Genomic DNA, 111170 nt, shown 5'->3' on the forward strand with positions numbered 1-111170 from the left:
CGTCGCGGCGAGAATCTCCCGTGCGTACTCGTCGTCGAGGAGTTCGGCGACGGTCTCGATCCCTGGCTCCTCGCTCATCAGTCACGTCGGCGTGGCGAGTGACGGGGCGGTTCCAGACACGGTTCATATCCGTGATCGACGGGGGAGTATAAAAAACGGCCCGGCACACTTTCACGCCGAGAAGCTGTGGGGGGTGGTATTTTTATTCGGGGGCCAAAGGCGAAAACGGAATGACTACGCCATCGAAGTCGCCGAACGCGCCCCGCAGGACGACCGATACGCCTTCCGCCCGACGCTGTCTACCCATCGCCGGAGGTGCCCGATGAAACGGCTCCGCTCGCTGTGTCTCGTCGGATTGCTCGTCGTCGGGACCGTCGCACTCGCCGTCGGTCCCGTCACGGGTGCCAGCACCGGCGTCGTCTCGATCAGTACCACCACGACGCCGGACCGACCCGCGCCGGGCGACACCGTGACGATCAGCACGACCGTCTCGAATCCGGAGGCCGGAAGCTCCAGCTTCCAGTTGCGCTCGGTCGAAGTGCGCGAGACGACCGCCGACAACAGCACGCTGTACAACTCGACCGACGAGTCGAGCACGATCGAGCCCGGCGAGTCGACGACGCGGGATCTCGGGGTCGACATCGAGGAGAGCGGCCAGCAGCAGTTCGTCCTCCACGTCCAGGTCCTCTCGGACGGTGATGTCGTCAACTTCGAACGCAACGTGACCGTCACTGCCGGCGAGACCGACCCCGCGCTGTCGCTGTCCGGCGGCGATATCGGTGCCGACGGTGACGCGACGTTCGACCTCTCTGTTTCGAACGCTCGCACGGAACCCATCCGAGCCGTTACGGTCGACGTGTCCGCGGGAGACATCCAGTTCGACGAGGATCGACACGTCGTCTCACAGCTCGCCTCGGGCGCGGAGACGACGCTGAAGCTCCCCGCGAGCGACGTCGAGCCCGGCGAGAAGACGGTCGAGGCGGCGGTCACGTACACGACCAACGACGGCGAGTTCAAGAGCGTCACGCGCGAACTGACGACGACGGCCGACAGCGCCGAGAACCCCGGTGAGGTCTCGCTGAGCGGCATCGACGTGTCGGGTGCCGACGGCGAGTTGCAGATCTCCGGGCAGGCCAACAACGCCGGTGAGACGAACGTCTCGGGCGTCACCGTCACCGTCGAGGACGGTCCGTACAGCCTCGGCGAGGCCCAGTCCAGCGCGTTCGTCGGCAGGCTCGACGCCAGCACCTCCAGTGACTTCCAGCTCGGTGCGACGGTACCCGACGACACGACGACCGCCACGATCCCACTGACGGTCGCGTACCGTCTCGACGGCCAGGAGGTGACGCGAACGGTGACCGTTCAGGAAGACTTCAGCTCGAGCGGCAAGGTCAATCTCACCGGCGTCCGCATCGAACAGACCGGCAGTCGGCTCACCGTCCGGGGCAGCGCCAGTAACCTCGGAACGAGCAACGTCTCCGCCGTGATAGTCTCGGTCGGCCAGAACGAACGGATCCAGCCGGCCCAGTCCCAGTCGAGTTACTTCGCCGGCAACGTGGCCCAGAGCGAGTTCAAGTCCTTCCAGGTCGACGCTCGATTGACCGGCGACACCAACGAGACCGTCTCGGTTCCGGTCGAGGTCAGCTATCGCGTCAACGGCCAGCGCATCGACACGACGACGACCGTCCCGTACACGCCGCGGGCGACCGGACCCGCCGCCGAGCAATCCCAGCGGGACTCCTCGGTCCCGATCGTGTTGATCGGTGGCGTCGTGCTCGTCGTGGTGGCCGGCGGGCTCGGATACCGACGATACCGATGAGCGTCATCAGCGCCACCGACGCGGTGAAGATCTACGAGTCCGGCGACAAGACGCTGCGTGCGCTCGACGGCGTCTCCGTCGACGTGAACGCCGGTGAGTTCGCGTCCGTCGTCGGCCCCAGCGGGAGCGGGAAGTCGACCCTGCTGAACCTGCTGGGCCTGCTCGACGAGCCCTCCGAGGGCAGCGTCACCGTCGACGGGACGGCACTGTCGACGCTCTCGAAGCGCGAACGGACGGACCTCAGACGCGAGACCGTCGGATTCATCTTCCAGAGCTTCTACCTGGTGCCGACGCTGACCGCGCGCCAGAACGTCGCCGTCCCCGGACTCGTCCGCGACGATCGGTCGGATCTGCAGGCGCGGGCCGACGAACTGCTCGAACGCGTCGGGCTGGGCGACCGACTCGACCACTACCCAAACGAGCTGTCCGGCGGGCAGAAACAGCGCGTGGCCGTCGCGCGGTCGCTGATCAACGATCCCGACATCCTGCTGGCCGACGAGCCCACGGGGAACCTCGACCAGGACACCGGCGCGCAGGTACTGGACGTGTTCGGCGAGATCACCGACGAGGGCGTCGCGATCCTCACCGTCACCCACGACGAGCAGGTGACCGACTTCGCCGACCGGACGATCAGGCTCGTCGACGGGAGGTTAGACGATGATTGAGAGCCCGCTCGCGCGGTTCTCGCCGTTCCTGGCGTTCGCCCGGAACAACCTCTCGCGGGCACGCGCTCGGACGATCCTCGCGATGGCGGGGATCACGATCGGCGTGGTCGCGATCGCCTCGCTGGGGATGTTCGGAGCCACGCTCGAACAGTCGTTTCTCGACACGTCCGACGACGCGATCCGGACCGTCGCCGTCGGTCCCGGCGAAGACTCGGAGTTCGGGTTGCTCCGTCGGGAACAGGTCGCCGAGATCGAACGCTACGCCGGTAACGGCGATGTCTACACGCTCACCCGCGGCCGGGGGGAAGTGACCGGATTACAGGAGACGACGAGCGCCTCGCTGGTGTCGCTCTCAGATCCAGAGGTGTTCGTCACCGCGGAGTCGGGCCAGATCCCGCAGAACTGGCGCTCTGGTGTCGCGATCGGGAACGAACTGGCGGAGACGCTCGGCGTCCAACCCGGGGACAGCGTGCAGGTCGACGGCGAGAGCCGGCGCGTCGTCGCCGTGCTGGCCGAGTCGAGCCGCGCCTCGTTCGTCTCGACGGGCGATGCCGTCGTCCTGCCGCCGGGCGAACTCGGTGACGGCGCGTCGCAGGTCCTCATCCGAGGGGAGACGCCCCAGCAGGCGTTCGCCATCAGCGATCGGATCGACGAGAACCTCAACAGCGACCGCCGGACTCGTTACAGCGTCTTCGACGCCGAGTCCGCCCTCGAACAGTTCAACCAGCAGATCGGCCTCATCCGGACGTTCCTGCTCGCTGTCGGCGGGATCTCGCTGCTGGTCGCGTCCGTGAGCATCCTCAACGTGATGCTCATGAGCACGATCGAGCGCAAAGAGGAGATCGGCGTCCTCCGGGCGGTCGGCTACCACCGCCTCGACATCGTCAAGCTGATGCTGTACGAAGCGGCGCTGCTGGGCGTCGTCGGCTCGATCTTCGGCGTGCTCATCAGCGTCGGCCTGGGGATGGTGATGAACGCGCAGCTCCTCTCGGACCCCCTCGCCTTCTCCGGGCAAGCCCTGCAGTACACGGTGCTTGGCTTCCTCTTCGGGACGGGTGCCAGCTTCCTCAGCGGCCTCTATCCCGCCTGGAAAGCGGCTAACGCCCGTCCGGTCGAGGCACTCCGGGACTGATCTGTCGCCGGTGTGGGGGTCGTGATTCCGGCGCGACGACTCGGAACGCGTCTGGCGGTAACTATTTCCGGTGCGGTGTCGGAACTGTTGGCGATGGACGTGTCTCTCGCCACGCTGCTCGTCCGGCCGAGAACGGCGTTCGAGGCGGCCGGCGAGCGGCTCTCGCTGGTCCAGCCGCTCGTCCTCGTGTTCCTGGTCGGCGCGAGCAGTATCGCGACTGCGTTCCCGGTCTACGTCGCCCTGCAACGGCGGCTCTCGTCCGACATCGCGACCGTCGAGTTCGTCATCGGTTCCCAGACCGCGCGGCTGCCGATCTGGTTCGCCATCGGCACCGTGGGCGGGATCCTCGTCGTCCTCGTCGGCTGGGTCGTGACGACGGCACTGCTGCACGGGGCCGCGCGTCTCGCGGGTGGCAGGGGACGGTTCAGGCGGCTGTTGGCCTTCGTCGGCTGGTCTCACGCCCCCTACGTCGTCGTCTACCCGCTCGTCGCGCTCGTCGCGGCCTGGCAGCTGGCGACGACGCCCGGTGCGACGCTGAACGGCGTCCTCCACGGCACCAGCGGCGTCGAGGGGACGATGGTGACGTTCAACGGCCGGGGACTGATCGACGTGAGTTCGCTCTCCTCGGTGGCGGTGACGCTGTGGATCGGCTACGTCTGGACCGGCGCGCTGGACGCGACCTACGACCTCTCGCGGCGTCGGGCGACGGCGGTCGCCGCGGTCGCGACGGTCGTGATGCTCGTCGCGATACAGCTCCCAGCTTATATCGGTTCGCCGAACGCGTAGACGGTGTTGTGACTGGTGATCTCGCAGTCGACGAAGTCGCCGACTTCGAGCCCGCGCTGCTGTGCGTCGACGACGACGACCTGTCGGTACGCCTCGTCGTAGCCCACCAGCGAGTCGTCGGTGCCGTCTTCGGTCAGGAGGACCCGCTTTTGCTCGCCGAGCATGGCTTCGTAGGCGTCGCCGGTCACGTCCATCTTCAGCTCGGACATCGCCTTCGAGCGGTCCTTCTTGATCTGGCCGCCCAGCCCCTTCATGTCGGCGGCGTCCGTGCCGGGACGCTTCGAGAAGCGGGTGACGTTGATCTTCTCCGGGCGGGTCTCGCGCAGTAGCGCCATCGACTGCTGGAAGTCAGATTCCGTCTCGCTGGGGAAGCCGACGATGAAGTCGGTCGACAGCGTCCAGTAGTCCAGGTACTCGTCGAAGGTGTCGACGACCGCGACGTACTCGCCCACGGCGTGCTGGCGGCGCATGTCCGCGAGCACGTCGTCGCTGCCGGACTGGACCGGCGCGTGCAGGAAGTTGTACAGCTCGTCGTGCTCGGCGAAGACGCGGGCCAGCTCCTCGCGGACGCCGTGGACGCCCTTCGGGTTGGCCATCCCCACCCGGACCCGGAACTCGCCGTCGATCTCGGTGCAGATCCGCTCTAGCAGCTCGGGCAGCAGGCTCTCGCCCTGATTGGTGTCCCAGCCGTAGACGCCGGTGTCCTGGCCCGTGACGCGGAGCTCCTTCGCACCGGCGTGGACCAGCGCTCGGGCCTTCTCGACGTTTTCCTCGACCGACGGCGACTCGATCCGACCGGTCGCCTGCTTGGTGATACAGTAGGAACAGTCGGACATACAGCCACGCGCGATCGGCAGGATGCCGACGACGCCGTCGAGCACGGTCTCCGTATCGGGCGTGACCGTCGGACACTCGCCGTTGAGGACGTGCTGGGGCACGTCGTCCCAGTGGAGCACCTCGGCGTCAACGTCGGCCGCGCGGAACTCCTCGCCCTGTGCCAGCGCCATACAGCCGGTGACGACCAGATCTCCGGGCGTCTCCGCGTCGAGTTCCTCGGCCCGTCGAAGCATGTTGCGCTCCGTTTTCTCGAGGACGGTACAGGTGTTGAGGATCGCCACGTCGGCCTCCTCGGGCCCGTCGGCGGGGTAGTGGCCCCCCTCGCGAAGCGCCTGCTCGATCTCCTGGGTCTCGCCGCGGTTTGACGTACACCCGTACGTCTCGATGTGATACTGGGCCATGCGCTGCGTTACCCGACTCTTGTCCCTCGCGGCCAAAAGCACGACGGAATCGTTCTCGGACGAGTGAGGTTATCCGTCACAGATCCCCGGAGCGAGCCGAGGGCTTTCGAGGGCCGCACTATAGTAACAATTGAAACGATTTACACACCGATCGCACTGCAGTCGTGCGATCGGGTGTGCATTGATTTTCAATGGCTACTATAGGTGAGTGTTCGGTACAGTGACTGTCGGCGTGGTAGCGACAGCAGCTGGCGGAGAATCACCTCGATTTGCTAGCGCATCTCGTCGAGCGCACGCACGGTGTCTGACATCAGCCAGGCGTCGTCGCTCTGTTCGTCTTCGATCGAGAGGGCGAAAAACGAGTCGCGGCCGTCGTCGAGCGTGATGTGGTATCCGTGACTCGTCAGTTCGTCGTCGCGAGCGGGTGTCTGTTCGGCGTCGGTCACGGGCGGCCTAGCCGGTCACGAGGGAAAACAGTCTCGGTCGGGAAAACGGCAGCTAGAGGTTCTCAAACGCGCGTAGAGAAGAGGCCGCCGTCTGTCAGTTTTCGCCCGATCGGGCGACGAAGCTCGCTCACCGCACCGTGTAGCCGCCGTCGATCAGCACCGACGAGCCGGTGACGTACCACGAGGCTTCACTGGCGAGGTAGACCACCAGCGGCGCGATGTCCTCGGGGCGAGCCATCTCGTCGAGGAGCATCTCCGATTTCCACAGCGCTTCCAGTTCGGGGTCCTCGCGCAGCGCCTCGTCGACCGGATCGGTGCGGACGTAGCCCGGTGCGACGGCGTTGACGCGGATGCCGTCGTCGGCCCACTCCGAGGCCAGCTGTCGCGTGAACGAATCGACGGCACCCTTCGTCGCGTTGTACGCGACCTGGTGCTGGGGGTAGTTGGCGACGCGGGCAGACATCGACGAGAGGTTGACGATCGAGCCGACGCCGCCGCGGGCGCTCTCGTCGTTCTGATCGGCAGTGTCGAGCATCGCCCGGCCAGCGTGTTTCGCACACCGGAAGGTCCCGGTGAGGTTCACGTCGACGACGCGCTGGAACTGCTCGACGGTCATCTCCTCGGCGGGCGCGTGGACGGTGATGCCGGCGTTGTTCACGAGCACGTCCACCCCTCCGAACGCCTCGACCGTCGCCTCGACCAGCGCCTCGACCTGCGCTTCGTCGGTCACGTCGGCCTCGTAGGCCCGCACGGTCGCGTCGGTCGCGGCCTCGATCTCCTCGGCCGCCCGCCGGCCGCTCTCGGCGTCGCGGTTGCCGATCGCCACGTCGGCCCCGGCTTCTGCCAGCGCCTGTGCGATCGCTCGGCCGATCCCGCGGTTGCCGCCGGTGACGATCGCCGTCTGTCCGTCGAGGCGGAAGCGATCGAGGACGCTCACGCGTCCTCACCGCCCTCGGCGGCCCGCCACTCCTCGGCGATCGTCACGCCACTCGACGCGCCGATGCGCTCGGCCCCGGCGTCGAACATGGCCTTCGCTCGCTCCCAGGAGCCGACGCCGCCACTGGCCTTGACCGGCCGGTACTGGCTCAACAGTTCCACGTCGGCGACCGTCGCGCCACCGTCGGAGAAACCCGTCGCCGTCTTGCAGAACTCGGCACCGGCCTCCGCGACGATCTCGCCGGCCCGGTGCTTCTCGCCGTCGGTCAGGAGCGGCGCTTCGACGATCACCTTCACCGGGATCGGCACGGCCGCGACCACTTCCGAGATCGTCTCCTCGACGGCCGCGTCGGCACCGGCCTTCAGCTGGCCGACGTTACAGACCACGTCGATCTCGTCGGCACCGTCGTCCCACGCCTCCGTCGCTTCCGCCGCGACGGCGTCGGTCGCGCCCTGGCCGTGGGGAAAGTTCACGACCGTGCTGAGCGGTACGTCCGCGTACTCGTCGGCCCGTTCGACGTAACACGGTGGGATACAGGCTCGCAGTCCGTGTTGGGCCGCCTCGTCGAGCACTGTCTGTACGTCGGCCCACCGCGTCGTCGGTCCCAGCACCGTGTGTTCGATGCGCTCGGGGACGGTGTCCATAGTCACCCATTGGCGGGTCGCCACGTAAGCCTCCCGACGGCGACGCGGTCGTGGCGTCGGCCAGGCGACCGAGCCGCCACCGAAGGTCGGAACACTTTCGCCCCTCGGCGACGGTTGGCGGGATATGCAGATCCTACCGACGAGCTTCGCGCTGCCGCCGCTCCCGTATCTCGTCGTCCTGCTCGGTGGGGCCGGGCTGGTGACGGCACTGCTCTCGGCCGCGGAACCCGAGATCGACCAGCGGGCAGTGGTGTCCCTGCTGCCGTGGATGGCGATCGGCGGTGCCTTCCACGCCTTCGAGCAGCTGGCGCTGTACCCGCCCCTGTACGAACCGCTGTTCGGGACGCCAGCGGTGTACCTGACGACCCTCCTCCTGACCGGCGGCGTCTGGCTCGCTCTCCAGGCCGTCGGTATCGTCCGGGGAAACGAAGACACCGTCGTCCGCAATCTCGGGCTGGTCGGGACGGCGATCTTCGTCGTGCTGGTCGTCGTCCGCATCTGGCAGTCGATCGCACAGCCGACGTTCTCGCCGGTGTGGCCGGCGGTGTCGCTGATCGTCGCGCTGGCCGTGACGGCGCTGGTGGTGCTGGCGATCAGCCTGTGGCGCACGCCCGTGTTCGTCCGGACGCGGTACGCGGGTCCGGTCGTCGTCTTCGCCCACGCGCTCGACGGCGTCTCGACCGCGATCGGTGCCGACGTGGTCGGGGCCAGCGAGCAGTCGCCGCTGCCGCGTCTGATCATGGAGTTCGCCGGCCAGCTCCCGACGGCCGACCTGCTCGGTGTCGGGTGGCTGTTCCTGCTGGTGAAGCTGGTGATCGCGGCCGCGATCGTCGTCTCGTTCAACCGCTATCTGGCCGACGAGCCGACCGAGGGGGCGCTCGTCTTCTCGCTCATCGCCGCGGTCGGAATGGGGCCGGCCACGAACAATCTGTTCCTGTTCCTGGCACCGGCGTTCTGACGGCGTCGCTGTCGCGCGCGACGACCGTCGAACGAGTTGCCTGCCGTTCGGAAGCCGAGCGGTCGCTCCCCCGAGGGGGGCGCTCACCGGCACCTCGCTACATCCGTCCGTATCATACGGATTATTGTAGCGATTTACCGGTGATCGTCTACTCCGTGGCGACGATCACCGGCAAGCAACTACAATAAACCGTATCAGGCCGTCTCGGCCAGCTTCACCTCTTCGAGCGCGATCTCCTCGTGCCCGTCCTCGGCCGCCAGCTCTTTGGCGGCCTGAATCGCCTCGCCGGGGCGCTTCAGATCGCCGTCGACGTGGTAGACTGTCGGTTCGCTCTCCGCGTCGACGCTGAGGTGGACTTCGAGCTGTGGCATAGGCGTATGTTCATACTCACAGACATTATCTGTTTGGGTCGAGCCAAAGCACGGCTATTTTAGTCGCCGTCGCCCCTCCCGACGGACATGGCAAAGCAGCCCCACCTGCTCGTCGAGGACGGCGATCTGAACGACATCGCGCTCGTTCCCGGCGATCCGGGCCGCGTCGACCGGATCGCCGCCCAGTGTGACGAGGCGACGACGGTCGCCCGGAACCGCGAGTACAAGGTCGTCAACGCGACCTACGAGGGTTGCGACCTGACGATCTGCTCGACCGGCATCGGCTCGCCGTCGGCGGCGATCGCGATCGAGGAACTCCACGCCGTCGGGGTCGAGACGGTCATCCGGGTCGGCACGACGGGCGCGCTCCAGTCCGACATCGAGATCGGCGACATGGTCGTCGCCACGGGCGCGGCCAAAGACGAGGGGACGACCGAGCGATACGAGGCCGAGACGGTGCCGGCCGTGCCGGACTACGCGGTGCTGTCGGCGCTGGTCGAGGCCGCCGAGGCCAACGGCGAGTCCGTCCACGTCGGTCCGATCGCGACGGACGACGCCTTCTACGCCGAGACCGACGAGTACGTTTCGGCGTGGGAAGCGGCGGGCCTGCTGGCCGTCGAGATGGAGGCCGCCGCGCTGTTCTCGCTGGCCCGTCGCAAGGGGATGGCCGCTGGCGCGATCTGTACCGTCGACGGCAACCTCGTCGAGGGGACCCAGAAGGGCGAGACCGACGACGAGGAACTGCCCGAGAAGGCAAAGAACAACGTCGAGCGAGCGATCACGCTGGCACTGGAGACGGCCGCGTCGCTGTAGTCGACACGCTCATGTCGGCGGCGCGGCAGTGACCGGTATGCGCGACCGCCTCGGGCGGGCGATTCGGACGACCGTCGAGCGGGTCCGCCAACTCCAGCGCCGCGAGCGCCACGCGTTTCGCGCCTGGCTGGAGCGGACTTCGACGATCGTCCACCTCTCCGTGCTGGTCTTCGTCCCGCTGTCGATCGGGCTGGTCACCTACCTCTCGAACACGCTCGACGCACTCTCTTTCCTGCTGTTCCCGCCGCTGGCTTCGGGTGCGTACACGCTCTTTGCCAACCCGGAGGGCGAGTACGCGAACCCCGCGCAGTTCGTCGGCGGGCTGACGATCGGCGCGGGCTGTGGCTGGGTCGGTCTGGCCGTCTCGAACCGGGTGGTCGGCGCGGCGGCGGCACTGGAGGTGACGGCCGTCTCGGCCGCTCTGGCCGTGTTGCTCGTCGGTGCGGCCACGTGGTCGATCGGCCTCGAAGAGCCGGCGGCGTACTCGACGGCGCTGCTGGGGTTACTCGTCCCCTCGGGCCAGCAACCGGCCTTCCTCGGGAGCGTCTTCGTCGCGAGCCTGCTCGTCGCGAGCGTCTTCGTCGTCTGGCGGCGGGAGTTCTACGAACAGCGCGCGACGGTGCTGTACCAGTCGGTCAAGGGCGACGATCACGTCCTCGTCCCGATGTACGGCGAGCGGGCGGACGCGACGGCGATGCTGGGCGGCGAGATCGCCAGCGCGCACGACGCGGGCAAGGTGGTGTTGCTCGACGTGGTCGACGACGAGCGACTGGCACGCGCCGAGCGAGACCTGCTGGACGAACCCGAGACCGGTGACCGGGCGGGTGCTGGGTCGAACTCCGAAGCGGGACTGTGGGACGACATCGACCGGTCGGCGGTCGCGGACACGGTCGGTCGGCTGGAGACGCGGGCCCACCGCATCGAGACGGCCGCCGGTGTCCCCTGTGAGGTCGTCGTGGCCGTCGAGAGCGGGTCGCTGGGTCGGACGATCCTCGCGACGGCGACCGAGACGAACTGCGATCTCGTCGCCACGCCCTACGCCAAGCACCGCGGTCGGCTCGCGCCGTTCGTCCACGAGCTGTTCCGGAGCGACGTGGACGTACTGGTCCACCGCTCGGCCGACGGCACGACCCAGTGGGAGCGGGCACTGGTCCCCGTCCGGCGGGCCAGCGACGTGGCCCACAGCATGATCGACTTCGCGATCCGGCTCACCGGAGCCACCGGCGAGGTCGCCGTCTGTACCTGTATCGGTCCGTCGGCCAACCGGCGACGCGCCGAGTCGATGCTGTCGAACCTCGCGAACCCGTTCGCGGCACCGATCGAGACCCGCGTCGCCAGACAGGAGATCGTCCCCTTCCTGCGCGGGACGGCACCCGCCTACGACCTCGTCCTCATCGGTGCCAGCCGCGACCGAAGCGCAGCCTCTCGGTTCGTCGCGCCGCCGACCTTCGAGAGCATCGCCGAGATGGACACCGACGTGGCCATCGTCGACCGCGGCTAGAGCTCGCCGTCGAGAATCCGGTCCGCGAGGGACTCGGAGTCTTCGTCACCGAGCGCCGACTCGACCAGCAGGTGACCCCCGATGGCGGCGGGGCTGATCACCACGTCCGCGCCCGCTCGCTTGAGCTTCGCGACGTTCTCGCGGTCGGTCGCGGCGGCGACGATCCGGACGCCGGGGTTGAGCTGTCTGGCCGTCAGGATCGCCAGCGCGTCCTGTGCGTCGTCGTTGGTCGCCGCCATCACCGCCTGGGCGCGTTCGATTCCGGCCCGGTACAGCGGCTCCTCGTCGCTGGGATCGGCCGTCAACACCGGGATGTCCCGATGCTGGAGCGCCGCGGCGTCGTCCGGGTCGTTCGTCACGACCACGAACTCGACCGCACCGGACAGTTCGTCGAGAATCGGTTCGCTCAGGTCGCCGTAGCCGAGGACCAGTACGTGGTCTTCGAGCAAGTCGAGTTGTGATTCGGTCATGGTTCCGAGTGCCTTCGTGATGCGGCTCTGGATCGCCGGCCCCAGCACCGACCCCAGCGCCAGCGCGAAGCTGGACGTGCCGAGCACGACCACCGACATGGTGAACAGCTTCGCGGCCTGAGACTGGGGGTCGGGAGAGATGTCGCCGTAGCCGACGGTACTCGAAGTGACGATGGCGAAGTACAGCGCGTCGGTCAGCGTCGAGACGCCGCCGAACTGCTCGCGCAGCGCGTACGTACCGGTGGTGATGTACACCTGTCCACCGATCAGGGCCGCGACCGCGGCCTGCTGGGTCGTCGATACGTCGAGCGCCCGGTCGAACAGCCGTCGGTTGATCAGTACGGTGGGCAGTGAGAGGACGGAGAGGACGACCAACGGGAGCGAGACGGGGAGTTCGGTGCCGACGTAGGGCAGATCGATGACGCCCTGCAACAGCCCCTGGATGGCTGTCAGCGGGAGCAACAGGACCGTCGCGTACCAGCCCGCCCGATACCGTCGTCGCAGACCGGAGACGGCAAAGAGGAGCAGAAAGCCCGTGAGCGCGCCAGTGAACCCGACCGTCTGGCTCACGACCGTCGGGAGGTGTTCCGCGAGCGGTCCCGAAGCGCGCTGCGCGCTGATGTTCGCGACCCCCGTCACGAACGAGAGCCCGGCGACGAGCGTCGGCAACAGGAGCACCGCGCGTACCCCCAGCAGGTCGCGAACGTCGTCCATACTCCGTTGCTCGCGTCGGCGCGAGTAAAGCTTGTCTTCTCTCCGCCCGCGCCGACACCACTATAGAACAGGAGCGACAGGGCTGTGACATGGCTTCCTTTCCCGTCGAAGTGCTGCTGGGCATCTATCTGGGGTTGCTCGTCGGGATCATCCCGGCGCTGGTCTCGTGGGCGATGGCGTTTACCTTTCGCTACTTCGCTGGCGTGACCGTCCCGGCCTTCGGTGTCGCCGTCCTCGCGATCGCGCTGGCGGGAGTCAACGGCGGGCTGCTCGCGCTGGCCGACAAGTCGATCACCGCCAGTCCGAACGCCGAGCGGATCGTCGTCGCGATTCTCGTCGTCAGCATGGCGTCGATGTACGCCCACAGCAAGGGCGACTCGATGGGGGCGGACTTTCCCAAGCGGCTCACGCTCACGTCGCTCCGGAATCGCACGCTCTCGAAAGACGTGGTCGACTTCGTCGGCGGCGCGGGCGAGGTCCGGATCCACGTCGTCGGCGAGGTGGCAGACATGGAGGGGTACCCGCCACTCCCCGAACCGCTCCGCGCCGAGATCCGTGGCGGCGAGTGGACGTTCCCGGCAGATCTCCGGCTCGACGAACTCGAACAGCGGCTCGCCGAGCGCCTCAAGACGGAGTTCGACCTCGGCGACGTGTCGGTCACCGTCGACGAACGCGGTCGGGCGACCGTCGTCGCAGCGCCGCCCTTCTCCGGGCTCTCGAAGCGGATCGAGGACGGCCGCCACGCGGTGTCGGTCGACGCGTTGCTCCCGACCGGGCTCGCACGCGGCGACGAGGTGACGCTGCTGACGACCGACGCACAGGTCCGCGGGACCGTCGTCAGCGCTCGCTCAGGGAGTTCCGAATCGGTCGCCGTCCCGGAGCAACCGACGGTCGAAGACGGCGAGCAGCTGCCGGCCCCCGTTCAGGCACCGACTACCGACGGCGGCGAGGGTCGGCTCACGGCCGGCGTCCGCCGGACCGACGCCCAGCCGCTCTTGCGTGCCGACCGGGCGAAAGTCGTCGTCGAATCTCGGGGCACCCGTCGGGAGTACGAACTCGTCTCGCTCCTGCGGCGTTCGGACATGCGGTTCCGGCGAGTGACACCGCACAGCGGCCAGCCCCTCGACGGCGTGACGATCGGCGAGGCGGCCCTCCGAGAGCGCTACGACGTGGCCGTCTTCGCCGTGAGGAAACCCGGCGGCTGGCGGATCGCGCCCGAGGACACGACCGAGCTGGTGGCCGGTGAACAGCTGTTCGTCGTCGGGACGCGGGCCGACCTCGACGCCTTCGAGGAGGCGGTGGCGTGACGCTCCAGCTCGTCAGCGGCGTGACGGGGGCCCTCGTCGACACGACCGCCCGAATCGCCGGCACGGCGGTGCTCGCCGGCTTCCTCGCGGCGGCGGTCGCGCTGTTCTACCGGTGGTACGTCCGCGAGCGGGTGCCGGTCGGACTGGCGTTGCTGGTCGGGCTCTCCGGCGTCGCCGCCGTCGCCGGGGCGACCTCGCTGCTGGCCCAGCAGCTCGTGCCGGGCGGTGCCGACCCGGACGCCCTCGTGGCGCTGCTCAACGTCGTCACGTTCCTCGTCGGCGGCCTCGGGGCGTACGCAGGCATGCGGGTCGGCGACACACTCGGGATCGACCTGTTCGCGGCGACGGGGGGCAACGGGATCGACGGCGAGGTCAGCGAACTCGTCAAGGCCGTCGGTCGCGTCATCGCCGTCGAGATCCCCGAGGAGATCGACGACATCGTCGGCTACGATCCGGTCGCGGCCGCGACCCGGGAGACCCTCGCCGGTCGGACGTTCCTCTTCCCGCGGCGGCTCACGCAGGCGGAGCTGCGCGAGCGGTTCGTCTCGCGGCTGAAGACCGACTACGGCGTCGGCCACGTCGACGTGGAGTTCGACGAGGCCGGCAACATCGAGTACCTGGCGCTGGGCTCGCGGGCCGCCGGGATCGGTCCGACGCTCCCGCCGGCCACCAACGCGGTCGCGATCCGGGCCGACCCGGCAAACGCCGCCAGCGCGGGCGATCTCGTCCAGGTCTGGGAGACCGATCCCCCGCGGCGCGTGCTCACGGGAGAGCTCCGCGGCGTCGCCGACGAGATCGTCACGGTCGCCATCGACGCTGCCGACACGCCCAAACTCGACCCCACGAGCCGGTACAAGCTCGTGACGCTGCCGGTCCAGGACCGGCCGGACCGGGAGTTCGCGTCCCTCCTCCGGGCCGCAGACGAGACCCTCGCCACGGTCACCGTCGCGGCGGGCTCCCCGATCGACGGGACCCCCGTGGGTTCGCTGTCGGTCACCGTCGCTGCCGTCACACGCGACGACGAGCGGCCCGTCCCGCTTCCGTCACGAGACCGGGTCCTCAGGGCTGGCGACGTACTCTACGCCATCGCGACGCCGGACGCGCTCCGGAAGCTGGAGGCCGCCACCGCGGCCCCCGAGGGCGCGGTCGCGGAGCCGGCCGACGGGACGGACGACGAACCGGCGACGGCCGCCGAGGACGCGACAGCCCCGGAACCCGCGGCGAGCGACCGCCCACCAGCGGACCACCGGCCCGACCAGTCGGAAAGCGAGCGACGAGCGGACGCGTCCGACGGGCAACCGGACGCCGGAGACGAGGTGGTGGGCGACGACGCGGACGACACATCGACGACAGAAAGCGAGGCCGATGCGTCGGGCGACGACGGCGCGGACGATGCCGCCCTCTCTGGCGACGCGTTCCCCGACAGCGACGACCTCCCGGGCATCGATCCCGAGGACGCGACGGCGTCCCCGTCCGACGGCGGAGACGACGACACCGAGGCGATCCCCGACACCGCCGCGTTTCCCGACACCGACGACCTCCCCGGATCGGAGCTGACAGACGAGGGAGACGCCCGAGCGGATCGGGAGGACGACGGGGACGGAACCGACGGCGCGACGGCGCGGAGCGCGCCGTCGGACGAGGACGAAGCCGCGGGCGACTTCGCCGACCTGCTCGACACCGATGTCGGCGCGGGCGACGACCTGGACGACCTCCTCGACGAGGACACCGGCGACACGGTCGATCTCGACGACGAAACGGCGGACGGATCGGAAGCGGACGACCGCCTCGACGAGGACACCGACGAGACGGACGACCGCGACCGGACCGCCTGATACGGAACGTTGTCGTCGCTTCCCGGTCGGTCCTCACGGGGGAGGACCACCGGTCGATCGCGGCGACCCGCGCGACCGACCCAACCGCTACCGTTATTTTGCGGCCGCCGTAGGGCACTGACATGGCTGGGCACGACGGCGTCGGGCGGCGACTCGAACGGCTAGTCGGGCGCTACTTCGGCGTGACGTTGCCAGACACTGAGAGATTGCCCCGGTACGTCGCGCCGCTGCCCGAGTGGCTCGAAGACCTGGGACTCCGACTGGCCTGGCCGATCGCGCTGGTCAATCTCGTCGGGACGCTCTTTGGGTTCTGGTACTACGCGGGTCGGCCGCTGAACCTCGCGCCGCCCCTGGTCGAAGGACAGCTCGGCGCTGCACCGGCGCTGGCCTACCCACTGATCCCCGACTCGCCCGTCGCGACGATGTTCATCGGGCTCTCGCTCGTGGCCTGGCGACTGGACTACGACGCCGACTGGCTCCACATGCTGGCGTTCTTCGGCTGCCTGAAGCTCGGGCTGTGGACGCCCTACGTCCAGCTCGTGATCAACGGGCCGGCCGGCGTCCCGCTGTGGCTCTACTGGTTCCTGATCCTGAGCCACATGGCGATGGCCGTCGAGGCCTTCCTGATCCACCGCTACGCGTCGTTCTCGGTGTCGGCCGTCGCCGTCGCACTGGGCTGGTACGGCTTCAACGACGTGGTGGACTACTTCGTCCCGGTTCTGGGCGGGCCACACCACACCTGGCTGCGAGCGGAGTCCGTCGTCGGCGGGTTCGACCACACGCTCCCGGCCCACAATCTGGCCGCCGGCTGGGCGGTGGTGCTGACGTTCGTCGCCGTCTTCCTCGCACTGGCGACGCGGGTCGAGAAGTGCAAACGCCGCGAGGCCGCCCCGGAGTGAGACTGCGAGAAGCGAACGCCGCCCCCCTCAGGCCGCGCCGACGGCGGCCGCGACGAAGGTCCATCGGGTACCGCTGCGGGTTTCGGTCTCTTTCTGTGCTGCACGGTGCTGGTCGCGTCGGTGTTGCCAGTTCATCGTAGCCGAATAGAGGGGACGTACACGCATGAGTGTTTCGTGAAATTGATATAATTGTCGTGAACGTCAGTTACAGTTAGAGTGTCTATGTAGCACGGATAGTCGGCTAACCATCTCTCCCTCATCGAAATAGGTAACTGAACTGTCTGCTAGAATCGCGGTAGCACACCGCAGGGGCGACGGACGACGCCGCCGATCTCGCGCACGTCGCGTGGCGATGGCCGACACTTCGCGCGGCTCGGGACCCTCCACAGACCGAGCGCCACTGCCGTCCGTATCAGTCGGACTCGAAGCCGTTTGGCTCGGTTCGGACCGGGGGGTCGTTCGGCCGGAGACCCGGAACGCGGCGGCGGACCGCCGTGGCGTCGACGGACTGGCTTCCGAGCACGGCGAAGCCGGCGAAGATCGTCAGGAAGCCGGCGACGGCAGTCGGTGCGATCGTCTCGTCGAGCAGCGCCCACCCGCCCAGCGTCGCGACGACCGGGACGACGTAGAACACGAGGTTCGCACGGATCGGCCCGGCCGTGTCCAGTAGCTCGAAGTAGGCGATGTAGGCGATCGCACCGGCGAAGACCCCGACGTAGCCAAGCGCCAGCAGCGCCTCGCCGCTCCAGGTGATCGCGCCGACGGATTCGCCGGCAGCACGGCTCAGGGCGTGCGTGAGGCCGGCACCGAGGGGGAGTCCCCAGGCAGTGCGGACGCTGCTGGACAGCTCTCCGTCGGCCCAGCGGATGAGCACGCTGCCAAGCGCGCCGCTGACCGCACCGGCAAAGAGGATCGCCTTGCCGAACCCACCGGCGAGGAGGTTCGCCGGGTCGGGGCTGACGACCAGTCCGACGCCGAGCAGGCCGAGGATCATCCCGGCGCTGCCCCGAGCCGAGAGCCGATCGTCGGCCAACAGGACTGCCGCGAACACCGGCGTCAGGATCGGGTTGAGGCTGAAGACGATCGAACCGACGGCACTGGTGGCGTACTGCTGGCCGACGAACAGCAGCGCGTTGGTCAGCCCGATGGCGAAGATCCCGGTGGCGACGATGCCCACCACGTCGCCGCGAGTGCGCGGCAGGAGTGCCTCGCGGGGCGTCGTCGCGACGGCGTAGCCGATCAGGACGACCGACGCCACGTCGAAGCGCAGGGCGACGAACAGCAGGGGCGGGAAGTAGTCCAGTCCCGCCTTCGCGGCGACGAACGTCCCCCCGAAGAGGACGCTCGCGACCGCGAACGACACGAGCGTTCTGCGGCTGCCGTTCACTCGCCGCTCACCCCGTCGGGTCCCCAGCCTGCGGCGATGCCGATACGATATCGCTGTGCGTCGAGACGAGTCATACTCGAACGGAGGGTCTGCAAACGCATGAACTACGTTCGAAAATCGGAGCCGCTGTGCAAGGCCCGGCTCCCGATCGGCGACGACACCCTCGTGAAAATCTTTCACGCTACGAAAGCGGTTTACACCGGCGAGTGCGAACGTGACGTATGGAGGCTGCGCTGTCGGAAATCGAGTTTCTCGCGCTCTCCGAGAACCGAGTGTCGGTGCTCGCCCTGCTCGCGAGCGAGCGCCACACCCGCCGAGAACTGGCCGACGAGACCGGCGCGTCACAGGCGACGCTGGGCCGCATTCTGGGCGACTTCGAGGACCGGTCCTGGGTCCGGCGCGAGAGCGGCGGCTACGTCGCCACCGCGACGGGCGAACTCGTCGCCTCGGGCTTTACCGACCTGCTGTCGACGCTGGAGACGGAGCGCGCACTGCGACCGATCGTCGAACACCTCCCGGCGGACGCGATGACGTTCGACCTCCGGCGGCTGGCCGACGCCACAATTACGACTCCCAGCGGGACCCGCCCCAACGCGCCCGTCCAGCGGGTCCTCGACATGATCGAAACCGCCGCGGACGTGCGTGTCTTCTCACACGCGTTCAACGAGCAGAGCCTCACGGTCGTCCAGGAACGCACCGCCGCCGGCCAACAGACGTTCCGCGGCGTGTTCTCCCGGACCGCGATCGAAGCCCTCGCGGAGGACTCTGCGCTGCGCGAGCGACTGCTCGCGCTCGTCGCGACGGACGGCGTCGAGATCAGGCTCGCACGCGACGAGCTGCCACTGGCCGTCACCGTCGCGGACGAGACCGTCCATCTGCTCGTGCGCGACGACAACGGCGTCCTGCAGGCATCGATCGACGCCGACGACCCCGCGGTGCTGTCGTGGGCCGACGAGACCTTCGAGCGGTACTGGACGGCAGCCGAGCCCCTCGATCGAACGGAGTTCGCCGAGTGATCAAGCGGCTTCGACACTGCCTTGGCTCGGCTTGTAGGGGACGGACACGTCCGACGGACTGTAAACGAGCGTATTGTCGTCGTCTTGCACGCTGAGTCCACTAACCAATAGACTAGCGGACGCGGTGTTGAGCGTCGCCGTCGCCGCACCCTTCGCGTCGATCGTCGCATATTGAAGCTCTATCGAACTCTTAGCAGAGAGGGCCACCCCTTCGTTCTTCGAGCGGAACTGTGCATAGTTAGCACTCAGCGGTCCACCGGCGTCGACCTGTATCTGTTTGTTGCTCTCGATGGTTGCGTAACTGAGATCTACGGATCCGTCCGCGTCCAGAGTGATCGGTCTGTTCGATTCGAGCGTCGTGTTCTGAATTCGGATCGTGTTCGCCTTTACCGATATCGGCTGGCCCGTGGCATCGAGCGTGCCCGCATTTCTGATAACAAGTTTTACACTTCGATTCTCGAAATCTTCCAGATCGCCGATAGAGTACGTCTGTTCGCCCTCGTCGTACTCGCCGTCACCGTCGGCGTCGTCGAACGCCGGCCGATCGCCCGGCTGGCCGCCACCACCGGGACAGTCGTACGCCACGTCGACGGTCAGCAACGCGTTCCGTATCGTCACCCCGTCACCGGCCGCCTCGGTGACGTGGACCTGCAACTGGGCCGTCCCGCTCTGTCCGTTCGGCTCGCATTTGACCGCGATGTCCGTTCCACTACCGGAATCTAGGTTCGTCGTCGTCCCGGTAGTGACGACGGTGAGCGCGCCCCCGTCGCCGTCGACCGAGACGCTGTAGGTCGTTTCCAGTGGCTCACCGGCGTTGTTGCGCAGCGTCGCGACCGTCGTCGCGCTCGGGTTCGTGACGGTCGTTCCGCTCGGTTCGAGCGCGATCAGTGCCGAGCCGTCGGGTGCCGTGCCCACCGAGACGCCCCGATCGGCACCCGCGGTCGTGAGACCGACCGTCGGAGCCAGACCGACCACTACGCCCGCGACTACCAGCACGACGGCGACCGTTCTGAGGACTCCTAACACTGACCACCACCCCGTTTTCGCGTGTCCCGCGTCCCGCGACGAGCGGGCTGCCCACCGCCCAGCACCCAACTGCAGCGGTCGTCTGTTGTGTGCGTAGGGGTCCGCTAACGGATAATCTTTCCGGGCACACGTCTGACAGACCGCGGGGACGCTGCCAGCGAGGCGGCCGTCGTCGCTCTCGCCTACCCGACGATGACGACCGCGGTCTCGGTCTCGATCATCTCGCCGTCGCCCGAGTAGGTGCGGGCTTCCTCGATCTCGAACATCTCCGCGTCGAGGGTGACGCCAGCGACGTGCAGTCGACCGTCTTCGATCTCGTAGTCGCCCTGTGCGATGCCGGCCTCGATGTCGCCGACCTGGTTGCCGTACTCCGGTCCGACGATCGAGTAGTCGAGGTCGATGTCGCTGATCTCCGTCGTGATGTCGGGGGCGTCCGCGAGCAGTTCGAGATCGGCGACGTGCATGGCCTCGGCGACGGCGTCTGCCAGCCCCTCGACGTGGCCGTACACCTGGACGTGGTCGAGATCCGCGTTCAGGGGCAGGCCGTTGTCCGTCTTGTACGTCCGCAGCGCGGAGATGACCTCCATCGCCGTCTCGCCGGCTTCGAGGTCGGCGTCGTAGCCGCCGGGGGTCGGCCAGTCGGTCGTGTGGATGGAGCTGTCGCCCCCGGCGAGGCCCGCCCGGTCCGTGGAACCGTCGGTCCGGTAGATTCGATCCCACAGTTCCTCGGTGATGTGGGGGAGGAACGGCGCGAACAGCTTGAGGAAGGTGCGGTGGGCGCGGGTCAGCGCGAACTCCGTCGAGGCGCTGCCATCGCCCGAGAGGCGCTGTTTCGCGATCTCCAGGTAGTCGTCACAGAAGCTGTTCCAGAAGAACGACCGGAGCTCGTTTCGCGCCTTCGAGAACTCGTAGGCCTCGAAGCGGTCCGTCACCGACTCGACCGTGGCGTCCAGTTCGGCGAGGAACCACTCGTCGATGGGCGCGAGATCGCTCTCGTCGACGGGATCGACAGCCTCCGGGGCCGGCGCGAGCTGTTCGACCAGCCGCGAGGCGTTCCAGAGCTTCTGGAGCAGGCGCTCGCCGGCTTCGAGGTCGCCTTCCTTGTACGGGAAATCGTCGCCGATGGAGGTGCCGGCGGCCCAGTAGCGGGTCGCGTCGACCGGGAACTCTTCGAGCACGTCGCTCGGGGGGATGACGTTGCCCTTCGACTTGGACATCGCCTCGCGGTTCTCGTCTAGCACCATCCCGTTGATCATCACGTTGTCGAACGGCACCTCGCCGGTGTGTTCGTAGCACTTGACGACGGTGTGGAACAGCCAGAACGAGATGATGTCGTGACCCTGTGGGCGCAGGTCGAACGAGTAGAGCTCGGGGTTCTCCATACTGAACGCTTCGGCCTCGGCATCCCAGTCCCACCCGGCGTTGACCAGCGGCGTCAGCGACGAGGTCGCCCACGTGTCGAACACGTCTTCTTCCGGCCGCAGGTCGTCGTGGCCACACTCGGGGCAGGCGTCGACGGGCGGCTCGTCCGAGAGCGGGTCGACGGGGAGGTCGGCCTTGTTCGCGGGGATCGGCTCCCCGCAGTCCTCGCAGTACCACACCGGAATCGGGATCCCCGAGTCTCGCTGGCGGGAGATACACCAGTCCCACTCCAGTCCCTCGATCCAGTGCTCGTAGCGGCTGAACATCTTCTCGGGGTGCCAGTCCATCTGGCGGCCCGCTTCGAGGTACTCGTCGGTCCGGTCGAGCATCTCGACGTACCACTGCTCGGTGACGAGATACTCCACCTCCGTCTCACAGCGCTCGTGGACCTGCACCGTGTGGTCGTGATCGCGCTGTTCGAGCAGGTACCCCTCGGCGTCGAGATCGGCGAGGATGGCGTCGCGCGCGTCGCGAGTGCTCTGGCCCTGGTAGTCGCCGGCCACGTCGGTCATCGTCCCGGACTCGTCGATGGCGATCCGCAGCGGGAGGTCGTGTGCCTGGTACCACTCGATGTCGGTCTGGTCGCCGAAGGTACAGCACATGACGACGCCGCTGCCGGTCTCCAGATCGACTCGGTCGTCCTCGATGATGGGCACCTCGTGACCGAACAGCGGGACGCGTGCGGTGCCGCCGACGAGGTGCTGGTTGGCGTCGTCGTCCGGGTGGACGAAAATCGACACACAGGCCGGCAGCAGCTCCGGCCGGGTCGTCGAGATCGTCAGCGTCTCGTCGTCGGCTGGTCCCGTCCCGTCCTCGACCAGCGGGAACGCGATGTCGTTGAACAGCGTCTCCTGGTGTTCGTCCTCCTGTTCGACCTGGGAGATCGCCGTCTCGCAGTCGGGACACCAGATCGTCGGCGCGCGCTGGCGGTACTCCCGGCCCTTCTCGTAGAGGTCGATAAAGGACAGCTGGGAGACCCGCTGGACGCGGGGCTCGATGGTCTTGTAGGTGTTGTCCCAGTCGACCGAGATCGCGAGCGACTGTACGTCCTCGGTGAACTCGGCCTCGTAGGTCTCACAGACCTCCCGACACTTCTCCTGGAACACCCGCCGCTCGAAGTCCTGGTGGCGAATCCCCTTCTCGCGCTCGGTCAGGCGCTCGGAGGCGATGCCGTTGTCGTCGTAGCCGAAAGGGAAGTAGACGGTGTCGTCGGCCATCCGGTGGTAGCGGGCCACGAAGTCCTGCAGCGTGAACTGGTAGAGGTGGCCCATGTGGAGGTTGCCCGACACGGTCGGCGGGGGCGTGTCGATGCTGTATCGGGTGTCCGGGTCGACGGTCTCCCCCGATTCGGGCTCCTCGTAGGCGTAGGTCTCCGCTTCGACCCAGTGGTCCTGCCACCGGGGCTCGACGGCGTCGGGATCGTACTCTCCCTCGATCCCCTGTTGCTCTGCTGGCGATTCGTCGGTCGCGTCCTGTGTGTCACTCATGGGTTCTGTCGGTCGCTGTCGGCGTGATCGGAAAGCGGTGCGAGCGTCGAGCGGAGTGAGTTAGTGGGGCGTAGCCGCCCCTACTACGGGCCGGAGAACGAGCGCAGTGGGTGCTCGACGCATCATCTGCTGTGATCGTACACTCAGACGGTTCCTAATGGCTTCGGTTTCGAACGGGGCCGTGTCTGGGTAGTGTCCTGACGCTCGGTAGTGTGCCCAGGCCCTGAGGCGGTGTCGCACGGTAACACGGTGATTTCAGTCCGTCGAGAGACTGACGCACAGCGAACTCATCGGTTCGACTATTCGACTACCGTAGACCACTGGTCGTCTCCATTGAATTTTACATTCCACAAATTAAATACGATACAGGAGGAGAGAATGAGACAATGACGAACAGATCTCTCCTCGCCGCCGTCTGTCTACTGTTGTGTCTTAGCGCCGGCCCACTCGTAACCAGTGCCGACGAGGACATACGTCCTCCAGACGAAGATGCAGTCGTCATCGATATCGACCCCGCTGGATCAGACACGGTGACACTGTTCTTCCAGACCGGCCCGACCTACGAACCCACCGAACGGGCGCGAGAACGTGCCGAGGACGCCGATATACCGGTGATAGATATTCGCACGAGAGAAGTCGACGCGGTGCAGACTGTTCGGATCAACGGTAATCTGGTGGAGGGTGGTCCTCTCTACGAGACGACGATCGAGACGGATCTCGGTCGTCAGACGGGCGTTCTCCAGCGAGAGATGACCAGCGAAACTATCCGGGGACTGACCGTCGAGGAGTCGACGGTTATCGTCGATGTGCCGACGGGCGCGACGGTACACCCGGCGTCCCAGCAGTCACACTCGTTCGGCCGGGAACGATACGGTGTCGACGGTCGGCCGTGGCTGTCCGGCGATGGGATCACCTACGGTGTCGGACCGATCGATCTCGCTCTCCTCTGTGGACTCCTCGTCGGCTCGTTTCTCGTACCCTACCTGTTCTTCCGAAGATGGGGTCGTTCGATCGCCGGCTGTGACGAGTCGCTTGCCGAGCGCGTCCACTCTGTGAGGGAAACACGAAGTATCGCGGCGTTCTATGGACCTGTGGTCCCGCTCGTGGCAGCACTATGGTTCGGTGCGTTCGCACCGATCGAGTTCTTGACCGCATCGATACTCTCAGCGAGTCCATCGGGAACGTGGTGGACAGTGACACTGTGGTTCGTCGCGTTCACACCGTTCGCCTGTGTCACTTGGCTCGGTTCGACGCTGGCGACCACTCCGATCTATCGGAGACTGGTCGACGCTCCGTACGATCGTCGTCGCGTCCTCGTCACGTGGAGTAAATCGACCGTCATTACCGTAGTCTGGTACTGGCTCGTCGTCGTCGTCCTGTACAGTTTCTCATCTCGGATTGTCGATTATCCTGCCGTCGGAGCACTGCTCGTCGGCCTCCTGCTCGTCGTCAGAGCCGGAGTAACACCGGCCCTGGTGGTGCTTGCCAACGGCATCGACTCGGTGACAGACGAAGTGGCGGCCGATATCAGAGAACTCTGTGACGACGTGGGCATCGATGTCCGTGGCGTTTATCGGCTCGAAACCGGCGACAGTCCTCAGATGAACGGACACCTCACCGGCCTCCCGGGTCTCTACTGGATCTTCGTCACCGACGACCTCTTGGAGCAGTGTGACTCGGCACAGATACGAGCGGTAGTAGCACACGAGATCGGCCACCTCCGGGGCTATCACATCCCCAAGCGGATCTTGTTCTCGGTCGGATACTGGTTCGTCGGATTCACTGCGTACTCGGTGGTACCGAGCATCTGGTTGCTGTTGATCGCCGTGGCCTTCTATCGCTTCTACGCACTGGGGTGGGTCACAACAGCCCAAGAGTACGCCGCCGACGCGTACGCAGCCTCCGCGACGAGTCCCGAGACCGTCGTCAGCATGCTGGAACGTCTCGCACAGTTCAATATAATGAAAAGGGATAGGGGGCGTCAAAAAGACCTCGCGAACGGACATCCGTCCATTCAGAAGCGTATCACACAGCTCCGAGACGATGCCGCAATTTCCGGAGACGACCCTGACGGAGATCCCGGAGATGCCTGACGTTTAGGTGTCCTCTCGGTCCCCGTGGGCGCGCACCCACAGCTCCCCGATCCGCGACAGGCGCGTCCGGTAGGATTTCCCGTGTTCCTCCTGCTCGATGTAGCCTTTCCCGCCCGGCCCCAGTCGGTCGACGTTGTAGATCACCTTCGACCGGAAGCTGTCGGTGTACTCCTCGCCCATGTCGCGGGCCAGCGCCTGTGCCAGCTCCGAGACCGACTCGAACTCGCCGTGTTCGCCGAGCGTAAAGAGGATGACCTCCTCGAAGGGCTTGACGTTCGAGAAGGAGGCGACTGGGAGCTCGACGACGTGGCTGCCGTCGATCTCCTTGGCTCCGATGGTGGTCCCGCGCTCGTCGAACTCGTCCAGTAGATCCCGGGCGGAGTCGAGACGAGCCGTGACGCGCTCACCGAGGTCCTCGTCGACCTCGTCCGGCGCGATTCCGTCGGCCTCCGCCTTCAGCTCCTCCAGCAGATCGTTCTGGCGGCGCAGCTCCTCGGCCAGCTCCGTTTCGAGGTACTTCTCGGGGACGGTGTAGTACGTGTGGATGCGGTCTCGGTCGCCCTCTCGTTCGACCATGATCGAGTGCGACGCCGTCGCGAAGGCAAAGGAGACGGTCCGGGGCATCGCGGAGATGTTGACCCACACCTCGTTGCCCTCGTCGAGCTCGGCGTTGATCAGCTCGAATGCCTGCTCGAAGGCCGCGTCGTAGTCGTACACGTCCTCGATGACGAACCGCTCGGTAGTCGCCCCCAGCAGGTTCTGGTAGTCCGTCTCCAGTTTCTCGGCGAGATGCTGGGAGTACTCGACGTTGGCCTCGCTACCGACGGCTCCCTCCAATAGAATGACGTGGTCCACGTCCAGTTGCTCGCGCACGAGCGGCGCGATGAGCCGGTCGTAGTCGAACCCGACCGGGACGATGTGGGTCTGCATGTCCACCGCTACTCGTGTCGAGGGCAAAAGAGTAGCTTCTCGCGTGTGTCGGGGCGGTCGACACTGTCGTTTGCGGGCCGCCGCGAGCAAGAGTGTGCGGTATCTGACACTCACGTTTCCGGGGTCGCCCTCCTCTGAGCGCGAAGACGCGCTGGTTCCGGGCCTCGACGTCGACCACGGGACGATCTGTACGTCTTCGTTCACTCCCGGCCGAGTGCGGAGCTGGCAGAGTTGCTCCGAATCGTCGAGCGCCACCGGCTGATCGTCGAGCTACACGACAACCTCTCGTTTGCTCCCTCGATCACGCTTCGTCCAGACGGTCCCGTCGAGATGACGGTCCGCCGTCGTGACTGATACGGATTATTGTAGCCATTTGCCGGTGATCGTCTACTCCGTGGCGACGATCACCGGTAAGCAACTACAATAAACCGTATGAGAAAGAGTGCGGCACCGACCGCCGGGGTGCAAAGCGTCACTGGCTCGTCGCGGTCAACGTCTTCGTGATCGGAACCGACTCCGTCGGCGTGTGAACGACGCGGACGGTGATCTCCTCGGCTTTCTCGATCGTACAGTCCGTATCGGGAATACGGAACGCGATCTGATCGCTGGCCGTGTACTCCGATCCGTGGATCGCGTTCTCGTCGGGCGTGCCGTCGCTGTTGTACGACCGCTCGTCGAAGATGTCGTCGCCCTCGATGTTGGCGGGACCGATCGCCTTACCGCCGTACCGGTCGACGGGGAGATTCACGAGCCGCCCCTTCTTGCCGCAGGCGTCGGTCGCGTCGACGACGACCTCCATCTCGGGGACCGGGATCCGGTCGCCTGCGACGTGGGTGAGGCGGACGATGCCGTTGCCGTCACCCACAGTGTTCGCTTCGAGCGTGCCACTGGACTGGCCGACGACGGGTCCCGGCTTGGTCGCCTCCTCGGCGAACCCGAGCGCGAACACCGAGACGGTCGCGGCCAGGATAACGACGACTGCGACCAGCAGGACGTTCGCTACCACCGGGGAAACGGCGCGACCGGATCGAGACGACATCATGTTCGGCAATTCAGCAAAGCTAACACAAAAAATTCCGTCTCCGGTTATCGGTCGTGAGCACGAAGTAACAGAACGACTGTAATTCGTTGACTGTCCGTCGGTGAGGCGTCCGCGACAGTGTCAGTGACAACGATCGTGGACGATCTCGCCGCCCTCGTCGGGGCCGCGACGCTCGCCGGGGACGATCGGCTCGCCGCAGTCGGCACAGGTGAGTCCGCCGTCGTCGGACGCGTCCTCGACGACGGTCTCCGTGTCCTCGCCTCGCAGTTCGTCGATGTCGACGGTGACCTCGTCGCCGGTCGTGTCGATGCCGAGCGCGTCGTTGAGCCCGCAGTACTTCGTCGTGGCGTTGAATCCGAAGGCCAGTGCGCCGATCCCGGCGAGCAGACCGCGCAGTCGCTTGCCGTTCCGGAGCGACCGAAGCGCTGCGACACTCAGCACGACCGCCAGTAGCGCGCGTGCGATCCGATCACGGCCGCCAACGTTGTCCGTTGAATCCATACTCGAATAGTTGGGTTCGACGCTCTTGTATCTTCACCTATGGGTCTCGGACGACCGGTAGTGTCGTACGGATTATTGTAGCGATGTACCGGTGATCGTCTACCCCGTGGCGACGATCGCCGGTACGCAACTACAACAAGCCGTATCATACTGCCGGCTGTAAGTCTGTATAGAATTTCGCGACCGCATTGTCGCGAATATCTTGAAACAGTTACAGCCGGCAGTATCAGTCGCCGTCGACACCCGAGACGCTGTACAGGCCGGCGTCCTCGCCGGGGGACGCGCTCGTCACGAGCGAGACGCCGACGGTCAGGACCAGTCCCAGCGCCATGCAGACGACGCTGGCCGACCAGCCACCGAGGTAGCTGCCGGGCACGAACGGGAGGAAGACGCTGGCGAGGTAGAACAGCTGCGAGCCGCCGACGCCGGCGTACATCCCCCAGCGGGTCGTCCGGGGCCAGTACAGCGCGACGATGACGGGCAGGGCCAGCTGGGCGAAGCCGCCGAACGCGGTGTCGCCGATCTGGACGAGCGTTCCCGGCGCGTAGAGGCTGGCGACGAACGAGACCGTCGCGAAGACGACCACGCCAGCGCGGGCGAGCAGCGTCTCGCGGTCGCGGTCGGAGTGAAGCGTGCGACCGACGGAGACGGCGACTGCGAGCAGGGATCGGCGGACGCGGTTCACCAGCGACGCGCGGTCCGGCAGCGTCGGCTCCTCCTCGGCGAGGTCGGTCACCGGTCGGTAGAGGTCGCGAGTGAGGTAGGAGGCGCCCGAGAGCAGCATCGAGTCGCTGGAGGACATCATGGCGGCCAGCGCCGCGGCGACGACGGCCGCCGTGAACCACCCGGCGGTGTACTCGTTGAGCACCGCCGGGATCACGTTGCCGTTCTCCGGAACGGTGACGCCCAGGCCGGCGGCCCACGCGCCGAGCATGAACGCGGGGACGAACAGCAGGACCACCAGTACGGGCCACAGCGCCAGCGTCCGCTTGAGCACTTTCTGGGAGCGAGCGACGAAGAAGCGCTGGTTGATCTGGGGGAACATCGTCACGCCGAAGGCGATGGAAATCGCCGTCGAGAGGACGTACTCCGGCGTGTACAGCCCGCCGCCCAGTGCGAGGAACTCGGGGTTGGTCTCGGCCAGTCGGTCCGTCGCCGCCGCCGGGCCGCCGACCGCCGAGAGGATCCAGGCGACGGCCGCCCAGATCAGCCCGAGCATGACGATCCCCTGGAGCGTGTCGGTCCAGGCGACCCCGCGCATCCCCGAGACGGCGACGTAGACGATCATAAAGAGCGTGATGCCGCCGGCACCGACCCAGAACGGGACCGCGCCGTCGGTCAGTCCGACGACCGCCTGGCCGGCACCCTTCTGCTGGAGCATCACGTAGGGAAAGAGCCAGAAGAGACTGATCGCCGCCACGAGCCCGCGGAGGAGACGCGAGCCGAAGCGATCGCCCAGCATCTCCCCGAGCGTGACGTAGCCGTGGCGCTGGCCGACGAGCCACTGCTTGTACCCCAGCACGTACCAGAGGACGGCGAAGATGATCCCGTCCATCAGCCCCATCACCAGCAGCCACTCGGGTCCCTGCGCGAAGGTGAGGTTCGGGCCGCCAAAGAAGGTAAAGGCCGACAGCAGCGTCGCGAACGTCGTGAACAGGAGTACGACCGTGCCGAATGTCCGGCTGGCGAGGTAGTAGTCTTCCGCCGTGCGATCGGTCAGGCGGTAGGCGACGACGCCGATGGCCGCCGCCAGTACCATGTAGCCGCCGACGATGCCCAGCTGGATCGTCGTGTCAGCCATCGCGATTCACCTCCGGCGTCTCGGCCTCGACGCCGACGCCCCAGCCGTAGCGGGTGAACGCGTAGAAGGCGACCGACGCCAGCCCCATCCAGCCGACGTGCCACCACACCCACAGCGGCAGCCCGGCAGCGACGGTGCTGTCTCGCCAGAGGAACCACGGGACCGCCAGTGCCGCCACTGCGAGCGCCGCGAGTGCCCACCCGAGCGCTTCGAAGCGACTGCGCGTCCAGTTCGAACCGTCCCACATCGTTGTGCTGGCTTGCAACTGGACTAACATAGAGGTAACGGCTATTCAATTCGGGAAATTGAAGAGGAATTCTGTTCGACCTGCCGTCGCGGGGGCGTCGGAAACGGCCGGCGACGGTCGGCGGTCGGGACCCGCGAGTTCGGCCCAACGGGTAGTGTTCAGATAAGCAACTGCGTCAGTGGACTTGTAGACACCGAAAGCCCTCGTGCAGTTGCGGTCCCGGGACCCACGCTGCGCTCCGGTAGGTGCTTGCGCGGTCCGGGTTCCCGCAAGGGCCGGCCGGTGGAACCGGCCGGCTATAACGTGACGGCTCCGCCGTCACGCAGCACTCGCCCTTTCATCCGCCAGGGTTCAGACGATCAGATAGCCGATACCTGGCGGATGAAAGGGCGAGGCGCGGTCGGCGGTTCTGCGGCGGCACTATCCGAGCGTAGTGAGGATATCCGCCACAGAACCGCCGAGCGGGCCGAGGGCTTTCGGTGCTTCACTTCCGCCACTCTCTATCTCTTATCTGAACACCGCCCCGCAACGCGGCCGTAGCTATTTGGGTACACGTCCGCAACGCCGACGCATGCAGACCGCAATCCAGCTGTACACGCTCCGCGAGATCGACGGATCGATCCTCGACGTGCTCGCCCGCGTCGGTGACGCCGGCTTCGACGGCGTCGAGTTCGCCTATCGCGTCGACGAAGCGTCCACCGCAGAGATCCGTGAGGCCCTCGAAGACGCCGGTCTCACTGCCGTCGCCGCACACGTCGGGATCGAGACCCTCGAAGCGGACCTCGACGGCGTGATCGAGACCGCGGAGGCGCTGGGCTACGAGGACATCGTCGTCCCGTGGCTCGATCCGGAACACTTCGAGACGGTCGCGGCCGTCGAGGCGACGGCCGAACGACTCTCGGAGCTGGCCAGGGCGGTCGCGGACCGCGGGCTACAGTTGCATTACCACAACCACGACCAGGAGTTCGCCGAGACCGACGAGGGCGTGGCCTTCGATCTGCTCGTCGAACGGTCCAGCGACGACCTCATGTTCGAGGTCGACGCCGGTTGGGCGCTGTACGGGGGCGCAGATCCCGTCGCTCTCCTCCACGAGTACGCCGACCGCATCTCGCTGGTCCACTTCAAAGACGTTCGCCTCGACAGCGAGGACGCCCCCCCGCTGGGCGAGGGCGACCTCGACGTCGACGCCGTCGCGACGGCCGCCCGGGAGATCGACGCCGAGTGGGCCGTCTTCGAGAACGACGAGCCCGACGACCCCGTGACGGCGCTGGCAAACGGCGCGGACGTGCTCTCCGGTGCAGTCCGGTAGACGAGTCCGACCCACAGCCCGACGGGGACCGGTCGGCAGCTATTTCAGGCGGCCAATCGAACGTCTTTTCGACACGAATACGGGGTCGATTCCCCGGCAACTGGAATCCAGGAATGCAGGACTCTACGAAATATCTCATCCACGCAGACTTTACCGCGAACGGCGTCGTCGAGCGCAACGACGTCGTCGGCGCAGTCTTCGGACAGACCGAAGGGCTGCTCGGCGACGAGCTCGACCTCCGGGAGCTACAGGAGGGGTCGAAAGTCGGGCGCGTCGACGTCGAAGTGACCTCCGAGGGGGGACAGTCCTTTGGCGAGATCACGATCGCGAGCGGACTCGACCGCGTCGAGACGGCGATCCTCGCGGCGTCGTTGGAGACGATCGAGCGGGTCGGACCGTGCCGTGCGACCGTCACCGTCACGGACCTCGAAGACGTCCGGCACGCGAAGCGTCGCGAGGTCGTCGAACGAGCCACGGAGCTGCTCGCGGACTTCGAGGCCGAGGCGATCACCTCCCACGACATCGTCGAAGAGGTCCGCCAGCGCCTCCGCGTCGCGGACATCACCGAGTACGAGGGACTGCCCGCCGGCCCACGCGTCGCCGAGAGCGACGCCATCATCGTCGTCGAGGGGCGAGCCGACGTGCTCCAGTTGCTCCAGTTCGGGATCAAAAACGCCGTCGCCGTCGAGGGGACGGACGTGCCCGAGGCGATCGCCGACCTGAGCCGCGAGCGGACCGTCACCGCGTTCCTCGACGGCGACCGCGGCGGCGAGCTGATCCTGAAAGAGCTGGCACAGGTCGGTGCCGTCGATCACGTCGCCTTCGCGCCGGCCGGCACGTGCGTCGAGGACCTCTCGCGCTCACAGATTCTCGCGGCGCTACGGGACAAGGTCCCCTACGAGGCCGTCGACGAGGGAAGCCCGGCCCCGGTCGCGGCGACGCCGGACGCGTCCGAGGACGAACCCGACGAGCCCGACGAGCCCGACGAGCCCGACGAGCCCGACGAGCCACGTGCGGTCACCTCCGGCGGCCGAGACGTCGACACCGACGTCGGGACCACCGACGCGGCGTCGGCACCGTCCGAGACGGTCGAACCAGTGTCCCCCGAGACCGACAGCGAGAGCGCCGGCCGCCAAGCGTCGCCGGACGCCGTCGAACGCTCTCCCGGCGAGCCCGACGACGGCCAGGACGCGAGCGACGACGCGTCGCCGTCGACGGTGGCGGCACACGCACAGGCAGTCGTCGCCGAAGGTACCGGGACCGTCCGGCTGCTCGACGACGAGGCGAGCGTTCTCCGTGACGGTCCCGCGACCGAGGCGTTCGCGCTCGTCGAGGCGGCCGATCCGGTCCCGGCGGCGGTCGTCCTCGACGACACGCTCTCCCAGCGACTCCTCGACGTGGCTGCCCAGCGGGGCGTCGACGAGATCGTCGCCCGACAGACCGGCGAGTTCGTCAAACAGCCGACGACGGTCCGCGTGCGGACGATCGAGGACCTGTAGTTACCGCTCGAACACCAGACCGTCGGCGTCGTCGTAGTGGTCCGGTATCTCCTCGACGACGGTGAATCCGAACCCGCGGTAGAACGCGTGGACGCGCCCGGCGTCGGCCCGCGCGGTGAGCCGTACCGTGTCGATTCCGTGCTCGGCCAGTCGGTCCAGCAGTGCCCGCATCAGGCGGCTTCCGTTGCCCTCGCCCTGTCTGTCGGGCGCGATCGCGAACTCCGCGACGTAGGCGACCTCGTCGTCGGGGACGGCGAGCGCGTAGCCGATGGGTTCGTCGACGGTCAGGACCAGGACCAGCGACGGCTCGCCGAGCGACAGCTCCAGTAGCTCCGGCCACGGGTCCGACAGCGTCGCGGCCTGAATGCGTCGCAGCCGGGGCCAGTCGCCGGGCTGGCCCTCGCGGATCATAGCACGAGCTGGAAGGCGAGTCCGCCGGCCACCGCCGCCGCCAGCGTGGCCAGCAGGTTCACGCTCTGGTTGCCGACCGTCTCGCCCTCGACCGTCGCCCCGAGGAAGCTGTCGACCAGCATGCCGAGGAAGCCGGCACCGAGGATCACGAGCGCGCCGACGGCTCCGATGTCCGCGAACAGCCCGCCAGCGATGCCGGCGACGATGCCCGAGCCGACCAGCCCGGCGACGGCACCCTGCCAGGTCACGCCGCCGTCCGTGCCGGGTTCGACGCGCCGGAGCGTCGTGATCAGCCGCGGATTGTCGTAGAGGCCGCCGAACTCGCTGGAGAAGGTGTCGCTCATCGCGGCGGCGACCGCGCCCGCGAAGGCGTACAGCAGCAACATCGGATCGATGCCGGTGTGGCTCGGGCTCGCCGCCGCGGCGAGGACGGCCACGAGCGCGACGATGGAGTTGGCGAGGACGTTGCCGCTGCCCCGAGCGCCCTCGTTTTCCTCGGCGATGCCGCGATCGAGTTTCTCGTCGTAGCGGAACTTCGTCGCCAGACCACCGAGACCGAAGAAGGTGATGAGCATGGCGAACCACCGGAAGTCACCGAGGACGATCGTCAGGAGACCGAGGAAGACGCCGGTGAGCATCCCCGGCAGCGACGCCGTATCGAGCGCGTAGGAGACGTAGCCGAGGACGACCGTCACGCCCAGCGCGAGGGCGATACGCCCCGCCGTCACGTCGTGCAAGGGGAGATCGGAGAACAGCCACAGCAACAGCCCGATCGAGAACAGCACCAGCGGGTCGTCACGCTCGAACAGGACCGCTCGCAGCAGCGCCGCCAGCAGAGCGCCGCTGATCGCGTAGAACGCGAGCAGCGCGAGGAACTGACTCGTCAGCGGTCGGCCGGCCAGCATCGCCGAGACGGCGCTCCCGGCGGTCGCCGCCAGGAACCCCGCCGTCACGAACCCGGCAGTCGCGGCTACCGCGTCGGCGGTCACGCGCTCGACCAGCCGCGTGCCGAGATTCCCGCCGGCCAGCACGAACACGCTGGCGACGAACACCCACATCGGGAGCCCGAACTGGAGGGCGAGCAGCGAGAGCCCGGCGATCGAGAGGGCGAAGCCAGCGAGCCCGTACAGGGTGTGGTCCTCGCGGTCGCCCGGCCGGGCGAACAGCTCGAACAACGGACCGTCGTCGACGACGGTCAGTGCGAGCGCCGCGATCCCCACGAACGGAGCGATCGCGAGCGCCGTCGCCAGCCACGGCGGTTCGACGCCGTCGACGAGGGGCACGAGGAGCGCCACGGCCCCGACCAGCGCGAACCCGACGGCCCGCCGGACAGCAGATGTCACGTCACGCTGGTACCGTAGAGAGGCACTTACCCTTTCCGAACTCGGCGACCGGCCGTCGGAGAGCGGTCGACGGGTGACCCGACACGAGGTCTCGCCGATCCGAAGAATTACGCCGGCCGACGCGCTACGGCCCAGCGTGGCCATCTACGACCGGTATCTCGCGGCTCGCCTACAGCTGAGCGACGCGGCGCTCCCCGAGACAGTCGCTCTCGTCATCACGGAGCGCGATCTGCTCGTCGACGGTGCCTACGAGACTCTGGAGCGGTTCTTCGACCTGGCCGTGCAGTTCGGAGCCGACCGGATCGTCGTCTACGTCAGCGTCCTCGACGAGGGGGTCGTCCCGACGATCGAGTCGGAGCTGCGGACCCTGCGCGCCCCTCGCGAGGTCGCAGTCAGAGGACCCGACGACGACGATCCGGCGGACGCCCCGATCGGCGTCTCGATCGGGTTGGGCGGCAAACACGAGTTCGCCATCGCCGTCCGATCGATCGCTCAGTCGGTCGCCGACGGCGACCTCGCCCCCGACGAGATCGACGAAAGCGTCGTCGAGGAGCAACTGGTCTTCCCGACCGCGCCGGACCTGGTGGTCAAGACCGGGGCCGAACGACTCTCGGATTTCATGATCTGGCAGTCCGTCTACTCCGAGCTGTACTTCACGGACGTGAACTGGCAGAACTTCGGCGAGCGTGACTACCTGCGCGCGCTCAGGGACTACCAGGACCGACAGCGCCGATTCGGGCGGTAGTCCGAGTGTTGGCAGACGAACGGAGTGAGTCTCGCGGGGTTTTGGCCGGCCAGACCCGGCCAGAGACTGATCTACACGAGCGTTTGTTCCGATCAGAGAAGGTTGAAGGACGTTTTTGCGCGAGTAGTGCGCGAAGATCCCGCATACCATGTGAACGGGCCTACGGCCCGTGAACAGATGGTGCGCCTCCGGCGCACCCGAAGCGGAAAACAGTGGGTGCTCAGTCCGCGACCACGTCGACGTCGTCTTCGACGGCCTCCCGTTCCTGGCGCGTCAGCGCGTCGCGGAAGCGACCGAGGATCCGCCGGGCCTGTGACGCCTCGGGGCCGAGAGCCCGGACGAGCGTCAGCGCGCGGCGAGCGCGCGTGCGACGCCAAGACTCGGCGCGGTGCTCGTAGGTCCGGATCGCCCGCAGGAAGTCGATCTTCCGGAATTCGGGCCAGTAGGGGGCACAGAAGTAGACCGCAGCCTCGTTGCCCTTGGCGTGCCAGGGGAGGAAATTCGAGGTCCGCTCGTCGCCGCCGGTCCGGACGATCAGGTCGACGTCGCGGGTCGGACCCTCGTAGAGTCGCCCCTCGATGGTGTCGGCGTCGACCGACTCGGGATCGAGTTCGCCGTCGTCGACCGCCCGGGCGATGTCCCGGGTCGCGCCGAGCAGTTCCGCGCGGCCACCGTAGGCCAGGGCGACGTTCAACTGGAGTCGGTCGTAGCAGGCAGTCCGGCTCTCGGCGTAGTCGATCGCATCGCGGACGCGCTCGGGAAGCCGCTCAGTTTCGCCGATCGCCCGGATCCGGACCTCGTTATCGTGGACGCGGTCGGTATCGGCGAACGCCCTGAGCTTCCGTTCGATGAGGTCGAAGAGGTGTTCCTGCTGCTCTTTGGGCCGATCGAAGTTCTCCGTCGAGAAGGTGTACAGCGTCACTTCGTCGACAGCCAGTTCGTCACACCAGTGCAGGAGTGCCTCCGTCGTCTCCGCCCCTTCGGTGTAGCCCGCCGTGGTGTCGGCACCCTGTTCGCGGGCGTACCGGCGATTGCCGTCCTGGATGACGGCGACGTGGCTGGGTGCGTCCGAGAGCTCGCGCTCGAGGAGACGTTCGTACGCGGTCTGTGCGAGGTCACGCGCCCGCTGTAGCATCGTGTCATTCGACAAACTCGACGGGCATGAGTTTTGCGATCTGTCGCCCGCCAGCGGCCGCCCCGTCGGGTCGTTCGACCGACCGCCCGAATTCTGTTCCGTGAGATCGGTCGGAATAACCGGTGGGTTTTAATAGCAGAACCACCATTGGATACGTGCAATGGCGACCGGTACGGTTGACTTCTTCAACGACACTGGCGGTTACGGGTTTATCGACACAGAAGACGCCGACGAGGACGTCTTCTTCCACATGGAAGACATCGGCGGTCCTGACCTCGAAGAGGGCCAGGAAGTCGAGTTCGACATCGTGCAAGCGGACAAGGGTCCGCGTGCGGAAAACCTCACCCGGCTGTGATCACAATGGCGCAAGGTACTGTAGACTTCTTCAACGACACGGGCGGTTACGGATTCATCGACACGGAGGACGCTGACGACGACGTGTTCTTCCACATGGAGGACATCGGCGGTCCCGACCTCGAAGAGGGTCAGGAAGTCGAGTTCGACATCGTGCAAGCGGACAAGGGTCCGCGAGCCGAGAACCTGACGCGACTGTAAGCTCATACTGCCGGCTGTAACTGTGTCAAGATATTCGCGACCACGGGGTCGCGAAATTCCGTACAGACGTACAGCCGGTAGTATCACGCTGCAGTCGAGTTCTCCGCTTTCGATCGCGACAGCGGCGACACGAGCCGCCGCCACGTACGTCCGACGACCGAAGACGTTCGGGAGCAGTGACTCTCGAAACCGCCGGAGACGAACGATACGGCGGGGTCGCAGCCGCGAATCGTGAGTCGTATTAGTGCCGACAGACGAGTGAGTCGTATGGGCGCGGAGACACTCGACGAAGACCTCTATCGACGCACGAAGGCACTGCTCGAACCCGGCGAGATCGAACTGAACGGGACGATCGTCCACACCGACCTCGACGGGCAAGACGACATCGAGATGATGGAGACGACCCTCGAAGCGGGCAACGTCATCGCCGAGCACGCCGGCCACGACCCGAAAGACACCTACGTCTACTCGGGCAACGACGACGCCGACTTCTCTTCGAACCAGCACCAGGGGCTCACCATCGACGGCGAGGAGTTCGTCTGGGAGTGCCAACAGCTCCTCCGTGACGGGAGCTTCGACATCGTGTTTTACTACGAGGCCAGCGCCGATCAGGCCGCGATCCTCGACGACCTGCGGGACGCGGGATACGAGGTCACGGGCGTCGAAGGGTAGGCTACGACTCGCTCAGGTCTTCTCGGACGAAGAACGTCGTCGCCCCGCCGGACGCACGGAACTCGTAGCTCTCGGCCGTGTACCCCGACAGCCGGGATTCGAGCGCCGTCGCGTTGTCGCCCCGTGCGACGACGACCGGCGGGCGATCGGCTTCGATCGTCGCGGGATCGGCCGCACACGACGCGTTCAGGTCGTGTTTCGCGAGGTACCACTGTAGGGGCAACAGCTCTCCGAGATCGCCACAGCGTGGCTCCTGTGGACTGACGCCGCGCGGGGCCGCGAGCTCCGAGCCGTAGATCACCACGTCCGTCCCCTCGGAGTCGGTCTCGGCGGCAACGGCCAGCACCGGCCGGAAGTCGTCGGTCGGCTGAGCGTACTGGACGAGGTTGTTGTCTGCCGCGGCCGGCGATTCGTAGACGAGCCCCCCGGCCGTCACGGCGACCTGGGCGGTGAGGACGAGGAGCAAGACGCCGACCAGCGAGGCCGACACCGTGTCGTCCCCGTCGAAGGCGGTTCGGCCCAGCCGGTAGAGGTACGCCAGCCCGACGGCCGCCGGGAGCGCCAGTGGCACCAGCGCGTTGACCGTGATCCAGGCCCCGTAGATGTCGGTCCCCAGCGGGTAACCGACCACCGAGACGAACCCCCAGTAGCCGGCAAAGAGCACGACGGGACGCGGACGGACCGCGCCGTACCGCTCGATCAGGAACCCGCCGACGGCCAGCACCGACAGCGGCAGGGCAGCCACGAGCAGCGTTTCGAGGAACCGTCCGAGAAAGCAGGCGTAGCCGTCGACGAGGTTGTCCTTGTGACAGCCCGGATCGGAGGTGCCGCCGAACCAGTACTCGAAGCCCTCGGTGAGATCCGCGACCGTGGTGTCGACTACGGCCGGGAGCGAACTCGGGTGTCCGATCGCGTACCAGAGTCCGACGCCGTCCGCGGGGTTGCGCGGCGCGAAGAAGAAGAAGACGACCAGTCCGAAGACGGCGACGGCCCCGACGAGGTGGCCGGCGTAGCGACCGACGCCGGCCGGCCCGAGCGATCGACCACGGGAGACGAGCCGGCCCCAGTAGCGGCTCGCAACGTCGAAACCGCGTTCCTCGCCCCGCTCGGCGAAGAAGAGCTGGTCGACGACGAGCGCGGTCGCGCCGACCCAGACGACGGCGTAGACGACGGTGTTCTCCTTTGCCGCGAGCGCGAGCCCGAACAGCGCGGCGACGCCGTAGACGTAGCGGACCCGTCTCGTGTCGTAGGCCCGCACTGCGAGACCGAAGGCGACGAAGACGAAGCCCGCGACCAGCAGCGTGCTCCGGAAGAACCGCGAGTAGTACAGCAAGACCGGATTGGCCGCCAGCACGACCGCCAGCGCGACCACTTCGCTGTCACGGAGGTGTTCGCGAAAGAGCAGTGCCGACAGCGGCAACAGACCGCCGAAGACCGCGACGGGCAACCGCATCACTGCATCGCCCGTCCCGAGTACCTGGAACAGGGCGGCGTCGGCGTACTGGACCAGCGGTCCGTGGACGATGTAGCGATAGGAGATCGACCCCGTCTCGGCGTACTCCAGCGCCCAGTAGGCCACTCTCCCCTCGTCGAAGTGTGCGATGCGTCCCCCCAGGTCGACGAGTCGCGCCACCAGCGCGAGCACCGTCACTGCGACCACTCCCGTCAGCGCGGGGTCGGCGCTCGCACGCGCCCGCCAGTCGATGTCGCCAGCAACCATTACCGGGGGAGAGAGAGTCCACCGTTAAAGAGCTAGTCATCGATCAAAACCGATCTAAAGGACGGCCGGCACGTTTCGCTCGTCTCGCCCCGCGCTACTCGCGTGTCGTTCGCTTCGCTCATACGGACGGTTGTAGGCGTTTACCCAGTCGACCGCACGACGGCGTGCGGTCGATCTGGTAAAGACCTACAACTTTCCGTATCACTCCCGCTCGCAATTCCGAGGCCCGCCGCTCCTGCGATTCGCGACGCGCCTCGCTACTCTTCTGCCAGCGCCAGCACGTCGTCGAAGAAGTCCAGCGAGTCGTTCGGGCCGGGGTTGGCCTCCGGGTGGTACTGGCGGGTGATGATGTCGAGGTCGTCGTTTTCCAGTCCCTCGGGCGTGTCGTCGTTGACGTTGACCTGTGTTACGTCGAGTTTCTCGCCGGGATCGGCGACCGTGTAGCCGTGGTTCTGGGTGGTCATGACGACCTGCCCGCTGCGCAGGTCGCGAACGGGCTGGTTGACGCCGCGGTGGCCGAACTCCATCTTCTCGGTGTCGCCACCCAGGGCGTTGGCGACGACCTGCTGGCCCAGACAGATGCCAGCGAGGGGGACGTCGCCGACCTTCTCGGCGACGAGTTCGTTGGCCTGCTCGAAGTTCACCGGGTCGCCGGGGCCGTTCGAAATAAACAGGACGTCCGGGTCGAGTTCGTCGACCGTCTCGGGGGTCGTGTCGTAGGGCAGGACGTGGACGGTGGCGTCGCGTTCGACCAGCGACGAGACGATCGATCCCTTCGCGCCACAGTCGACGAGCGCGACCGTCGGTCCGTCGCCCGCCTCGTTGTGGGTCTCGCGTTCGTCGACGCTGACCTGTGCACCGATGTCGGTGTGGTCGGACATGTGCTCACACTGGGCGAGCTGTTCGAGGGCCGCTTCCTCGCTGGCGTCGGGACCGGCCGAGATGCCACACTTCATCGCGCCCTCGTCGCGGATCTCCGTGACGATGTCGCGTGTGTCGAGGTGGTCGACGGCCGGGACGCCCTCGCTTTCGAGCCACTCGGCCACGTCGTCGGTCATCTCGCGAGCGACGGCGGCACGGGGGTGGACTCGATCGGACTCGAACCGCTCTTCGCGGACGCCGTAGTTGCCGATCAGGGGATAGGAGAACGTGAGGACCTGCTCTTCGTAGGACGGGTCGGTCAGACTCTCCTCGTAGCCCGTGTACGCGGTGGTGAATACCAGTTCGCCACGTGCGGTGCCCGGTGCGCGCGAACGTGCCTCGACGACACGCTCACCTTCGATCGCGACGTATGCGTCAGCCATTACGAGATACGTACATAGTTCGGGCTGATAAGGGTTGCTTTCGAAGTCGAGTTACGATTTTCGTAATCCTCAAGTAGGGACCGCGACAAGCGTCACATCTCAATGGACGACCTCGACCGCGAGATCATGGGCATCCTCCGGCGGGACTCCCGGACGCCGTACACGGAGATCGCCGACGAGGTGGGAACCTCCGAGGGAACCGTCCGAAACCGCGTCGAGCGGCTGATCGACGAGGGGGTCATCGAGCGCTTCACCATCGCTACGCAGACGGGCAACGTCAAAGCGATGATCGAGGTCAGCGTCGACGTCAACGTGGACACGCACGCGGTCACCGACCTCATGGCCGAATGGCCCGAAGTCGACTTCGTCTGGCAGGTGTCGGGAGAGGAGGACATCGTACTCGTGGTCGACTGTGCCGACACCGGCGGCGTCAACGAACTGATCACACAGGCCCGAGAGCTGGAGGAAGTCGTGAGCACGAAGACGAGGTTAATCTTGGACGAACGGCTTGGGTGATCCACAGGGAACCAAGCCGTTCATTCTGAGATTTCCTGATGAGGCTGATTCTCGACGAGCGACTCGGCTGAGGAAGCGAAGCGAGTCGCTGATTGGAGAATCCGCCGAGGAGAGACTGATTCTCGACGAGCGACTCGGCTGAGGAAGCGAAGCGGGTCGCTGATTGGAGAATCCGCCGAGGAGAGACTGATTCTCGACGAGCGACTCGGCTGAGGAAGCGAACCGCCGATTCTCAGTTAGGTAGCCTGAGGGGCGGGTACGAGCCGGTACCAGCGGTCCGGACGAGAATCGTCGATTCCAGTGGCCGGCCGTTCCCGGTGAGCAGGAACGCACAATAGCGTTAATGACTCCCGAATAGAACTCCCGAGTGTGCCCCTCGAAGACGCTCACGGACGGGCGGTCACCGGTATCCGTGTGTCACTGACCGACCGGTGTAACTTCGATTGCGTCTACTGCCACAACGAAGGTCTGGGCGACACGCGGGGGCCGATGGATCCACAGGACGAGGAGATGACAGCCGACGAGGTGATCCGGCTCCTCGATGTCGTACGTGAATTCGGCGTCGAGACCGCGAAATTCACGGGCGGAGAGCCGATGCTCCGCCAGGATCTCGTCGAGATCGTTCGCCGCGCTCCCGACGGCATGGAGGTTTCGATGACGACCAACGGAACGTTCCTGCCGGATCGGGCCGCCGCTCTCGCAGACGCCGGGCTCGAACGCGTCAACGTCTCTCAGGACGCGGTCGATCCGGATGCGTTCGCCGAGCTAACACGGAGCGGTGCGTACGACAAGGTCATCGAGGGCGTCGAAGCGGCCCTCGGGGCCGGACTTGCGCCGGTCAAGCTCAACATGGTCGTGATGGAACCGACCGCCGGGTACGTCCCGCAGATGGTCGATCACGTCGCGGCCAACGACGGGCTCCAGCTCCAGCTCATCGAGTACATGCCGGAGATCGCCGGTCACCCCGAGTGGGCGATCGACATCGATCGGGTCCACGACTGGCTGGCCGACCGGGCCGACCGCGTCGAACGCCGCGAGATGCACGGCCGACGACGTTACTACGTCGGCGAGGATGCCGACGCGGAGACGCCGACGATAGCGGCGGGTGACCCCGACGGTCCGGCGGCCGAGTACGGGATGGTCGAGATCGTCGATCCGGTCGAGAACGCGGAGTTCTGTGCGAACTGCCACCGCGTTCGGGTGACACACGACGGGCAGTTCAAGGGGTGTCTCAACCGCCACGACGACCACCGCGCGATGGGCGAGATGTCCCGTGAGGAGATCCGGACGGCCTTCCGAGAGACAGTCGCAAGTCGCGTCCCCTATTACGGGGAGTATCTCGTCGAGGAAGACGGCGAGTGGGTTCGAAACGACCGCTACGTCGACCAGCCGATCTCGACGGCTGACGACGACTGATACGGACGGTTGTAGTTCTTTACCGGATCGACGGCAGTCCGCCTCACCAGCAGTGTGCACGACGGGGAATCCTCAATCCGCTGGAAACGCCAGCACGCTTTTTATAGTGGCCGGCGTATCCAAAAACGAGAGCTATGACCGAGGACACAGCCGCCGACCGCGAGAGCACGACGCGGGACCTGTACGTCGTCTTCGAGGTCGATCCGTCTCCGGAGAGCGACTGTCCCCTCGGTGACTTCGACGGTAGGGTCGACGAGATCAGGCAACAGTTCGCGGGCGACGACTGCCACACCGACACGACAGTGCAGACGAGCGACTGTGACTGCGAGCCCGACAGCGACTGCACCGAAGTCGTACACACGACGAGTGCCGTCGACGAATCGTGTCCCTGCACCGTCTTCGGTGAGTTCGGCTGTGTCCCGGAACTGAGCGCCGTCACCGACGAACGGATGGTTCTGGAGACGTACCTACCGGATCGCGACCGCCTGTCGGAGCTCGTCGACGCGCTGAAAGCCGTCGCGGACGGGCTCCGGCTCCGGCAACTGAAGCGTATCGACAACGGGACCACCGAGCGCGGCAGGCACACCGCCACTCTCGATCTCTTCGAGGTCACCGAAAAACAGCGCGAAGCAGTCACGAAAGCGATCGGGGCGGGCTACTACGAATCGCCGCGGGAGACGTCGCTCGGCGAACTCGCCACCGACCTCGACATCTCGAAATCCGCCCTCACCCAGCGGCTCAACAGCGTCGAGTCGAAACTCGCCACGGCCGCGTTCGCGGAGGCGAGTGCGGACGGATGAGCCGGCTGGTCGAACTCGACGCGACGGGGCCGAAGAAGCTCGACGAATCGGATCTCGACCCGGAGAAAGGGGACATCGCCGTCTGCCAGTGCGGCCTTTCGGGTGCGTTCCCGTTCTGTGACGGATCGCACAGGCGAACCGAATCCGAGGACGGTGACGCGTGTTACCGGTACATCGGCGGCGATGGGTCACAGCAGCCGAAGACGGTCGCTCGTGTCGTTTACCAGGACGGAACGACCGAAGGGGTCGACGAGTAGTCACGGACGACAGCCGGACGACGCCGAAATTTTCACGGGCCAGGAATCACCCCAACGATTAATTCGTCACTGTGTGATGTTCCGGTATGACGGATCAAGTAGATTCCCCGGAGGAACTGCCGTCGACCGCAGGCAAACTCGCCGAACAGTATCCCGACGTGTGGGAGCAGTACGCCGGTCTCGGAAAGGCCTGCTCCGAGGCCGGCCCGATCGACGACGAGACGAAACGGCTCGTCAAGCTTGCACTGGCCGTCGGTTCCCAGTCGGAGGGGGCCGTCCACTCGCACGTCCGTAGGGGGCTCGAAGAGGACATCGATCCCGAGGCGCTCCGGCACGTCGGGCTGCTCTCGATACCGACAATCGGGTTCCCGAAGGCGATGGCAGCGATGAGCTGGATCGACGACCTCGCCGAGTAACCGATTACCCACTCGCCGTTTTTTCGTTCGGTGTGTCGACAAATCTGCTTTACACCCCGTTTTCCGTGCTGTTCTCGGACAGGTATATAAAAGACTGAATTATTCAGAGTGGGGCGGATGGTGGCAGGGCGGGTACGATAATCCATGGATCGGGATCACCACCAGCCACCGGACATCGACGACGAGGAGTTCGACGACTGGGCCGAAGAACGACTCGCCGACGTCGAGTACGACACGGAACTCGGGAAGGAGATGGGCAAGGACGCGGTTCGGCTCGCCCGCGGCGAGATGAGCCAGGAGGAGTTCCACGAGAAGTATCACGAGCAAGTGCAGGCGGAGTTCGGGCTCGACGACCGACCGACGAAACCGGAGAAATAAGATGTTACGCAACGACGACGACAACCTCGAACTGACGCGTCGCGACGCGATGAAAGCCGGCGGGGCGGCGGCGGTGGCGCTTGGACTCGGCGGAACGGCCTCCCACCTCACGTCACTCGGGGAGGCCCAGTCGACCTCACTCGAATACGAGGAGGTGCCGACGGCCTGCTGGATCGGGAAGATGGACTGTTCGGCGACGGCCAAGAAGGTCGGTAACCGGGTCGTCAAGTACGAGGGCAACCCGGAGGACCCGCGGACCGAGGGGTCGCTCTGTCCGAAGGGGCAGGCCCAGATAGAGCAGGTGTACAACCCCTACCGTGTCAAGGCGCCGCTAAAGCGCACGAACGAGAAGGGCCAGCACGGCGAGTGGCAGGAGATCAGCTGGGACCAGGCGATGGACGAGATCGGCGAGGACCTGAAGGAGAAACTCCAGGACGACCCACGGCGGGTCGTCTTCCAGGTCGGCCGGAAGAAGTCCCCCCAGTGGCAGGAAGACGCCTGGGTGACGGGCACGAGCAACAAGTACGGCAGCATGGAGAAGTACGGCCACGGCGCGGCCTGTTCGGACTCCGGCTACCGCGGCCAGGAGTTGATATTCGCGACCCACGGGGTCTCGGAGACCGACTTCGAGAACTGCGAGTTCTTCATCGGCTGGGGCCACAACATGACCCAGGGCGGCGGTGCGCACCTCTGTCAGATCACGTGGCCCAAACAGATCGCCGACGCCCGCGACGACCAGGGAATGGAGACGGTCGCGATCGACCCCCAGCGTCGTAACTCCGGGCCCTACACCGACCAGTGGCTCCCGATCGAGCCGGGGACGGACATGGCGTTCTGGCTGGCGTTCAACAGCGTCCTCGTCCGCGAGGGGTACATCGACGAGGAGTACCTCACGACCGCCACGAACGCGCCGTGTCTCGTCGCGACCGAGGGCGACGAGGACGGCCACATCCTCCGGACCGACGACGCCCAGGACCCCGGCGAGGAGTACACCTGGGCCGACGGCGAACTGGTCTGGGACGAGGACGCTGGCGAGGCGGTCGCTCACGAGGAGGCGTCGTCGCCGGAGAACGTCGCGCTGGAGGGCACCTACGAGGTCGACGGCGTCGAAGCGCGGCCGGCCTTCGACCTGTACCTCGATCAGATCTCCCAGTACGACCCCGAGTGGGCCGCCGAGATCACTGGTATCGACGCCGACACCATCGACGAACTTGCGATGAAGTGGGGGGAGAAGGCGAAGATCGGAGCGACTGTCGAGGTCGACGGCATCGAGATCCCCTACCGGCCGGTGGGGATGCACGGCTACCACGTCGCCCAGCAGGAGATGGGCGTCTCGACGACGATAGCCCACTACCACGCCGCGATGCTGGTCGGGGCGGTCGACGTCGTCGGCTCCACGCGCGTTCGGAAGGCCAAGTACGACGGCCCCAAGGACTACCGTGAGCCGTTCCGCGACCAGGCGTTCCACCCCGAGAAGATCACGAAAGAGCCCGATGGGCCGTCGCTGGGCGGGAGCATGTTCCACCCCATCGACTCGACGGCCTTCTCCCAGAGCCACGTCAGCCAGACGAACCCCGACAAGTACAACCTCCCCTACGAACCGGAGGAGATGGCGTGGATCGTCCAGATGGCCAACCCGGTCACGTCGGCCCCTGGGGTCGAGACCGTCATCGAGAGCATGAGCAGGGTCGACACGACCATCGTCTGCGACCCCTGGATGAGCGAGACGGCTGACGTGGCCGCCGACTACGTGCTACCGGCGGCGACCGCCGACAAACTCCAGGGTCCGACGGGCGGCTGGGACGGCTACGCCGACATCGAACACATCCGGTTCCCCTCGATGGATCCCCTCTGGGACACCAAGCCAGACGCCGAGATATACATCCAGCTCGCCAAGGCCGTCGACGCCTACGAGGAGTACGTCGCGGACATCAACGACGAACTCGGCCTCGACGGGACCGATTACGCGTACGCCGGTGCCGACGAGACGCCCGACGACCCCAGCGAGTTCCTGCGTGACGGCCTCGACCGCTGGGCACAGACGAAGGGCAAGAGCCTGGAGTGGTTCCGCGAGGGCAACGTCATCACCAACGAGTGGGACGTCGGCGGCGGCAACCGCTACGCCTACACCTGGGGCATGGACAACGGCTACGGCGAGTTCAACCCCTACGACGCCAAACACGAGTTCTACAGCGAGACGCTGTTCCGCCTCGGCGAGCGCGTCGACGAGCTGATGGCCGACTCGAAGTTCGACGACCCGGTCTCGGAGTTCCCCTACCTCCAGGACTACAACGCGTACCCGACCTGGCGGGAACCGACGATGTACGACTCCCCCGACGAGTACGACCTGACGCTCTTTAGCTGGCACCAGATCGAGCACAAGCAGACCCGAACGGCGAACAACAAACTGCTCAACGAGATCGCGCCGAAGAGCGCGTTCCGGCTGAATCCGGAGGACGCGGACCGCATCGGTGTCGAGGACGGTGACGAGGTCGTCCTCGAGACGCACGACGCCCAGAACGACGAGACGTATCAGGTCGAGGGCGTGGTGATGATCCAGGACGGCGTCAAACCCGGCACGGTCGGCGTTCCCCACCACCACGGGAGCTGGAAGGATCCCGAGAGCGAGGCGCTCGACGAGGGTCCCAGCATCAACAGAGCGATTCCGAGCGGGCCCGGATACCTCGGTCTCGACAACGGCCAGGCGTTCCAGGTCCGTGCGAAGGTCGAACCCAAAGGAGGTGACAGCGAATGACCCAACTCGGCATGGCGATCGACCTGGAGCGGTGTTACGGCTGCCGGGCCTGCATGGAGGCCTGCAAGGTCGAGAACAGCACGCCGCGCGGGGCGTTCTGGATGCACGTCTTCCGCTACGAGGAAGGCGAGTACCCGAACACCGAGCAGACGAACATGCCCCGGCCGTGCCAGCACTGTTCGGAGCCCTCGTGTGCCTCGGCGTGCCCGACGAGCGCGCGGTTCAAACGCGAGGAGGACGGGATCGTCCTCACCGACTACGACCGCTGTATCGGCTGCCGGTACTGCGAGATCGGCTGTCCGTACGGCGTCAACTACGCGCAGTTCCAGCATCCCGACGAGGCCCAGTACGGCTACGGTCACTCGGAAAGTGCCGGCGACGACACGTTCGGCTCGGGCAGCCTCGCCGAGGCACTGGGCGAGGAGGACCCGGGCAGTGGCAAACCGCCGTGGCACGACCCGATCCACGACGAGCCGGTCGAGCCGCGCGGCACGCAGATGTCCGGGCCACAGCCCGAGGGCGTGATGAGCAAGTGTACGATGTGTGTCCATCGGCAGGACAACGAAGAGCGCGGCGAGCAGGGGACGACGGCCTGTCAACAGACCTGTCCCGTCGACGCCATCAAGTTCGGCGACATGGAGGACCCCGAGAGCGAACCCCGGCAGCACCTCCGGGAGAAGTCCTCCTCGTCGACGTTCAAGCTGCTTGAGGATCGCGGGACCGAACCGAACATCGTCTACATCGGCGACGAGCCGAGTGACGACGCCCGCGCGATCGAGGACGCGGAATCATTCAAGGACCCCGAGGAAGCCATCGAGGTCGAGCAGAACCCACCTGAGACTCGCTCGACTGACGTGGAGGTGAACCAATGAGCACTCCATCCGCGCGGACGCGACTGACCGAACCGTTCGAGGACACCGGCAGGCTCTACTACGCCATGGTCGGCGTCGCGGTCCTGCTCGTCCTCGGTATGGTGTATAGCTTCGTGACCGTCCTCACGCAGGGTCACGCCGTCACCGGCCTGGACAACTGGGGGACCGACGCTGGCGTCCCCTGGGGGCTGGACATCGGCGCGTTCACCTGGTGGGCCCTGATGGGCGTCGGCGCGATCGCGCTGTCGGCGATCGTCCGGGTCTTCCGGATGGACGAGTACGAGCCCTACGCCCGGATCGGGGAACTCGTGACGCCGCTTGCCTTCATGGCGAGCTTCCTGCACATCCTCTTCGACCTGGGCCAGCCGTTCCGGGTGTTGAACACGCTGCTGTACCTCCCACTGGAGTCCCCGATCGCCTGGGACGTCATCCTGCTGGCCGGACTGGGCCTGCTCTCGATCGCGTACCTACTCGTGTCGATCCGCCGGGACCTCCACGAGCTGTACCACGACGGCGTGCTCCCGTCGGTCCTCTCGCCGGTCTACGAGGCGCTGCTGATCGGCTACGAGGCACCGACCGACAGTGAGGGACGGGGCCTGCGCTGGTGGCTCGCCGCCGGCGTGCTGACCTTCATCCCGGTGGTCGGCGGCGGTCTCGTCCCGTTCGTCTGGGGTCCCTTCGGCGTGAACATCAACTGGTTCGGGGCGATCCAGGGACCGACGTTCCTCGCGGGGAGCATGACCGTCGGTGCCGCGACGCTCCTGTTCGTCGGCGGAATCCTGCGGTTCGCCTACGACCTCGACGACGTGTTCACCGACGAGACGCTCCGGACCTTCGGCGTATTCACCGGCGCGTTCGCGTTCACGTACATGCTGGGCGTCTTCTACGAGGTCCAGACGGGGACGTTCGCAGCCGACATGGCTGACCCGAACATCTCGACGCTGGTCTTCCAGGGTCCGCTCGCGTCGCTGCTGTGGCTCGCCGTTGCGGCCGTCGTCCTCCCGACGATCTACCTCGTGGTCCAGCAGGCGATCGGTCGGTTCAGCCTCCTCGGGACGGTCGTCTTCGCCGGCGTGATGCTCGTCGGCGTCCTCCACCAGGAGACGTGGCTCACCGTCGGCGGCCTGATGTACCCCGATCTGATGTATCCGGTCGGCGAGTACACGCCCTCGATCTACGAGTGGCTGAACCTGATGGGGACGACGGCGCTGGTCGCGCTCGGACTGCTCGTGTTCGCCAAGACGCTCCCGGTCGTCGCAACGAACGGCGTCGAATCAACTGACGGAGTCGAGTCAAACCGATGAGCGACCACAACGACGACGCTGGATCGGTCGTGGCCGATCGCGTCGGCGGCGACCCAGCGGAGACGGCCCGCGAGATAGACGCGCGGGTCTACCGGGTGCTGGGCGAGCAGTTCCTGGCCCGCCCCGGCCGCGAACGGGCCGACGCCGTGGGGATCTGGGCCAGCGAGTGGCGCTGCAACGCCGAGCGCCTCCCGCCGGAGTTCGACGCGGCGCTGGACCGGATCGAGGACGGTGCGACCGCCGACGCGGAGACGCTTCGGACGGCATACACCCACCTCTTCCGGGGCGTCTCCGAGCGCGCGCCCGATCCGCCGTACGAGTCGATGTACCTCGACGGGAGCTTCTACAGCGGGACGACCACCGAGATCCGGAAGGGCTACCGCTGGGCCGGGTTCGACGTGGACGACACCCACGGCAACGAGCCCCCGGACCACCTGGGGCTCGAACTCCAGTTCCTCGGCGAGCTGGTCGCGATGGACGACGGCGACAGGGACCCCGACGAGCCCGACACCGAGGACGCGCTGTGGTGGCTGCTGGACGAACACCTGACCGAGTGGCTGCCGGCCTACCACGCCCGCCTCCAGCGCGAGGGCCCACACGAGTACTACGCGGGACTGCTCGATCTGGCGCTGGCGGTCGTCACCAGCCATCACAAACGACTCGCGGAGGACAGATGAGCATGCCCGACACCCACAACGTCTACGAGATCGAGTTCGACGTGCCGGCGAGTCGCCGGGACGCCTTCGAGGAGTGGCTGTCGGAGGACATCGTCGAGTGGGTCAGCCACGAGACGATTGCGTACTTCCAGGTGTTCCAGAACGACACCGGGATGTCCCCCGAGGTGAAGTTCGTCTTCGGGTTCGAGACCCTCGAGGAGTGGGCGACGTTCGTCGGGAGCGCCGCTCACGAGGACGCTATCGAGAGCCTCAGCGGGCTCGCGGAGAACCGGGAGGCAATCCTGTGGCAGCGAGCGTCGGTCAAGCTCGACGAGACGCTCGATCGGCCGGTCGGCGACGGCGGCACGATTCGAACGAACGAACGACACAGTGCGGATGCAGTCCTATCACAATGACAGAAGCGATTAGAGAAGCACTACGAGACATCGAAGACCCGATCATCGGCGAGAATATCGTTTCGGCCGGTCTGATCGGGGCAATCACCGTCGAGGACGGCGTCGCGGAGATCCCGCTCGCGCTGGGTGCGCCCCACTCGCCGGCAGAGACCGAAATCGCAGACCAGGTTCGAGCAGCTGTCCGGGAGGCAGGCTACGAGCCGTCGCTGTCGATCGAGATCGACGATCAGACCCCGGCGGCGATGGTCGATGACGCCCCGAACGTGATCGCGGTCTCCTCGGGGAAGGGCGGCGTCGGCAAGAGCACCGTCGCGGTGAACCTCGCGACGGCGATGGCCCAGCGCGGGGCCGCAGTCGGGCTGTTCGACGCCGACGTGTACGGCCCGAACATCCCCCGAATGCTCGGCGTCCACGACCACCCCGGCATGGCCGAGGACGACGAGACGATCATCCCGATCGAGCGCTACGGGATGAAACTGATGAGCATCGGCTTCCTCGTCGGGGAGAACGACCCGGTCATCTGGCGCGGGCCGATGGTCGACAAGGTCCTGTCCCAGCTGTGGCACGACACCGAGTGGGGCGAGCTGGACTACATGGTCGTCGACCTGCCGCCGGGGACCGGCGACGCACAGCTCTCGATGCTCCAGCAGATGCCCGTCGTCGGGTCGGTCGTCGTGACGACGCCACAGAACGTCGCGCTGGACAACGCACGTAAGGGCGTGCGGATGTACGACGACTACGACGCCCACGTGCTCGGGGTCATCGAGAACATGAGCACGTTCGTCTGTCCGGACTGCGGCAGCGAACACGACGTGTTCGACGTCGGCGGCGGGGAGCGCCTCGCCGAAGAGTACGAGGTGCCGTTCCTGGGCCGGATCCCGCTCGACCCGTCGATCCGGGAATCCGGCGAGGACGGCGAACCGATCGTCCAGCGTGACGTCGCTGCCGGGTCGGCGTTCGACGACCTCGCGAGCACGGTGATGGACCGGGTCGGCGAAGTCAGGCGGCAGTCCCATCGGCTGACGGCCAGCGACAGCCCGGATACGCCACCGGCACAGTGAGTCGTATGATTCGATATCTATTCAATCTACAATCCAGTACACATTCCCATATTCTAATCAGTCAGTGATAGTGACCCTATATTGAGATGTTCGAGTGGTAAAACAGACCTGGGTCGAAAGCATTAATTGAAGAGATGTTCAATTATCTGGTAGAGGGAAAATGACTGGACTCGCCGAGCTTCTCGGGAAGCCGTTTGACGCACTGTACGCCGTCACCTCGAACGAGACGATGAAACGTGATGTCTACGCCGGCACGCGGCCCGAAGACGGACACTTCTCGATTCAGAGTACCCAGTCGGGCGTGAGCACCTACCGCGCATACGAGGCGGAGAACGACGGGGAAATGCCCGGAAGCGTGTTGCCGCGGGATCTGGGGGCGTACGACTGCGCGGATCCACGGGTCTGTCCCGACTGTCAGCCGACCACGTCCGACGATTGAGTGAGTCGCGCTCGCATTTAATAAACACACAACTAATTCGAGTTACATCTAGGGGTATCTGATTGCAGAAATACCGATATATGTTCTATACGCCTCTATATTCGACTATTCCCATTCTATCTCTCTGTTGTAAGCGGAACAATCAATTGAGTGAGTCTTCAACTACTTGCTGATGGCACAAGCGACGGAACGACTACGGCGGTATCTCGACGACGACGGCGATCGGGTTCACCGCCGCCTCGAACAACTTCGAACTGGCGATCGCGGTCGCGGTCGCGGTGTTCGGCGTCGGCTCCGGCGTCGCGTTCGCGACCGTCGTCGGCCCGCTCATCGAGGTGCCGGTCCTGCTCGCGCTGGTCAACGTCGCGCTGTACTTCCAGCGAACGTTCGACTGGGGCGGTGCCACGACCGGACCGCTCGACCGTTCCGGAGCGACGGACGACGATTGATGCGGACCGTTGGAGATCGTCCCGGAATCGACCTGACCGGGACGATCCAGCGCGCACACTCTGGCGCTGTCCGCCTCGCGACGGGGAAAGCCGACGCCTCACGTTCTTGATCCGTCCGGCAACCGAAGCAGCAAAGAGTGCCTGCCGAGAGCCACGGGTATGAGCGACACAGCCGAAGGGAGTAAGGGCGACTCCGCCGATACGCCTGGCATGGACGACGTGGAACACGAGAACGCTCTCCAGGACGTGATCACCGTCGACGCGAACGACGAGAAACAGGGGACGGCCAACCGTCTCGACGCCCACACGGGCGACGGCATCCGCCACCGCGCGTTCACGGCGCTGTTGTTCGACGAGGAGGGGCGGATACTGCTCGCCCAGCGCGCCCACGACAAGCGTCTGTGGGACACTCACTGGGACGGCACCGTTGCGTCCCACCCGGTCGAGGGCCAGAGCCAGGAGGAAGCGACCCGCCAGCGCCTCGAAGAGGAACTCGGGATTACGCCCGACCAGTACGGCGATCTCCAGAAAACAGACCGCTTCGAGTACAAGCGCTACTACGAGAACGCCGGCGTCGAGTGGGAGGTCTGTACAGTTCTGCAGGCGACGCTGACCGACACCTCGCTGGACCGAGACCCCGAGGAGGTCGGGGGTCTGCTCTGGGTGTCTTACGAGGACCTACAGGAGAACCCGAAGTTCTACCGACAGCTCCGCCTGTGTCCGTGGTTCGAAATCGCGATGCGGCGAGATAGCGAGACCGACGGCGAGTAACACGCGGGTCGGACACAGCCACTCGTCGAGTTGCGAGGAGTGGCGAACGCCGCCTTCTCTCCGAACCAGGGTGAACAGAAATCGTGCTCGAACACGTCCTGTGGGAGTTTCTCCTTCCGGTAGGCCTGATCGCCGCTGTCTTCGTCGCCGTCGAGTATCTGCGCGACTGGCGGATCGCCCGGTACCTGTTCGAAGACCGAGGGCGGGCGGTCGTCTACGGCACAGCCGGGGCGCTCGTCGCCGTCGGCATCGGGACGACGTACGTCCTCGGGGACCCGGCGGCGGCCCCGCACTACGTCGGTCTCGACACGTACCACCTCGCCTGGACGGTCTTTCTCGTCGGTGTCGCAGCGACTGCGTACGGCGGTCGACACTATCGGCTGGCGACGGCGATCCACGCAGCCGACGCGGTGACGCCCGCCACGGTCCCCGCCAGCGGCCACGTACTCGTCGACGGTGTGGCGAAGCCCTGTCGCGACGGACAGGCCGTTTCGGCGTCGGACGGGAGCCCAGCGCTGGTCGTCCAGCGCGGTGAGTGTCCCGGATTCGGGGCTGTCGAGGACCAGGTGGAGTCGGCTCGGGGACAGGCACTGGTCGCCACAGAGCGGCGTATGGTCCCGTTCGATCTCACCGGACCGGACGGAGCCATCCGAGTCGACCCGACCGACGCGAGTCCCGGATTCCTCACCGGGCAAGTCGAGGGTGACGAGATAGAGCGCGTGCTCGCACCCGGCGACGCCGTCACCGTGTTCGGTCGTGCCGCGGAGAGTGACTCTCTGGAGGCCGCCGTCCTCGCCGAACGAGGTCCCGAGGCGCTGGACCAGTTCGCACGGAACAGTCGCCGACTGATACACGTCGGACTCCCTCTCGCCGTGGTCGGGTACGTCGGGATGGGACTCGCTGCCGGGATTCCGTAGACTCAGGACACCCCGTAGCTGTGGCCGTCGCTCTGTGGCGGCGCGCCCATTCCGAGCAGACGACACTCTCCGTCGGCGTCGTCGGCGACGTGTGCGCGATGCGGACTGCCCGGTTCGGCGACGAAGAACTGGCCGGGATCGACGACGTGATGTCCCGTGGGTTCTCGACGCAGAGGGTGAACAAAACCCTGCTGACTCGCCGTCACTCGGTCACGTGGGGTGTCGCGTCGTCGACGCTCACCGCCCCGTCGGCCCGCGGCAGTCGGACCGTCACGGTCGTCCCGTCCTCGACGTCGAAGTCGATCGTGCCGCCGTAGCCACGCACGACCCACGTCACGAGCCAGAGTCCGACCCCGGAAGCGTGGTGGAGCGCCGTCTCCCCGCCGCTGGTCACCGCAGCGATCTCCGCCTCGTCGATCCCCGGTCCGTCGTCGATCACGTCGACACGGGCCTGTCGATCGGCGACGCTCTCGGCGACGCGCACCGTGACGTTCGGTGCGTCGCCACCGTGGCGGAGGGCGTTGTCGACGAGTTCTTCGAGCGCGGTCCACAGCGACGAGCCGGCCGTGACGGAGATCGGTTCGGGACAGTCGACGGTGACCGTGCCGTCCGGGAACCGCGGTCCCACGTCGCGAACCACGGCGTCGAGCTCCGAGCACAGCTCGATCGGCGATCGCTCGTCGCGCTCGACCGCGTCGGCGATCCGACCGATCTTGTCGCTGGTCGCCACGAGGTCGTCGGTCGTCGACGTGATCTGATCGATCCGGTCGTGCTCCGCGCCCGAGACGGCCGCTTCGAGAAGCTCGGCGTTCCCCCGAACGACGTTCAGGTCGTTCCGGAGATTGTGCCGCAGGAGCCGATTGAGCACGTCGAGTTGCTGTTCTCGCTGTCGGCGTTCGGTCACGTCGCGGAGGCTGACGACCCGCCCCGAGAGGACGCCGTAGGCGCGGGACAGTCCGGCGACGCGCACGTCGTAATACCGGACTTCCCCCTCGCTCTCCAGGGACAGTTCGAGCCGTCTCTCCGTGGATGTGTCGGGCAGCGCTGTGGCCAGATCGGGGATCACCGCCGCGAGTGTGTCTCCGAGCACGTCGTCGCGCGCCCCCTCGAACAGCGTCTCGGCCGCACGGTTGGCGTCGACGATCCGGCCCTCGCCGTCGAGGATCAACACCCGATCGTTCATCTCGGCGAGGACGACTTCGCGACCGATCTCTCTGGTCACCGGCCCGATGTCGAACAGTTTGCGTTGCAGGATCCCCACCGCGAGGACGATGCCGGCGGCGACGTAGCCCAGGCTCGACGGGTCGAACCCGGACGTGACGACGTCGAGAGCGTCGAGGACGAACAGTGCGTGGACGATCATCGGGACGGCAATCGCGCCCAGCAGCGCAGTGCTCTGCCAGCGGTGGAGGCGGTTCGACCGAACGAGGAGACGCCCGAGAAACACGCCGCCGACGACGACCAGCGCCAACGAGTACGCCAGGTGTGCCCAGAAGGCGATTCCGTAGGTCGGCGCAAAGACGCTCGTGTTCCCGAAGACGGTCGTTCCCGTCGACTGCCAGACCAGCGCGTGGCGACGTGCAGTCACGACGAGAACCGTAACGAGCAGCGGCTCTACCAGCAGCCCTGCCAGCCGACGACGGGTGAGCCACTCCGCTCTGCCGGTGTATTCGAGCACGGTCACCAGCCAGGCCAGCGGGATGATCGTCGAGAGGATCACCTCAGTCTGTGCGAGCGTGCGCATCTCCCCGAACCCGGCGGCCGCGAGCTCAAGTCCCTCGGCCATCGACCACAGGCTGGCCGTGGTGACGAACACGGCCAACGGCGGCGCACCGAGACGGTCTCGGTGGAGCCACACCAGGAACGCGACGCCCATCCCGACGACCGCGGCGGCCAACACCAGCAGCAGCGACACCGGCTCGGAGCCGACGAACAGTCTCGACTGGCCCTCGCCGGTCGACAGCAGTCGCGTCCCGAGCCGGATCATCTGCTCTCGTCTTTGTCAGATCCGTGTATAAGTGTTCGCGTGGACGCTGTGATCGCCGACGGCTGCTTCACGGTGGAACCGGCGACGCGGCAACTGCTCGTCGTCGAAGATGGCGGCATCGGTAATCATCTCTGGCCGGTGTGACGGCAGATGGGGGTGAAAATTCGTGCGGCATTTCCGGGGGAAAGCTACAACACTTAATCTAGTATTCGAAAGTCAGAGAGGTGTCGTTACGTAGATTAATAATGTTTGAACTTCATCGGTTTAGCACACTCCGAACACCCTCTGATCAAATATGGCCAATGAAAATCCATCAGTTTCTCAGGACTGGATTAAGAGCAAATTACAGAGGTTGAGAGATTCGTCTATCGATCTTTGGAATGTCGCCCCCGATGTGACAAATGAATTTAGTTCCTGGTCTGCATTGAAACTAATTCTCCTTGCAGCAACAGTCGATATGTATACTAATATTATTCCTAAGCACCGTGAACACTTCTACTATATAGATGCATTGGCAGGATCGGGAATTTCAGCATTTCCAGAAGATGACGAATACTTTGTTGGAAGTCCAATTATTGCTGCAACAATGGCCCACGATTCATTTGACCGAATGTATTTCATTGAAAAAGATGGTGAGAAGGCAAATGCTCTCCGAGAGAGGCTAAACCATGTTGAAGATGAACTTTCTAAGGATTTGAACTGTGATGATTATCGGATTTTACAAGAGAATTCTAATGAGGTGATGGGAGATATACTAGAAGAAATCCGCAGAGAATCACTGTATCAGGGAGAGAGTGTGAACACCCTCTCATTCATCGACAACCAGGGACTGGATATACATCATTCCGGCCTTGTTTAGACGCGTGATTTCACGGTCATGAGTGGCTGACGCTGAGTTCGATGTTTCTGACAGCACATTTCAGAACGAGTTCGCGGAACTGACCGAACCAGGTTCGAGCCCGAACGATCTCGCCGTATTTGCGTCGCAGCGCGAAAAACGTGGATTCGGCGTTCGAGCGTTGATGGTAGATCGTATCATCTTGCAAGAAATTGTTGGCGATGCCGTGCCAGCCGAATTCGCGGTGCTTGATCACCGGTTTAACGCCTTCTGCACGCAGTCTTTGGCGAAGTAACCACCAGTCGTAGCCTTTGTCGGCGGTGAGAATATTCAGTTTGTCGAGATTGCGTTTGACCATCTGCCAGCCGATCTTGGAATCGTGCGGTTGTTTCATCGAGCAATGTATATCTAGGATCGCACCAGTCTTGCAGTCACTCAGAAGGGTCGTTTTCACCGCCTCGAACGTGTAGTTCGTCCGTTTTGCGTAGTGTTGGCTGGCAGCAATCCGATCCATGCCGGTTGCGTCAATTGCCTGAACATCACCGAGGTCGTGCAACTCCGCCGACAGCCGCAGCAAGACGCGCCAAATACGCATTTCCAGATCCTGCTTGCGCGCACACACGGTCGTGAAATCAGGCAGATCAGCCACCGCTAGGTCGAGTTTAGCGACAATTCCATGCATCTCGTGGAGCACGTCCAGCAACCGCCGATACGTGTGATCAAGATACTCGCGGAGGCCGTGAATCGCCACGATCACCCAATCTGCGTAGCCGTTTTCTCCTTCTTCGTACGCTGGATCTGGTTCGCCGACGACGGCTTTTTGAGCAAGCGAGACAACCCGATCAGTGAAGCGGGCGAGTTTGCTGGACACAAACTCGTCTTCCCGCTTCACTCCCTAGTAAGTTAGACATTTAGCCGCTCTTACTAGCGTCTAAACACGCCCCATCATTCCACAATTCAGGAGCTCACGCAAATACACGGTGATCTTTTAATTAACTTCCCTACAATTGCAGTTCGTAGGACAGCTGGAGCAGATTATAAAACAAGCATGAATAATTTTTATGGGAATGCCTCATGGGAAGCCGCAAACAGTGATGATGAATTTCGGACAATCTATATGTCCCGTCTTGCTGAAACCGGTCGACCGGTTCAAGAATATATACCAGTTCGCAGTGGAGGACAATTCTTCTATGATATGATCTACTGCACAAGACAAACCAAAGGCGGGAGTCCCTATATACAGGTCTTAGAAGACATGAAGGAGAAAATCGAACAACTGACCGGTGAAGATGTAGAGCGGATTCTTCGGTTTATGCGAGGAGAACAGACTAGTCTGGATCTTTTCGATCAGGGAGACGACCAACAGACTGGTTTAGGAGACTTCATGGATTAGCTAAGTCCATACTCTTACTAGGCCTCGGAGGATACGGTCAATCAAGTAATCATGAGGCTTCATCACCAAAGGGACCAAACACAGATAGAGATTCTCCATCAAGGAGAGTCTGTAGAAACTTTCAATCAAACTCCAAAGCTGGACACTCTGCGTGAGTGTAGCAAAAATGTGGGCAAACCTTTAGAGCGAATTGATTTGTGGGATAGGGGATTATTTTGTGGTCACTGCGAGGAACCCATTACTGATCGGTTTAGTGCTGATATTAACGGAAATCTACTTTGTTGGGATTGTGCCATGAATATCGACGCTGAAAGCGATCAGAGAGGAGTTTCACAAACCACTGATCCCACGAAGGCCGTTCTTTCGAACTCCGCGCTTCATCACAAAAATCTCTGTAACTACGTGATCAACGTGGCCACTGGATGCACTCACGGATGCAAATTCTGCTACGTTCCTTCAACACCGAATATTAAGACCCGAGGAGATATGCTCAAAGAAAGAGCAGATGTAGAAGATAGTCAACGGGAATGGGGAAGCTACCTATTATACCGCGACGATCTCCCCGAACGCCTTGCTCGCAAACTAGACCGAAAGCAGAAGTGGGAAAATGAAGACGGTGGCCGCGGTGTCGTCATGATTTCCAGCGGAACAGACTGCTATCAGGATCGTCGGGCCGCTCAGATCACCCGGGGTTGTGTTATCGAACTCGTCAATCATGGGCGTCCGGTTCGCATACTCACTCGGAGTCCCGCTGTCGTACGTGACCTAGATGTGTTCAAAGCCGCAGATGGGCTGGTAACTGTCGGATCGTTGATCCCGTGCCTTGATGACGAACAGGTTCGATCTATCGAACCCGGCGCACCAGCTCCATCCACACGACTCAATGCTCTCGAAGAGATCAGCAATGCTGGTGTCCCAGTTTACGTTTCGATGTCCCCAACGTATCCGACACAGGACCGCGAAGACCTTCGTGAGCAGCTACGGATATTCAAAGAGCGCCTTGATCCTGATGTCGTATTCCACGAACCGATCAACCCACGTGGAGGCAACTTCGAGATGACTGTTCAGGCCGCTCGTGACGCAGGACAGGAAGAACTGGCCAATGAACTCGAAAAACTCCGAGACCGAGACAACTGGATCGAGTACTCGAAGCGTCAACTTACCGCTGTAGAGGAGATCGGCGAAGAACTCGATATTCCGATTCATCTTTGGCCGGATAAGCAGTTCGTAAAGTACGTGAAAGAGGGTAAAGAGCACTTCAAACGCCAGATCGAAAAGAACGACTCGCCAGAAGATTACCCACTCGGCCCAACCTCTGCCTAAATCACGTCGACGGCTTTAGTTTCACTTTCACTCCGGCATCTCCTCGATATTATAAAACTAGGGTGTCAAGTCATCAGTGGGACCCACCTATGAAACTAGAAACTGAGCGGGACCCTGACGGCGGCTGGTACGATCGGTTTGTCCAGCTCGTCGATGATCAAGGGCACGTCGTCGAGGAATTCGGGAAAAATCCAACGCTCAACGAGCTTCGGGAAGCAGAGCGCCGCCACAGCACTCGAATCAACCTCTGGCAACAGGGTCTCGTTTGTGACGAATGTGGGAATCAAATTAACGAGCGATTCAGCGCTCGACAGGACGGACATCTTCTGTGCTGGGACTGTGCTACCAGCTCGGAAAGTCACGAACAGGGTGGGCTACGAATTAACGCGGACCCGACTAAGAGCGTTCTGAGTGAATCGAAGCTCCACAAAAAGAGCCTCTGTGACTACGTGATTAACGTCGCAACGGGCTGCCGTCACGGGTGTAAGTTCTGCTATGTTCCATCGACACCAGCGGTCGACAACCGCGATGAAATGCTCGATGACCGTGCCGATGTCGACGACCCACAGCAAGACTGGGGTGACTACCTGCTCTACCGTGACGATCTCCCCGAGCGTGTTCAGCGAGGACTAGAGGAAACTGACTTCCAGAACTGGAAGACCACCGACCGTGGGCGGGGTATCGTCATGCTCTCCAGCGGGACAGACTGCTACCAGGACCGACGGGCCGCACAGATCACACGCGGTTGTGTTCATGAACTCATCGAGCATGATATCCCGACTCGGATACTCACCCGCAGTCCGAACGTTACCCGCGACATCGACCTTTTCAAACAGGCCAATGGGTCTCTCACTGTAGGGTCCTCCATCCCGAGTTTCGATACATCCTTGATTAGTGTCCTTGAGCCAAACGCCCCTCCACCTATGGCTCGATGGGAGGCACTGAACGAATTGTTCAAAGCTGGAGTCCCGCGCTTCGTATCGTTCTCGCCCACCTATCCGACGATGGGTCGGGAGGATATTCACGAGGCACTTAGCTGGTTCTCCGCCATTGATCCCGAAGTGGTCTTCCACGAGCCAATAAACCCTCGTGGGATCAATTTCGAAATGTGTATCGAGGCACTGGAGGACGAGGGATTAGAGTCTGAAGCGGACGAATTCCGAAAACTGCAGCGTCAAGGGAAATGGGTGGATTACGCGCTCGACCAGATCGAAATGGTTCGCGACGTAGCAACTCATTTCGAGAATATTACTATCCATACCTGGCCCGGTCGTGATCTGATTGAGGCAACTAACGGCACTCAGCAAAGGAAATTCAAGCAGATGCGTCGACAGATATCCCCAGAACCGTTTGCGGAGTAGCGAATAAACAAGAGCGGTAGAAAACGTCGTTCTAATCGTCGTCGCCCTTGTACGCCCCTTCGCGCTTCCGAATGCTCTCGACTCGGAGCATCTTCGAATCACGCATAAGCCGACAGCCGAGACGATATCCACCGACACGAAGTTTCTGAAACGGCGAGTTCGTCAGCGGTTCGAGAAAGTCGTCGGGATCGCGCCACTCGGAGGTGACGACTTCTTCCAGTTTGTCGATGATCCGCTGCTGGCTATCGCTCCCCAACTGTGAGAACTGGTTTTCAGCCCGCGGCGAGAATTCCCAGTCCCACCCGTCGTTACTCGTCGTCGGACCCATACTTCGCTTTGATGTCGTCGCTCGAAATGCCGTCACCCTCGTCGAACTGCGCTTCGCTGATCGCGATGTCCTTCCACACGCCCGCACCCTCGGGGTGGTTCACTGAATCACGGAGCGCGTAGCGGATGAACTCGCTACGGCTGTTGAAGCCTCGCTCACGCCACGTCTCGTCGACCACGTCGAGGAACGACCGCGAGATTCGGAGGTTGATCCGGTCGATCTCAGGATCAGGGTCGTTTGAGTCGGCTTCTGACATACGCCTGTACATCTGTTGCACTCACACAAAACGCTACCGCCACTTGCTCTCGACACTCGTTCGATACCGTAACCCGATCACGCTCGTGTTGAACCGCTGGATCGTCTCGGGGTCCAGTTCCCCACGCGCGTCGTCGATGTTCTCCTCGCTCTCGGCGAGGTGCGTCGGCGCTGCATCGAGCACGTCGGACATCGGCGAGTCGTCGTGGGGCTCACTGGCGACGATGCGCTGGCCTCGTCGAGGAGTCGTGGCCGTTCGTCGGTGACCTTCAGGTGTGGACTTTTCTCGAAATGTACGACACTAGCCGAATATACATCGTGGTGATAATTGCTGCTGAAGCGCCCGAGAGTAATGATATCACTGCAGCATCTGGAGCCCTCCACTTTCCGATGGCACCGATCGGTCTCTCAACCACAGCTGGTGTAATCAACACTTGGATGAGAGAATAAGCGTGGATAATGACGAACACGATGCCGCCAAAAAACAATATAGACAAAATTGTGGTGAATATGGCTCGAAATGCGCGCTTAGCTGTTTCAGAGTCTCTGCCAAAAATTTCGAAACGTGAGAGTTGTTCGATTGCCACTTTTGAGCCGCTGTCAATGACAAAGCCACCCAAAGCGACCAATATCCCCAAGATGATCCCTGCCGAAAGACGAGGCGAGAACTCTCTTGCGGGAACTGCGTCAAGATCTACCAGCAACTGAACCCAGGATTTGCTCAATTCGACTGAAAAGAAAAACCCGACAACGGCAAGAATAGAGATTAGTGCCGCCCCCTGAATGCCGGAGACTGAGATCTTTGATCTCCAAGAAGTCGTCTCTGAACGTTCCTCTGATCCGTTTACATCACCTTCTGGACGCTCCGAAACCACGAGTATCAGAAACCCCAGCGTGATGAGCCCCCATCCGACTAATTTGGCGTCGATAATTGAATTCGTAGAGTCGTCTGATCTCACAGTGAACACAGCGTATATTCCCGTCAGATAGACTCTTATATATCACTCATGTCTGCATCGAACGTTCTCTGAGTGATGCTACAAGTCTGATCGTTGGCTTTCGTGGCTCGGTACTTTCTGGGAGATATAGTAGCCATCGAAAATCAATACACACCCGATCGCACGACAGCAGTGCGATCGGGTGTGTAAATCGTTTCAATTGTTACTATAATACCTCGCGCTGGGAACGGCGTCGCTGGTTCTGGTGACTGGACTGAACTCCCTAGCGCGCAGGAAGTCGTCGCCGGCACCGCCGCGTCCGGGCTCGTCGTCGAGGCCCCGAACGACTACGTCAGCAGCTACACGGGGTGATCCCGATGCGACTGGCTACCCTCATAGCTACGGGCTGGTCGGCGTCATCGCGGGTGTCCGCCTCGGGACAGGCCGGACGTGGCTCGTCGCTGTCGGAGTCTTGCCGGTGCAGCGTGTCGGCGGTCGCGCGCCGGCTCACAGCCACGTACCTCTGGCTAACGAGAACCGACAGAGGGCAGGGTGGCCAACTGGATTCCAGTGGCACTCGGATTTTATACGACTCTTCTCAGATCGCCAAGTGCGAGAATCCGAGCGTCTTCGAGGCTGTAATTGCGATTCCCCAGCGGTCAACGATCGTGCGAAAAACGAATGGGCCGACGCGGATTTGAACCGCGAACCTCCCGGTTATCAGCCGAGCGCTCAACCTGATTGAGCTACCGGCCCGAGCGAGTGCATCCGAGTGTACCCGAGGGGTACTGTTAAACGTTACTTTTCGGGGGCGGAGTGTGGGTCGACACCACGCCTGTCGTCGTTCCGTTGGGTCATTGTGTCACGATCGTCGCCGGGACGGAGTGGCGCGACTCCGTCCCAGACCGGTGGTCGGCAGTCTCACTCGTCGCGTTCCTCGAAGTCGATGTCGGTGGCGTTGTCGTGGTCGAAACCGGAAGGCGAGCCATCAGAGCCGGCGGTACCGGGGCCGTCGCTCGGGCCGGTGTCGGGACCGCCGGCCGGACCGCTCGGACTCGGGCCGGCGTCACCTTGGCCGGGGAAGCCACCGACGTAGACGTTGCCGCTCACGAACCCCTGAGCTTTGGCGTCGAGGTAGGGGGTGATGATCCAGCGTTTGGCGGCCATGCGGATCGGTGCGCGAGTGATCGGCAGCGCGAGCAGGAGGCCGAGGAGGTCGGTGACGAAGCCGGGCGTGAGGAAGAACGCGCCCGCGGCGACGAGGAAGCCGCCGTCGACAAGCTCGTCGGTCGGCACCTCTCCAGTCGCTAGCTTCTCCTGGATCCTGCGCAGCGTGTGGCGTCCCTCGGCGCGGACCAGCAACATCCCGACGAGAGCGGTGACGACGACGAGCAACACGACGACGGCCGCAGAGAGCGTGTCGAACTGCGTTGCGGCGACGACGAGCAGGAGTGCGTCCAGCAGCGGTATCAACAGCAACACCGCGATGACCCGGAGCATACTCGCACTTGCCGGCGGCGACTCAAACGCTTTTCGAGTATCGGACCGGAGAGGGTCGTGACCCGACGCCACCGGACTGCGTGCTGACCGGGGTGATCCGAGAGTGCAAGTCTCTTGCCGGTCGGTTCCGTAACGCGGGTATGGATCAGTTCGCAGCGGAGACGAAAGTCGAGTGGCGCGAGTGGGGGCCGGCGGCCTTCGAGGCTGCGCGGGAGGCCGGCAAGCCGATCCTGCTCGCGCTGACGGTGCCCTGGAGCCCCGAGTGTCGCGAGATGGACCGCAAGACGTACGCGGAGCCACGGATCGCGGCCAACGTCAACGACGGCTTCGTCCCGGTCCGGGTCGACGGCGACCGCCACCCCGAGGTGCGCGAGCGATACATCATGGGTGGGTTTCCGTCGACGGTGTTTCTCACGCCCGAGGGGACAGTGCTGACCGGGGCGACGTATCTCGGACCCGACGGCTTCCGTGGGATCCTCGACAGCGTCCGCGAGACGTGGGAGACGGAGGGAGAGGCCGCTGGTTCCGTCCCGCGCTCGCTCCAGACCGACGCGCCACCAGCGGGCGAGGTGACCGCACGGATCGAGGAGGCGATGGTCGAGCAGTTGCTCGCGGCTTACGACGAGGAGTACGGCGGCTGGGGCACCGACGTGAAGTTCCCGTTGCCACGGACCGTCGAGTTCGCGCTGGTGCGGGCTCGCGACCAGGCGACACGGACGCTGGAGGCGATTCAGACGCACCTTCGGGACACCGACGACGGCGGGTTCTATCGCTACGCGAACGGCCGGACGTGGTCGGACGCGCGGACAGAGCGACTCCTCGACGAGAACGCCGCTCTGGTCAGAGCGTTCGCTCACGGCTATCGCTACACGGGGGAGGAGGCCTATCGCGAGACCGCAGAGCGCGCCATCGAGTACCTGACGACGAAGCTGTGGGTCGACACCAGCGGGGACACCAGCGGTGCGTTCGCCGGCAGTCAGGCCGGCGACGACACGTATCACCGGCTGGACGCCAGCGATCGGGCCTCGGCGGATCCACCCCGGGTCGACGAGACGGTCTTCGCCGACCGGAACGGGATGGCCATCGACGCGCTGGCGACGTACGCCGCCTACACCGACGACGAGCGCGCTCGCCGGTACGCCGAGCGCGCTCGCGAGACGATCGCCGAGACGCTCGTCGAGAACGGCGCGGCCACGCACTACCGGACCGACGAGGCCGTGGGGCCGACCGGGCTCCTCCTCGACCAGGCGCGGGTCCTGCAGGGACTGACGACCAGCTGGCAGGTGCTCGGCGAGGGCGGCCCCGCCAGAGCGATCGCCGACTGGGCGATCGAGCACCTCCAGACCGAGAGCGGCGCGTTTCGCGACGGACCGGCCGACGGGCCGGGTCTGTGCTCGCGTTCGCAGTACCCGCTCGACGCGACCGTCGAGCTGGCCGACGCCTTGCTCGACCTGGCCGCGCTCGCCGACGACGAGCGCTACCGGGAGGCCGCTCACGGTGCCATCGCCGCCTTCGCCGGTGCGTCCGACCGGATGGGCGTCGAAGTTGCACACTACGCGGCCACGGCCGCCCGGCTCCGATCGCCCGCCGTCCTTCGCGTCGGGCCGCGGGCCGGGAGCGATCTCCACCGGGCCGCACTCCGGCTGGCCGACCACGAGACCGTCGTCGTCCCCGATGCTGGCGGCGACGAGGCGGTCCTGTTCGAAGACGGCGAGCGGGTCGGCACCGCCGAGGAGCCGGCGGGGCTCGAAGCCGTCCTGACGGGCGACGCGTAAGCCCCGTCTCGAAAAACGATACACGCGGGCAAACTGCCGATGCGTTTTTGACTGCTCGGGTCCTGTCGTCGGTATGGCGAATCTGAGAGACCTCGGCCTCTCCGAGTACGAAGATCGCGCCTTCCGGTCGCTGCTGGACACGGGACCCACAACTGCAAAGGAGTTGTCACGCGCCAGCGACGTTCCGATGGGGCGCATCTACGACGTGCTCAACAGCCTGGAGACGTACAACCTCGTCCGCAGCCAGACGGCCAGTCGGCCCAAAAAGTACGCGCCGGTCGAGCCCGACACCGCCCTGGAGCGGCTCCTGGAGGACAAGAAACGCCAGCTCGACGAGAAGGCAAAGCAGTACGAGGAGATCGTCGACGAACTCTCGAATCAACTCGAATCCGCCGAACCGGTCGAGGAACCGTTCTGGACCGCCGCCGTCGGACCCGCCGAGACCGTCGACCTCCTGGTCGAGCGGCTCTCGGCCGCCGACGAGCGAATCGTGATGGTGGGATCGCTGCCCGGCCGGCAACTCGACCTGACCGAGGCGACCGACCGGCTGGTCGACGAACTGGAGCGTGCGCTCCAGCGCGGCGTCGAGGTGTACATGCTCCTGCCGCCCTCCTTCGTCGAGGCAGTCCCGGCAGACGTGGGTGAGTCTTACCAGCGACGCCTCCAGCAGTACGACAACTACCACTACCGCACCACGGAGGAGGTCACGTCGACGTTCGAGCTGATCGACGACATCGAGGTGTGCATCGAGGTGCCCCACCCACTCGGAGGGTCGACGTTTGCCGTGATCGATCTGAAAGATCCGGAGTTCGCCGACGAGATCTACGCGGAGTTCGAGCCACGCTGGCAGCGGGCCAGAGAGATCGTCGGGGACTGACGGCTCAGTCGTCGGCCAGTTCCGCTTCGAGGTCCCCGAAGGTGGCGACCCGCTCGGCGTGGGCGTTGTGCTGGTGGATCGACTCGTCGTTGGACTGTTTCATCGTCACGATCGCGTCGGCCGGGAGGTGGTCGAAGCGGTCGACGACGCCCTCGGCCATCGAGCGCACGCAGTCCTCGACGAACTTGGCGTTCTTGTGTGACTCGTAGGTCATGTGGTCCTCGTCGGGTCGCTTGGCGAGGTTGTAGATGCGGGCGCTCATCGACTCGCGGGCGACCTCGATTACGTCGAGCAGGTCCACGTCGGGCGCGCCCTCGCTCTCGATGGTCAGGGTCGCGTGGCCCCGCTGGGAGTGGCCCGGCTGGGGGACCTCTTCGAGGAACGAGTCGATGGTCTCGTCGTCGACGTCGAGGCCCCGCAGCGTCTCGCGAGCGCGAGCGGCCGACATCCCTTGCGAGCAGGGACAGACCGTCATCCCGGTGACGCGGGCCCCGATCTCCTCGCGGGTGCCCTCGGCGTCGGCGGTCGCCGACGCGACGATGTCGGCCGTCGACTGCGTGGGCCGTTCGGAGGCAGGCGTCTCCTCGCGGGTGACGTACTCGGCTTCCATCCGCACCTCGGCGTTGGTCGTGTAGTCGTGCTTGTCGAGGAGTCGCTCGGCCGCCTCACCGCAGACTGCTTCGACACCCGAGACCTCGTCGCGGACCGCCGCTTCGAGCGTCTCGTCGATGACTTCCATGTTGCGGCTCATGTCTGCGCCCTTGCGCCAGGAGGGGAGGTCGACGAACACCTCGAAAGTCGCCATCAGCACGATCGGGCGCTGGTCGGCCCGGTCGATCTTCACGAGCTTCTCGACGCCGGTGACGCCGACGCGGTTGAGGCCGACGGTGACGTCCGGGCTCGACGCCTGAACGTCCGGCAGTTGTTGGCTCATCGACCCGTCCTAGGGAACAACTTCGGTTAGTGTTTTCGGAACCCCCCGTGAAAAGTGGGGTCACAGTGCGAGTGGGTCGATCACTCGTCCAGCGACAGCTCCGCGCGGCCGCCCACGTCGCGGAAGATCGCCTCGTAATCGTGCTCGTCGAAGCGGTCGACGATCTCGTCGAGCTCGGTCTGGTGGTCCTCGATCCGATCTTTGAGCTCCTGAAACTCCTCGCTCGACCGGAGTTCTGCCTCCCGTTTGGACGCTTTGAGCGCCGCGAACTTCGAGGTGAGCGCGTAGTACTCCCGCAGGTGGTTCTGGTAGGCCGCACAGCTCTGGAGGCGTTCGATCGTCTCGAAGAGGTCGTCGCGACTGACGGGCTTGACGACGTAGTCGTCGAAGGGCATGTCGATGATGTCGAAGTCGGGGTCGACCGCGGTCACCATCGCCACCCGCGCCTGGAGGTCACGCTCGCGAATCCGTTCGAGGATCGCGTCGCCGGAGATGTCCGGCATCCGTCGGTCGAGCAACACGACATCGATCTCGGGTTCGAGTGCGTCCAGCGCGGCCTGGCCGCTGTAGACCGTCTGGATGTCGTACTGACCGCGCAGCTGGGCTGCGTAGGCGTCTGCCACGTCGGGCTCGTCGTCGACGATCAGCACAGTCGCGCGCTCGCTCACGGCCATCTGACTACGTACACTATGGACCAACTAACGCAAAAGCGTTCCGGGGATCGGCCGCCGTCCGGGAGTTTTTCTCCTCGTCGACGACACCGTGAGTCAGTTCCCGACGAGATCGTCGTACCGCGCCCCGGTCTGTTTCAGCGTCGCCGTCGAGTAGAGTCGCTCGTGGTCGTCGGGCAGGTACTCGTTCGCCAGCTCGTCGATCTTCGCGTCGACGGCGTCGCTCTCCCGGCCGTGGATCATCGTGAAGAGGTTGTACGGCCAGTCCTGTTCCGGTCGCCGCGGGCGGTGGTAACACAGCGTCACGTAGGGCAGTTCGCCGACCGTCCGTCCGCGCTCGTCGAGTTCGTCGTCGGGCACGTCCCAGACGACCATGCAGTTGCTGTCGAAGCCGGTCGCGACGTGGTTGACGACACAGCCGATTCGCTTGATACAGCCGTCCTCGCGCAGGCGCTCGATCGTCGCCAGTACGTCCGGGACCGGTGCGTCGACGCTCGCGGCCAGATCGCGGTACGGCGTCGCCGACAGCGGCATTCCGTCCTGAATCGCGAGCAGCAGCCGGCGGGCCAGCGGTGTCAGATCCGCGGCCGCCGACTCGCTGATCCGGGTCGCGCTCACGTCCGTCGACTGCAGGCTCTCGCGGGCGAAGCGGTCCGTGTTGACGACGGGAAACTCCAGGTCGATGTAGTAGTCGGTCAGCATCGGCAGCGCGAGCACCGAACAGCCGGTACGGGACTCGATCTCGGCGAGGATCTCGTCGCGGCGCTCGCGGGTGCTGGCAGTGACGACGAACCACATGTTCCACTCGTGGTCGCGGGCGTAGTTGTGGTTCACCTGCTCGTAGCCGTTGACGATCTCGGCACACTCGTCGAAGCGCTCGTCGGGGACCGAGATGGCCGCCAGCGCCGACGATCCGATGACGGGAGGGTTCAGTACCGGGCCGAACCGGCGGAAGACGCCGTCGTCGAGCAGTCGTTGGACGCGTTCGAGCGCGTCGTCGGCGTCGATGCCCAGCCGTGTGCCGACGGTCTCGAAGGGACGCTCTTCGACGGGGAACCCGCTCTGGTAGCCGTCGATGAGCGTGGCGTCCACGTCGTCGATGCGCTCGCGCCAGTCGCCCGACCGGAGACTCATCGGTCCGACTAGGGAGTGCGGTGGTGTATCCCTTTCGACTGTCTGGCGCGTCGATCCCCCAGATCTGGGGGTTCTCGACCGGCAATTTCGGCGGTGAACCGGGGGGCTTTAGCCGATCGCGGCCGAACAGGTTCGCATGGCACAAGCGACCAGCGAGTACGGCGAGTGGCCGCTCAAGCGTCTGATGACAGAGGTCGTCGGCTCGGGGCACAAGTCCGCCGAGGACATGACCCGCGAGCAGGCCCGCGAGGCGTTCCAGCGGATCCTCGACGGTGAACCCGACGAGACGACGCTGGGCGCGTTCTGGCTGGCGAACCGCTGGAAGCGAAACACGCCCGAGGAGCTGGCGGCCTTCGTCGACGTGATGCGCGAGGAGAGCGTCGAGGTCGCGGCCCCCAGCGCCGACCCCGTCGACTGCGGGGCCAACTACGACGGCAAGCACACCTCCGCCATTCTCGGGGTGGCCGCCGGTGTCGTCGCCGCCGCCGCGGGCACGCCAGTGGTTGTCCACTCGGGCGATCGCGTCCCGACCCAGAAGCTCGACGCCTACAAGCACGTGCTGGACGAACTCGGCGCGACGACGGATCTCTCGCCCGGCGAGAGCGCCGACCTGGTCGACGACGTGGGCTTTGGCTTCTACTATCAGCCCGCGTTCAACCCCGGCGTCGACGATCTCTTCGAACGGCGGGACATGATGGGCGTTCGGACCTACGTCAACACCGTCGAGACGCTGGCGAATCCGGCCGACGCGAGCGTCCACCTCGGGAGCTTCTATCACCTCGCGTTCGCCAAGCGGATGGTCAAGACGCTCAAGAAGTCCCGGCGCAACCCCGCCGAGCGGGCACTGTTCTTCCAGGGCATGGAGGGGTACGACGACATCCGCCCCGGCGCGACCGTCGTCGCGGAGTGGCCCTCCGACGACGCGGAGGCCGACGAGAACGGCATCCTCGACTACGAGATCCGCACCTCCGAGTACGGGATGGACATCCAGGGCGAGGACCTCGAAGTCGAGGACGTGGCCGGCGACTCGGCGACGATCACCGAGGAAGTCGTGGCAGGCGACCGCGAGGACGCCTTCGCCGACGCCGTGGAACTCAACGCCGCACTGCGGATCTACGCACGCGAGGACGTGTCGGGCCTCGACGACGGCATAGCCGAGGCCCGCGCAGCCATCAGCGACGGCAGCGCCGCCGCGGTCCTCGAAGACCTCCGCTCGTACTGACGACATCGGCAGACGCGACGCTCTCAGATGACCTCTCAGACACCCACGTTCGACGAGCAAGCGGTGACACACGAACGCGCGACGGTCAACGGGGTCGGCCTGCACTACGTGATCGCCGGCCCGGCAGACGGCGATCTCGTGGTCTTGCTCCACGGCTTCCCGGAGTTCTGGTACTCCTGGCACAATCAGCTCCCGTCGCTCGCCGACGCCGGCTACCGGGTCGTCGCGCCGGACCTGCGCGGCTACAACCGCTCGGAGAAGCCACCGAACGTCGCGGACTATCGAGTCGACGAACTGGTCGCCGACGTCGCCGGGCTGATCGAGCACTGCGGCCGCGAGCGAGCCCACGTCGTCGGCCACGACTGGGGCGGCCTGATCGCCTGGCACGTCGGCAGCGACCGTCCCGAGGTCGTCGACCGCCTGGCCGTCCTGAACGCGCCCCACCCGACCAGCTACGAGCGGCTGCTTCGCTCCTCGCCCACCCAGATCGCGAAGTCCTGGTACGTCTTCTACTTCCAGTTGCCCGTCCTCCCCGAGCTGGGGTTCCGACTGAACGACTACGCCGCCGTGGAGTCGATCCTGGGCGAGACAGTCCGGCCCGACGCGTTCACCGACGAGGACGTCGAGCGCTACAAGTCCGCCCTCGCGACGCCGGGCGCACTGACGGCGGCGGTCAACTACTACCGGGCGCTCGGTCGCCAGCGAGCGCGGTCGATGCTGACTGGCGGCGGCGAGCCGGACCGCAGCGTCGACGTGCCGACGCTGCTGCTGTGGGGCGAGCGAGACTTCGCGCTCGACACCGAACTGACCGAGGGACTCGACGAGTGGGTCGACGACCTCCGCGTCGAGCGGATTCCCGACGCGAGCCACTGGGTGCAGTTCGACGCGCCGGAGCGAGTCGACGGGGCTCTCGTCGACTTCTTCACCGACTAGAGCGCTCCATCGGCGTCGAACACCGCATGCAGAGCGTGCGGTCGGCGACCCAGTTCACGTCCGTCGAGCCACACTCCGGACACCTGAAGTTCGCGTTGTTGTACTCCGTCGTGCCGCGGCTCGCGGCGAGAGTGCCGTCGTCGACCACGTGCGCGAGCAACGAGGGGAACCGCTGGCGCTTGAACTGCGCGCGGTGAGCGAGAAACCGACCCGGCTCGTTCGGATCGGCCCCGTGGAGATCCTCCCACGTGATCGCGATTTCCCCGTCGTCGAGCCCGCGAGCGACCTGTTTGATCGTCGCCGCCGCGGCCTCGAAAAGCGGTGTCGTCGCCCACCGCTGTGGCGACTCCGCGTCGGCCGCCTCGTAGGCGTCGACCGCGTCCGCGTACGCCGCGTGTGGGTCTCCCACGTCGCCCACGACCCGGTAGTCGGCGACGAACTCGGCGAGGCAGGCTCGCTGTACCGGGTGTTCGAGGACGTGTTCGAGGTCCCGTGCGACGGCGACACCCTCGACACAGCGGTGGGTCGCCCGTTCGTCGGCTTCCGCGACGCGGTAGGCGACCGCGGCCGTCGCGAGCAAGCGCAGTCCGTCGCCGATCCACCCGTTCTCGTCGGGTTCGAAGGGGTGCTGTCCGTCGTGTGGGTCGGCGAGTGTCGCCCGCGCCGCGCGGGTGTACTCGTCGCCGGCACGTTCGTAGCGTCGGTCAGCGATAGCGTCGACGGCTGCCGTGTGTGCGTCCGTGGCCGTGTCGACCATACGACTCCTTGGCCGCCGGGCGGAAATACCGTCGGATCTGACTGGCCGGAGAGCACTCTTTGGGGACGAGCCCCAACGGACGGCATGGACCGTAACGACGTCCGCGCGGCCTGGGACGAAGTCGCCGAGACGTACGCTCGCCAGCGTGATCCCGACGGTTCCGACGCGGCGCTGATCGGAGACTTCCTCGACGAGTTACCGCCCGACCCGCTCGTCCTCGACGCGGGCTGTGGCGACGGTGCCCGGACGCTGGCGAACCTGCCGGCCGGTAGCCTGGGACTGGACTTCTCCGGGCGTGGGCTCGAACTCGCAGCCCAGACGGTTCCCGAGGCCCGCCTCCTGCAGGGGGACATGACCGCGCTGCCGGTCGCCGACGACGCCGTCGACGGGATCACGGCCTACCACGCCGTCTTTCACGTCCCACGCGACGAACAGCCGACCGTCTACCGGGAGTTCGCTCGGGTACTGGAGCCGGGCGGCAGCGTCCTGATGACGCTGCCCGGTGGCCGCTTCGAGACGGTTCGACGGGGCTGGATGGGCGGTGAGATGTTCTTCGCCGCGCCGGGTCGCGAACAGACGCTCACACAGCTTCGGGACGCGGGTTTCGACGACCTCCGAACGACGAGTGCAGACGACCCCCTCGGCTCCAGCACCGAGTTCGTCGTGGCGTCGCTGTAGCGAGCCACGTCGACCGCCGTCCGCACCGCTACCCCGGTGCCCGTACCCCCGTGGGGGTTCGGATTTAATGTCTCCATACTGTTTAATGAGAAGTGGTATCAACCACCACTCGTTCTTTCGACACAGAGTGTGTCACAGATCAGTATGAATGTCGTCACGCGTCGTATCGATCCGCCACAGGCCGGTCCAGGAGTGTGGTGCTGACGGTGCTCGGGACGCTCCTCAGGGGTGTCCTGCGACGGGCGCTCTTGCGTCGGATGGTACGACCGGTCTTCGGGTTCGTGGCCGTCGTCGCGGCGGGCGTCGTGGGCTTCAGGGCGCTCGCTGGCGTCGGCGTCGTCGACGCACTGTTCTGGCTCCTCGATCCGACCAGTATCGAGTTGCACTTCCAGTCCCACGACGGCCCGGTCCGACTGGTCAAAGTGTACGCCATCGTCGTGCTCTCCGGACTCGTGGTGGCGGGACTGTGGATCGGCGAGACGCTGCTGTCGGCGACGTTCGGTGGCCAGATTCAGGAGGAACTTCGACAGATGCAAATCGAACAGACGATCGAGGAACTCGACGACCACGTCGTCGTCTGTGGCTACGGGACCTTCGGACAGACCGTCGCCGCGGGGTTGCAAGAGCGCGACCGCGACGTCGTCGTCGTCGAACAGGCAGACGAACAGTTCGAGCGAGCGATCGACGACGGGCACCTCGCAGTCAGCGGCGACGCCCGACAGGACGAGACGCTGACCGACGCTGGCGTCGAACGGTCCCGGACCGTGATCGGCGCTATCGACGACACGAGCGCGAACGTCCAGATCGCCATCGCCGCGAGTCAGCTCGCGCCCACCGTCGAGCTGGTGGTTCGGGCCGGCAGCCGGATGGACGAAGCGCTGGCCCGTCGTGCGGGTGCCGACGAGGTGATCGTGCCGGAAGTCGTCAGCGGCGAGCAGGTGACGGCGAGGCTGTGACCGATCGGGACGCGGCGGTCCGACCGAACAACGGGGGTTTTTCAGCCTACCCGCCCTCCGCCCGAGTATGACACGCGTCACGCTGGAGACCTCGAAGGGCGACATCGAACTGGAACTGTACGACGAGCGCGCACCACGTACCGTCGAGAACTTCCTCGGACTGGCCGAGCACGATCCCGCGGCCGACGCCGAGCCGGCACCGGACACGGCGACGTGGGAAGACCCCGAAAGCGGCGAGATCCGCGGCGACTCGCTGTACGAGGGCGTCGAGTTCCACCGCGTCATCGAGGACTTCATGATCCAGACCGGCGATCCGACCGGCACCGGACGGGGCGGCCCCGGCTACCAGTTCGCCGACGAGTTCCACGACGAACTGCGCCACGACGAGGCCGGCAAGCTCTCGATGGCCAACAGCGGTCCGGACACGAACGGCTCGCAGTTCTTCATCACGCTCGACGCCCAGCCACACCTCGACGACAAGCACGCCGTCTTCGGCGAGGTCGCGGAGGGAATGGACGTCGTCGAAGCGATCGGCAACGCCGACACGGACATGCACGACGGACCGACCACGCCGATCACGATCGACGGCGTCGAGATCCACGACTGATACGGAACGTTGTAGTTGCGTACCGGTGAGCGTCTACCCCGTGACAACGCTCACCGGTACATTCCGACAACCGTCCGTATGAGACGAACCGTACGACGCGTCCCGCGAGACCGTCGACGGCGACCCGGGAAACGGCAACTGTTCGTCCCACGTCGTTCGGCAACACGGGACTGAACGGCGCTAGCGGGTCGCTGTCGTCGGACGCTCGCGTCTATTAACAACGGCTGTAGTATCGTATCCGTGGCTTGAAGTAGGAGGAATCGAGAGTGTTGCCCATGCTCGGGGACAAACGCGGCTATCAGTTGCTGTATTTCGTCTTCTTCGCTTCCTCGAACGGTTTCGTCGTCTTCCGGAACGCCTACTTCGAGGAACTCGGACTGACCGGGGGGCAGATGGGGCTGTTGGGTGCGCTGCTCGTCGTCGGCGGGATGATCGCCCAGCCGATCTGGGGCGGCGTGGCCGATCGCTTCGCCGCCTCCAAACCGGTCCTGTTGATCGCGGCCGGGGTGTCGAGCGTGGCCGTTCTCGCCTTCCCGCTGGCCGGGCGCGTCCCCGATCCCTTCCTCTTGCTCGTGCTGGCGACGGCGCTGCTCTCGACGGTGCGGTCACCGATCGTTCCGATCACCAACGCGATGATCCTCTCCCGTGGCGTCGACTACGGACAGGTCCGGGCCTTCGGCTCGATCGCGTTCGGACTGGGGAGCCTCGTCATCGGGTGGCTGCTCTCGCGGTTCGCGACGGAGATCGTCTTCTACATCTACGCGGTCGGGATGGTCGTGCTGATCCTGATCGTCCGCAGCGTGCCCGACGCCGACGCCGACCTGACGCCGGATCTCCGACGGGAGGCCGTCAAGCTCCTGCGCAACCGACGGTTCCTGCTCTTGCTCGGCGTCGCGGTGCTGCTGGGTGGGGCCAGTTCCTCGGGCAGCGCCTACTTCTCGGTGTACGTTCGGGCGATCGGTGCGCCGGACAGCCTCACGGGGACGGCGTGGATGGTCAAGACCGTCGGCGAGGCCGTCATCTTCCTCTCGATGGCCAAGATCGGGCTCGCCAACCGCACGCAGCTCTCGCTCGGTGCCGCCCTCTTTGCCGGCTGTTACCTCGTCTACGCCGCCGTGGGAACGGCGACGGCGATCATGGCGGTCCAGCTGGTGCTGGGCGTCGGGCTGGCGCTGTACAACCTCGCCGTCGTCGAGTTCGCCCACCGCTTCTCGCCCGACGAGCTGACCTCGACGGGACAGGCGGTGCTGTCGGCCTTCGGGATCGGGACCGGGCGCGCGCTGGGACAACTGGGTGCCGGGAACGTGATGGACCTCGTGGGCGTCCAGTCGATGTACTTCGTGCTATCGGCGCTCGCGGCCGCCGCCCTCCTGTTGAGCCTGGGCTTTCACGGCCCGGCGTTGCGGCGGGTTGGCAACGCTGCCGGCGTCGGACGGTATAGTAACAATTGAAACGATTGACACACCGATCGCACTGCCGTCGTGCGATCGGGTGTGCATTGATTTTCAATGGCTACTATAGCCTCCTGCGGGAAGAGTCGGGCTTAACTGTCCAGCCCGCGTTCGTCCGATATGGCAGACGAAGACGCTCCGGTCGACCCGAGCCAGATGGGTGGGACCGACGCGCCGCCGGTCGAGGACAAACCCTACAAGATCATCTTCGAGGCCAACAAGTGCATCGGCGCGGGCAAGTGCGCCGAGGTCTCGCACAACTGGGACCTGAACCTCGACACCGGGATCGCCGCACCGAAGATGTACTTCGTCGGCGAGGACGAGGTCGACGACGAGATCCGTGCCGCCGAGGTGTGTCCGGCCAAGAAAGACGTGGGCGTCATCCACGTGGTCGACCGCCGGACCGACGAGGAGATCGCTCCCGACCCCGAGGGCGACGGGACGCTGTCGGTCGACTGGTGATCACCGACCGCTCCCGTCCTCCCGGTGTCGGTGGCACTCGGCGACGTGACGACCGCTCCCGTACTCGGCCGGCACCTCGTAGCGTGGCCGTTCTCGGGCACAGATGCTGGGGTCCGTAAACGACTCCGTCAGGAGGGCGGCGGCTTCGTCCCAGCGATCGTCGACGAGCAGATCGATCGCGCGTGAGACGATCCGGCCGGCCTCACCGTCGGGAAGCCGCGGGCCGAAAAACTCCGCGCGGATGGCGTTCGCCCCGGCCAGCTCGAAGCTGTGGCGCGTGACCGAGCGAGTGAACTGTCGCACCTGCGCCCACTCCTCGTCGGTCAGTTCGAACGCCGACGGTGCGATCAGCTCCGGACAGCGCGTCCGGAAGCGACAGCCACTCGGCGGTTCGATCGGGCTGGGTACGTCGCCTTCGAGGACGCCCCTGGTCCCTTCGACGCGGGGGTCGGGCACGGGAATCGACTCCAGCAGCGCCCGCGTGTAGGGGTGCTGTGGGTTCTCGAACAGCTCCTCTTTCTCGGCGAGTTCCACCAGTTGTCCGAGGTACATCACCGCGACCCGATCGGAGATGTGGCGGATGACGCTCAGGTCGTGCGCGATAAAGAGGTAGGTGAGGCCGAACTCCGCCTGAAGCTCGCGCATCGTGTTGAGCACCTGGGCCTGGATGGACACGTCGAGCGCCGAGACGGGCTCGTCACAGACGACGAAGTCCGGATTGACCGACAGCGCCCGTGCGAGGTTGATGCGCTGGCGCTGGCCGCCCGAGAACGCGTGTGGGTACCGGTTGTAGTGCTGTGGATCGAGACCGACCTTCGACAGGAGTTCGCGGGCGCGGGCCTCTCGCCCGGACTCGTCGTACATCCCGTGGGCGCGCATCGGCTCCTCGACGATCTTGCCCACCTTCATGCGCGGGTCCAGCGACGACTGTGGGTCCTGAAAGATCATCTGAATGTCGCGGCGGTTCCGCCGGAGCGTCTCCCCGTCCATGGCGGCGAGGTCCTCGCCCCGGAAGTACACCGAGCCGTCGGTCGGTTCGATCAACTGGAGGATCGTCCGCGCGAGCGTGCTCTTCCCACAGCCCGATTCGCCGACCAGCCCGAGCGTCTCGCCCTCGTAGATCTCGAAGGACACGTCCTCGACGGCCCGGACCCACTCTCGACCGAGGTCGACCAGCCCGTCGCCGTCGCCCGGTCGCAGCTGCAACCACGAGAGGAACCCCTCGTCGTTGGGGAAGTGCTTGGTCAGCCCTTCGACGCGCAAGAGGGGATCGTCGCGGGACGCGACGGTCGGCTCCGTCGCGGTCTGGCGCTCGGTGTCACTCATCGCTCTCACCTCGGAGTCGGCCCCCGTCGCCGGTCAGCGTCACGTCGACGCCGCTGCGCGTCTCGTTGTCGAGCGGCGGACTCGTCTCGTAGCCGACGCCGTCGAACACGTCGTGTTTGAGACAGGCCGACCGGTGGGGGTGGGCACCGTCTACCAGCACGCGGCAGTCGGGATCGACCTGCGTACACGCCTCGCGAGCCTCGGGACAGCGCGTGTGGAACCGGCAGCCACTGGGCGGATCGATCGCTTCGGGCATGACCCCCGCGATGGGGTCCAGTTCCTCGACGGTCCGATCCGGTCGGGGGATCGAGCGCAGGAGCGCCTCGGTGTAGGGGTGTCTCGTGTCGTAAAACAGTTCGTCGACGCCGGCCTGCTCGACGATCTCCCCGAGGTACAGCACGTTCACGCGGTCGCAGATCTCCGCGACAACGCCCATGTCGTGGGTGACCCAGACGAACGCGGTTCCGTACCTCTCCTGGAGGTCGGCGACCAGGTCGAGGATCTGTCCCTCCACGGTCACGTCCAGCGCGGTCGTGGGCTCGTCGGCGACGATCAGCGACGGCTCGCAGGCCAGCGCCATCGCGATCAGCACCCGCTGGCGCATCCCGCCCGAGAACTGGTGTGGATAGTCGTCGTACCGGGCCCCAGCTTCGGGAATGCCGACCTCGCGGAGCATCTCGATGGCCTCGTCTCTGGCGGCCCGCTTGCCCAGATCGCGGTTCACCTCGATGAACTCCCGGAGCTGGCCACCGACGGTGTAGACGGGATTGAGCGACTCCATGGGGTCCTGGAAGATGATCGCGATCTCCCGGCCCCGAATGCGGGTGCGCATCTCTCGCCGGGACAGCGAGTCGTCGGTCTCGACGGGTCGCCCGTCTTCGTCGAGCACGGGGTTGCCGTCGCGGTCGGTCTCGATCTCGAACAGGGTCTCGCCGTCGAACTCGACGCGTCCGCCGACGATCCGGCCCGGCTCCTCGATCAGCCGGAGTAGCGACGCCGACGCGACGCTCTTGCCGGCTCCGGACTCGCCGACCAGACCGACGATCTCGCCGGCCTCGACGGTGAAACTGATGCCGTCGACCGCCTGAACGACGCCGTCCTCGGTGAAAAAGTGGGTCTGCAGGTTCTCGACGCGGAGCAGTGGGTGTGACATGGTTAGTTGTTGAAGCGCGGATCGAGGGCGTCTCGGAGCCCGTCGCCGAAGATGTTGAACCCGACCACCGTGACGAGGATCGCCAGGCCCGGCCAGACGCTGAACCACGGGTTCGGGATCATGTAGTTGCGCGAGACCGCCAACATCTGTCCCCACGAGGGAGTGGGCGGCTGGACGCCGAACCCGAGAAAGGAGAGCCCGGCGACGATCAGGATCGCGGTGCCGACCTGCAGCGTCGCCTGGACCAGCACCGGCGTGAAGCTGTTCGGGATGACGTGCCTGAAGATGATGTCGCGGTCCCGGACGCCCGCGGCCTGCGCCGCCTCGATGTAATCCTCCTCGCGAATGCTGACGACGCGCGAGCGGATCAGCCGGGCGAACGTGGGGATCGACGCGATGCCGACGCCGAAGACGATGAAGGTCAGCGAGCGGCCGAAGACGGCGATGAAGGCCAGCACCAGCACGAGGAAGGGGATCGCGAACAGCGTCTCGGCGGCCCGCATCAGCACGTCGTCGACCCAGTCCCCGTAGTAGCCAGAGACCGCACCGACGACGGTGCCGCTGGCGAAGCCGACGACCGTCGCGCTCAGCCCGACCGTGACCGCGATCCGCGAGCCGTAGACGAGCCGCAACAGGATGTCACGCCCCCGGTCGTCGGTGCCCAGCGGATGGGCCCACGAGCCGGCCCCGAACTGATTCTCGAAGCCGACCGGCGGGAGCAGCCGCGGGGTCGCAGCCGACTCGCTCACCGGACTCACCCACACCGTCTTGGCGATCCAGTACTTCTCGACGCCGAACTGTGCGAACAGGCGATAGCCCGCGAGGAACTCGAACAGTACGGAGTCGATCGTCGCGAACGTGGCCATCGCGGTGACGGCGGCGATGATCGCCAGACCGGTCATCGCCGTCGGATCGCTCCGGATCTGGGAGAACGTGTACCGCCATCCCACGCGGGCTTCGATCTCCGCGGGCTCCTCGCCGGGCTCTTCGACGGCGTCCCGTGCAGTCGGGCTGTCGGATTCGTCGATCGTCGCCATCGTCACTCGGCCTCCCCGTAGGAAACGCGTGGATCGACGTACGCGTACGAGAGGTCAGTCACGACGACGCCGACGACGAACACGAACGCGAACACGATGGTCGTTCCCATGATGAGTGGATAGTCCTGGCGCGCGATCGAGTCGACGATGAGTCGCCCCATCCCGTTGATTTCGAAGACGACCTCGGTCAACACCGCGCCGCCGATGGCGCTCGACAGCTGGAGGCCGATGATCGTGATCACCGGGAGCTGTGCGTTCCGGAAGGCGTGTTTCCGGAGGATCGTCCGCTCGGAGATGCCGTAGGCTCGCGCGAGCGTGACGTACTCCTCGGTGAGCACGTCGAGCATCTCGGAGCGTTCGATGCGGGTGATCGCGGCCATCTGGAGCGTTCCGAGCGTGATCATCGGCAAGAGGAGGTGCTGGCCGGCCATCGCGAGCACGTCGAGACGCGTCTCCGCGCCCCGGATCCCGGCGGGATCGGCCCACGGCATGACGAGGTTCGTCGTCGGGAGCAGGTTCGTGTGGAACCCGAACACCAGGATCAGCATGAGCCCGATCCAGAACGAGGGGGTCGACACGCCGATCAGCGAGACGATCCGGGAGACGTGATCGGTGAGCCTGTTGCGCCGCTTGGCCGAGATCACACCGAGCGGGACCGCCGTCAGGATCGCGAACGCGTAACTGGACAGCATCAACAGGACCGTCGCCGGCAGCCGCTCGCCGATCTTCCTGGTGACGGCCACGTCGTAGTAGATGCTCGTCCCGAGATCGCCAGCCAGCAGGGCGGCGACGTAGTTCGCGTATCGCACCCACAGCGGCTGGTCGAGCCCGTACCGAGCCCGGATCGCCGCGATCTCGCTCTGGCTCGGTGACGGGCCCAGCATGATCTGGACCGGGTCACCGGGGATCGCGTTGGCCAGCGCGAACGTGATCGTCACGACGCCGAGCAGGACCGGGATCGCCTGCAACAGTCGCCGTACGGTGTAGCGAACGAGCCCCATTCCTCGATCACTGGACGGAGACGTTGTTGTACGCCGAGACGATGCTGAACTGGTCGACGGGGTGGGCCCGGAAGTCCGAGACGTGACTCCGGACCCCGAAGCTGTTCTTGATGTTGTACGCCGGGAGGTGGACCCGGTCTTCGAGCACCGTCTGGATGGCGTCGACGTACCACTCGCGGCGCTGTTCGTCGTCGTTGGACTGACGGGCGTTCATGATCTGTTCGTTCATCGACTCGTTGCGGTAGTAGGTGCCGTTGTTCGTGCCGATCTGGTCGTGGGCGAACAGGAAGTACATGAACGTGTCCGGATCGGGCGAACCGGCCCAGCCAAGCGTGAACATGTTGTAGTCGTCGGCGCTGCCGGTGACGTACTGTTCGAGGAAGGCACCCCAGTCGAGGCGCTGGACCGTCGCGTCGTAGCCGGCCTCGCTGAGCCCGTTCGAGACGGAGACCCCGATCTGTTCGCGCTTGTCGTCCGGCGGGACGATGATCCGGGGCTGCCAGTCGTCCGGGACGCTGTCGTTGTCGTCGAGCAGCGACTTGGCCCGATCCAGATCCGGCTCGTGGGGGATCTGCTGCCACTCCTCGACGGGGAACTCCCAGTCTTCGGAGATCGCTCTGGGAACCGGCGCGTACTGTCGCTCGCCGGTCGGTTCGACGTACTGGCCGACCGCGTCGTCCATCGAGAAGGCGTAGTCGATCGCCTCCCGCACCTCGGGGTCGGCGGTGGGTCCCTCGTTGCAGTTGAAGGCGAGATAGAAGTAGCTCGTTCCCAGAACCGACTCGATGCTGGCCTCGCCCATGTTCTCGACAGTCTCCCAGTTTGCCGGTGGAATGTTCTTTACCACGTCGTTCTCACCGGTTCGCAGCGTCGTGATCCGGGTCGTCGGCTCTTCGACCGGGACGAATTCGATCTCGGCGAGGTTCGGGAGTGGCTCTCCCCAGTAGTCGTCCCAGCGGCTGAGCCGGACGTACTCGCCCTCCTGCCAGTCGTCGAACGTGAACGGGCCGGCTCCGACGGGGCTTGACGTGTTGTAGGCGTCTCTGTCCGATTCGCGGACGGACTTGTCGACGATTTCCCACGGGAGATACGAGTCGAATGCCCCGAACTGGAACTGCAGGTCGAACTGGACGGTCGACTCGTCGACGACTTCGACGCTATCGATCATGTTGAACTCCCCGGCGTTCTCCGTCTCTTCTTCGACCGGTGCCCGGAAGGAGTAAGCGACGTCTTCGGCCGTGACCGGGTCGCCGTTCTGGAAAGTGGCGTCGGTCCGTATCGGAACGATCCACCGCTGGGCTCCGCGCTCTACCTCCGGCATGTCGGCGGCGATCTGCGGAACGAGATTGGTGCCCTCGTCGTACGTGTACAGCGAGTCGAAGACGAGCATCGCGACCTCGGCCGACGGAACGTCGTTCAGGACGACGGGATCGAACTCCACGGGCGATTTCGCCTGTGCGAACGTGATCGAGCCGTCGGTCGTGGCCTCTGTGTCGTCGGTGTCCGTCGCCGTGTCCTCGCTGTCGGCCGTCGTCTCCTCCGGTTGCTGTGCGCCGCCGTCGCCGCCATCGTCCTCACCGCCGTCGCCCTGACAGCCCGCCAGAGCGACCGCGAGAGCACTGCCGGCGACGCCGCGGACGTACTGTCGCCGTGAGAGCCATGCGATCCGTCCCGTGTGCCGTGTGTCTTTCATGGAAATTCACCAAGGATTCGCTCGGGAAGTTCTCTCGATACCGGTATAATCGGTTTTGATTGTTCACGATTATCGCGCCGATCCGCCGAATCAGCAGTTATCTTACGACGATGTTACCAGATTTTAACACGGACGTACCTAGAGCTAGCAGCTAATTACTCGTCGACAGGAGTCGAATAACCGGGCTGTCGACGCCTCTCGACCGCCGACGGTCGCGGCCCAGAGACCGAAAGCCCCAACCCATCGGCCGTCGGTAGTCCAGAACGCGCGAGGGTAGCCGAGCCTGGCCAAAGGCGGTGGGCTTAAGACCCGCTCCCGTAGGGGTCCGTGGGTTCGAATCCCATCCCTCGCATTCTCCCGGATCGGTACGCTCCGAGAGCGACTGTTGGGGAGCCGACAGCGGCGGCTCGGTCACGGTGGTTCGCTCTAGACCGGCCGGGCCCCGGCCGTCTGGCGTCTCCGAAACGCGTATCCAGCGAGTCCGAGCAGTCCGGCGATCAGGCAACCGCCGTAGACCGGGACGAAGACGACACCCTCCCGTAGCAACGGATTTCCAGCGAGCGGAAAGAGCGGCCGGGCGTCTGCGTACAGCAGCGAGTCGAGGACGACGTGGGACCAGGTCCCGACGAATGAAGCCGCCAGCACCGGGCCGAGAGCGGTGGTCGGGGCCAACCGACCGGCGTCGAGCAACGACTGGACGCCGTCCGGTAGCGCGAACACGACGACGGTGAGCATCAGAGCGACGGCGGTCGCTCCGACGAACGTCGTCAGGACGCCGTGGACCGGTCCGTCGAGGGGGCCGAACACGACCAGTGCGGCCCGAACGTCGACGACGACACTGCCAGCCAGTACCGTCGGCAGATCGAGGAACCGATACAGGACGACACCGGCGAGTAGCGCCGGACCGAGGTGGAGGGGCGTGAGCGGCATCGGTTCGACGGAGTCGTCGCACTCACTTGACTGTGATGGCGTGGCGACGGGCTTTTGCCCGCAAGCGGCCTACGGACGTGCAATGAGCGACGATTCGCCCGAGAGTGCAGCTAGTGCCTTCGAGAGCAACGGCGCGTTCGAGCCGACCGACGACGGCTATCGCGTGACGACGACTGCCTTCGAGGGCACCGTCGTCGCGGACGACGCGCCGAAGTGGCGCGTCGCCTACACCGTCACCGTCCGGGCTCCGACACTGTCCGCCGCGACCGTCGAGACGGTCGGCGACGCCGTCACAGACGGCTGGTTCGAGACGCTCGAACGCCGCCTCGAAGACGCTCCCAAAGCCACCCGGACGAGCGTCGAACTGGACGAGTTTGGAGTCGAACGCGACGGCGAGAGCGTCGTCGTCACCTACGAGTTCGAGCTGGGCAACGCCGACACCGCGGCCCGCGTGGCCAAGACCTTCGCCGAGTACGTCGAGGGCACCTACGTCGAGGGGGTCGTCCCCGGTTACGAGTACGAGGGCGCGGTCGCGGACCTCGTGAACCAGGCCCAGACCAACGGCGATGGCGGGGCCGGTGGGACGCCTTTGTGACTTCTATCCACGCAAGCGTAGCGAGCGTGGTTCACTCCGAGCGCACCCGGAGGGTGCGACTCGGAGAGTGTTTGGAGACTAAAGTTTGCGAGGAGTGGTTCGAGCGCGCTCGGAGAGCGCGACTCGAACCCGACGAAGTAAAGTTTAGTCTTCAGTCCATCGCGATGTAGGTCTGGGTGTCCTCGACGCCCTCGATCTCCTGGATCTGTTTGGCGGCGATGTCTTTGACCTCGGCGGGCGTCTCGACGACGACCTTCGCGATGAAGTCTACGTCCCCGGCGACGATGTGAGCGGCCGTGACGCCGTCGATGGCTTCGATTTCGCCTTTGAGCCGGTCGGCGTCGCCGGTGTACACCTTGACCATCACGTAGGCGACGACCATCTCAGGCACCCCCCACGGCGGCCGCGCGTCCGGTCTCGCCGACGACGATGCTGCGCACGTCTCCGAGCGCGTCGAAGTCCGCGAGGACGACGAGGTGGTCGCCGAGATCGAGTGTCTCGTCCTCGCCGGGCAGGTCCAGGGGCTCGTCGCGCTTGCCGAACGCGAGCAGTCGGGCGTTGGCTGGCAGTTCGAGTTCGCTGATGGAGTAGCCCCGCATCGGCGACTGCTCGGTGATGGTGAACTCCACGAGCTGGAGGTTCTGATCGATGTCGGCGACGGCACGGATGTTCCCGCCCAGCAGGGCGTTCTTCGCGGCGATCGCACCCAGGCGCTCGGGGTAGATCACTTCGTCCACGTCGCCCGCGTACTTGCGGTAAATCTCCTCGCGGTAGTCCTCGTCGATGCGCATCACGGTCCGGCAGTCGAACTGTTTGGCGATCATACAGGCTACGAAGTTGTCGTTGAGGTCGCCGGTCAGCGCGCCGAGTGCGTCCGCACGGTCGAGATCGGCGTCGTCGAGAATCGTCTCGACCGCACCGTCGCCCTCGATCACGTCGTGTCCCTCTTCGCGGGCACGCGCTACTTTCGTGGGGTCGTTCTCCACGAGGACCACGTCGTGCCCGCCGTCGTCGAGCACGCGAGCAGTCCGGAGTCCGACGCGACCGGCACCCACGATAACGAATCGCATGGTAACGCTTACGAGTCGGGGGTGGATAAAGGTACCCCGTGGTCGTGACGATCAGCTGTCCGCGTGTGCGAACACGAACGAACGCAGCAGCTTTCCGGCGAGCACCGCAGCCTGCCCGTCGTCGCGGTCGTTGACCTCGACCACGTCGAAGCCGACGGCGTGGGGTGCGACCGCCCGAACCACGTCGCGTAGCACACGTGGGGTCAGCCCGAACGGCTCTCTGGTACCGGTGCCGGGTGCGAAGCCCGGATCGGCGGCGTCGATGTCGAGCGAGCAGTACACCCGCTCGTCCTCGAAGTCGGGCTCCCAGTCCGCGACCGCGTCGGGCTCGACGACGGTCACGTCGGCCTCGCTCGCACGCTCCCACTCGCTTCGACAGCCGCTGCGGGCACCCAGAACGATCGCCCGGTCGGCGACGGCCAGCGCGTGGCGCGTGACGGTCGCGTGGCTCAGGGAGTTGCCGGCGTACTCTTCGCGGAGGTCGAGGTGGGCGTCGAGACAGCAAAACACGTCCGGATCGAGCGCCCGAACCCCGGCGACGGAGACGGTGTGTTCTCCGCCGACCAGGATCGGTATCGCCCCGTCGTCGGCGTAGTCCCGGACGGTGCCGCGGAGAAAGGCCAGATAGTCGGCCACGTCGTCGGTCGGACCGATGTCGCCGTGGTCGGCGACGGCGAGCTCGGTGAACCGCTGGTCGGTCCGCCGATCGTAGTCCTCGAACGACTCGGCGTAGTGGCGGACGCGGCGCGGCCCGAAGCGCGTCCCGGGCTCGAACGTCGTCGAGGCGTCGAGTGGCGCACCGACGAGGACGTAGTCGGCCGCGTCGGGGTCTGTGGCCGCGCCAGGGAACATCTTAGACGATCTTGCGCTGTTCCTCGTACTCCAGGTACTCGATCTCGTCGTCGGGGTTGAGATCCTCGTCCTCGGGGATGCGCATCGTGAACGTGTCGTAGGTCTCTAAGTCCATCACCTGGGCGTCGTCGCCCGTGACGGAGACGACCTGCCCCTGCTTTCGCTGGATGATCGGCACCCAGATCTTCGCGTCGACGGGCTGGGAGAGCGAGCGCTTCTTGCCGTCGAAGACGCCTTTCCCGTCGATACGGGCCTTGGCACTGCCGTGCTTGCCCGGCTTGGCCGTGCTGTAGGCGGTGATCTTGCAGGGCGTCTCTTCCATCATCACGTAGCTGCCCTCGTCGAGTTCGCGAACTTCGGTCTGCTGTCGTGGCATACGCCCGGATTATCCATGTGCGAGTATAAACGGTTTGGAATGGCGGCGGGAAAAATTACGGACGACGGGGATCAGAACGGACACATCGAGGACTCACGGCTCGGCCGGCACCGGCTCGGGCGTCGTCGCGACGACACGATACACCGCGTAGACGCCCCAGACGATGAGTCCGAGGAGGATGATGTACGACCGAACTTCCAGCGGGACGAGCGCCTCGTGGACGATCTGGCCCTCCCCGTCGACGGGGTGTCCGCTTCCGAAGAGCATTTCCAGCAGGCCGATGGCGACGACGCCGAACGTCACCTCTCGTCCCGACAGCCACATGTCGATCTGTCCTGGCAAAAGTGTCACTCCGCTGCCCTGCTCAAAACAGGGGGAATAAACACACGGGGCGAAACGCGCTCACTCCTCGTCGGGGCCGTAGCTCGACGCGTAGCCGGCGTCGTCGGCCGACTCGCGCTGGCGCATGCTCTGTCGGGTGAACTGGGGTGTCGCACGCAGTCCTTTCGACCGACGAAAGGAGAGGTACGTGACGCCAGCGACCGCCAGCGTCCCGACGCCCGCGACAGCCGTCGCTTCGTCCGTCGAGGCGGCGTACAGCAGCGCCGTCGAGAGGGTTCCACTGGCGAGGATCATTCCGAGAATCAGCCGGCGGGTCATCCGTTCGAGGACGCCGTCAGAGTCCTCGATGTCGGCCCGGACGTGCAGGTCCTCGCGTTCGATCCGGTCGAGCGCGGACTCCAGTTTCGGCGGCACCCGGACCATCGACTCGGCGGCGTCCCGAACCTCGCCGGCCCGGTCTTGGGCGTACTGCTTCGCGCCGGCAGCGATGTGGCCCTCCTCACGGAGGTACTCCGTCGCGACCGTGATGAAGTCGAAGTCCGGGTCCAGCGTCACGCACACTCCCTCGACGACCGTGGCGACGCGCAACACGAGTGCGAGGTTCGCCGGGAGTCGGAGCGGGAACTCGTAGATGGTGTCTTCGACCTGCTGGATGATCTGCTGGACGCGGTACTGTTCGAGGTCCTCGCCGCGGGCGTCGGCGATGGCCAGCTCCATCACCTCGCCCATCACCTGCCGGTCGGCCTCGGGGCTCAGCGTCCCCATCTCGATCAGTGCGTCGAGGATGGCGTCGATGTCCTGGCTCGCGACGGCCGCGTAGAAGTCGACGATCCGGTCCTGCACGAAGGGGTCGACCCGCCCGGACATCCCGAAGTCGTAGAACACGAGCGTCCCGTCGGACTGCACTGCGAGGTTCCCCGGATGTGGGTCCGCGTGGAAGACGCCGTCGTCGATGATCATCTGGAGGTAGCTGCGCTGGAGCGTCTCGGCGAGTCGGGTCCGGTCGACCGACAGCTCGTCGAGTTCCTCCACGTCGTTGATCTTCGTTCCGGGGAGGTACTCCATGGTCAACACCCGGTTCGTCGAGTGAGTCTCGACGACGCCGGGGATGCGGATGCGGTCGTTGTCGGCGAAGTTGCCCCGTATCTCGGTGAGCATCTCCGCCTCCCGACCGTAGTCCATCTCCTCGCGGATCGTCTTCGAGAACTCGTCGGCCAGCGTCTCCAGGGAGAACGAGCGCGTCTCGCCGACGAAGTACATCAGGATCGGGAGCGACCAGCGGATCGCCCGCAGGTCGGCCTCGACGAGGTCCTCGATGCCGGGGCGTCGAATCTTCACCGCTACGGCATCGCCGTCGACCTCGGCGCGGTACACCTGGCCGAGACTGGCCCCGCTGATGGCCTCGTCCTCGAAGCCGTCGAACGCCTCGTCGACGGGACCGAGCTCGTCTTCGAGGACGGTCCGGGCCTCGTCCCAGGGCGCTGGCGGCACCCGATCTTGCAGCTGGGCGAACTCGTCGATGTATTCGGGCGGAAGGACGTCCGGCCGCGTCGACAGCAGCTGTCCCAGCTTGATGAACGTCGGTCCCAGCGTCAGCAGCGAGTCCAGCAGCCGGCCGGCGCGGCGACGGCGCTGTTCGGGAGTGACGTCTCTGGAGCGCCCGAACAGGAGAAATCGGTTCCGGTCCCGTGCGTAGGACAGCCCCAGCGGGAGGAAGTGACGAACGACGACGACGAACCGCCAGTAGGCGCGGAGATTCACCGATGAGCCACCCCGTGATCAGGCGTCCTCGACGGGGATCGTCGTCTCGGTCCCGACGCCGGCCTTCGGCAGTCTGAGTTCGAAGACGCCGCGGTCGATCGTCCCCTCGGCACCCGTCCCCGTCGCGTCTGGGGGAAGCGGGAGCTCTGCGTCCAGAAACAGCGAGCGGTCCTCCTCGACGTAGCGAAACTCCGAGCCCACGTCTTTCCCGCGCTGGGCCTCGATCACGATCGACCCTCCGTCGACGCTGACGTCGATCGTGTCGGCAGTGACGCCTGGAAGGTCGACGACCAGCAGGTAGGCGTCGTCCGATTCGAGCACGTCGGCGAACACCGAGGCGGGGAGATCCCCCAGGGCGTCACGGAGCGCTGACATACACGGTGCTTGGGAATGGTGGGCGAAAAAGGCCGCGGTCGCGGCCAGAAACGGTGCCGGGACGGACACGGCCGGACTTTTGTTCACGGCGTCGAACAGAGAGACATGACCGATTCTACAGGCGATCTGACGGCGATCGCCGACGCCCGCGACACGCTCACGACGCTGGTCGAGCCCATCGAACGCACCGACACCGTCCCGCTGTCGGTCGCGGAAGGGCGCGTGCTCGCCGAGGAGCTGGTGGCCCGCGAGAGCAGCCCGGCCGACGGGATTGCGGTCGACGACCGGCTCTTTGCCCGGGGCCACCGCCTGCGCTCGACGGATCTCGGGCTCCTGAAAGTGGCCGGCGTCGACGACGTACTCGCCGTCCAGCGCCCGACGGTCGGTATCGTTCCGACCGGCGACGAGCTCGTCCAGCGCGAGGCCGGCGCGGGCGAGCGCGTCGAGACGACGGCGTTTACGCTCTCCCAGCACGTCGACCGCTGGGGCGGGAAGGTGACCTACCGCGACACCGTCGGCGAGGACCGCCACGCGCTCCGGGCGGCGATCCAGCGGGATCTGACCCGCGACGCACTGGTGGTGACCGGCGTGACGGCGGGCGATCCCGTCCACGAAGTCGTCGCGGACCTCGGGTCGATCCACGTCGACGGCGTCGCCAGCGATCCGGGCCAGACGGTCGCCGTCGCCAGCGTCGAGGAGCGGCCGGTCCTGCTCGTGCCGGAGTCACCGGTCGACTGTCTCGTCGCCGCCGTCCAGTTGCTCCGTCCGCTCGTCGCCGAACTCTCGGGCGCACCGCTGCCCGCTCACGCACACCACCACGCCGCGCTGTCGGACTCGGTCGAGAGTGCGTCCGGCGTCAGGACCCTCGTTCCGGTCGAGTTAGCCGATCACGTGGCGACTCCGCTGGGGGACGGCCAGCCCACGCTTCGAGACGTGATCCGGGCCGACGGCTGGGTCACCGTCGAAGAGAACGACGACGGACTGGCCGCCGAAGCGTCGGTCGGCGTGATCGACTGGGAACACGCCTAACGGGGTTCTCGTCGCCGTTTGCCGGCCGGACGCCGCGGTCGCTCCAGTACGCATCGAACAGAGTCCGGACGGGCTCAGCTCATCTCGCCGAATCCGGTGACGCGGCGGTCACCGAGGACACACTGGCCGCGCTCTGCGGGATCGTAGCGCTCGACGTGGATCGCGTCGAGCCCGGCGTTCCAGGCGGCACCGATGTCGTCGGGGTCGTCCCCGGCCAGAACCCCCTCGTGGCCGTCGTGGGCGACGCCGAGATCCGTCATCGCCATCTCGACGGGCGTGGGATCGGGCTTCCAGCCGGTCTCGTCAGAACAGCAGACGACCGTGTCGAACCAGTCTCGGATGTCGAGCCGATCCAGCACCGGATCCGTGAGGTACGGCTGGCAGTGCGTGACCACGCCGACCGGCGCGTCGATCTCGCAGATGAACGACTCGGCGTCGTCGTAGAGGTAGGTCGCCCCGGCTCGGTCGGCGGGCTGCTCGACCTCGTGGAACGTCTCCCAGAACCGTTCGGGTTCGACGCCGCGCCTGCGCAGGACGCGCTCACGGACGCCGCCGAGGCCGTACCAGAGGATCTCGGCCTCTCGCTCCGTGAAGGAGACGCCGAGTCGGTCGCCGACCGCCGATACGACCGTCGGTGGGTACGACGGGTCGATGTCGACGACGGTCCCGTCGAGATCGAACAGCCAGAAGTCGTAGTCGGTGCGGGCCATCGCGACTACGTCTGTAGGTTCGCGACGAGTAAATAGCTTCTGGGCCGTCGAACCGTTCAGAGACCGGCTACGACACCGTAGCCGCCGGCTACTCCGACTCGATCACGCCTCGTCGGTCTGGTGCATCCGCCGTCGCCGGGCTGCCGTGACATACTCACGCAGACGGCCACCGCCGGCAAAACGGTTCGCACGGCCGGAAAAATATAACCCAGTTCGGGCTGAACCTCGAAGCGCCCTCCATGAATCTCACGCTCGACAGCGGCAAACTCCTGTACGGACTGGGCGTCGCGTTCGCGCTCGGCGCGCTGGTCTATTTCGCCCGTGACGTGGTGTTCGGACTCTCGATCACGGTGACCGCGGCGCTGTTGCTCGTCGCGTTCGTCGGCTTCTTGCTGGCCGGACTGTCCCGAGAGCGGGACCTGCTCGGGACCGTCGCGTTCACGATCTCGGGGCTCTCGTACGTGGTCTTTCTGGGCTACGTCGTCAGCCGGTACGAACCCGGTGAGACGGTCGTGTTCTTCCTCCTGGCCGGCTCGGCCGCGCTGTTCGTCGGCCTGGGCTACGGCGTCAGGGAGGCCGATATCGCTCCCGGCCGCCGGACGACGATCGGCGTCGTGATCGCGCTGCTGGTCGTCAGCGCCTCGCTGGTGACGGCCGACGCGCTCGGTGGCGACGTGACCTACAGCGTCGAGACGAACGACACCACGACGGTGGCGCTGTCCAGCGTCGGGAGCGACACCGACCGAGTTCGCGGGACGGCTCGCGTCGGCACGCTCACCGCCACGAACCCCTCGTGGTTCACTCGTCCGGTCGATCTCCCCTCGATCCGTGGCTGTCTCGCTGGCGTCGAGCAGGGAGACCGTAGTCGCATAGACGTCGACTACGAGCCGGCGAGCTACGACACGCCGAACCGACTCGGCGGCCAGTCGACGCGCGTCCACGAACTCACGGTGTCGTTCGACGTCGCAACGAACCAGACCGGGGATCGCCGCTTCGCCGTCGAACGCCGGGGAGACTGTGAGCCGACGCGCTCGGAGCCGACGCTGTTTCTCGTCGTCGAGCCGGACGACGGCCGGATAGACTGATACGGACGGTTGTAGGCGTTTACCCAGTCGACCGCACGACGGCGTACGGTCGATCTGGTAAAGACCTACAACTGTCCGTATGAGAAAACGGCGACACCGACCGTCTGACGCCAGTCGACGGCCGACGCGTTCTGGGGCGTGACGGCCCCGACGGACTCTCACCCGTGGATCTCGTCGAAGCGCTCGGCCAGCTCGATGTCGTTTGCCGTGATGCCACCCGCGTCGTGAGTCGTCAAGCGCACCTCGACCTCGCGCCAGCCGATCGTCATCTCCGGGTGGTGAAACGCCTCCTGTGCGAGGCCACCGGCGGCCGCCGCGAAGCCGACGCCGTCGAGGTAGGCGTCGAACTCGTAGGTCCGGACGATCTCGTCGCCCTCGCGGTCCCAGTGGTCGGGTAGCTGTGCCGCGATCTCGTCGTCGCTGAGCAGGTCAGCCATGTGGACTCCGACGGGCGGAATCGGCAAAACAGTTGGCCCGCTCTAGTCGTCGCCCAGTTGCTCCAGCATCGACGCGGGGATCTCCTCGCGCATTCCCTCCGGGATGTCGTCGACCGACATCCCCTCGGAGAAAGCCGGCGGGCCACCGGCGGTGGTGTCCGGCCCGAAGTCGGGGTCGAACAGCTGGAGCGCGGTGTTGATCGTCGACCAGTCGTCCTCCTGGGCGGCCTCGCGCAGGCTCTGGGTCGGAGCCGCGAGCAGCTGGGAGACGATCGCGTCGGCCATCGACTCGACGACGGCTTGCTGATCGTCGTCGAGATCGAGCTTCGAGAAGGCGGTCTGGAGCTCGCTGGCCTTCACGTGGTCGGCGCTCTCGTACATCGCCGAGATGACCTGATCGGCCCGCTTGCGTTTGTACTGGTTGAGCAGGTGGTCGAACTCCTCGTCGACCATCGCCTCGACGGCGGTCGCGGCCGTGCGACGCTGGTCGCGCGTCTCCTCGGTCAGAGACTCCAGCGTGTCCATGTCACAGACGGTGATGTTCGAGAGGGAGTCGGCGTCCGTTGGCACGTCGCGTGGCTGGGCGATGTCGACGACGAACGTCTCGCCAGCGGTCGCCAGCGTCTCCGTGTCGAGCTGTGGCTCCGGGCTCCCCGTCGCGGTGACGACGACGCGGGCCTCCGAGAGCAGCGACTCGACGGCGTCGAGCGACACCGCCGTCGCCTCCACGTCGACCGTCTCGGCGACGTACTCGGCGTTGGGAACGGTGCGGTTGGCGACAACGAGCCGGTCGACCGTCGGCGCGAGGGACTTGGCCGCACGCGTCCCCATCTCGCCGGCACCGACGACCACCCCGGTCTCGCCGTCGAGGGTACACTCGTCGGTCGCGAGCCCGACGGCCGCAGAGGCGATCGAGACGGAGCCTTCGTTGATCGCCGTCTCGGTCCGGGCCCGCTCGCCGACGTGGATCGCCTTCGTGATGCCGTCTTCGAGCACGGAGCCGATGCCGCCGACGGCACGGGCGTCCTGGTAGGCTCGCCGGACCTGCCCGAGGATCTGGTCCTCGCCGAGGACGATCGATTCGAGGCCGGCCGCGACACGGAGGAGGTGGCGCAGGCTCTGCTCGTGGTCCATCCGGACCACCGCGTCGTCGTCGACCGAGTCGGTAAACAGCGAGAGGGCGTCGTCGGTTCCCTCTTCGGTGACGACGTACCCCTCGATCCGGTTGCACGTCTGGAGTGCGAACGCCTCTTCGACGGCCGGCTCCGTCAGGAGCGACTCGACCGCGTGGCGTTGGCTCTCCGTCGCTGCTGCCTCTCGGTCCTCGACGGTGGCGTGCTCGTGGGCGACGCTAACGCCAGAGATGACGCCCGTGCCAGCTTTCACGATAGATCACCAGTATGCTCGTCGATCACGTCAGTAACTACTTGCCTAGTGTTACTCCCCGGGCTATCTAAAGCCTTCCAAACGCGGTGAGATCTGACGGCGGCTCTGATCGCGTCGCGGCGCTCGGTCGGCGAGACGCCACGGGCTTTCAGCTCGGTTCGGAGTTCGCCGGTCACCGCGGCCAACTCGCCGACACCGGCAAACTCCGTTTCGAAGCGCTCGCGCAGGTGTTTCGACAGCGCGGGACTGGTCCCGCCGGTCGCGACGGCGACGGTGACCGGCCCGTCTCGGACCGTCGCGGGGACGACGACGCTGCCCACCTCACGGTCGCCGTCTACGTCCGTGCGGTTGACGAGTGCGCCCCGCTCGCGCGCGCCGTCGGCGATGGCCTCGTTGAGCGCCGCGTCGTCGGTCGCTGCCACGACGAGGGCCGGCCGGGTCCGCTCGATCCAGTCGGCGGCGGCCGCGGCGTCGGGGGCCGCTCTGACACGCTCGGCGTCGCCGAACCCGCGGTCGGCGAAGTCGGGGCTGACGACGATCACGTCCGCCTCGCGGTCGAACCGCCGGGCCTTGCGCGCACCGACCGGCCCGCCGCCGAAGACCAGGACCGTCTCGTCGGTGAAATCGTGCATGAGCGGGAGCATCGCTCAGTCCCTCGTCGGCTCGTCGGCGGGGTCGATCACGTTCGCCTCGGCGCGCTCGTCCATCCGGATGCCGGTCTTCTTGAGGATCTCCGTCGAGAACAGCGTGTCCCAGTCGCTCTCGGACACGTCCCAGTACTCCGCCATCCGATCCCGTACTTGCTCGACGCGCCGGTCGCTCTCGGCCTCGCTGCGGCCGTGGGTCATCGCGAAGACGTTGTACTCCCAGACGCCGTCGTGGCGCGGTCGCTCGTAGCAGTGGGTGACGAAGTCGAAGCTCGCGACCGCGGGGCCGACCTCCTCGACCACGTCGTCGGGGACGTTCCAGACGGTCATCCCGTTCTCGGAGTAGCCCAGCGCGTAGTGGTTGGGGACGACACCGACCCGGCGGACCTTCCCCTCGCGCTCGAAGCGCTTGATCGTCTCGACGACCCACTCGGTCTCGGCGTCGATGGCGTCGGCCACGTCTCGGTAGGGCGTCTCAGTCACCGGGAGTCCGCCCTGAATCTCCAGTACCAGATCGAGTTCGTCGGGCGTCAGGCCGTCCCGGTCGGTCGGTGTCACGTCGGGACCCAGTGCCGACAGATCGACGCTGTCGTCTTCGAGCGGGCCCTCGACGGGGAACTTCGCTTCGACGCGGAACTCCCGTTGCTTCGGGAGGTTGTAGGTCTCCTGGCCGGTCGCGTCCTCGATCTCGGCGAGCACCGCTGGAATCCGATCCTCGTCGGCCACCGAGAGGACGAACCACATGTTCAGGTGGGGGTGCTCACGGCGGTAGTTGTGGGCCACCTCGCGGAAGTCGTTGACCCGCTCTGCCACCTCGTCGAACCGCTCTTCTGGGGCGTGCATCGCCACCAGCGTCGCCATCCCGCCGATCGCCTCGGCGTCGATCAGCGCGCCGAAGCGAGTCAGCGTCCCCGCCTCGTCCATGCGGGCGATCCGCTCGACCAGTTCGCCTTCGGTCACGTCGATGCCGCGGTCCCGCAGCGCCGCCGCGGCGGGCTCGAAGGGCCGCTCGACGACCGGGAATCCACCCTGGAAGGCGTTGGCGATCGCGCGGTCGACGGACCCCAGCTCCTCACTCATGTCCGGTGCTCGGTCCTCGGTGGGTATAAGCCCCGCGGGAGGATCGATCGGCGAGACAGAACACGCCTCGACGCCGACAGCGACGGGTCCGGAGAGCACCGGCGGCGAACGAACTTTCAGTCTCGCCGACGTAACTGGGACGATGATCTCGACGGCCGAACTCGCGATCAGACTGCTGACGTTCCTGTTCGTCCTCGTGGCAGTTCCACTCTCTTTCGTCCTCATGTTCCGGTTCCTCGACTACATCGCGATGGACGGCCTGATCGAGGAGTACCGGACCGGTGGGAGCAGTCCGGTTCGAGACCGCGGGCAGCTGAACGCCTACTTCGAGGCCAGCGAGGCGGCGACGACCTGCCCCCGCTGTGGCGCGGCCAACGGGGAGGACTACACGTACTGTCACACCTGTCAGGCGAGCCTGGAGTGAGCGCGAGAGCGGTCGGTCCGCTGGGAGGGTGTCGAGAGGGGCCACCGTGGCGGCTGACGGCGCGATCACCCCTCGACGCAGCTACTCCCCGAGAGTCTGCAGGAACGTCTCGAAGACGCCGGTACAGTGTCCACAGAGCGCGTAGTGGTGCCGGTCGACCGGCGGCGTCGCGTGATCGGTGCCGGCGCGGTACCACTCGACGCCGACGGGCGGCTCCGAGAGGGGATCGCCACAGAAGCTACAGTCCTCGGCGACGCGCGCGTATCCGGCGGCGATGGAATCGGCGTCGACCGGCGGCTCGGGAACGGACGCCCAGTCGTCGAGCAGTTCGGCGACGGCCGGCTGACAGTCCGGACAGATGCCGGCGACCGGCGGGTCGAGGCTGGCCGTCCGTCTGTCGCCGTAGCTCTGGAGGACCCACTGGTCGTCGCGACCGAGCGGGTCCGCACAGATCTGACAGACCGTCGACGGCAGACCGGGACGAACGAGCGTGTGATCGTCGCACATACCGGCGGTGTCGACCGGGTGTCGTATACGCGTCCCGGAACGACGCCGCGTTCTCCGACCGCGTGGCGGGAGCCGGCGACTCGCTGTCGAGCCGACGGGATAGTCGACGCCGCGGTCAGCCCTCGACGTGATCGTGGACCGCCTCCTTGACCGCCCTGCTCTCGACCTTCCCCCCGGAGTCGACCCCGACGAAGAACCCCTCGAACTGGCCCGTGACGAAGTGGTGAGCACGAAGCTCCTCGAACTCGTGGATCGTACAGTAGAGCTCCCCAGACTCGAAGAGATCCTCCAGATACTCCTTGGCGATGCCTTCGAGAACGAGGTTCTCGTAGACCGCGTCGGAAACGGCCTGCGTGTGCTCAGTGAGGTCTTCCCGGACGTACAGCAGTTCGTACCTGTCCTCGTCGTACCAGGCGACGACCCGCAGCGCGTCGCCGACGATCGATTCGAGGTCCGACACGAGAGCTGCCCCGTCGTCCATGCCCATGATAATTGATGGCAGTCCACACCCCTTCAAATCAGGGGGTCACTCCGGCGTATCGTCGACCGTCCTCTGACCGAGCATACGCTCGCGGGTGCTCACTGGAGGCGACGACGCTCCGTGTCGGCGAGTCACCGCTGCCACTCGTAGAACCACCACGCTCCGCCCAGCAACATCAGACCGACGCCGAGCGTCGAGGTCGCCGGTTCGGGGATGACAAACAGGACGAATCCGATCGCCAGCATCGCCACCGGTTCGGCCTCGTCGTAGTACCGAGTCAGGTCCATAGTCGACGGTTCGCCGGCCACTGTCATAGTAGTTGACCTCTGTCCGACCGGCGGTGGTCGGCACGCCGACCGCACTGCCGTCGTGCGGTAGCTCGACATCTGTTTCTGCCATCGGCAGTGAAATTAGTCGGCTCGGGCCTGAAAGCGCACTTCCGGTACCGAGTGACTTTTCGGCGAGAACCGTCCTCAGTCGAAACACGGTGATTCCGTAGTGGTCGATGTCGGCGGTTCGATCGGGCTGTTGCGCGACCGGGAGTTCGCCGCGCTCGCCGGGACCGCGTTCGCGAGGAGCCAGGCGTACTCGACGATCATCATCGCCCTCGCGCTGTACGCCGACCTGTTCGGCACGACCGGGACCGTCGAGGGGCTGTTCGGAACCGGTTTCGCGCTCGTCCAGTTGCTCGTCGTCTTGCCGCTGGGTCGACGCATCGACCTGGGCGACTCGAAGCGGTACCTGCTCGTCGGCTTTCTCCTCAATCTCGTCGTGTTCGCGGGGTTCGTCTTCGTCGAGAACGCGATCCACATCGTCCTGATCCGGATGGTCCAGGGGCTGGGTGCGTCGCTCCTGTGGATCACCGGCTCGACGATCGTCGGCGAGATCAGCCCCGACGGCGAGCGGGGCCAGTGGCTCGGCGCGTACAATCAGTTCGGCTCGATCTCGTCGCTGGCGGGCGACCTCGTGGGCGGGTACCTCCTCTTTGCCTACGGCTTCACGCTCACTTACGCCGTCCTCGCCGGGGTCACGCTCGTGGCCTTCGCGCTCGTGTTCCTGTACCTCCGGGACAACCCCGGCGGTCGGAAAGATCCCGACGAGGCCGGCGGCATCGAGACCTTCCGCCAGCTGCTGGGCCGGCGGATGCTGCGCGCGCTCGTCGTCTTTCGTTTCACGTTCAGTGTCGGGAAGATGGCCGTCATCATCTTCCTCCCGATCTACGCCCGGACGAGCTTCGGCATCTCCGCGTTCGCCATCGGGTGGATCATGGCCGGCGGGAAGCTGACGAAGGCGATCACACAGGGGTACGTCGGTGACCTGACCGACCGACTCGGTCGCCACCACTACTTCGTCGCCGTCGGTGCCGGGCTGTACGGCGTCGGGACCGCGCTGATTCCGCTGGCAGCCTACTTCGAGGGGACCGTGACGCCGATCGAGTTCACGGCCTTCGGCGGCACTCAGGCGCTGGGCGGGGCCTTCTTCGCCCTCTTTGGCGCGTTCTCGATCCTGGGGCTCGCCGACAGTCTCCGCCTGCCGGCGAGCATGGCGCTGTTCGTCGAGGAGGCCGAGGCCTACGACGCCGTCGCCTCCAGTTTCTCCCTGCGCTCGATCTCCTGGAAGGTCGGGCAGGTGACGGGTCCGGTCCTGATCGGCGCGATCAAGGACCTCGTCTCTCCCGAAGCCGCGTTTCTCGCCGCCGCGGGGTTCCTCGGCTTCGCAACGGTCGTCTTCGTCGGGATGAGCGTCCGGGCGCGGCGAGCCCAGACCCCGGTGGCGACCCCCGGCGACTGAGGCCGGATCGCCGTCCTCGTGCCCCGCTCTCAGGGCCCACAGGACTCTTCCCAGTACGTATCGACGCCGGTAGTGTTTCGAACCGTGTAGTTCGCGCCCGTGATCGAACCTGGGCGACAGTGGAGGCCGTGGAAACTCTGGAGGCGCTCCGTCTCGGCGTTGACGACGACGACGAACAGCGTCTCGTCTTGCCGGACCTCGCGGACGGTGACGTGCTTGCGTTCGCCGGGTGCCAGCGTGTAGTTCGCGACCCGAGTGGTCGACGCCGGCAGATCGACGGTCGTGATGGCGTTTTCGGCTTCCGATTCTGCGCTGAAACCCGTCGCCGTCACGTCGAACTCGGTGGTGTCACCGTTCGCCCACTCGACAGTCGCGTTCTCGCCGATCTGGGCGATCGACACCTCGAATCGGTAGCTGTCGGAGACCGCGTTGCCCAGCGTGAGCGGTGTCCCGGTCGAGAACGGCCCTGCAGTACAGCCGGCCAACAGGAGCACGAAAAGCAGACAGAGCGCGGTCCGCGTGTGCACGATACCCGCTCTTTATCACCGCAGCGCTTAATTTTACTGCTCGTGACTACAGCGAATCGATCCCGCCGGACGTTCCTGGCGAGGGCGGGCGCAGTGCTGGGAACCGGCGTCCTCGGCGGCTGTCTCTCGGACAGCCGGGACCGAACGATCGCAGTCGGACCCGGACACCGCACGGTGTTCGAACCCGAAGCAGTCACCGTCCCATCGGGAGCGACGATCACGTGGGTCCTGAAGTCCGACAACCACAACGTCGTCCCGGCCACTGTCCCGGCGGGCTCTGACTGGGAGGGGACGCCGGGACGACCTTCGATCACGTACGGGTCCGGCTACTCCTACGAGACGACGTTCACGATCTCTGGCACCTACGACTACTTCTGTCAACCCCACGTCGACGCGGGGATGACCGGCAGCGTCGTCGTCGAGTGACGCTTCGAGCGAACTGAGGCGTGGTACCGGATGGTTCGTACACCTGCGCTGCTACTGGAACGCCCGCTGGTACTGTGCCGGCGGTTCGTTGCGGTCGCCAGCGCCGAGTTCGCGGGCGGCGTGGAGACCGAAGTAGGGGTTCCGGAGGAACTCCCGGCCGACGATAGCCAGATCCGCCCGGTCGTTGCGGACGATCGCGTCGGCCTGCTGGGCCGTCGTGATCCCGCCGACGGTCCCGACGGCGACGCCGGAACTGTTCTGGCGGACGTGTTCGGCCAGCGAGAGCTGGAAGTTCGGCCCCACCCAGTCGGGAGCCGATTCGGGGACGATGCCGCCGCTGGAGACGTCTATCAGGTCCGCGCCGTCGTCGGCGAGGGCGTCCGCGAGGCGGGCCGACTGCTCGACCGTCCACGACTCGCGGTCGGGGAGCCAGTCCGTCCCGGAGAGCCGGACGAACACCGGGCGGTCGTCGGGCCAGACCGATCTGACCGCTCGCGTTACCTCTCGGACGATCCGAGCGCGGTTCTCGAAGCTCCCGCCGTACTCGTCGGTCCGGTCGTTGGTGACCGGCGAGAGGAACTCGTGGAGGAGGTAGCCGTGGGCCGCGTGGACCTCCGCGACGAGGAACCCCGCGTCACGGGCACGTTCGGCGGCCGCGCGGAACGAGTCGACGATCCCCTCGATCTCGTCGACCGAGAGGCGATCGGTCGCCGGGGGCTCGTCGTCGTGGGGCCACGGTCGATCGGTCGGTCCGACGACCTCCCAACCGCCCTCGTCGGGCGAGAGGGGGGCGCTACCCTCCCAGGGACGGCTCTTCGAGGCTTTGCGGCCGGCGTGGGCCAACTGGATGCCCGGCACCGCGCCCTGCGAGCGGACGAACGCCGTCGTCTCTTGAAGCGCCGCGGCGTGTTCGTCGCTCCAGATACCGAGATCCTCGGGCGTGATCCGACCGCGGGGCTCGACGGCCGTCGCTTCGGCCATCACGAGGCCCGCGCCGCCGACGGCCCGCGAACCCAGGTGGACGAGGTGCCACGGCGTCGCGACCCCGTCCCGATCTTCGACGGAGTACTGACACATCGGGGAAACCATCAGCCGGTTCGGAAGTTCCGTCTCCCGTAGCTCCAGGGGTGTCAAGAGGTCTGCTGTCATCGTCTGGGTTTGACTGCCCGAGAAAAAACAGTTTGCGATATATGACAGCGTAAACGATCGACGACCGTGTCGCCCGTATCAGTCTTCCGCCGCGGCGGACTCGCCGCGGGGGACCGTCACGTCGGTCAACGCGGCCTCGATCGCCTCGCGGCGGTCCTCGAACTCCCCGGGGAGGACGAGACGGCCGCCCAGGTCGTCGAGCGGTTCGTCGTCGGTGTACCCCGGTCCGCTGGTCGCCAACTCGAACAGGATCCCCGCGTGCTCCCGGAAGTACACCGAGCGGAACCAGTGGCGGTCGATCTGGGCGGTCGGACGCAGTCCGGCCGACTGGACGGCCTGGCGCATCGCCTCCTGGTCTGCGTCGGTGGGCGTCTGGAAGGCGACGTGGTGGACCGTCCCGTGGCCCTGGCGACCGCCCTCGATCGTCGGCAACACGTCGACGTACCGGCCGACGGTCCCCGCTGCCTCGAACCGGGTCCGCTCGTCGCCCGGCGTGTCGCCCTGGGCCGCTTCGGTGTCGCTCCGTTCCAGTCCCATCGTCTCCAGTAGCTCCATCGTCGGCTGGGGATCGGCGACCAACAGCGTCACCGAGTGAAAGCCCCGGATCGCCGCCGACTCGGGGACGAACTCGGTCCAGGGGACTGTCGGGTCGTCGTCGGGGATCTCCACGGCGACGAGCTCGACCGGGAGTCCGTCCGGGTCCCGGAAGGGGAGGACTGTCTCCGCTCGCGGTTCGTCACCGCTCGCGCTGTCCGAGGCGCGTTGCGTCTCGCTGCCGAAGCGCTCGACGCGGTCGTCGTAGTCGACGCCGTACTCCTCGAAGCGATCCTCCCAGTAGTCGAGACTCCCCTCGGGGACTCGAAACGCCGTCCGAGAGACCTGTCCGGAGCCGACCTTCCCCTGGCGGAGGTTCTCCCAGGGGAAGAAGGTCATACTCGTGCCGGGCGTGCCCTCGGCGTCGGCGAAGAAGAAGTGGTACGTCTCCGGGTCGTCCTGGTTGATCGATCGCTTGACGAGGCGGAGTCCCAGCGTCTCGACCCAGAAGTCGAGGTTCCGCTGGGGATCGCCCGCGATGCAGGTGACGTGGTGGATGCCGGGTGTCGGCGGCGCGTCTGTCATAGCTACTGGTACGCGTCGAAACTACTTGAGTGCGTGCTGACACCAGTGTTACCGGGCCGGCGAGACGGCGTTGCACGTCGGCCGCGGGCAGAGCGAACTCACGCGTCGACGAAGAACTCCGGCTGTTCGAACGACTCCGCTTCCCCTTCCACGTCGAGCACGTCCAGCGCCGTCACGACCGCGCCGGTGCCGACCTCGTCGGCGAGGTTGGGCTGGGTGCGGCCCTCGTCGCCGGAGATCAGCTCCTTCACGTAGAGTCCGCCGGCCCCGTGGACCTCGATGTCGGCGTTGCGGGCGTCGTCGAGTTCGCCCGAGATGTCGTACACGTCGCGAGTCCGGGTGATGTCGGCACGACGGTGGTCGACGCGCTGGGGGGTGCGCTGTTCGATCGTCGCGCCGTCGATCGCTGCGAAGGCGTCGTCGAGCGTCACCTCCTCGATCGGCTCGTCGAACGCCACGTCCATGCGGTAGGTCTTGGAGGCCTCGTGTTCCTTGACGCGGGCGACCATGTCGTGGGTCGCGCGCCGGAGCCCCTCGACCTCGACCTTGCCGTCGGCGAAGTCGTTGATCTCCGCTTCGAGGGCGTCGGCGTCGACGTCGCGGCGGCGGGGCTCTTTGATCTCGATGACGAAGGGACGACCGCTCCCGAGCATCAGGGCGTCCACGTCCTCGCGACCGGCTCCGTGGAAGACCGCCTCCTCGCCGTCCATCGCGTCGAGGACGACCGGCGCGGACAGTTGCTCGACGCTCTCGGGGTACCGATAGCCAGTGCCGTCACAGCCCGAACACTCCGCGCCGCGCTTGAGCCCGGTCGCGCCACACTCGTTGCAGGGCCACTTCGTCTGTGGGATGTCCCGTTCGAGCTTCCGGTAGCGTCCGTAGACGAACGCGGAGTTGACCTGCACGTCGATCTCGTCGGTCGCGAGGTCGATCGTCAGCTGTACGTCCGGGCGCTCGAAGTCGACCTCCCCACCGGTCAGGTCGCCGACGCGGCGGCCGACCTCGCGGTTGAACTCCGTCTTGAGCTGTTCGCCGGCGAAGGCCTCGCGGTCGTCGTGGTCGGCGTCGGGCTCGCTACCGTCCAGTCCCACGTCCTCGCGGAGCAGCTGGTCGTTCTCCTCCAGCAGCGGCGGCACCCGAGTGCCGAGCTGGTAGGTAGCGAACTCGTAGCCCTGGACCGCGGCCGCGGCTCGCTCGGCCAGTTCGTCGAACCGCGCCGTCTCGCCCTCACAGACCCAGCAGTCTTCGGGCGGGTCGTAGGGCTCGTCGTCGTCGAGCGCGATCGTCGTCCGCAGCGCCCGACCGCGCTCCGTGTTTGTCAGGCCGAAGCTCCGCTCGGCGAACAGCCGGCCCAGACAGGAGTCACAGAGCGGGCCGGTCGCGGCGGCGGCCCGGGCGTCGTCGAGGAGTGTCATTGCCGGAGAGTCGTCGCCGCGGCGTAATTCAGTTTCGGACGCTCGCTACGCCTGACCCCACGTCCAGCGTGCGTCGAGAACGTACCGGTAGACACCGCTGATCACGATAGCGATCCCGTTGGCAACCAGATAGAGCAGACTGCCCCACTCGACGAGGGCGTAGAGGATCCCGAGTTGGATCGGGATCGCGGAGCCACGGACCACGTTGGTCTTGAGCAAGCCGGCGAAGAACTCGCGCCGACCGGTGTTCTGCGTCGCCTCGAACGTCCAGGCGTTGTTGAGGACGTACTGGAAGATGATCGTGATCTCGATGGCGATCGTCGCGCCGACGAGGTAGTTCAGTTCGCCGAACGTGACGAAGATCCACAGCAACACCTGCTGGACGCCGGCCGCGACGGTCCCGACGGCGACGAACCGGCGCAGTTGCAGGGCGAGCGGACCGCTATGGAGGTTGCGAAGCAGGTTCCGGACCATCTACTTGTAGCCGAGCGCCTCCAGTCTGGCGTCCAGATCCTCGTCCATCTCGTCGTCGATCTCGCTTTGCTCTGCCGCGTGCAGCAGGTCTGCGTGGGCGTCGACGAGGGGCTCGAACGCCTCGATCACGGCCCTGGCCTCGGCGTCGGGACCGTCGGAGCGGTCGTCCTGTTGGCCGGGGTCCGAGGGCCGGTGGTACAGCTCCCGGTCGCCGGTGTCGACGTTCTCGATGTAACTCCAGTCGCGGTCGCGGACGCTGACGAGGAGGTCGCCGTCGTCGAGCGACCGCGGGATGGGCTGGTCGGTGACGTCCTCGCCCCTGACCGTGACCGAGACGACCGGCTCGTCGGCCGGTTCCTCGCCGTCGAGGACGGCGGGGGCGAGCGAGTCCCCGCGCCACTCCGCTGGCGGAGAGACGCCCGCGAGGTCGGCCACCGTCGGTGGGAGCGAGTCGAGACCGACCTGTCTCTCGACGCGCCGACTCTCTGCGCCCGGTACGTCGACGATCAGCGGCACGCGGATCAGCTCGTCGTACAGCTTCGGGTAGTGTGCCAGGTGGCCGTGGTCCTGGAACTCCTCGCCGTGGTCGCCGGCCAGTACGACGGCGGTGTCGTCGTCGTGGCCGTGTTCCGACAGCGCGTCGAGCACTCGTCCGAGGCTGTCGTCGACCTGCCGGACGGCGCTCTGATAGAGCGTCCGGAGGTTGCCAAGCGTCCGGTCGCCGACCTCCCAGCCCAGCCCGGCGTGGAGGTGCGCCAGGACCATCCGGTGGGTCCCGAAGCGGTCGGCAGACACCTCCCGGATGTACCGCGGGGCCGGAACGTACGGCGTGTGGGCGTCCATGTAGTGGATCCACAGGAAGAACGGCTCCGAGGCCGATTCGAGGAACGAGGTCGCCCCCTGTTCCACGTCGAACATCCGCGAGGTGTCGAGGAACGGACGGTGGCTGTCCGCCGACGAGAGCCACGAGCGGGCGCGGCGAAACGGCGAGGTCGCCAGCTGGAGCCAGGCCTCCACGGTCGGATGGGTCGCGAGATAGCGACTGTAGATGCTGGAGCCCACGCTGGCGACGAAGGAGTCGAACTCGTCGAAGCCGTCGTCGTATCCCCAGTGTTCGGTCAGGAATCCGTTGGCGGCGTTGAAACCGCCGGTGTCGAAGCCCGCGTCCGCGAGCGTCTCCGCGAGCGTCTCGACGCCCGTGACGCCGATCTGGCCGTCGTCGGCGAACACCGGCGAGGAGGCCAGCATCGAGGGAAACGAGAAGGGAGTCCAGTTTCCGTTGGCGAAGGCGCGCTCGAAGACCGTCCCCCGCTGGGCGAGTTCGTCCATGACGGGTGTGTGGCGGTCGCTGTCGTACGGACCGATGGCGTCCGCACGGAGCGAGTCGACCGTGACGAGGACGACGTTCGAGACGCCGGTTTCGGAGTGCATAGGTGAGACGTGTCGCGACCGCCGCCCGACTGGAGAGTCCCGCAGAGACTCTGAGACCGGTTGGACGGCGGCTAACGAACTGGTTCTACCTAGTAACACGTGGAAGCGGACTTTATCGTTCCGGTCCGCTGCACAACTATTCTGATCGGTGATACGTCGTGTCGCCGGGCCCGGTGGCCGCCGGGGATCGGTGCGTTCATTATCGCGAGGGCGGCGGATGTGGTATGAACGTCGACGACGCCGTCGTCGCCGCGCTCGTCGGGCTGGCACAGGGCGTCCTCGAATGGTTGCCCGTCTCCAGTGAGGGGGGCGTAGCGATCCTCGTCACCGCGCTCACCGGCTCGACGCCCGCCGTGGCGACACAGCTCGCGCTGTTCGTCCACGCCGGCACCGCGTGCTCGGCGCTGGCGTACTACCGGACGGAAGTCGGGACGGTGCTCGCTTCGCTGCGGGAGTGGTCCCCTCGGACCGCGTTCGAGGACGACACGGCGGACCTCTCCTTTCTCGCCCTCGCGACGCTGGCGACGGGCGTGACCGGGCTACCGGCTCTGCTGGTCCTAGAGACCGTCGTCTCGGAGCTGACCGGCGGCGCGTTCGTCGTCCTCGTCGGGGGCCTGCTGGTCCTGACGGGACTGCTCCAGCGGTTCGCCGCCTGGGTGTCGCTGGGCACGAGCGAGACGCCCGACTGGCTCGACGCCGTGCTGGTGGGCGGGTTGCAGGGAATCGCGATCCTTCCGGGAATCTCCCGGTCGGGGACGACCGTCAGCGCGTTGCTGTTGCGCGGCCACGAGGGCGAGTCGTCGCTCCGACTTTCCTTCCTGCTGTCGATCCCGGCGGCCCTCGGCGCGAACGCGATCGTCGTCCTCAGAGAGGGCGTGCCGGTCGTCTCGCCGGCGGCCGCCGCGGCCGCGCTGGCGGTGAGTGCCGTCGCGGGCTACCTCACAGTCGGGGCGCTCGTCAGTCTCGTCCGGCGCGTCCCATTCTGGGCAGTCTGTGTCGGCTTCGGCGGACTCGCGATGCTGGGCGGTGGCCTGCTGGTAGTCTGACGCCCACGACCGGCGACGAGGGAAGGTGTCGGTCTGAAGGACTTATATACCGGTAAACGCAACGTTCGTGACGAGCGAGGAGATGAGCAGCGAAGAACAGAAGCTGGTCGACACTGCGGGCGACTACATGTACGCCGTCAAGGGCGGCACGCCGGTCGATGACCCACAGTGGCGCTCCTGTCGGCTCGTCATGACCGACAAGCGCCTCGTGTTGGCCAACAGCTCCGGCAAGCAGGCCCTGCCCCACAGCAACATCGAGGTGGTGGGCGAGGAGGAGCTGCCCGCGTCGGTCGACCCAGCGGGGGCGACGCCGATGCGCATCGGCGACAACGTCGTGCTGTTCGACGCCGCCGACGTCTCCGACTTCGAACTGGAGTACTGCCGTGCCACCCTCCACGCGACGGTCATCCTGACGAAACACCCCGCCGTCGTCGGCGGCGTGATTCAGGACGAAGCGACCTGGCGCAAGACCAGATTCCAGCTCGACGACGACGTGATCACGCTGGCGTTTCCAGGCGGCGAGGAGACGACGTTCGCAGTCGACGACGTGGGGACCGTCGAGACGAGCGAACAGGCGGTCATGGGAGAGACTCGGACCATCCTGGAAGTCGAGCACACCGACGAGGACGACCGCAGCGTCGAAACGTACTTCTCGGGGATGGACCACCACACGACGGCCCTTCAGTCGCTGTTCGAGCGAGTCATCGAGGAGCGAGAGGGCGACTACGAACTCGACGAGATCGAGAGCCAGGTGTTGATGGCGCTTTACTCCGGCGTGTCCCCGTTCGAGATGTCTGACTTCGTCGGAATTCCCGTCGACGAAGTCGAGGAGATCTACCGGAAGCTACTGGACGTGGGAGCGGTCGACGAGGTGCGTACCCGGACCGAGGTCAGCCTCAACGCGCAGGGACGCAACATGGCCAGCGAGGCGATGAACGAGCAGTAGACCACACGGGCGAGGCCAATTCTCCCGTCCAAAAACTGGGGCGGAAGTTATATTCCCCAGAGTGGGCAACGTGCCCGTAACGACCCCGGACCAGCATGAGTGACACCGAGAAGAAGATCGCGGACACGCGCGGGCAGTTCATGCAGGCGGTCCAGGAGGGGCGCGAACTCAACGACGCCTCCTGGACGGCCTGTCGGATCGTGCTCACGACACAGCGACTGGTCCTGATCTCGGACGGGAAACGACAGATCTCGCTGCAGTCGATCGACCGGATCGCGGATCGACACGACGTCAACCAGGCCAGTGCCGGCGTCTCGAACTACGTCGCGCTCCACATGGGTGAAGACGTGGTGCTGGTCTCGGCGGGGGAACACGAGGCCTTCGAGACGGATCTGTACCGGGCGTCGCTGAACGGCGAGATCATCCTCGTCCAGCACCCGGCCGTCGAGGGGGGCGTCGTCCAGGACACCGAGTGGACGAAAGGTCGGATGAAAGTCACCGACGAGGCCCTGCAACTCGCACTTGCAGACGGACAGGCAGTCGAGGTCGAACGGGCGGACATCGGGGGACTGACCATCGAGGACAAGACCGTTTCCGGCGAGGAACGGACCGTCATCGAAGTCGAACACACGGACGAGGGCATCAGCGTCGAGACCCACCTCGCTGGCGAGGAGTTTCACGCGACCGTCCTGCAGGTGATGCTCGAAGAGAGCGCCGAGCGAAACCAGGCCGATCTCGACCTCTCCAGTACGGAGCGGCGAGTCATCATGGCGCTACACTCGGGGGTCTCTCCCTTCGACATCCCCAGTTTCGTCGGGATCGACATCGAGCAAAGCGAGGAGATCTTCGATCGCCTGATCGAACTCGACGTGATCAGCGTGGTCCGCGAGCGCACCGAAGTCCAGTTGACGACGAAGGGACGGCGCGTCGCCGGGGAGAACATCAGCGAGCAGTGATCGACCGAGACTGCGGGTAGGCACTGCCTACGGCCGCCGCCGGTCAGATCGACGCCAGTAGGGGGGGCAAAACGTTCAAACGTCCGCTGAATGATTAGTTTCGTATGAGCGTACGAACCGCCGTCGTCCTGGCGGCCGGTGAGGGAACGCGACTGCGCCCGCTGACGCGCAACCGTCCCAAGCCGATGTTACCCGCGGGGAACCGCCCGATTCTCGAATACGTCTTCGACGCACTCGTCGAGGCCGGTCTCGACAGGATCGTCGTCGTCGTCGGCTACAAGCGCGATCGCGTGCAAGATCACTTCGGCCCGTCCTACCGGGGCGTCCCCCTGCGCTACGTCACACAGCGCAAACAGCTGGGCAGCGGCCACGCCCTCCTGCAGGCCCGCGACGCGGTGTCCGGTTCCGTCCTCGTGGTCAACGGCGATCGAGTCATCGACGGCGAGACGGTCGGCTCCGTGATCGACCACTTCGAGACCGATCCAGAGACGCCGGCACTGGCGGTCTTGGAGCAGCGGGACGCCAGCCACTACGGTGCCGTCGACCTGCGGGACGGCGATCTCGTCTCGATCGTCGAAAAGCCCGAGACCGACGAGTATCGTCTGATCAACGGCGGCATCTACGCGTTCCCCGAGTCGATCTTCGACGAGATCGAGGCCACGCCACGGGCAGAGGGCGAGCTGGCACTGACCGACACGATCGCACGCCTGATCGACTCCGATCGGGTCCGCGCGGTCACGACCGACGGCCTGTGGGTCGACGCGACGTATCCCTGGGACCTGCTGACGGTCGCCCGCGAGGTGCTCGCCCGCGGACGGGTCACGGAGTCGAACCGTCGGGACAGTGTCTGGGTCGCCGACTCCGCGCACGTCCACGAGGACGCGACGCTGCAAGCGCCGGTCGTGGTCGGTCCGGACTGCGAGGTGGCGGCGGGGACCGTGCTCGGACCGGACGCGGCGCTGGGAGCGAACGTCACCGTCGGCGCGAACGCGACGGTCCAGCAGTCGGTGCTCGACGCGGACACGCGCGTCGACGCGGGCGCGACGCTGGTCGATACGGTCGCCGGACAGGACGTGACACTCGGCGTCGAGACGGTCGTCCCCGGCGGTCCCGCGGACGTACAGATCGGGACCGAGGTGTTCGAAGACCGGACGCTCGGTGCGGTGTTCGCCGACCGCGTGACGACCCGAGGGAACGTCTCGGTGTCGCCCGGGACGCTGGTCGGCCCGTCGGCGACCCTCCACGCGGGCGTTCACGCCTTCGGCCACGTCGCCGAGGACGCCGAGGTGGTCCGCTGATGTGCGGGATCATCGGCTGTGTCGGCCGGGCCGACGAGACCCTCGACGTACTGGTCCACGGGCTCTCGAAGCTGGAGTACCGCGGCTACGATTCGGCCGGGGTGGCGCTCGCCGACGACACGGTCTCGGTCGCCAAGCGGTCCGGCGAGATCGACGAGCTGCGCGCGCTGCTCGACGAGACGACGATCGACGGCGCGGTCGGGATCGGCCACACGCGCTGGTCGACCCACGGTCCGCCGACCGACGCCAACGCACACCCACACGGGGACTGCACCGGCGACGTGGCGGTCGTCCACAACGGGATCATCGAGAACTACCAGTCGATCCGGGACGAACTGGTCGCCGACGGCCACGAGTTCGCCTCCGACACCGATACGGAAGTGATCCCACACCTCGTCGAGGACGCGCTGGCAGACGGGGCGGAACCGATGGCGGCACTGCGGCGGGCCCTCGATCGCCTGGAGGGGAGCTACGCCGTCGCCGCGGTCGTCGCCGGCAGGGAGGCGGTCTTCGTCGCACGCAACGACTCGCCGCTGGTGCTCGGCCTCGACGAGGAGAGTCAGCCACACGACGAGTCGACGGCCACCGGTGGGGCGACGCGAGCGACCTACCTCGCCAGCGACGTGCCCGCGTTTCGGGACTACACCGACCGGGTCGTCTACCTCGCCGACGGCGAGTTCGCGCGTCTCGACGCCGAGGGCTGGACCGTCACCGACGGCGACGGGACCCCCGTCGAGAAGGAGATCGACACCGTCGCCTGGGACGCCGAAGAGACCGGCAAGAGCGGCTACGATCACTTCATGCTCAAGGAGATCCACGAGCAGCCCCGAGCGCTCCGCCAGTGTCTCCGGGGTCGCGTCGACGAACTCGGTGCGGCCGTCGACATCGAGGATCTCGGCGACCTCTCGCCGACCGGCGTCCAGTTCGTGGCCTGTGGGACCTCCTATCACGCCGCGCTGTACGGCGCACAGCTGTACCGACGGGCCGGCATCCCCGCTCAGACCTTTCTCGCCAGCGAGTACGCGACCGCACCGCCGCCGATCGGCGACGCCCTCGTGGTCGGAGTCACCCAGAGCGGCGAGACCGCAGACACCCTCTCGGCGCTGCGGGAGGCTCGCCACCGCGGAGCGCGCACGATGGCCGTGACAAACACCGTCGGCTCGACCGCGGCACGCGAGTGCGATCACGCACTGTACATCAGAGCCGGCCCGGAGATCGGCGTCGCCGCCTCCAAGACCTTCGCCTCGCAGCTGGCGGCGCTGAACCTCCTGGCGCTCGGGACCGCGCCGGTCGACCGCCCCCGCGAGACGATCGCCGGACTGCGTGACCTGCCGGGACAGGTGCAGGCGCTGCTGGACGACTCACGTGCCAGCGCGGTCGCCGAGCAGTACCAGGACGCCGGGGCGTACTTCTTCGTCGGCCGCGGACACCAGTACCCCGTCGCGCTGGAGGGTGCACTGAAGATGAAAGAGATCACCTACAAGCACGCGGAGGGGTTCGCCGCGGGCGAACTCAAACACGGCCCGCTCGCGCTGGTGACCGACGACACCCCGGTGTTCGCGGTCGTCGTCGGCGACGGCGAACAGGCTCGCAAGACCGTCGGAAATGTCAAAGAGGTGGAAGCTCGCGACGCGCCTGTCGTCGCCGTCACGGACGGGCGAAGCGACGTAGAGCGATACGCCGACGAGGTGCTGGAGATTCCCGAGACTCACCCCGAAGCGGCCGCGGTGCTCGCGAACGTCCAGCTCCAGCTCGTGTCGTACTACACTGCGAAGGGGCTTGGCCGATCGATCGACAAGCCCCGGAACCTCGCAAAGAGCGTCACCGTCGAGTAGCTACGGCGGGCAGCTCCCGTCTCAGCGGCCCCACTCGCGCTGGGTCTTGGGCCGCGAGGCGATGTCCTGGACGTTCAGGGGCTGGTCGTTCGCATTGATCGCTTCGAGGGCGGCCTCGGCGGACTCGCGCGTCGAGAAGTACGTGACCGTCTCTTCGACACACGCTTCTAGCACGTCGCGGTTGCGCGACAGCACCATGTCGATCTCGCCGTTCTGGATCGCTTCGACGATGGCGTCGACGTCCTCGAAGTCGTCGAAATCGAGCACGTCGAAGTGGTCCTCGAAGCCGATGATCGGCATGTCGACCAGCGCCGTCCCGTCCAGCGGGATCGGCTTGTCGACGGACATCTGGGCCTTCTGGTAGGCCTTGCCGAAGGAGCCGGCCGTCCCCATGACCTCGCCGGTGGACTTCATCTCCGGGCCGAGGCGCGGATCCGAGCCCGGCAGGCGGTCGAAGGGCAGGACGACCTCCTTGAC

Annotated in this window: 115 protein-coding genes, 2 tRNA genes and 2 pseudogenes (2 of these 119 running past the window's edge); 59 read left to right on the plus strand and 60 right to left on the minus strand. The window is 65.9% G+C overall.

What is annotated here, in order from left to right; genetic code table 11:
• On the minus strand, positions 1–78 hold the beginning of the coding sequence (locus tag HMUK_RS07235; RefSeq protein ID WP_015762476.1) for an ArsR/SmtB family transcription factor. It extends 270 nt beyond the left edge of the window; 78 of the gene's 348 nt are visible here — the first part of the coding sequence; the start codon lies at positions 76–78; its stop codon lies off the left edge, out of view.
• Positions 79–322: 244 nt separating this feature from the next.
• Between HMUK_RS07235 and HMUK_RS07240 the strand changes: the two genes are divergently transcribed.
• The 4 genes from HMUK_RS07240 to HMUK_RS07255 all read left to right on the plus strand — a co-directional run bounded on the left by HMUK_RS07240 (position 323) and on the right by HMUK_RS07255 (position 4402).
• Entirely contained in the window at positions 323–1819 is a 1497-nt protein-coding gene (locus HMUK_RS07240; RefSeq protein ID WP_015762477.1) for a COG1361 family protein, read from the plus strand.
• Positions 1816–2484 (plus strand): ABC transporter ATP-binding protein, encoded by a 669-nt coding sequence (locus HMUK_RS07245; RefSeq protein ID WP_015762478.1) that lies wholly within the window; start codon positions 1816–1818, stop codon positions 2482–2484. The genes HMUK_RS07240 and HMUK_RS07245 overlap by 4 nt, the downstream gene beginning before the upstream one ends.
• Positions 2477–3616 (plus strand): ABC transporter permease, encoded by a 1140-nt coding sequence (locus HMUK_RS07250; protein ID WP_015762479.1) that lies wholly within the window; start codon positions 2477–2479, stop codon positions 3614–3616. The genes HMUK_RS07245 and HMUK_RS07250 overlap by 8 nt, the downstream gene beginning before the upstream one ends.
• A gap of 93 nt (positions 3617–3709) precedes the next feature.
• The gene (locus HMUK_RS07255; protein WP_015762480.1) at positions 3710–4402 is read left to right on the plus strand and encodes a Yip1 family protein; all 693 of its coding nucleotides are present in this window, start codon (positions 3710–3712) and stop codon (positions 4400–4402) included.
• Here the strand turns inward: HMUK_RS07255 and HMUK_RS07260 are convergent.
• The 4 genes from HMUK_RS07260 to deoC all read right to left on the minus strand — a co-directional run bounded on the left by HMUK_RS07260 (position 4378) and on the right by deoC (position 7667).
• Entirely contained in the window at positions 4378–5640 is a 1263-nt protein-coding gene (locus HMUK_RS07260) for a tRNA (N(6)-L-threonylcarbamoyladenosine(37)-C(2))-methylthiotransferase (protein WP_015762481.1), read from the minus strand. The two genes, HMUK_RS07255 and HMUK_RS07260, sit on opposite strands and share 25 nt — an antisense overlap.
• A gap of 272 nt (positions 5641–5912) precedes the next feature.
• Positions 5913–6086: a hypothetical protein gene (locus tag HMUK_RS17555; RefSeq protein WP_015762482.1), complete on the minus strand. Its 174-nt coding sequence runs from the start codon at positions 6084–6086 to the stop codon at positions 5913–5915.
• A gap of 127 nt (positions 6087–6213) precedes the next feature.
• Positions 6214–7023, minus strand: a complete 810-nt coding sequence (locus tag HMUK_RS07265) for an SDR family NAD(P)-dependent oxidoreductase (protein WP_015762483.1) — start codon at positions 7021–7023, stop codon at positions 6214–6216.
• Complete coding sequence (deoC, locus tag HMUK_RS07270; RefSeq protein WP_015762484.1) at positions 7020–7667, minus strand: deoxyribose-phosphate aldolase; 648 nt, start codon at positions 7665–7667, stop codon at positions 7020–7022. The genes HMUK_RS07265 and deoC overlap by 4 nt, the downstream gene beginning before the upstream one ends.
• A 124-nt stretch (positions 7668–7791) precedes the next feature.
• On the opposite strand from deoC, the gene HMUK_RS07275 reads away from it, so the two are divergent.
• Positions 7792–8625, plus strand: coding sequence for a DUF63 family protein (locus HMUK_RS07275; protein ID WP_015762485.1), 834 nt, complete (start codon positions 7792–7794; stop codon positions 8623–8625).
• Positions 8626–8819: 194 nt separating this feature from the next.
• On the opposite strand, the gene HMUK_RS17560 is transcribed toward HMUK_RS07275, so the two are convergent.
• Positions 8820–8996: a hypothetical protein gene (locus tag HMUK_RS17560; RefSeq protein ID WP_015762486.1), complete on the minus strand. Its 177-nt coding sequence runs from the start codon at positions 8994–8996 to the stop codon at positions 8820–8822.
• 87 nt (positions 8997–9083) lie between these two features.
• Here HMUK_RS17560 and HMUK_RS07280 point away from each other — a divergent pair, with 87 nt between their 5' ends.
• Together HMUK_RS07280 and HMUK_RS07285 are read left to right on the plus strand one after the other, a co-directional pair.
• Positions 9084–9809, plus strand: coding sequence for a nucleoside phosphorylase (locus tag HMUK_RS07280; protein ID WP_015762487.1), 726 nt, complete (start codon positions 9084–9086; stop codon positions 9807–9809).
• A gap of 37 nt (positions 9810–9846) precedes the next feature.
• Complete coding sequence (locus HMUK_RS07285) at positions 9847–11310, plus strand: HPP family protein (RefSeq protein ID WP_015762488.1); 1464 nt, start codon at positions 9847–9849, stop codon at positions 11308–11310.
• Here the strand turns inward: HMUK_RS07285 and HMUK_RS07290 are convergent.
• Positions 11307–12494 (minus strand): NAD-binding protein, encoded by a 1188-nt coding sequence (locus HMUK_RS07290; RefSeq protein WP_015762489.1) that lies wholly within the window; start codon positions 12492–12494, stop codon positions 11307–11309. The genes HMUK_RS07285 and HMUK_RS07290 overlap by 4 nt on opposite strands.
• Positions 12495–12583: 89 nt before the next feature.
• On the opposite strand from HMUK_RS07290, the gene HMUK_RS07295 reads away from it, so the two are divergent.
• The 3 genes from HMUK_RS07295 (at position 12584) to HMUK_RS07305 (ending at position 16535) form a co-directional block, all read left to right on the plus strand.
• A complete protein-coding gene (locus HMUK_RS07295) occupies positions 12584–13801 on the plus strand; it encodes a potassium channel family protein (protein WP_015762490.1) in 1218 nt (405 codons plus the stop codon).
• Positions 13798–15636, plus strand: a complete 1839-nt coding sequence (locus HMUK_RS07300; protein WP_015762491.1) for a TrkA C-terminal domain-containing protein — start codon at positions 13798–13800, stop codon at positions 15634–15636. Before HMUK_RS07295 ends, HMUK_RS07300 begins: the two co-directional genes overlap by 4 nt.
• A 122-nt stretch (positions 15637–15758) precedes the next feature.
• Entirely contained in the window at positions 15759–16535 is a 777-nt protein-coding gene (locus HMUK_RS07305) for a DUF1405 domain-containing protein (protein ID WP_015762492.1), read from the plus strand.
• 412 nt (positions 16536–16947) lie between these two features.
• On the opposite strand, the gene HMUK_RS07310 is transcribed toward HMUK_RS07305, so the two are convergent.
• Complete coding sequence (locus HMUK_RS07310; protein ID WP_015762493.1) at positions 16948–17922, minus strand: DMT family transporter; 975 nt, start codon at positions 17920–17922, stop codon at positions 16948–16950.
• A 221-nt stretch (positions 17923–18143) separates the two neighbouring features.
• Here HMUK_RS07310 and HMUK_RS07315 point away from each other — a divergent pair, with 221 nt between their 5' ends.
• Entirely contained in the window at positions 18144–18938 is a 795-nt protein-coding gene (locus tag HMUK_RS07315; protein WP_015762494.1) for a helix-turn-helix transcriptional regulator, read from the plus strand.
• Here the strand turns inward: HMUK_RS07315 and HMUK_RS07320 are convergent, their stop codons facing one another.
• Together HMUK_RS07320 and HMUK_RS07325 are read right to left on the minus strand one after the other, a co-directional pair.
• Positions 18939–19964, minus strand: a complete 1026-nt coding sequence (locus HMUK_RS07320) for a hypothetical protein (RefSeq protein ID WP_015762495.1) — start codon at positions 19962–19964, stop codon at positions 18939–18941.
• Positions 19965–20146: 182 nt separating this feature from the next.
• Complete coding sequence (locus HMUK_RS07325; protein ID WP_015762496.1) at positions 20147–22873, minus strand: valine--tRNA ligase; 2727 nt, start codon at positions 22871–22873, stop codon at positions 20147–20149.
• A 1091-nt stretch (positions 22874–23964) separates the two neighbouring features.
• Between HMUK_RS07325 and HMUK_RS17895 the strand changes: the two genes are divergently transcribed.
• Positions 23965–24966, plus strand: a complete 1002-nt coding sequence (locus tag HMUK_RS17895) for a M48 family metalloprotease (RefSeq protein ID WP_240532183.1) — start codon at positions 23965–23967, stop codon at positions 24964–24966.
• A 3-nt stretch (positions 24967–24969) separates the two neighbouring features.
• Here the strand turns inward: HMUK_RS17895 and HMUK_RS07335 are convergent, their stop codons facing one another.
• Complete coding sequence (locus HMUK_RS07335) at positions 24970–25896, minus strand: HFX_2341 family transcriptional regulator (RefSeq protein WP_015762498.1); 927 nt, start codon at positions 25894–25896, stop codon at positions 24970–24972.
• Between the two features lie 231 nt (positions 25897–26127).
• On the opposite strand from HMUK_RS07335, the gene HMUK_RS18010 reads away from it, so the two are divergent.
• Positions 26128–26250 (plus strand): hypothetical protein, encoded by a 123-nt coding sequence (locus HMUK_RS18010; RefSeq protein WP_262983429.1) that lies wholly within the window; start codon positions 26128–26130, stop codon positions 26248–26250.
• Between the two features lie 118 nt (positions 26251–26368).
• Here the strand turns inward: HMUK_RS18010 and HMUK_RS07340 are convergent, their stop codons facing one another.
• The 4 genes from HMUK_RS07340 to HMUK_RS07355 form a co-directional block, all read right to left on the minus strand.
• Positions 26369–26938 carry a type IV pilin gene (locus tag HMUK_RS07340; protein WP_015762499.1) on the minus strand — a complete coding sequence of 190 codons (570 nt, stop codon included), beginning with the start codon at positions 26936–26938 and terminating at the stop codon, positions 26369–26371.
• Positions 26939–27058: 120 nt separating this feature from the next.
• Positions 27059–27439, minus strand: a complete 381-nt coding sequence (locus HMUK_RS07345) for a YgaP family membrane protein (protein ID WP_015762500.1) — start codon at positions 27437–27439, stop codon at positions 27059–27061.
• 226 nt (positions 27440–27665) lie between these two features.
• On the minus strand, positions 27666–29240 hold the full coding sequence (locus HMUK_RS07350) for a sodium:solute symporter family protein (protein ID WP_015762501.1): 1575 nt from the start codon (positions 29238–29240) through the stop codon (positions 27666–27668).
• The gene (locus HMUK_RS07355) at positions 29233–29487 is read right to left on the minus strand and encodes a DUF3311 domain-containing protein (RefSeq protein ID WP_049940775.1); all 255 of its coding nucleotides are present in this window, start codon (positions 29485–29487) and stop codon (positions 29233–29235) included. Before HMUK_RS07355 ends, HMUK_RS07350 begins: the two co-directional genes overlap by 8 nt.
• Before the next feature lie 571 nt (positions 29488–30058).
• Here HMUK_RS07355 and HMUK_RS07360 point away from each other — a divergent pair.
• Together HMUK_RS07360 and dnaG are read left to right on the plus strand one after the other, a co-directional pair.
• The gene (locus HMUK_RS07360) at positions 30059–30796 is read left to right on the plus strand and encodes a sugar phosphate isomerase/epimerase family protein (RefSeq protein WP_015762503.1); all 738 of its coding nucleotides are present in this window, start codon (positions 30059–30061) and stop codon (positions 30794–30796) included.
• A gap of 113 nt (positions 30797–30909) precedes the next feature.
• Positions 30910–32295 carry a DNA primase DnaG gene (gene dnaG / locus HMUK_RS07365; protein WP_015762504.1) on the plus strand — a complete coding sequence of 462 codons (1386 nt, stop codon included), beginning with the start codon at positions 30910–30912 and terminating at the stop codon, positions 32293–32295.
• Here dnaG and HMUK_RS07370 read toward each other — a convergent pair whose 3' ends face one another.
• Both HMUK_RS07370 and HMUK_RS07375 read right to left on the minus strand, forming a co-directional pair.
• The gene (locus HMUK_RS07370; protein WP_015762505.1) at positions 32296–32706 is read right to left on the minus strand and encodes a GNAT family N-acetyltransferase; all 411 of its coding nucleotides are present in this window, start codon (positions 32704–32706) and stop codon (positions 32296–32298) included.
• On the minus strand, positions 32703–34049 hold the full coding sequence (locus HMUK_RS07375; RefSeq protein ID WP_015762506.1) for a DUF92 domain-containing protein: 1347 nt from the start codon (positions 34047–34049) through the stop codon (positions 32703–32705). The genes HMUK_RS07370 and HMUK_RS07375 overlap by 4 nt, the downstream gene beginning before the upstream one ends.
• A gap of 136 nt (positions 34050–34185) precedes the next feature.
• Between HMUK_RS07375 and HMUK_RS07380 the strand changes: the two genes are divergently transcribed.
• Entirely contained in the window at positions 34186–34794 is a 609-nt protein-coding gene (locus HMUK_RS07380; protein WP_015762507.1) for an undecaprenyl diphosphate synthase family protein, read from the plus strand.
• A 220-nt stretch (positions 34795–35014) separates the two neighbouring features.
• Here the strand turns inward: HMUK_RS07380 and uppS are convergent, their stop codons facing one another.
• Positions 35015–35929 carry a polyprenyl diphosphate synthase gene (gene uppS / locus HMUK_RS07385; protein WP_015762508.1) on the minus strand — a complete coding sequence of 305 codons (915 nt, stop codon included), beginning with the start codon at positions 35927–35929 and terminating at the stop codon, positions 35015–35017.
• Positions 35930–36089: 160 nt separating this feature from the next.
• Here uppS and HMUK_RS07390 point away from each other — a divergent pair, with 160 nt between their 5' ends.
• The 3 genes from HMUK_RS07390 to HMUK_RS07400 all read left to right on the plus strand — a co-directional run bounded on the left by HMUK_RS07390 (position 36090) and on the right by HMUK_RS07400 (position 37156).
• Positions 36090–36284 (plus strand): cold-shock protein, encoded by a 195-nt coding sequence (locus HMUK_RS07390; RefSeq protein WP_015762509.1) that lies wholly within the window; start codon positions 36090–36092, stop codon positions 36282–36284.
• A gap of 5 nt (positions 36285–36289) precedes the next feature.
• A complete protein-coding gene (locus HMUK_RS07395; protein ID WP_015762510.1) occupies positions 36290–36484 on the plus strand; it encodes a cold-shock protein in 195 nt (64 codons plus the stop codon).
• A gap of 267 nt (positions 36485–36751) precedes the next feature.
• Entirely contained in the window at positions 36752–37156 is a 405-nt protein-coding gene (locus HMUK_RS07400) for a DUF5778 family protein (RefSeq protein ID WP_015762511.1), read from the plus strand.
• 1 nt (position 37157) lies between these two features.
• Here the strand turns inward: HMUK_RS07400 and HMUK_RS07405 are convergent, their stop codons facing one another.
• Positions 37158–38876, minus strand: a complete 1719-nt coding sequence (locus HMUK_RS07405; protein ID WP_015762512.1) for a flippase activity-associated protein Agl23 — start codon at positions 38874–38876, stop codon at positions 37158–37160.
• A 257-nt stretch (positions 38877–39133) separates the two neighbouring features.
• On the minus strand, positions 39134–40180 hold the full coding sequence (gene carA, locus HMUK_RS07410; RefSeq protein WP_015762513.1) for a glutamine-hydrolyzing carbamoyl-phosphate synthase small subunit: 1047 nt from the start codon (positions 40178–40180) through the stop codon (positions 39134–39136).
• Positions 40181–40282: 102 nt separating this feature from the next.
• Here carA and HMUK_RS07415 point away from each other — a divergent pair, with 102 nt between their 5' ends.
• The 16 genes and pseudogenes from HMUK_RS07415 (at position 40283) to HMUK_RS07485 (ending at position 53603) form a co-directional block, all read left to right on the plus strand.
• The gene (locus tag HMUK_RS07415) at positions 40283–40696 is read left to right on the plus strand and encodes an Lrp/AsnC family transcriptional regulator (RefSeq protein ID WP_015762514.1); all 414 of its coding nucleotides are present in this window, start codon (positions 40283–40285) and stop codon (positions 40694–40696) included.
• 369 nt (positions 40697–41065) lie between these two features.
• A complete protein-coding gene (moaA, locus tag HMUK_RS07420) occupies positions 41066–42112 on the plus strand; it encodes a GTP 3',8-cyclase MoaA (RefSeq protein ID WP_015762515.1) in 1047 nt (348 codons plus the stop codon).
• A 134-nt stretch (positions 42113–42246) separates the two neighbouring features.
• Positions 42247–42912, plus strand: coding sequence for a helix-turn-helix domain-containing protein (locus HMUK_RS07425; RefSeq protein WP_015762516.1), 666 nt, complete (start codon positions 42247–42249; stop codon positions 42910–42912).
• On the plus strand, positions 42909–43169 hold the full coding sequence (locus tag HMUK_RS07430; protein ID WP_015762517.1) for a CDGSH iron-sulfur domain-containing protein: 261 nt from the start codon (positions 42909–42911) through the stop codon (positions 43167–43169). The genes HMUK_RS07425 and HMUK_RS07430 overlap by 4 nt, the downstream gene beginning before the upstream one ends.
• Positions 43170–43255: 86 nt before the next feature.
• Complete coding sequence (locus HMUK_RS07435) at positions 43256–43585, plus strand: carboxymuconolactone decarboxylase family protein (protein WP_015762518.1); 330 nt, start codon at positions 43256–43258, stop codon at positions 43583–43585.
• A 144-nt stretch (positions 43586–43729) separates the two neighbouring features.
• Entirely contained in the window at positions 43730–43963 is a 234-nt protein-coding gene (locus HMUK_RS07440; protein WP_015762519.1) for a 4Fe-4S ferredoxin N-terminal domain-containing protein, read from the plus strand.
• Between the two features lies 1 nt (position 43964).
• A complete protein-coding gene (locus HMUK_RS07445; protein WP_015762520.1) occupies positions 43965–46718 on the plus strand; it encodes a molybdopterin-containing oxidoreductase family protein in 2754 nt (917 codons plus the stop codon).
• Positions 46715–47590, plus strand: coding sequence for a 4Fe-4S dicluster domain-containing protein (locus HMUK_RS07450; protein WP_015762521.1), 876 nt, complete (start codon positions 46715–46717; stop codon positions 47588–47590). The genes HMUK_RS07445 and HMUK_RS07450 overlap by 4 nt, the downstream gene beginning before the upstream one ends.
• Positions 47587–48894 (plus strand): NrfD/PsrC family molybdoenzyme membrane anchor subunit, encoded by a 1308-nt coding sequence (gene nrfD / locus HMUK_RS07455; protein ID WP_015762522.1) that lies wholly within the window; start codon positions 47587–47589, stop codon positions 48892–48894. Before HMUK_RS07450 ends, nrfD begins: the two co-directional genes overlap by 4 nt.
• The gene (locus HMUK_RS07460; protein WP_015762523.1) at positions 48891–49571 is read left to right on the plus strand and encodes a TorD/DmsD family molecular chaperone; all 681 of its coding nucleotides are present in this window, start codon (positions 48891–48893) and stop codon (positions 49569–49571) included. The genes nrfD and HMUK_RS07460 overlap by 4 nt, the downstream gene beginning before the upstream one ends.
• On the plus strand, positions 49568–49966 hold the full coding sequence (locus HMUK_RS07465; RefSeq protein WP_126967184.1) for a hypothetical protein: 399 nt from the start codon (positions 49568–49570) through the stop codon (positions 49964–49966). Before HMUK_RS07460 ends, HMUK_RS07465 begins: the two co-directional genes overlap by 4 nt.
• Complete coding sequence (locus tag HMUK_RS07470) at positions 49963–51027, plus strand: Mrp/NBP35 family ATP-binding protein (protein ID WP_015762525.1); 1065 nt, start codon at positions 49963–49965, stop codon at positions 51025–51027. Before HMUK_RS07465 ends, HMUK_RS07470 begins: the two co-directional genes overlap by 4 nt.
• A 160-nt stretch (positions 51028–51187) precedes the next feature.
• Complete coding sequence (locus HMUK_RS07475; RefSeq protein WP_015762526.1) at positions 51188–51466, plus strand: hypothetical protein; 279 nt, start codon at positions 51188–51190, stop codon at positions 51464–51466.
• 206 nt (positions 51467–51672) lie between these two features.
• Positions 51673–51915 (plus strand): annotated as a pseudogene (locus HMUK_RS16725) (arsenic resistance protein); the annotation flags it as partial.
• A gap of 159 nt (positions 51916–52074) precedes the next feature.
• The gene (gene idi / locus HMUK_RS07480) at positions 52075–52686 is read left to right on the plus strand and encodes an isopentenyl-diphosphate Delta-isomerase (protein WP_015762527.1); all 612 of its coding nucleotides are present in this window, start codon (positions 52075–52077) and stop codon (positions 52684–52686) included.
• An 83-nt stretch (positions 52687–52769) separates the two neighbouring features.
• Positions 52770–53603: a hypothetical protein gene (locus HMUK_RS07485; protein WP_015762528.1), complete on the plus strand. Its 834-nt coding sequence runs from the start codon at positions 52770–52772 to the stop codon at positions 53601–53603.
• 202 nt (positions 53604–53805) lie between these two features.
• On the opposite strand, the gene HMUK_RS07495 is transcribed toward HMUK_RS07485, so the two are convergent.
• Positions 53806–55590, minus strand: a complete 1785-nt coding sequence (locus HMUK_RS07495) for a histidine kinase N-terminal 7TM domain-containing protein (RefSeq protein WP_015762529.1) — start codon at positions 55588–55590, stop codon at positions 53806–53808.
• A 295-nt stretch (positions 55591–55885) separates the two neighbouring features.
• On the opposite strand from HMUK_RS07495, the gene tcmP reads away from it, so the two are divergent.
• On the plus strand, positions 55886–56449 hold the full coding sequence (tcmP, locus tag HMUK_RS17145; RefSeq protein ID WP_015762531.1) for a three-Cys-motif partner protein TcmP: 564 nt from the start codon (positions 55886–55888) through the stop codon (positions 56447–56449).
• A 16-nt stretch (positions 56450–56465) separates the two neighbouring features.
• Here the strand turns inward: tcmP and HMUK_RS07500 are convergent, their stop codons facing one another.
• Positions 56466–57320 carry an IS5-like element ISHmu1 family transposase gene (locus HMUK_RS07500; RefSeq protein ID WP_015762189.1) on the minus strand — a complete coding sequence of 285 codons (855 nt, stop codon included), beginning with the start codon at positions 57318–57320 and terminating at the stop codon, positions 56466–56468.
• Positions 57321–58115: 795 nt separating this feature from the next.
• On the opposite strand from HMUK_RS07500, the gene HMUK_RS16730 reads away from it, so the two are divergent.
• Positions 58116–59144: an SPL family radical SAM protein gene (locus HMUK_RS16730; protein WP_015762533.1), complete on the plus strand. Its 1029-nt coding sequence runs from the start codon at positions 58116–58118 to the stop codon at positions 59142–59144.
• A gap of 89 nt (positions 59145–59233) precedes the next feature.
• Positions 59234–60505 carry an SPL family radical SAM protein gene (locus tag HMUK_RS07510; protein WP_015762534.1) on the plus strand — a complete coding sequence of 424 codons (1272 nt, stop codon included), beginning with the start codon at positions 59234–59236 and terminating at the stop codon, positions 60503–60505.
• A gap of 31 nt (positions 60506–60536) precedes the next feature.
• Here HMUK_RS07510 and HMUK_RS07515 read toward each other — a convergent pair whose 3' ends face one another.
• The 6 genes and pseudogenes from HMUK_RS07515 to HMUK_RS07530 form a co-directional block, all read right to left on the minus strand.
• Positions 60537–60833: a type II toxin-antitoxin system RelE family toxin gene (locus HMUK_RS07515; RefSeq protein ID WP_015762535.1), complete on the minus strand. Its 297-nt coding sequence runs from the start codon at positions 60831–60833 to the stop codon at positions 60537–60539.
• Positions 60814–61089, minus strand: a complete 276-nt coding sequence (locus HMUK_RS07520; protein WP_049940778.1) for a ribbon-helix-helix domain-containing protein — start codon at positions 61087–61089, stop codon at positions 60814–60816. Before HMUK_RS07520 ends, HMUK_RS07515 begins: the two co-directional genes overlap by 20 nt.
• Before the next feature lie 33 nt (positions 61090–61122).
• Positions 61123–61361: pseudogene (locus HMUK_RS17565) on the minus strand (DUF7386 family protein).
• A complete protein-coding gene (locus tag HMUK_RS17150) occupies positions 61358–62047 on the minus strand; it encodes a hypothetical protein (protein WP_126967172.1) in 690 nt (229 codons plus the stop codon). Before HMUK_RS17150 ends, HMUK_RS17565 begins: the two are co-directional and overlap by 4 nt.
• 661 nt (positions 62048–62708) lie before the next feature.
• A tRNA-Ile gene (locus tag HMUK_RS07525) sits at positions 62709–62782 on the minus strand.
• 165 nt (positions 62783–62947) lie between these two features.
• Positions 62948–63526, minus strand: coding sequence for an FxsA family protein (locus tag HMUK_RS07530; protein ID WP_015762538.1), 579 nt, complete (start codon positions 63524–63526; stop codon positions 62948–62950).
• A 140-nt stretch (positions 63527–63666) separates the two neighbouring features.
• On the opposite strand from HMUK_RS07530, the gene HMUK_RS07535 reads away from it, so the two are divergent.
• On the plus strand, positions 63667–65301 hold the full coding sequence (locus tag HMUK_RS07535; protein WP_015762539.1) for a DUF255 domain-containing protein: 1635 nt from the start codon (positions 63667–63669) through the stop codon (positions 65299–65301).
• 73 nt (positions 65302–65374) lie between these two features.
• Positions 65375–66178: a TrmB family transcriptional regulator gene (locus tag HMUK_RS07540; RefSeq protein WP_015762540.1), complete on the plus strand. Its 804-nt coding sequence runs from the start codon at positions 65375–65377 to the stop codon at positions 66176–66178.
• A 4-nt stretch (positions 66179–66182) separates the two neighbouring features.
• Here HMUK_RS07540 and mptA read toward each other — a convergent pair whose 3' ends face one another.
• The 3 genes from mptA to ahbB (HMUK_RS07555) all read right to left on the minus strand — a co-directional run bounded on the left by mptA (position 66183) and on the right by ahbB (HMUK_RS07555) (position 68917).
• Complete coding sequence (gene mptA / locus HMUK_RS07545) at positions 66183–67112, minus strand: GTP cyclohydrolase MptA (protein ID WP_015762541.1); 930 nt, start codon at positions 67110–67112, stop codon at positions 66183–66185.
• A gap of 80 nt (positions 67113–67192) precedes the next feature.
• Positions 67193–67786, minus strand: coding sequence for a HalX domain-containing protein (locus HMUK_RS07550; protein WP_015762542.1), 594 nt, complete (start codon positions 67784–67786; stop codon positions 67193–67195).
• A 93-nt stretch (positions 67787–67879) separates the two neighbouring features.
• Complete coding sequence (gene ahbB / locus HMUK_RS07555) at positions 67880–68917, minus strand: siroheme decarboxylase subunit beta (protein WP_015762543.1); 1038 nt, start codon at positions 68915–68917, stop codon at positions 67880–67882.
• Between the two features lie 136 nt (positions 68918–69053).
• Here ahbB (HMUK_RS07555) and HMUK_RS07560 point away from each other — a divergent pair, with 136 nt between their 5' ends.
• Together HMUK_RS07560 and HMUK_RS07565 are read left to right on the plus strand one after the other, a co-directional pair.
• Positions 69054–70139: an anthranilate phosphoribosyltransferase gene (locus HMUK_RS07560; protein WP_015762544.1), complete on the plus strand. Its 1086-nt coding sequence runs from the start codon at positions 69054–69056 to the stop codon at positions 70137–70139.
• A gap of 27 nt (positions 70140–70166) precedes the next feature.
• Positions 70167–71072: an alpha/beta fold hydrolase gene (locus tag HMUK_RS07565; protein ID WP_015762545.1), complete on the plus strand. Its 906-nt coding sequence runs from the start codon at positions 70167–70169 to the stop codon at positions 71070–71072.
• On the opposite strand, the gene HMUK_RS07570 is transcribed toward HMUK_RS07565, so the two are convergent.
• Positions 71062–71829: a hypothetical protein gene (locus HMUK_RS07570; protein ID WP_015762546.1), complete on the minus strand. Its 768-nt coding sequence runs from the start codon at positions 71827–71829 to the stop codon at positions 71062–71064. The two genes, HMUK_RS07565 and HMUK_RS07570, sit on opposite strands and share 11 nt — an antisense overlap.
• A gap of 84 nt (positions 71830–71913) precedes the next feature.
• Here HMUK_RS07570 and HMUK_RS07575 point away from each other — a divergent pair, with 84 nt between their 5' ends.
• The 5 genes from HMUK_RS07575 (at position 71914) to HMUK_RS07595 (ending at position 75983) form a co-directional block, all read left to right on the plus strand.
• On the plus strand, positions 71914–72507 hold the full coding sequence (locus HMUK_RS07575) for a class I SAM-dependent methyltransferase (RefSeq protein WP_015762547.1): 594 nt from the start codon (positions 71914–71916) through the stop codon (positions 72505–72507).
• Between the two features lie 257 nt (positions 72508–72764).
• Positions 72765–73463, plus strand: a complete 699-nt coding sequence (locus tag HMUK_RS07580; RefSeq protein ID WP_049940879.1) for a potassium channel family protein — start codon at positions 72765–72767, stop codon at positions 73461–73463.
• Positions 73464–73530: 67 nt separating this feature from the next.
• Complete coding sequence (locus tag HMUK_RS07585) at positions 73531–74070, plus strand: peptidylprolyl isomerase (protein WP_015762549.1); 540 nt, start codon at positions 73531–73533, stop codon at positions 74068–74070.
• 275 nt (positions 74071–74345) lie between these two features.
• Positions 74346–75521 carry an MFS transporter gene (locus tag HMUK_RS07590; protein ID WP_015762550.1) on the plus strand — a complete coding sequence of 392 codons (1176 nt, stop codon included), beginning with the start codon at positions 74346–74348 and terminating at the stop codon, positions 75519–75521.
• 120 nt (positions 75522–75641) lie between these two features.
• Positions 75642–75983: a ferredoxin gene (locus HMUK_RS07595; protein WP_015762551.1), complete on the plus strand. Its 342-nt coding sequence runs from the start codon at positions 75642–75644 to the stop codon at positions 75981–75983.
• Here HMUK_RS07595 and HMUK_RS07600 read toward each other — a convergent pair whose 3' ends face one another.
• The 5 genes from HMUK_RS07600 to HMUK_RS07620 are packed head-to-tail and all read right to left on the minus strand — an operon-like array spanning position 75984 to position 82193.
• Positions 75984–77309: an ABC transporter ATP-binding protein gene (locus HMUK_RS07600; protein WP_015762552.1), complete on the minus strand. Its 1326-nt coding sequence runs from the start codon at positions 77307–77309 to the stop codon at positions 75984–75986. It lies immediately after the preceding gene.
• Positions 77302–78462, minus strand: a complete 1161-nt coding sequence (locus HMUK_RS07605; protein ID WP_015762553.1) for an ABC transporter ATP-binding protein — start codon at positions 78460–78462, stop codon at positions 77302–77304. The genes HMUK_RS07600 and HMUK_RS07605 overlap by 8 nt, the downstream gene beginning before the upstream one ends.
• A 2-nt stretch (positions 78463–78464) precedes the next feature.
• Entirely contained in the window at positions 78465–79499 is a 1035-nt protein-coding gene (locus HMUK_RS07610) for an ABC transporter permease (RefSeq protein WP_015762554.1), read from the minus strand.
• Positions 79500–79501: 2 nt separating this feature from the next.
• Entirely contained in the window at positions 79502–80500 is a 999-nt protein-coding gene (locus HMUK_RS07615) for an ABC transporter permease (RefSeq protein ID WP_015762555.1), read from the minus strand.
• Between the two features lie 7 nt (positions 80501–80507).
• A complete protein-coding gene (locus HMUK_RS07620) occupies positions 80508–82193 on the minus strand; it encodes an ABC transporter substrate-binding protein (protein WP_015762556.1) in 1686 nt (561 codons plus the stop codon).
• A gap of 267 nt (positions 82194–82460) precedes the next feature.
• On the opposite strand from HMUK_RS07620, the gene HMUK_RS07625 reads away from it, so the two are divergent.
• A tRNA-Leu gene (locus tag HMUK_RS07625) sits at positions 82461–82545 on the plus strand.
• 74 nt (positions 82546–82619) lie between these two features.
• Here HMUK_RS07625 and HMUK_RS07630 read toward each other — a convergent pair.
• Positions 82620–83123, minus strand: a complete 504-nt coding sequence (locus HMUK_RS07630) for a hypothetical protein (protein WP_015762557.1) — start codon at positions 83121–83123, stop codon at positions 82620–82622.
• Positions 83124–83205: 82 nt separating this feature from the next.
• Here HMUK_RS07630 and HMUK_RS07635 point away from each other — a divergent pair, with 82 nt between their 5' ends.
• Entirely contained in the window at positions 83206–83718 is a 513-nt protein-coding gene (locus HMUK_RS07635; RefSeq protein WP_015762558.1) for a DUF5813 family protein, read from the plus strand.
• Positions 83719–83869: 151 nt separating this feature from the next.
• Here the strand turns inward: HMUK_RS07635 and HMUK_RS07640 are convergent, their stop codons facing one another.
• The 7 genes from HMUK_RS07640 to HMUK_RS07670 all read right to left on the minus strand — a co-directional run bounded on the left by HMUK_RS07640 (position 83870) and on the right by HMUK_RS07670 (position 88494).
• Entirely contained in the window at positions 83870–84100 is a 231-nt protein-coding gene (locus HMUK_RS07640; protein WP_015762559.1) for an Lrp/AsnC family transcriptional regulator, read from the minus strand.
• 1 nt (position 84101) lies between these two features.
• Entirely contained in the window at positions 84102–84788 is a 687-nt protein-coding gene (locus HMUK_RS07645; RefSeq protein ID WP_015762560.1) for a potassium channel family protein, read from the minus strand.
• 51 nt (positions 84789–84839) lie between these two features.
• Positions 84840–85640 carry an arginase family protein gene (locus tag HMUK_RS07650; RefSeq protein ID WP_015762561.1) on the minus strand — a complete coding sequence of 267 codons (801 nt, stop codon included), beginning with the start codon at positions 85638–85640 and terminating at the stop codon, positions 84840–84842.
• A 1-nt stretch (position 85641) separates the two neighbouring features.
• Positions 85642–86016 (minus strand): translation initiation factor IF-5A, encoded by a 375-nt coding sequence (locus tag HMUK_RS07655; RefSeq protein ID WP_015762562.1) that lies wholly within the window; start codon positions 86014–86016, stop codon positions 85642–85644.
• 93 nt (positions 86017–86109) lie between these two features.
• Positions 86110–86358, minus strand: a complete 249-nt coding sequence (locus HMUK_RS07660) for a hypothetical protein (protein WP_126967173.1) — start codon at positions 86356–86358, stop codon at positions 86110–86112.
• Positions 86359–86418: 60 nt separating this feature from the next.
• Complete coding sequence (locus HMUK_RS07665) at positions 86419–88119, minus strand: ABC1 kinase family protein (RefSeq protein ID WP_015762564.1); 1701 nt, start codon at positions 88117–88119, stop codon at positions 86419–86421.
• Positions 88120–88137: 18 nt separating this feature from the next.
• Positions 88138–88494, minus strand: coding sequence for an Hsp20/alpha crystallin family protein (locus HMUK_RS07670; protein WP_015762565.1), 357 nt, complete (start codon positions 88492–88494; stop codon positions 88138–88140).
• Positions 88495–88599: 105 nt separating this feature from the next.
• On the opposite strand from HMUK_RS07670, the gene HMUK_RS07675 reads away from it, so the two are divergent.
• Positions 88600–89523, plus strand: coding sequence for a molybdopterin-binding protein (locus HMUK_RS07675; protein ID WP_126967174.1), 924 nt, complete (start codon positions 88600–88602; stop codon positions 89521–89523).
• 74 nt (positions 89524–89597) lie between these two features.
• Here HMUK_RS07675 and HMUK_RS07680 read toward each other — a convergent pair whose 3' ends face one another.
• A complete protein-coding gene (locus HMUK_RS07680) occupies positions 89598–90233 on the minus strand; it encodes an HAD family hydrolase (protein WP_015762567.1) in 636 nt (211 codons plus the stop codon).
• Between the two features lie 239 nt (positions 90234–90472).
• Here HMUK_RS07680 and HMUK_RS07685 point away from each other — a divergent pair, with 239 nt between their 5' ends.
• Positions 90473–91318 carry a Bax inhibitor 1 family protein gene (locus tag HMUK_RS07685; RefSeq protein ID WP_015762568.1) on the plus strand — a complete coding sequence of 282 codons (846 nt, stop codon included), beginning with the start codon at positions 90473–90475 and terminating at the stop codon, positions 91316–91318.
• A gap of 158 nt (positions 91319–91476) precedes the next feature.
• Here HMUK_RS07685 and HMUK_RS07690 read toward each other — a convergent pair whose 3' ends face one another.
• Genes HMUK_RS07690 through ahbB (HMUK_RS07705) form a run of 4 tightly spaced genes read right to left on the minus strand, consistent with a single transcriptional unit; the run spans position 91477 to position 94868 of the window.
• Positions 91477–91755, minus strand: coding sequence for a 4a-hydroxytetrahydrobiopterin dehydratase (locus HMUK_RS07690; protein ID WP_015762569.1), 279 nt, complete (start codon positions 91753–91755; stop codon positions 91477–91479).
• Positions 91756–91797: 42 nt separating this feature from the next.
• Complete coding sequence (hemA, locus tag HMUK_RS07695; RefSeq protein WP_015762570.1) at positions 91798–93141, minus strand: glutamyl-tRNA reductase; 1344 nt, start codon at positions 93139–93141, stop codon at positions 91798–91800.
• Positions 93138–93785, minus strand: a complete 648-nt coding sequence (locus HMUK_RS07700; RefSeq protein WP_015762571.1) for a precorrin-2 dehydrogenase/sirohydrochlorin ferrochelatase family protein — start codon at positions 93783–93785, stop codon at positions 93138–93140. The genes hemA and HMUK_RS07700 overlap by 4 nt, the downstream gene beginning before the upstream one ends.
• A gap of 3 nt (positions 93786–93788) precedes the next feature.
• On the minus strand, positions 93789–94868 hold the full coding sequence (gene ahbB / locus HMUK_RS07705; protein ID WP_015762572.1) for a siroheme decarboxylase subunit beta: 1080 nt from the start codon (positions 94866–94868) through the stop codon (positions 93789–93791).
• 142 nt (positions 94869–95010) lie between these two features.
• Here ahbB (HMUK_RS07705) and HMUK_RS07710 point away from each other — a divergent pair, with 142 nt between their 5' ends.
• Entirely contained in the window at positions 95011–95292 is a 282-nt protein-coding gene (locus HMUK_RS07710) for a DUF7577 domain-containing protein (protein WP_015762573.1), read from the plus strand.
• Between the two features lie 81 nt (positions 95293–95373).
• Here HMUK_RS07710 and HMUK_RS07715 read toward each other — a convergent pair whose 3' ends face one another.
• From HMUK_RS07715 to HMUK_RS17570, 3 genes are all read right to left on the minus strand, one after another.
• A complete protein-coding gene (locus HMUK_RS07715) occupies positions 95374–95799 on the minus strand; it encodes a hypothetical protein (RefSeq protein WP_015762574.1) in 426 nt (141 codons plus the stop codon).
• A 115-nt stretch (positions 95800–95914) separates the two neighbouring features.
• The gene (locus HMUK_RS07720; RefSeq protein ID WP_223270940.1) at positions 95915–96280 is read right to left on the minus strand and encodes a DUF7522 family protein; all 366 of its coding nucleotides are present in this window, start codon (positions 96278–96280) and stop codon (positions 95915–95917) included.
• Positions 96281–96411: 131 nt separating this feature from the next.
• Entirely contained in the window at positions 96412–96567 is a 156-nt protein-coding gene (locus HMUK_RS17570; protein ID WP_164731988.1) for a hypothetical protein, read from the minus strand.
• Positions 96568–96778: 211 nt separating this feature from the next.
• Here HMUK_RS17570 and HMUK_RS07725 point away from each other — a divergent pair, with 211 nt between their 5' ends.
• Complete coding sequence (locus tag HMUK_RS07725) at positions 96779–98071, plus strand: MFS transporter (protein WP_015762577.1); 1293 nt, start codon at positions 96779–96781, stop codon at positions 98069–98071.
• Positions 98072–98100: 29 nt separating this feature from the next.
• Here HMUK_RS07725 and HMUK_RS17575 read toward each other — a convergent pair whose 3' ends face one another.
• Positions 98101–98598: a hypothetical protein gene (locus tag HMUK_RS17575; protein WP_015762578.1), complete on the minus strand. Its 498-nt coding sequence runs from the start codon at positions 98596–98598 to the stop codon at positions 98101–98103.
• 42 nt (positions 98599–98640) lie between these two features.
• Here HMUK_RS17575 and HMUK_RS17580 point away from each other — a divergent pair, with 42 nt between their 5' ends.
• Positions 98641–99024, plus strand: a complete 384-nt coding sequence (locus HMUK_RS17580) for a plastocyanin/azurin family copper-binding protein (protein WP_079979652.1) — start codon at positions 98641–98643, stop codon at positions 99022–99024.
• Between the two features lie 51 nt (positions 99025–99075).
• On the opposite strand, the gene HMUK_RS07740 is transcribed toward HMUK_RS17580, so the two are convergent.
• The 5 genes from HMUK_RS07740 to HMUK_RS07760 all read right to left on the minus strand — a co-directional run bounded on the left by HMUK_RS07740 (position 99076) and on the right by HMUK_RS07760 (position 104612).
• Positions 99076–100173 carry an NADH:flavin oxidoreductase/NADH oxidase gene (locus HMUK_RS07740; protein WP_015762580.1) on the minus strand — a complete coding sequence of 366 codons (1098 nt, stop codon included), beginning with the start codon at positions 100171–100173 and terminating at the stop codon, positions 99076–99078.
• A gap of 78 nt (positions 100174–100251) precedes the next feature.
• Positions 100252–101292, minus strand: coding sequence for a VOC family protein (locus tag HMUK_RS07745; protein ID WP_015762581.1), 1041 nt, complete (start codon positions 101290–101292; stop codon positions 100252–100254).
• Between the two features lie 98 nt (positions 101293–101390).
• Positions 101391–102707 (minus strand): tRNA pseudouridine(54/55) synthase Pus10, encoded by a 1317-nt coding sequence (locus tag HMUK_RS07750; protein WP_015762582.1) that lies wholly within the window; start codon positions 102705–102707, stop codon positions 101391–101393.
• A gap of 45 nt (positions 102708–102752) precedes the next feature.
• Positions 102753–103181, minus strand: a complete 429-nt coding sequence (locus tag HMUK_RS07755) for a GtrA family protein (protein ID WP_015762583.1) — start codon at positions 103179–103181, stop codon at positions 102753–102755.
• Positions 103182–104612, minus strand: a complete 1431-nt coding sequence (locus tag HMUK_RS07760; RefSeq protein ID WP_015762584.1) for a sulfatase — start codon at positions 104610–104612, stop codon at positions 103182–103184. It lies immediately after the preceding gene.
• 224 nt (positions 104613–104836) lie between these two features.
• Between HMUK_RS07760 and HMUK_RS07765 the strand changes: the two genes are divergently transcribed.
• From HMUK_RS07765 to glmS, 5 genes are all read left to right on the plus strand, one after another.
• On the plus strand, positions 104837–105658 hold the full coding sequence (locus tag HMUK_RS07765; RefSeq protein WP_015762585.1) for an undecaprenyl-diphosphate phosphatase: 822 nt from the start codon (positions 104837–104839) through the stop codon (positions 105656–105658).
• An 82-nt stretch (positions 105659–105740) separates the two neighbouring features.
• Complete coding sequence (locus tag HMUK_RS07770) at positions 105741–106604, plus strand: CheF family chemotaxis protein (RefSeq protein WP_015762586.1); 864 nt, start codon at positions 105741–105743, stop codon at positions 106602–106604.
• 95 nt (positions 106605–106699) lie between these two features.
• Complete coding sequence (locus HMUK_RS07775; RefSeq protein WP_015762587.1) at positions 106700–107560, plus strand: CheF family chemotaxis protein; 861 nt, start codon at positions 106700–106702, stop codon at positions 107558–107560.
• A gap of 104 nt (positions 107561–107664) precedes the next feature.
• Positions 107665–108858 carry a sugar phosphate nucleotidyltransferase gene (locus tag HMUK_RS07780; RefSeq protein WP_015762588.1) on the plus strand — a complete coding sequence of 398 codons (1194 nt, stop codon included), beginning with the start codon at positions 107665–107667 and terminating at the stop codon, positions 108856–108858.
• The gene (gene glmS / locus HMUK_RS07785) at positions 108858–110693 is read left to right on the plus strand and encodes a glutamine--fructose-6-phosphate transaminase (isomerizing) (RefSeq protein WP_015762589.1); all 1836 of its coding nucleotides are present in this window, start codon (positions 108858–108860) and stop codon (positions 110691–110693) included. The genes HMUK_RS07780 and glmS overlap by 1 nt, the downstream gene beginning before the upstream one ends.
• A gap of 21 nt (positions 110694–110714) precedes the next feature.
• Here the strand turns inward: glmS and carB are convergent, their stop codons facing one another.
• On the minus strand, positions 110715–111170 hold the 3' end of the coding sequence (gene carB, locus HMUK_RS07790; RefSeq protein WP_015762590.1) for a carbamoyl-phosphate synthase large subunit. The gene runs 2832 nt beyond the window's last position; 456 of the gene's 3288 nt are visible here — the last part of the coding sequence; its start codon lies off the right edge, out of view; its stop codon occupies positions 110715–110717.

This window comes from Halomicrobium mukohataei DSM 12286 (assembly GCF_000023965.1).
Classification (GTDB): Archaea; Halobacteriota; Halobacteria; order Halobacteriales; family Haloarculaceae; genus Halomicrobium; species Halomicrobium mukohataei.

What these genes read in the sequence shown, in the direction of transcription:
- HMUK_RS07615 (WP_015762555.1), bottom strand. Translation starts at nt 80,500, where the DNA reads ATGGGGCTCGTTCGCTACACCGTACGGCGACTGTTGCAGGCGATCCCG.
- ahbB (WP_015762543.1), bottom strand. Translation starts at nt 68,917, where the DNA reads ATGAGTCTCCGGTCGGGCGACTGGCGCGAGCGCATCGACGACGTGGAC.
- HMUK_RS07260 (WP_015762481.1), bottom strand. Translation starts at nt 5,640, where the DNA reads ATGGCCCAGTATCACATCGAGACGTACGGGTGTACGTCAAACCGCGGC.
- HMUK_RS07245 (WP_015762478.1), top strand. Translation starts at nt 1,816, where the DNA reads ATGAGCGTCATCAGCGCCACCGACGCGGTGAAGATCTACGAGTCCGGC.
- HMUK_RS07685 (WP_015762568.1), top strand. Translation starts at nt 90,473, where the DNA reads ATGAATCTCACGCTCGACAGCGGCAAACTCCTGTACGGACTGGGCGTC.
- HMUK_RS07610 (WP_015762554.1), bottom strand. Translation starts at nt 79,499, where the DNA reads ATGGCGACGATCGACGAATCCGACAGCCCGACTGCACGGGACGCCGTC.
- HMUK_RS07340 (WP_015762499.1), bottom strand. Translation starts at nt 26,938, where the DNA reads ATGATGTCGTCTCGATCCGGTCGCGCCGTTTCCCCGGTGGTAGCGAAC.
- HMUK_RS07325 (WP_015762496.1), bottom strand. Translation starts at nt 22,873, where the DNA reads ATGAGTGACACACAGGACGCGACCGACGAATCGCCAGCAGAGCAACAG.
- HMUK_RS07285 (WP_015762488.1), top strand. Translation starts at nt 9,847, where the DNA reads ATGCGCGACCGCCTCGGGCGGGCGATTCGGACGACCGTCGAGCGGGTC.
- HMUK_RS07355 (WP_049940775.1), bottom strand. Translation starts at nt 29,487, where the DNA reads ATGTGGGACGGTTCGAACTGGACGCGCAGTCGCTTCGAAGCGCTCGGG.
- HMUK_RS07740 (WP_015762580.1), bottom strand. Translation starts at nt 100,173, where the DNA reads ATGACAGCAGACCTCTTGACACCCCTGGAGCTACGGGAGACGGAACTT.
- mptA (WP_015762541.1), bottom strand. Translation starts at nt 67,112, where the DNA reads ATGAGCCAACAACTGCCGGACGTTCAGGCGTCGAGCCCGGACGTCACC.
- HMUK_RS07540 (WP_015762540.1), top strand. Translation starts at nt 65,375, where the DNA reads ATGGCGAATCTGAGAGACCTCGGCCTCTCCGAGTACGAAGATCGCGCC.
- HMUK_RS07250 (WP_015762479.1), top strand. Translation starts at nt 2,477, where the DNA reads ATGATTGAGAGCCCGCTCGCGCGGTTCTCGCCGTTCCTGGCGTTCGCC.
- HMUK_RS07715 (WP_015762574.1), bottom strand. Translation starts at nt 95,799, where the DNA reads ATGTGCGACGATCACACGCTCGTTCGTCCCGGTCTGCCGTCGACGGTC.
- HMUK_RS07515 (WP_015762535.1), bottom strand. Translation starts at nt 60,833, where the DNA reads ATGGGTCCGACGACGAGTAACGACGGGTGGGACTGGGAATTCTCGCCG.
- HMUK_RS07350 (WP_015762501.1), bottom strand. Translation starts at nt 29,240, where the DNA reads ATGGCTGACACGACGATCCAGCTGGGCATCGTCGGCGGCTACATGGTA.
- HMUK_RS07295 (WP_015762490.1), top strand. Translation starts at nt 12,584, where the DNA reads ATGGCTTCCTTTCCCGTCGAAGTGCTGCTGGGCATCTATCTGGGGTTG.
- HMUK_RS07765 (WP_015762585.1), top strand. Translation starts at nt 104,837, where the DNA reads ATGAACGTCGACGACGCCGTCGTCGCCGCGCTCGTCGGGCTGGCACAG.
- HMUK_RS07395 (WP_015762510.1), top strand. Translation starts at nt 36,290, where the DNA reads ATGGCGCAAGGTACTGTAGACTTCTTCAACGACACGGGCGGTTACGGA.
- HMUK_RS07450 (WP_015762521.1), top strand. Translation starts at nt 46,715, where the DNA reads ATGACCCAACTCGGCATGGCGATCGACCTGGAGCGGTGTTACGGCTGC.
- HMUK_RS07440 (WP_015762519.1), top strand. Translation starts at nt 43,730, where the DNA reads ATGGATCGGGATCACCACCAGCCACCGGACATCGACGACGAGGAGTTC.
- HMUK_RS07305 (WP_015762492.1), top strand. Translation starts at nt 15,759, where the DNA reads ATGGCTGGGCACGACGGCGTCGGGCGGCGACTCGAACGGCTAGTCGGG.
- HMUK_RS07530 (WP_015762538.1), bottom strand. Translation starts at nt 63,526, where the DNA reads ATGCTCCGGGTCATCGCGGTGTTGCTGTTGATACCGCTGCTGGACGCA.
- HMUK_RS07405 (WP_015762512.1), bottom strand. Translation starts at nt 38,876, where the DNA reads ATGGTTGCTGGCGACATCGACTGGCGGGCGCGTGCGAGCGCCGACCCC.
- HMUK_RS07690 (WP_015762569.1), bottom strand. Translation starts at nt 91,755, where the DNA reads ATGGCTGACCTGCTCAGCGACGACGAGATCGCGGCACAGCTACCCGAC.
- carA (WP_015762513.1), bottom strand. Translation starts at nt 40,180, where the DNA reads ATGGCTGACGCATACGTCGCGATCGAAGGTGAGCGTGTCGTCGAGGCA.
- HMUK_RS07255 (WP_015762480.1), top strand. Translation starts at nt 3,710, where the DNA reads ATGGACGTGTCTCTCGCCACGCTGCTCGTCCGGCCGAGAACGGCGTTC.
- HMUK_RS07550 (WP_015762542.1), bottom strand. Translation starts at nt 67,786, where the DNA reads ATGGCCGTGAGCGAGCGCGCGACTGTGCTGATCGTCGACGACGAGCCC.
- HMUK_RS07370 (WP_015762505.1), bottom strand. Translation starts at nt 32,706, where the DNA reads ATGATCCGCGAGGGCCAGCCCGGCGACTGGCCCCGGCTGCGACGCATT.
- deoC (WP_015762484.1), bottom strand. Translation starts at nt 7,667, where the DNA reads ATGGACACCGTCCCCGAGCGCATCGAACACACGGTGCTGGGACCGACG.
- HMUK_RS07590 (WP_015762550.1), top strand. Translation starts at nt 74,346, where the DNA reads ATGCTCGGGGACAAACGCGGCTATCAGTTGCTGTATTTCGTCTTCTTC.
- HMUK_RS07760 (WP_015762584.1), bottom strand. Translation starts at nt 104,612, where the DNA reads ATGCACTCCGAAACCGGCGTCTCGAACGTCGTCCTCGTCACGGTCGAC.
- HMUK_RS07775 (WP_015762587.1), top strand. Translation starts at nt 106,700, where the DNA reads ATGAGTGACACCGAGAAGAAGATCGCGGACACGCGCGGGCAGTTCATG.
- HMUK_RS07605 (WP_015762553.1), bottom strand. Translation starts at nt 78,462, where the DNA reads ATGTCACACCCACTGCTCCGCGTCGAGAACCTGCAGACCCACTTTTTC.
- HMUK_RS07630 (WP_015762557.1), bottom strand. Translation starts at nt 83,123, where the DNA reads ATGCCGCTCACGCCCCTCCACCTCGGTCCGGCGCTACTCGCCGGTGTC.
- HMUK_RS07675 (WP_126967174.1), top strand. Translation starts at nt 88,600, where the DNA reads ATGACCGATTCTACAGGCGATCTGACGGCGATCGCCGACGCCCGCGAC.
- HMUK_RS07670 (WP_015762565.1), bottom strand. Translation starts at nt 88,494, where the DNA reads ATGTCAGCGCTCCGTGACGCCCTGGGGGATCTCCCCGCCTCGGTGTTC.
- HMUK_RS07710 (WP_015762573.1), top strand. Translation starts at nt 95,011, where the DNA reads ATGATCTCGACGGCCGAACTCGCGATCAGACTGCTGACGTTCCTGTTC.
- dnaG (WP_015762504.1), top strand. Translation starts at nt 30,910, where the DNA reads ATGCAGGACTCTACGAAATATCTCATCCACGCAGACTTTACCGCGAAC.
- tcmP (WP_015762531.1), top strand. Translation starts at nt 55,886, where the DNA reads ATGGCCAATGAAAATCCATCAGTTTCTCAGGACTGGATTAAGAGCAAA.
- HMUK_RS07640 (WP_015762559.1), bottom strand. Translation starts at nt 84,100, where the DNA reads ATGGTCGTCGCCTACGTGATGGTCAAGGTGTACACCGGCGACGCCGAC.
- HMUK_RS07535 (WP_015762539.1), top strand. Translation starts at nt 63,667, where the DNA reads ATGGATCAGTTCGCAGCGGAGACGAAAGTCGAGTGGCGCGAGTGGGGG.
- HMUK_RS07460 (WP_015762523.1), top strand. Translation starts at nt 48,891, where the DNA reads ATGAGCGACCACAACGACGACGCTGGATCGGTCGTGGCCGATCGCGTC.
- HMUK_RS07560 (WP_015762544.1), top strand. Translation starts at nt 69,054, where the DNA reads ATGGCACAAGCGACCAGCGAGTACGGCGAGTGGCCGCTCAAGCGTCTG.
- HMUK_RS07430 (WP_015762517.1), top strand. Translation starts at nt 42,909, where the DNA reads ATGAGCCGGCTGGTCGAACTCGACGCGACGGGGCCGAAGAAGCTCGAC.
- HMUK_RS17560 (WP_015762486.1), bottom strand. Translation starts at nt 8,996, where the DNA reads ATGCCACAGCTCGAAGTCCACCTCAGCGTCGACGCGGAGAGCGAACCG.
- HMUK_RS07495 (WP_015762529.1), bottom strand. Translation starts at nt 55,590, where the DNA reads ATGATCCGGCTCGGGACGCGACTGCTGTCGACCGGCGAGGGCCAGTCG.
- HMUK_RS07475 (WP_015762526.1), top strand. Translation starts at nt 51,188, where the DNA reads ATGACTGGACTCGCCGAGCTTCTCGGGAAGCCGTTTGACGCACTGTAC.
- HMUK_RS17570 (WP_164731988.1), bottom strand. Translation starts at nt 96,567, where the DNA reads ATGGACCTGACTCGGTACTACGACGAGGCCGAACCGGTGGCGATGCTG.
- idi (WP_015762527.1), top strand. Translation starts at nt 52,075, where the DNA reads ATGAGCGACACAGCCGAAGGGAGTAAGGGCGACTCCGCCGATACGCCT.
- ahbB (WP_015762572.1), bottom strand. Translation starts at nt 94,868, where the DNA reads ATGAGTGAGGAGCTGGGGTCCGTCGACCGCGCGATCGCCAACGCCTTC.
- HMUK_RS07280 (WP_015762487.1), top strand. Translation starts at nt 9,084, where the DNA reads ATGGCAAAGCAGCCCCACCTGCTCGTCGAGGACGGCGATCTGAACGAC.
- HMUK_RS07290 (WP_015762489.1), bottom strand. Translation starts at nt 12,494, where the DNA reads ATGGACGACGTTCGCGACCTGCTGGGGGTACGCGCGGTGCTCCTGTTG.
- HMUK_RS07335 (WP_015762498.1), bottom strand. Translation starts at nt 25,896, where the DNA reads ATGCAGACCCACATCGTCCCGGTCGGGTTCGACTACGACCGGCTCATC.
- HMUK_RS07565 (WP_015762545.1), top strand. Translation starts at nt 70,167, where the DNA reads ATGACCTCTCAGACACCCACGTTCGACGAGCAAGCGGTGACACACGAA.
- HMUK_RS07435 (WP_015762518.1), top strand. Translation starts at nt 43,256, where the DNA reads ATGACGGATCAAGTAGATTCCCCGGAGGAACTGCCGTCGACCGCAGGC.
- HMUK_RS07750 (WP_015762582.1), bottom strand. Translation starts at nt 102,707, where the DNA reads ATGACACTCCTCGACGACGCCCGGGCCGCCGCCGCGACCGGCCCGCTC.
- HMUK_RS07400 (WP_015762511.1), top strand. Translation starts at nt 36,752, where the DNA reads ATGGGCGCGGAGACACTCGACGAAGACCTCTATCGACGCACGAAGGCA.
- HMUK_RS07465 (WP_126967184.1), top strand. Translation starts at nt 49,568, where the DNA reads ATGAGCATGCCCGACACCCACAACGTCTACGAGATCGAGTTCGACGTG.
- HMUK_RS07510 (WP_015762534.1), top strand. Translation starts at nt 59,234, where the DNA reads ATGAAACTAGAAACTGAGCGGGACCCTGACGGCGGCTGGTACGATCGG.
- HMUK_RS07680 (WP_015762567.1), bottom strand. Translation starts at nt 90,233, where the DNA reads ATGGCCCGCACCGACTACGACTTCTGGCTGTTCGATCTCGACGGGACC.
- HMUK_RS07445 (WP_015762520.1), top strand. Translation starts at nt 43,965, where the DNA reads ATGTTACGCAACGACGACGACAACCTCGAACTGACGCGTCGCGACGCG.
- HMUK_RS07780 (WP_015762588.1), top strand. Translation starts at nt 107,665, where the DNA reads ATGAGCGTACGAACCGCCGTCGTCCTGGCGGCCGGTGAGGGAACGCGA.
- HMUK_RS07755 (WP_015762583.1), bottom strand. Translation starts at nt 103,181, where the DNA reads ATGGTCCGGAACCTGCTTCGCAACCTCCATAGCGGTCCGCTCGCCCTG.
- HMUK_RS07315 (WP_015762494.1), top strand. Translation starts at nt 18,144, where the DNA reads ATGGAGGCTGCGCTGTCGGAAATCGAGTTTCTCGCGCTCTCCGAGAAC.
- HMUK_RS07360 (WP_015762503.1), top strand. Translation starts at nt 30,059, where the DNA reads ATGCAGACCGCAATCCAGCTGTACACGCTCCGCGAGATCGACGGATCG.
- HMUK_RS07635 (WP_015762558.1), top strand. Translation starts at nt 83,206, where the DNA reads ATGAGCGACGATTCGCCCGAGAGTGCAGCTAGTGCCTTCGAGAGCAAC.
- HMUK_RS07415 (WP_015762514.1), top strand. Translation starts at nt 40,283, where the DNA reads ATGGACGACCTCGACCGCGAGATCATGGGCATCCTCCGGCGGGACTCC.
- HMUK_RS07585 (WP_015762549.1), top strand. Translation starts at nt 73,531, where the DNA reads ATGACACGCGTCACGCTGGAGACCTCGAAGGGCGACATCGAACTGGAA.
- HMUK_RS07655 (WP_015762562.1), bottom strand. Translation starts at nt 86,016, where the DNA reads ATGCCACGACAGCAGACCGAAGTTCGCGAACTCGACGAGGGCAGCTAC.
- HMUK_RS16730 (WP_015762533.1), top strand. Translation starts at nt 58,116, where the DNA reads ATGAATATCGACGCTGAAAGCGATCAGAGAGGAGTTTCACAAACCACT.
- HMUK_RS07595 (WP_015762551.1), top strand. Translation starts at nt 75,642, where the DNA reads ATGGCAGACGAAGACGCTCCGGTCGACCCGAGCCAGATGGGTGGGACC.
- HMUK_RS07700 (WP_015762571.1), bottom strand. Translation starts at nt 93,785, where the DNA reads ATGCTCCCGCTCATGCACGATTTCACCGACGAGACGGTCCTGGTCTTC.
- HMUK_RS07580 (WP_049940879.1), top strand. Translation starts at nt 72,765, where the DNA reads ATGGTACGACCGGTCTTCGGGTTCGTGGCCGTCGTCGCGGCGGGCGTC.
- glmS (WP_015762589.1), top strand. Translation starts at nt 108,858, where the DNA reads ATGTGCGGGATCATCGGCTGTGTCGGCCGGGCCGACGAGACCCTCGAC.
- HMUK_RS07390 (WP_015762509.1), top strand. Translation starts at nt 36,090, where the DNA reads ATGGCGACCGGTACGGTTGACTTCTTCAACGACACTGGCGGTTACGGG.
- HMUK_RS07600 (WP_015762552.1), bottom strand. Translation starts at nt 77,309, where the DNA reads ATGAGTGACACCGAGCGCCAGACCGCGACGGAGCCGACCGTCGCGTCC.
- nrfD (WP_015762522.1), top strand. Translation starts at nt 47,587, where the DNA reads ATGAGCACTCCATCCGCGCGGACGCGACTGACCGAACCGTTCGAGGAC.
- HMUK_RS07240 (WP_015762477.1), top strand. Translation starts at nt 323, where the DNA reads ATGAAACGGCTCCGCTCGCTGTGTCTCGTCGGATTGCTCGTCGTCGGG.
- HMUK_RS07275 (WP_015762485.1), top strand. Translation starts at nt 7,792, where the DNA reads ATGCAGATCCTACCGACGAGCTTCGCGCTGCCGCCGCTCCCGTATCTC.
- HMUK_RS07425 (WP_015762516.1), top strand. Translation starts at nt 42,247, where the DNA reads ATGACCGAGGACACAGCCGCCGACCGCGAGAGCACGACGCGGGACCTG.
- HMUK_RS07345 (WP_015762500.1), bottom strand. Translation starts at nt 27,439, where the DNA reads ATGGATTCAACGGACAACGTTGGCGGCCGTGATCGGATCGCACGCGCG.
- HMUK_RS07470 (WP_015762525.1), top strand. Translation starts at nt 49,963, where the DNA reads ATGACAGAAGCGATTAGAGAAGCACTACGAGACATCGAAGACCCGATC.
- HMUK_RS07645 (WP_015762560.1), bottom strand. Translation starts at nt 84,788, where the DNA reads ATGCGATTCGTTATCGTGGGTGCCGGTCGCGTCGGACTCCGGACTGCT.
- HMUK_RS07770 (WP_015762586.1), top strand. Translation starts at nt 105,741, where the DNA reads ATGAGCAGCGAAGAACAGAAGCTGGTCGACACTGCGGGCGACTACATG.
- HMUK_RS07745 (WP_015762581.1), bottom strand. Translation starts at nt 101,292, where the DNA reads ATGACAGACGCGCCGCCGACACCCGGCATCCACCACGTCACCTGCATC.
- HMUK_RS07650 (WP_015762561.1), bottom strand. Translation starts at nt 85,640, where the DNA reads ATGTTCCCTGGCGCGGCCACAGACCCCGACGCGGCCGACTACGTCCTC.
- HMUK_RS07720 (WP_223270940.1), bottom strand. Translation starts at nt 96,280, where the DNA reads ATGGACGACGGGGCAGCTCTCGTGTCGGACCTCGAATCGATCGTCGGC.
- uppS (WP_015762508.1), bottom strand. Translation starts at nt 35,929, where the DNA reads ATGCTACAGCGGGCGCGTGACCTCGCACAGACCGCGTACGAACGTCTC.
- HMUK_RS07575 (WP_015762547.1), top strand. Translation starts at nt 71,914, where the DNA reads ATGGACCGTAACGACGTCCGCGCGGCCTGGGACGAAGTCGCCGAGACG.
- HMUK_RS07520 (WP_049940778.1), bottom strand. Translation starts at nt 61,089, where the DNA reads ATGTCAGAAGCCGACTCAAACGACCCTGATCCTGAGATCGACCGGATC.
- HMUK_RS07620 (WP_015762556.1), bottom strand. Translation starts at nt 82,193, where the DNA reads ATGAAAGACACACGGCACACGGGACGGATCGCATGGCTCTCACGGCGA.
- HMUK_RS07570 (WP_015762546.1), bottom strand. Translation starts at nt 71,829, where the DNA reads ATGGTCGACACGGCCACGGACGCACACACGGCAGCCGTCGACGCTATC.